Genomic DNA, 113,467 nt, shown 5'->3' on the forward strand with positions numbered 1-113,467 from the left:
CGGAGGTGGACCGGGTGCGGACCATGCGCACCTCGTCGAGCAGGCCGAGGGAGTAGCGGAGCATTTCCGCCAACTTCGGTCGCAGGCCGAGGAGTCGGAGTTCGACGCCGTTTTCGCGGGCGGTGTGGACGAGGCGTTCGCGGTTGACGAACAGCCGGTGGTCGTGGGTGCCGCGCGGCGGGCGTCCGGCGACGGGCAGGTTCTCGGCCACGGTGATGGAGACGAAGCGGGCGAGGGCGGTGTCGGCGATGGGTGTCGACGACGAGCGTGCCGCCGGGGCGCAGCACCGGCAGGCCTGCGCCACGACCGTGTAGGGGTCGGGGACGTGTTCCAGGCACTGGCCGGCGGGACGACGTCGAAGGACTCGTCGTCGAAGGGCAGGTGGGTCACGTCGGCGCGGACGGTCTCGGCGAAGCCGTGGCGCAGCGCTTCGCGTAGTGACAGTTCGGAGAGGTCGACGCCGACCGTGTGGTATCCCTTGGCGGCCGCGTGGGGCCGAACAGGCCGCCGCCGCAGGCGATGTCGAGGAGGCGGGCGCTCCCGTCGCGGGCTGGGGGGACGAACTGGGCGCGGGCGCGGGCGTCCAGCCCAGCGGGGGCGAGGGCGCCGCGGGCGGGTCCCCACCACTGGTCGGCGAGGCCGTCGTAGTCGGCGATGAAGTCCTTCCTGATGCCCGGGACGACGACGCCCCGGGCCCCCGCCGAGGCCACCGACGCCGTGCCGGTGCCCGACTGCATCCTCCACAGCCACCGGAGACCGCGACCGGTCCTGCACCACCTGCTGGAGGAGGACACCCACCGCCAACCTCTGGGTCGACCACGTCCTCGACGAGGAGCACTTCCCCGCGTTCGTCGGAGGAAGGTGCGGCGGGCGGCGGCCGTCCCGCCGCTGTCCGACACCCTGGTCGCCCTGTATTCCTCGTCATCCGCCGCCCCGCAGGGGCCACCCCCTTCGTACTGGCCCCCGTCCTGGACGCCCCCCGTGCCAGTACCTCGTCGGCGGTCTTCGCCGCCGCCCCCACCACCGACACCCCCGCCATCGCCGGGACCCGGCGCGTCCTGCGGGACCTGCTGGACGCCTGCGCCGACGCCGGCGGCCGCCCCTACCTCTACGGCACCCACGACCTCGACACCGGCCTGCTCCACCGCATCTACGGCGCCCCCGCCCTGGACCGCCTGCGGGAAACTGGCGCACCGAACTGGCCCTGACCCACTTCAACCGCCGCGCCTTCGGCGACTTGCGCCTGTAACCCCGCCCGCCGACCGCTCGACGATCCCGACCCCGGCGGCGGTCACCGCCACCCACCACCGCCCCGGTCCCGAACCCCGGACCGCCGGTCCCGAACCCCGGCCGCCGGCCCCACGGCACCCCGCCGGGGACCACCACGACCCCCTTGACCCCCACGAGAGGGCGACACCCGTGCAGACCCCGGACACCGACTTCGGCCGCTCGCTGCGCCTCGTCCCGCACACCGTCCGACGCGTCGGCCAGGACGGCACCCCGCAGGAGCTCATGCGCACCGCCGCCGCCTCCGGCCAGGACACCGCCGTCCGCGGCAACGGCCGCTCCTGCAACACCAGACCCTCACCGCCGGCACCTCCTGGACGACCGCCTCCCCCACCACGCCACCGCCACCGCCACCGAACCGCGCTTCGTCGACTCCCCGCCGGAGAACACCTCGTCGAAGTCCCCACGGCCTCACCTGGCTCGCACTGGAACACTGGCTGGCGGCCACGGCCGCACCGTCCCGGTCCTGCCCGGCTACCTCGACCTCACCGTCGGCGGCACCCTGTCCATCGGCGGCTTCGGCCTCGGCTCCCTCCGCCACGGACTCCAGATCGACCAGGTCCACCGGATCGAACTCGTCGACGGCCACGGCCGCACCCACACCTGCTCCCGGCAGGAGAACCCCGAACTGTTCCGCCACGCCCTCGGCGGCCTCGGCCAGGTCGGCCACCTCACCACCGCCGTCCTGCGCACCACCGCCCGCCCCGCCCACACCCGCGTCACCCGCATCCCCCACACCGGCCTGGCCGACCTCACCGCCCACCTGCCCCGCGTCGCCGCCGACCCGAACGCCGCCGGCTACTTCGGCATGTGCGACCGCCAGAGCTGGTACTCCCAGATCTCCCTCACCCCGAAGCCGACGAAAGCACCCTCACCACCCCCGTCCTCACCCTCCCCGACTACACCGACCTCCTGCACGGCGAAGTCGCCGGCCACCTCGCCCCGCTCCTCCACACCCCCACCCACGCCAACCTCTGGGCCGACTACGTCCTCGACGAAACCGGCCTGCCCGCCTTCACCGCCACGCTGGAACACCTGCTCGCCGACTCCGCCCTCGCCGAAAGCCTGATCAGCCTCTACTTCCTGATCGTGCGACGCCCCCGCCCCGCCACCCCCTTCGTCCTCGCCCCGTCCTGGAGGCCCCGTCCAGTACGGCATCGGGGTCTTCGCCTCCGCCCCCCTCACCGACACCCCCGCCATCACCGGCACCCGCCGCGCCCAGAACCGCCTCCTGCACGCCTGCGCCCGCACCGGCGGCCGCCCCTACCTCTACGGCGCCACACCCTCACCCAGGACCTCCTCCACACCTTCTACGGCACCCCCGCCCTCACCCGCCTGGAAGAACTGCGCACCGAACTCGCCCTGACCCGCTTCAACCCACGCGCCTTCGGCGGCCCCCGCCCCTGACCCACCACGACACCCCGACAGAAACCCCTGACACGGCGCCACCACCGGCCGGTGCGACCGCAGGCGGCCGGCACGACCGCAGGCCGGCTCGCAGGAAAGCAGGTGCCCCGGCCGTGGATCACGCCCGACGAGACAGGGGTACCGGGCTCCTCCAGGCAGCCGTGTCCGACCGCCTCCTCGACGAGGTGACCGCCGCTGCCTTCACCTCCGTAGCCGTGGCGCAGGCGGCGCCGGCGGTGGTGGTGCCGGTGGCCGGGCAGCCCGGCGCCGGGACGACCACGGCCGCCGACCAGGTCCAGGCCGCGCTCGACACCCGTGGTGGCGCGGTGCGGGTGGCCGCCGACCTCTACAAGCCCTTCCACCCCCACGACGCCCGGCTGCTCGCCGAGGACCCGCGCACCGCCGGCGCCCGGGTACGTGCCGATGTCCGGGTACGTGCCGATGTCCGGGTACGTGCCGATGTCCGGCGGTGGCAGGCGGCGATGGAGCACCTGGTACGAACCGACGGCTCGACGCCGTGGTGGAGACCGCGCTGTCCTGCCCGCACGAGCCGCGCGAGGACACGGCCGCCTACCGCCGGGCCGGACACCGGGTGGAGGTCGTGGTGGCGGCGACGGCGCCCGCGTGGAGCCGGCTCGGCCTGCTGGAACGCTTCCTCGGCGACGGCGACGGCGACGGCGAGGGCGCGGCGCGGTTCGTCTCCCGGGCCCACCACGACGCCTGCACCGCCAGGCTGGGGCACCCGCCGGCGGTGCCGGAGGCCGAGTACCCGGCCCAGCAGGTCAGCGTGGTGCGCCGCGGCCTCGACCCCCTCTACCCAACGAACTCCTCCCCGGTCCGGCATGGGACCGGCCCCCGCAGGCCGCCGCCGTCCTCACCGCCGAACACCGACGACGGTGGGACGCGACCGAGAGCACGCGCTTCCACCAGCGGCCCGCCGACGCCGGACTGCGCGTGCGCACCCGGCCGCTCACCCCCGGGCAACGCCCGACCCCCGACGCCTTGTCCGCCGACGCCTTGTCCGCCTCCGCCCGGCCGCCGGCCGAGCCGGTGCAACGCCTCGCCCAGTCCGATCCCCGACCGGGCCGCACGGACCGCCACCGCCTCGCCCCGAGCCACCACGCCCAGGTGTACCGGCGCATCGTCCTGCCCGCCCTCGGACAGATCGAGCCGAGCCGGTCCGGACAGCCGACGGCCGTGTTCGTGACCGGGCAGCCCGGTGCGGGCAAGACCGCCGCCGCCGAAGCCGCCCGCGCGGCGTTGCCGGGCTCCGTCCGGCTCCCCAACGGGGCATTCAAGGAAGCCTATCCCGACCACACCCCCCTGCTGAGCCTGAACCCGCGCACCGCCGCGACCACCATCCGCACGGCCCACACCCAGTGGGCCGGGCAGGCCGAGGACCTGGTCCGCGGGCGCGGCGCCGACACCGTCCCGGAAGGTCGCCCCCGGCAGGGCCGACACGGTCCCGACCCGAGCGGCGGCCTTCCGGGAGGCCGGGTACCGGGTCGAGTTCCGGGTGCTGGCCGTGCGCGCCGCCCACAGCCGCCAGGGCACCGCCCTGCGCTACGCCACCGCCCTGCGCCGGGGAACCCCGGCCCGCTTCACCACCGCCTCCGGACACGACACCTGCTATCGGGCGATTGCTGACGTCGTCGAAGCTGCCGAGCACCACCCGGCCGTCGACCGGCTGACCGTCACCGACCGGGACGGCAAGGCGCTGACGGCGGATCCGGTCACCGGCCAGGGTCCGGCCGCACTGCCGGCCGCCGGGCGGCTGCGCCCCTACACCTCCGCCGAGGCGCAGCGATTCCCGGCCCGGCAGCGGTTCCCGGCCGGGCGGCGGGAGCTGACAGCCGTGCTGCCGCAGCACCGGGTGGAGCTGGAGGAGAACACGGCGCCGGGTCGGCGGCTGACGCCCGGCCAAGGCTGCCCCGGGCGGGCAGGCAGGCCTCGGCGGGCCTTGCCCCGGGATACGGTTTGAGGGCCGCGACCGGCGGGCTGGTGGGTCCGGGGACGTCAGGCGCGCGCCAGGACGCCACCGGCCGGACCGCCCAGGCCGTGACCTCCGCTGGCCAAGCACGTCGCCTCGGCAGCCCCGCCTGGTGCCATCCATGCGGCTCATGGTCCACAGGCACGACGCCGGCACGGCACTCCCGAACCCACCAGCCGGCCCACCCGCCACCCGCCGCCCGCCCCGCCCGACGTCAGACGTCAGACGTCAGACGGGCAAACGACCCGCACCGCCAACACCACTTGCCGCCGCCGAACCCGCCACGACCCGCACCTCCCGCAACCCCCCTCACCGGACCCGACACCCGTCAGCGGGCGAGCGGACCGTGACGGCGCCGGCCTCCCGCCCACCGCGCCAGAGCCCCGGCCACCGCGACCAGCGTGGCCGCCCACAGCACACTGAAAACGATCAGCGCGAGCAGCGGAACCGGCTGAGCCGCGATCAGCGCCGTGCCGACCGACGCCGCCACCAGCACCACGAGCGCCATCCCCGAAACGTTCTGCAACCCCGCCACCAGACCCCTCACCGTCGGCCTGCCGTCCTCGTACGCCACCTCGACCACCTCCACACCCGAACACCCACCCGCAAAAGCCCCACCCCACCCCTGACCCCATTCTCCGACCGGCACACCACCACCGCCCCCCACCCGGCCCGGCACCCAGCACCCGGCACGAGGAACCACACCGGGCGAGGAACCACACCGGGCCGGGCAGCAGCACCCCCGGCCGGGCGAACAGGAACACCCCGGGACACCCGACGCCGGGCATAGACCGGACCCCGGGCGCAGACCCGGAGGTCCTCGCGCTGTCCGGGGCCGCGACGGCGACCGGCTGCCGGCTGCCGCTCAGCCGCGAGCCGACGCCGGCCCCGGAGCGCGCCACCCCGGGCACAGACCGGACGCAGAGACCACGCGCCGACGAGACCACCGCCGCCCGGCAGCGGGGAGGCGCCCCCCGACGGCCAGACCCGGCAGACAGGTCAGACGAACAGGTCAGACTCAGCGGCGCAGCAGGCAGGCCAGACTCGAGGCTCAGGCAGCTCGGGCTCGGCGGCAGCGCAGCAGGCAGGCCAGACTCGAGGCTCAGGCAGCTCAGGCTCGAGGCTCAGGCTCGGCGGCAGCGCAGCAGGCAGCGCAGCAGGCAGGCAGGCAGGCAGGCAGGCAGGCAGGCCAGACTCGAGGCTCAGGCAGCTCGGGCTCGGCGGCAGCGCAGCAGGCCGACGGCGGGCGGGGGCCTCGGCCGGGCCGGGGACCGGCCGTCGGCGGCGCCGGCACGCCGTCGGCTGCCGACCGCGGCGGTCCTGCCAGCCCTGCCCAGCCCAGGCGGGCGGGAAGCCTCGAAGCCCCGGCCGGACGGCTTGTAGGCTGCCCGGCAACAGTTCCAACTCTTGGGGGATGACCCGGGTGCGTGTCGGTCGGTTGACGGGTGTGGCCGCTGGAGTCCTCGCGCTGAGCGGCCCCACCGCCGCGTACGCCCGCGGCGGGGGCGGCAGCCACGGATTCAACGGAGGCGGCGGAGGCGGGGGCGGGGGCGGGGGCAGCCACGGCGGCGGAACCCACGGATGGACCGGCGGCGGGTTCGGCCACGGCTTCGGCGCAGGCTTCGGACTCGGCGCCGGCGGCCTCGCGGCACTGGCGGTCCTGGTCGCCGTCCTGCTCCTGATCTGGTGGCTGCGCTCCCGCCGCCGCAGAGCCGGACGCGCCGAAGGCCTGAACACCGCCTCCGACCGCACCGCGCACCGCGCCGACACCCAGGCCCGCGAACGCGCCACCCACATCCAGGCCCGCGTCGACGCACTCGCCGACACCGACCCCACCTTCGACCGCGCCGCGCTCGAGCACCGCATGGCGCAGCTCTACACGGATGCCCAGCGCGCCTGGACCGCTCACGACCAGGCCGCCCTGCACGACATCCTCTCCCCCGCCCTCTACACCAAGTGGACCGAGGAGCTCGACGACTACGCCTCCCGCGGCGAAACCAACATCGTGGAAATCCTCACCGGCCCCGACGTCGAACTCGTCAACGTCGCCAACCGCGCCGGCGAGACCAACGACACCGTCACCTTCCGCATCACCGCCACCCTCACCGACTACGTCCGCCGCGCCGACGGCACCCACGCCACCCGCAAGGACGACTCCACCCGCCCCGTCGAATACTGGACCCTCCGCAAAAACCAGGCCGGCACCTGGACCGTGTCCTCCGTCGAACAGGCCGCCGAAGGCGCCCACCACCTCACCGACGCCATCGAAACCGACGCCTGGGACCAGAAGGACATCGCCCGCCAAGCGACCCTCGAAACCGCCGCCAAAACCAGCGTCACCGCGGGCGTGAGCGACGTCCTGTCCCTCACCAACCTCTCCTGGACCACCGACGCCGACACCGCCGCCGCCGACCTCAGCGTCCTCGACCCCCGCTTCGACCGAGCCGTCCTCGAAGTCGCCATCGAACGGTTCCTCGAAGAGTGGATCATGAACGACGGCAGCCTCGACTTCACCTCCCACCGCACCCCCGACCGCACCGTCCTGCGCCACGCCCGCATCACCTCCGTCACCGTCCGCTCCCTCCTGACCCGCGACCCCGTCACCTTCCACGTCGCCGCCACCGCCCACGGCATCGCCTACACCGTCGACCGCCGCACCGAACAGGTCCTCACCGGCGACCCCCACCACCCCGCACCGATCACCCTCACCCTCGACCTCACCCTCAACCCCGACACCGGAACCTGGACCACCACCAACCCCACCCTCACCCCCACCCCCAACCCCGGCTGAGCCAGCTCGCACCCGCCCGACTGAGCCCGCCCGCACCAGAGGGCCACGGGATCCGGGAGGGGGCACGGCACACCCACAACCGGGGCATGCCGGCCCGGAAACCGCCGACCACGAGTCCGCGGCCGCCCCGGCCCGGACACCGGCACGGAGCACACGGCCGCCCCGGAAAGACCGCCGGGCACACGAGCGAGCGGACGGGGCCCCGGAAAGGCCCCGGGGCACACGAGGGAGTGGGCGCTCCGGCACCAAGAGGCCGCCGACACCGGCAGGGCCGCCACCGCAGGACACGATCACGCGGCAGCACACGACCACTGCCGCAGGCCAGGACCAGGCCAGGACCAGGCCGCAAGGCCGCACCCGACGGGCGTGCCCCCGCTCCGCGGTGACGACACCACCACAAACCGGTGACATCCCCACCACCCGTCAGCACCGGCCCCACCATCACCCGGCCACACCCCGGCGGCAGCCCGGCCACACCCAGGCCACACCCCGGCAGCAGCCCGGCGGCAGCCCGGCGGCCCCGGCATCGCGGACCCCACTCCACCCGGCCCCACCCCCACCCGGCAAAGCCACCACCAGCCCCCGCCACCGCCCTGCGGGACCTGCTCGCCACCCACATCGAAACGGACGACCACGTCGCAGACCGCCCGGATCCCAAAGGCCGGAGCCAGCCAAGGCAACCAGATCCTTTGCGACGCACCCAGCCCTGGCCTTCGCGTCGTCGATCCCCACCCGGCCACGACGAGACACCCCCGGCGGGCGAGTGCGCGGCCGAAGACCACGGCGCCCGACCGGGACAGAGAACCCGGCCCAGGCCAGGACACCCCCGGCCGCATCAGAGCCGCTCGGCAACGACCTCGACACCGGCCGCCAGCACCGCCGCGACCACCTGACGAGCCACCACCTCGTCACACACCGTCAGCACCGTCCCCGAACCGTCCCGCCGACACGGCAGACGACCACCACCGGCCTCCAGCAACCGCCAACGGTGACACCCAGTTGGTCCACAACGGCGCCAACCCCGCCACGGCCAGCGCCACCCGAACCGCCTCCACCGCCGCCCGGGCACGACGCCCCACCGAAACCACCGCGGCGGCCGCGCGCAGGACGACACCCCGCACACGACCCCCCGGGGGGGACCTCCAACTCCACCGGCCGGCCACCAGCGAGAGCCTCCCACACCTCCCCCACCGGACAACCGAACACAACCACGTCCCCAAGAACAACGGACACCACCCCCCCGACCACCCAACCCCGACACGCCACGGCTCAACCCGACCGAACCGAGCCGCAACCCGCCCGGCCGCTCCGCGGTCCGGCCCGCACGAACGGTCACCTCCACGCCGCCCCAGCACACCGCATGAACCCACGGAACCGCGACCACCCCGGCGCCGGGTCCTTCCCCGGCACGAGACGCGGCGCCGGCGAGGGACCCGGTGCCGGCGAGGGACCGGGCAGCGTCCGGCCGTGGGCGCGGGCCACCGAGCCCGGCCAGGACCCCCAGCACCGTCCGCTCGTCCGACCCGAAACGCAGGGTCCCCACCTGGCCCGGCAGCACGACCCCGACCCCCGGCAGCAACTCGAACACCCGCCGGTCGTCCACCACCACCCGCCCCCGACACAAGCAATCCCCACCCACCCCCGCACAGACCACGCCCGACGACACCCCGCAACGGACCGGACACCGGCCGGCGGACCGCACCACTCCCGCCACCGCCCACCGGGCCGTCCGAGGCAGAGGTCCAGCGCACCGGGGCCGCCGCACCCCGGTCCGGGATCCGCATCAGCTGATAGATACCTGTTGCATCGTCACATCAGTTGCTACAGTCCCGCCTTGCCGAGATCCGGCACCGCACGGGCCAGCATGCCGCCGCTCCACCGACGAAGACGGAGAACAGCCGTGACCTCACTGCCCCGCCGCATCGCCGCCGTGTCCCTGACCGCCGCCACCCTCCTCGCCGGCGCGGGTGCCCTCACCACCGCTTCGGCCGCGAGCGGGTACTTCGTCGGCACCGGCCGGGACTCGTACACCGCCCGCCAGGCCGCCTACAGTCAGGCGAACGCCGCAGGATTCACCGCCAGCCAATGCGACCTGGACACGGAGACCCTCGCCCCGCACTACTACCAGGCCACCCTGACCTGCACCAACTGACCATGCCCGCAAGCCCCGCGCACGACGGCGCACGGGCATGCGCACCGTCCGGGCCCACCCGCGTGAGGGGCAACGGGCAGACGAACGAGAACGCGAATCCGCCTGCCGGTCCCACCGCCGGCGCCTGGCCGGGGTCGTCCTGCTCGACCGACGCGACGCCCTCCACCGGGTGGTCGGTCAGGTGGGCGACGCAGACCAGGTGACGGCGCCAAAACGGCTCCGTCTCGCCGGGCCGATCGGTCTCCTGGTCCTGGGCGAAGCGCGGCACCGGAGGCACGGGCAGCATCGCCAGGTCGAGGCCGAGCTCCTCGAGGAGCTCCCGGCGCAGCGCATCGACAAGGTCCTCGCCGTCCTCGACCAAACCGCCGGGCAGCGAGTGCGGGAGGCCGGCCTCCCACCGGCGGCGGATCAGGGCCACGCGGCCGTCGTGGACCAGGGCCGTGCACACCCACACGGGGATCGGCGCGGTCACCGGCCGATGGCCGGGGCGTCGGCGTGATCGGGCAGGGTCGGCAGCGGCCAGGCCGGGTCCGGTGCCCAGGCGGGCCAGCCGCCGGCGAACGGCCCGGTGCGGTTGTCGAGCATGGCGATCGCCCGCCCTTGGGCTTGCTCCACCTGATGGTGGAGAAAGTCGTCGATCACCCCGGGGCGGCGCAGCCGGCTGTACTCGTGGCGGTCCTTCCACTGCTGCCCCGACAGGTCGGGGGCGAGGACCAGGTCGAGGGCGAGGTCCATGGTGTCGATGCCGCCGGCGTGGCGCTGGTAGGGCTTCTCGAAGTTGACGTACCAGCGCAGCGGCTCGTGGGTGGTGGCGTCCTGGAAGCAGTGCACGGAGAACCACTCGCAGGCCAGGAAGTGGGACAGCGGTCGGTGCCGGTCCACTGGTAGCGGCCGAGGGTCCAGGTGCCGGCCGCCAGGTCTTCGAGGGCCTGCTTGCGGGTGGTGTCGTCGCCGGTGCGGGTCGCGGTGGTCCAGGTCGTCGGGGACAGGCCCTCGATCCCCGGCCAGTAGGCCAGCCAGGGTCAGCACGCGGCCGGTGTCGTCGATCACCCGCTGGGGCATCGCGGTCCACACCCGGCCGGCGTGGACGTCGCGGCGCAGCACGGTGGTGCCGGGCTGGAACAGGCTGGTGTCGGTCACGGGGCAATCCTTCCCGGTCCCGAGACCGGGAAGCCCGCTCGGGTGTGCGATCGGATCGGTCACCGGGGAGGGCGCCCGGCGGTGCACGCCGGTTCGTGCCACGTCGCAACGGACCGGCGTGCCGCCCTCGCGGCAGGCGTACCGGGTGCGGTGGTCGAGGCCGTCCAGGCGGTCACCAAGCAACCGGGCGTCGCGTGAGAGGAGATGGTCCGCACCGTTGCGGCCCGCCCCCGAGCAGCGCGAGCGCCTCGCCGCCAGGTACGCCACCGCCCGCTGACCCCGGGGGCTGCCGAAGCGCGAGCAGGTCGAGGCCATCGTGCGCCCGGTCGACCCGAAACTGCTCGCAGAGCGGTGGAAGTCCGCTGCTTGGCAGGGGAGTTGTGAGGGGAAATTCCGTGGTGGTCACCGCTGCCGCCGCGCGTCTCCAGGAGACGGGTTCGGCCTCCTTCGAGGGGAAGCGACATCTCGTGCCGCTATGCCGTCCAGGACAAGACCTGGGTGACCGGCTCTGGCAAGGGGCCCTGGGAGGTCTGCTTCGTCGAGGCCGACGCCGACACCCTCAGAGCGTCGACCCCGCCGAGACCCCGACCGAGGCGAAGGCCGAGGCGAAGGCCGAACCAGCACTCGCACGGACGGCCCGGCGGCCCGGCAGGGCCCTGCCACGGGTCGGCTCGATTGCCTCGCCCGCATCGCCGGCGCATCCTCGAGCGGCGTCAGCGGTCAGGGCGCGGTCCGTGGTTCAGCCGTGGTCCAGCACGGAATCAGCCCGACGTCCGCGCTCGAGACCGCCGTCGTGCGGACGGCGTGGCCGGTTCAGGGTGCGAGTGCGGGGGCGAGGCCTTCGGCGAGCAGGCGGAAGGCTCGGTCGGTGGCGGCGACGGCCTCCGGGTAGACCTCGTCGGCCGAGCGGCCGGCTGCCAGTCGGTCGCTGACCAGGCCGGCCAGGGTGTGCAGGACCGTGATGACCTGGACGGCGGCGAGGCGGGCGGTGAGGTCGTCGGCGCCGGCTTCGCGCAGGGCCTCGGCCAGGGCGGTCACGCTGCGCTCGCGGTAGCGGATCAGACGCTCGGTCAGGCCCCCCGTCCCGGTGACCAGGCGGTAGAAGGCCACCGCCTCGGGGTCGGAGGTGAGCGCGGTGTTCGGGTCGCGCCGCGCCAGCGCGTCGAGCTGGTGGGCGTGCAGGGCGGCCAGCGGGGCGGTGCCGGCCGGGCGGGCGCGGACCACCCGGGCGGCCTCGTCCTCGTGGTCGGCGAACCGGTGCAGGACCAGGTCCTCCTTGCTGGGGAAGTAGGTGAACAGGGTGCGCTTGGAGACCTCGGCCGCCTCGGCGATCTCCACCACCGACACCTCGTCGAACCCGCGCCGCAGGAACAGCCCGATCGCCACGTCGGCGATCAGCTGCCGCGTGCGCTGCTTCTTGCGTTCCCGCAGTCCCAGGTGTTCGGCCATGCGGCCACTCTAGCAGCCCGTCCCGCACTCAGTAGATTTTTGCACCGAGTGCAGTTATAGTCTGGGTTACCGAATCGAGGAGGCACAGCATGAACACCGAGACCGTCGAGGTCCTCGTCGTCGGGGCCGGGGGCGCGGGCCTGACCCTCGCCACCGAGCTCGCCCTGGCGGGCGTGTCCGCCCTGGTGCTGGACCAGCGGCCCGGCCGCGACCCGCAGTCCCGGGCCGGCGCGATCCAGCCGCGCACCGCCGAGGTGCTCCAGCTGCGCGGCCTGCTGGAGGAGGCGCTCCAGCGCTCCGTCGGCCGGCCGACCACGGGCGGCCACTTCGCCGGGCTGCCGGCTCCGCTGGACTACTCCGCCTGGGACACCCGCCACCCCTACCCCGTCAGCCTCCCCCAGGACCGGCTGGAGGCCGTCCTGGAGGAGCGCCTGGCGCAGCTGGGCGGGCGGATCCTGCGGCTGCACCGCGTGGTCGGCCTCCACCAGGACGGCGACGGCGCGACGGTCACCGCCGACACCCCGCAGGGCCCCCGCACCTTCCGCGGCCGCTACCTGGCCGCCTGCGACGGCGCGCACAGCGGCCTGCGCAAGCTCGTCGGCGCGGCCTTCCCCGGCCAGGCCGCCACCCTGCGCAGCGCCAGCGCCGACCTGGTGCTCAGCGGCCCCGTCGACGACGGCGCCGACCACATCAGCGGCCAGATCCGCACCTCGCCCGCCGGGCACTTCACCCTGCTGACCCCACTGGGCGGCGGACTGCACAAACTCCTCTTCTCCGGCCCCGAGACCGCCCTGGCCGAGCGGGACGCGCCGGTGACGGCCGACGAGGTCCGCGCCGTGCTGAAGGCCACCCACGGCCCGCGGGTCGACGTGGTCGAGCTGCGCCACGCCTCGCGCTTCAGCAACGCCAGCCGCCAGCTGGAGCGGTACCGGCACGGCCGGGTGTTCTTCGCCGGCGACTCCGCGCACATCCACCTGCCGGCCGGCGGCCAGGGTCTCAACCTCGGCGTCCAGGACGCGTTCAACCTCGGCTGGAAGCTGGCCGCCGTCCTGCGGGACGGAGCCGGCGAGCAGCTCCTGGACACCTACCACACCGAGCGGCACCCCGTCGCCGCCCGGGTGATCACCCTCACCCGCGCCCAAGGCGCCATCATGGGCCCGCAGCGCGACGGCGGACTGGCCGAACTGCGCGAGGTGCTCACCGACCTGATCCGCCTGCCCGAGGCCAACCGCCACCTGGCCGGAATGATGTCCGGCCTCGACCTGCGCTACCCCATGCCGCAACACGGCGACCACCCACTGCCGCAGGACAGCGACCACCCACTGCCGCAGGACGGCGACCACCCGCTGCTCGGCCTGCGCATGCCCGACCTCGACCTGACCGTCGACGGGCACCCGGTGCGCTTCAGCGACCTGACCCGCACCGGCAAGGGCGTCCTCCTCGAACTCCGCGCCACCGACCTGACCACCGCCGACCCCTGGAACCGGCGGATCACCCGGGTCCGGGCCACCGTCGAGGCCAACGACACCGGCCCGACGACCGACACCGAGGCACTGCTCGTGCGCCCGGACGGCTACGTCTGCTGGGCCGGCGGCCCCGGCCTCACCACCGCGCTGAACCACTGGTTCGGCCCGGCCACCACCTGAACCGAACCCGAGCCCGGCGCCAATCGCGGGAGACACCGCCGAGCGTCCGTCAACCGCGGCTTCTGCAGACGATCCCACCGGCCCGTGGTGGGGAAACCGGGCATCCGGCGGACACGGGCGTGCTCCAGCCGAAGAGGGAGCGGACGGAACCATGCCGGGGCCGGCTTCGTCTCACTGCCATAGGGATGGTGTTCCGGTACGTGGCCAAGACTGCCGTCGTGTCGGCTCTGGTGGTGGCGATTTCCACACGTTCGCACCGTCGCACCCGGCCCGGACGGCCCGGGCGGCCCCTCCTCCCGGTCCTCCGTTCTTCACCGGCTATACCGGGCAAGTCATCGTCGGCGCGGACGACCGCGCGCTGACGATCGGCCCTTTCGGCGCGATCGGCGGCACGTGCGGCGACACCGCGACGCCTATCGCGACCGAGTCCACGGGAGCGGTCGCACTCGGCATCGAATACACCCCGCAGGCCCGCTCCATACCCGTCGGGCTCTGCGCGGCAGCCCAGACCGCAGCCGGCTCCGTGCAACTGGCCCAGCCCCTCGGCCACCGCGCCCTCGTGGACCGCGCCACCGGAGCAGCGCTCAAGTCCTTCGACGGACGCCGACTGCTCCATCCCGCCCGCATCCCGGCCGGCTACCGGCTGAGCTACACCGCTCCGCTCGGCGCGGCCACCACCGGGGCGGTCCAGCACTGGCAGTCGCCCACCGCGATCGGCGACCTGTCCCTCACCCAGGTCGACGGCCCCCTGAGCGCCGCCGTCAACGCCGTCGGCCTCGGCCTGCACAACCCGTACCGGAGTTCACCACCGCTGGTGGTCCACGGGCACCCCGCGATCCAGTTCGACTACTCCGGCGCGATCGCCTGGTCCGAGAACGGCGAGACGATGCTGCTCCTGTGGACCAGACCCGATCCCCCACCAACCGCCACCGCCACCGCCGCCATCGCCGACAGCGGCACGTGAGAACGCACCGGGCAACAGGAACGCCCGAGGCGACCAGCAGCGCTTCACACGGGCCTGGGAGGTCCTCACGGACAACACACAACCCAACCTGCACCCGCGAACCCCCGGCCGATCGGGACAGCGAAGGCGGCCACCTTCCCCGAAGCCCGTCGCCCGACCGCCCAGGCACTGGACGGCGAGCAGCTCGCCGGGACCTTGACCCAGGCGCAGGCCGAAGCTGCCTGCGCCTGCGGAAGCCGACCGCCCGCCCGGCCGCCCTCCCCCTCGCCCCTCCTCTCCTCGGCCCGTGGCGCCGCGAAGCGAGCCCGCCGGGCCACCGGCCAGCGGACCGTCCCGACGCCGCCGGCGCGCACCATCGGGTGGCCGCGACCTTGTCTCCGCTCCTGCTCTGCACGCTGGCTCCCCTGGGCGGCTCCGGGTGGAATCCGAGCCATGCCGGTCCGCGGAAATAGGGCCCGACGCCACCGGTTGACCGATGCTCAGATGGAGGCCGCTGCCGTCACCCACGTGGACCTCACCTTGACTTCCGGAACCTTCGCCCATCGACCCGCGCTTCCCTTCACCCCCGGTACGGCGGGAGTCGGCAGGGTCGTCGGCGGAGAGGAGGGGTTTGCGGGCCGACGTGTCCTGGCCCGGGGCACGGACGTCGGTCTGGAGCGTCCGGGGACCCGGGCCGAGCTGATCGCCGTTCCCCTCACAGGAGTGCGTGGTGTGCCGGAGAGCGTCGGGGCGGCCCTGGCCGCCACCTGCCACTCGCCCATGACCAACGCCTGGGCCGCCGTCGACCCGATCGGCCGCGTCCGCCCGGGCCACCGTGTCCTGGTGACGGGAGCCTCCGGCGGGGTGGGCTCCATGGCAGTCCAGCTCGCCGCACGTGCCGGCGCCCACGTCCTGGCCGCTGTCCGCAGTGAGGAGGAAGCGGCCGCCGCGGTGCTCGGCGCGGCACCCGAGATCCTGATCGGCCGCGGTCCCGACGCGCTGGCCGCAGCCAATGCCGATGCCGATGCCGAGGGAGGCATCGATGTCCTGATGGACACCGTGGGCGGCGACACGGTACCCACCTTCCCGAACGTGATGCGGCACGGTGGCCGTGCCGTCCTGGTCGGCTACGTCGCCGGTACCACCCTGAGCGTCGATCTGCCGTCCCTGCTGGCCCGGGACATCGCGCTCCTGCCGGTGAACATGGTCCGCCGCCGAGTTCCCGACGACGTCTTCCACTCCCTGCTGGAAGAACTCGGCAGCGGCCGACTGAAGATGATCACTCAAGGCGCAGGCTCGGACACGTCACCATTCGACGACCAGCCACCCTCTGTGCGGAAGCGATGCTGCCAAGGCGAGTTCAGCGCCATGACGCCGCAGCTCTACCGGTGTGGGTGCAGTCAGTGGAGCCAGCAGCGTCGCCTCTGGGTCGGTCGGCGCAGCGTGTGGGAGCCGCAGTCGTACCCGTGCGGGGTCGGCGCTGCCGTTGGCGATGGCGAGCCGGGTGGCGCCGTCCGTGTGGGACAGGTGTGGGATCAGCAGCGGGCCGCCGGTGACCAGCGGCAGCGCCGGGCGCTCGCCCTCGGCGTAACGGACGGCGCGGTGCAGCAGGCGTTGCCCGGTGTCGTCACAGGGCAGCAGCTCGAGCGCGGTCGCGGCCAGCACGGCGGCCCGGCCGCCGAGCGGGTTGGTGAACGCCGTCCGGCCTGGGCCCCACGGCAGGCCGTCCGGCGTCCGGATCTCGGTCCACACCTGCGCGCCGGGCGCCGGGGCGAGCCGGGCGAGCGCCGGCTGGACGTTCACACTGAGCGGCACGCCGCCGTCCAGGACGTGCTCCTCGGCGTAGACCTGGTCACCGTCGGACTGCTCGCGGCTGACCAGGACGGCGTCGGTCAGACCGATGAGGGGGCCGTGGCCGCGGCGGACCAGGATTTCGGCGGCGGTGCCGTCCAGCAGCAGGCCTTCGCCGAGCAGCGCGCGCAGTCGGTCGTCGGTGAATGCGTGGGCGTGCTGCCCGAAGAGGGCCTGGACGGGCGCGGCGGGGTCGGCGGTGACGGGGACGCCGTAGCGCAGCAGCCAGTCGGCGACTGGGGCCGGGTCGGCCGCGGCGGCCAGGGCGGTCAGGGTCGCCCTCGTGCTGTGCGCGTGGGTGGCGGCGTCGGGGCGGACGGCGAGGCCGACGCCGGCGGTGGTGGCGGCCTGGTCGCCGTAGCGGTCGGCGAGCCAGTCGAGCGCGGGGCGGGAGCGCCGCAGCAGGGCGGTGACCTGCGGGTGGCGGGCGGCGCGGCGGGTGTTCATGGGGTGCAGGTTGAGCAGCAGCGCGTGCGAGCCGGCGAGTTGGGCGGCGGCCAGTTCGGACCAGGTCTGGGTGTCGGATTTGGACCAGGCGGTGTGCGGCCAGTTCTCGATCTCGGGCTCACTCCGCGCGGCGCCCGGGCGCAGCGCCCGCTGCAGCTCCAAGGACCAGAGCTGGCGGGAGAGTTCCCGGCCCGGGGTGTCGCTGTAGGGGGCGAAGTGCGGGCGGTGGGCGACGCGTCCGCGGATCGCGAGGGCGTCGAAGAGGGCGGGCCAGTCGCGGCCCTCGACCGAGTGGGCGTCCAGGCCGGAGCTCATCAGGCCCAGCGTGCTGCGTCCGCCGGAGCGGAGTGCGACCTCGGCGGCGAGGGCGGCGGCGACCTCCACTTGCGCGTCGCGCCAGACCTGTTGCAGCTGGGCGCGCCAGGGGTGCGGCGGGCCGGGGGCGGTGACGGCGGCGACCAGTTCGGCGCGGCCCACGGCCTGCCCGCTCAGCGCGGCGAAGCGGTCCAGCATGAGGGGTTCGAAGCCGCCGCCCCACTCGAGCGGGGCGTGGTTGTGGTAGCGGAAGTCGTCCTCCAGCCACAGCACCCGGAAGCCCAGTTCGGCGAAGCGCCCGTAGTGGGCGAGCAGCCAGGCGCGCCACTGCGGGCAGGCGAAGGAGGCCTGGGCGGCGGCGACCTGCCCGGTGGGCGAGACCATGGGGGCGAATCCGAGCCTGTCCAGGGTGCCGTGACGGCCCCGGTCCGCGTGGCCGACGGTGACCCAGGGGTTGAGGCTGACCGCGAGCCCGGCGTCGGCCAGGATCTGCCGCGCGGTGGCGGCGGCCTCGAACCAGGCGTCCTCGGCGGGGCCGGTCGGGTGGCCGGCGAAGGCCTCCTCGGCGCCGGTGAGCAGCACCACCTCGCTCACGCCGGCTTCGGCGCAGACGCCCGCGAGCTCCGTCGCGTCGGCGGCGACCCGGGTCGGGGCGGGGCCGGCGTGGATCTGGAACCTCAGGTGGTAGCGGGCGGGCATGCCACTCCCCTCATCTGACGCTCCCCGCGACCAGGCCGGAGCGCCAGTACCGTTGCAGCGAAAGGAACATCACGACCAGCGGCACGACCGAGACGGCGGCGGCGGTGATCACGACGTTGAACGGCACGGCGTCCCCGATGCCGCGCTGGGCCTGCCAGCCGACCAGGCCGACGGTGACCGGCTGGAGCCGGTCGTCGGCCAGCATCAGGGCGGGCAGCAGGTAGTTGGACCAGATCGCGACGAACTGGAAGAGGAAGACCGTCACCAGTGCGGGCGACATCAGCCGCACCGCGATCGTGCCGAAGATCCGCACCTCGCCCGCGCCGTCGACACGTCCGGCCTCGAGCAGTTCGTCGGGGACGGAGGCGGCGGCGTAGATGCGGGCGAGGTAGACGCCGAAGGGGCTGACCATGCTGGGGATCAGGACGCCCCAGTAGGTGTTGACCAGGTGGATCGGCGAGAAGAGCAGGTAGAGCGGGATGGCCAGCAGTGGCTGGGGGACCAGGACCGCGGCGAGCACGATGTTGCCGGCCAGTTCCCGGCCGCGGAAGGCGTATTTGGCCAGAGCGTAGCCGGCCAGGGCGGAGACCGCGGTGGAGACGGCGGCGCCGCCGAGTGCGTACAGGGCGGTGTTGGCCAGCCAGGTGGTGTAGATGCCGCCCTGGCGGTCGAAGACCTGGCGCAGGTTGTCCGGCAGGACGAAGCGCCCGCCGAACCAGAAGCCGCCGGTGGCGAAGAGGTCGGAGTTGGTCTTGGTGGTGGAGACAAGGAGCCACCAGACCGGGGCCAGGAAGTAGACGGAGGCTGTGCCGAGTACGGCGAGGGTGACCCAGCGTCCGCCGCGCCCCTGCGGGACGGTGCCGATGGTGCTCATAGGGCGGCTCCCTTCCGCTGGACCAGGCGCAGGAAGCCGAAGGAGAGCACGAAGGCGAGCAGCGCGAGGATCACCGACTCGGTGGCGGCGTAGCCGAAGTTGTTGTCGTCGACCGCGTGGTACGCGGCGAAGATCGGGGTGTAGCTGGAGGAGAGATTGGGCGCGACGTGCTGGAGCACGGCCGGCTCGTTGTAGAGCTGGGCGGTGCCGATGATGGAGAAGACGGTGGTCAGCACGAGCGCGGGGCGGACGATGGGCACCTTGACGTGCCAGGCGATGCGCCAGGCGGAGCAGCCGTCCATCCGGGCGGCCTCGGCGAGCTCGGGCGGGATGGCCTGGAGCGCGGAGTGGATGATGAGCATGTTGTAACCGGTCCAGGCCCAGGTGAGCATGTTGCCGACGGTGGGGGCGAGCATGGCGTCCGAGGTGAGGTCCAGGTGCAGGCCCAGGGTGTGCGCGGCGGCGGTGATCGGACTGAGCCCGGGTGCGACCAGGTAGGACCACATCAGCGCGCCGACGACGCCGGGCAGCGCGTAGGGCAGGAAGAACGCGAGGCGGAAGAAGCGCTTGAACAGGGTGGAGCGGGCGTCCAGCAGCAGCGCGAGCAGCAGGGCCAGACCCAGCATCAGCGGCACCTGGACGACGCCGATCAGCAGCACCCGCAGCAGTGAGCCGCGGAAGTCGGCGTCGTGCAGCGCGTCGGCGTAGTTGGCGAGCCCGGCGAAGGTCTGGGTGGGCGGGGTCAGGCCGAGGCCGTCGCGGTGCGGCTTGAACAGGCTCTGGTAGACGGTCCAGCCGATCGGGGCCAGGTAGCAGAGCGCGAAGAGCACGGCGAAGGGCAGGAGGAACGCGGCGGCGGTGCGAGCCCGCCGCTGTGTGGGGCGCATGGCGGTCATCCCGAGACGCTCATCCCCTGCTGCCTGAGCTGGGCGACGGTCTTGGTCTGCACGGTGGTGAGCACGTCGGGGAGCTTGGTGGAGCCCTTGCCGCTGGTGCCGAGGCCGTCGCCGAGGTCGGTGGAGGTCTGGGTCATGGTGGGGCCCCAGGTCCAGGAGGTGTCGATCTGCGGGGTCTCGGCCTTGAAGACGTCGAAGATGACCTGGCCGCTGTAGAAGGGGTCGGGCTGGGTGAGCGCTGGGTTGGCCAGGCCCGCGGTGGCGGCGGGATAGATACCGGTGACCTTGATCAGGTTGCCGAGGCTGTCCGGGTCGGTGCTCATCCAGGTGGCGAACTCGGCGGCCTCCTTGGGGTGCGCGCATCCCTTGAGGACGACGGTGGCCGAGCCGCCGTCGTTGCCGTAGACGGGCTTGGCCGCGTCCCAGACCGGCATCGGGGCGACCGCCCACTTGCCGCTGCCGCCCTGGACGCTGGAGGCGAGGATGGGGGTGTCCCACACCGCGTTGACGTCCGAGAGGATCTTGCCCGAGGCCATGTCGGCGTACAGGCTCGGGTCGAAGCTGGGGTCGGTCTTGAGCAGCTTCGCGTCCAGCAGGCCCTGCCAGTAGCCGGCGACCTTCTGGTTGGCGGCGCTGTTGATGTCCACCTGCCAGGCGCCGCCACTGGCGCCGAACCAGGCGGCGCCGGCCTGCCAGGCCAGGCCCGCGTAGTTGTAGGAGTCGTTGCCGAAGTCGCCGAGGTAGACGCTCGGGTCGGCGGCGTGCACCTTGGCCGCGTCGGCGGCGTACTCGTCCCAGGTGGCCGGGGGCTTGGCGATGCCGTACTTGGCGAACAGGTCCTTGCGGTAGAGCAGCGCCATCGGGGCGGTGTCGACCGGCGCGCCGAAGGTCTTGCCGCCGATGGTGACCTGACCCCAGGTCCAGGCGGCGAACCGGGACCGGGCCGGGGCCATGTACGAGGTGACGTCCATCAGAGCGCCTGCGGCGGCGAAGCTGGGCATCGTCTCGTAGCCGACCATGCCCAGACACGGCGCGTTGCCGGCCTGGGCGGCCGTCAGCATCTTGGTGTAGCCGCCCTTGGAGCCGGACGGGATCTTGTCGAAGGTGACCTGCGCGTTCGGGTGCGACTCGTTCCACAGGGTGACGGACTGCTCGTAGCCGGGGGCCCAGCCCCAGAAGTCCAGCTTCACCGAGCCGGCCGTGGCAGGGTCGCTGCCGCTGCCGGACGACGAGCCGCACCCGGTGAGGGCTCCGAGGGTGAGAACGACTCCGGAGGATATGGCGATGGCGAGATGACGGCCTCTCACGTGGGTTCTCCCTGATGACGCAAGTGAAGGTGGAGGGTCTTGCCTGGCGCTCCCTCCTATTAGTTAAAGTAGGATCAGAAATAATTGAGGCGCTGTCAATACCCGCTACCGGGCTCGACAGCCCGACGGCTGCACCAACGTGCTGCGAGCGGAGGCGGACGTGAACGTGAAGCCGAGTGACCGGGCTTCCATCCGGAGGACGAACCTGGCCCTGGTGCTCCGGCTGCTCCGGGACGGCGGCCCGCGCTCACGCGCGAAGATCGCCGACGAGACCGGCCTGCCCCGGCCCACCATCACCAGCCTGGTGGCCGAGCTGATCGAGCTCGGCCTGATCCGCGAGGGCGACTCGGAGCGGGACGGCTCCGTGGGCCGCCCCGGCCTGCCGGTCGAGCTCGACGGCACAACGGTGTACGGGCTCGGCATCGAGATCAACGTCGACTACCTGGCGGCCGTCATCCTCGACCTGCGCGGCTCCGTCACCTTCGAGCGACGGATCGCTCTCGACGTGCGCGCCGCTGGGGTGCGGCTCGTCCTGGACCAGACGGCGCAGCTGATCCGGGAGGCCGCGGAGTCGGTGCGAGAACGCGGCCACCTTGTCGGAGCCGTCCTTGCCGCACCGGGGAACGTCGACACGGCCACCGGTGTCGTCGGCTACGCGCCCAACATCGGCTGGACCCGGGTCCGCGCAATCGACGAACTGCGGCACAGGCTCGGCCCGCAGGCCCCCGCCCTGCTTCTGGAGAACGACGCCAAGCTCGGCGCCCTCGCCGAGTACCTGGTCGCCGCCGCCTCCGACATCCACGACCTGATCTACGTCACCGGCGAGACGGGAGTCGGCGGCGGCATCATCATCGGCGGCCAGCTCCACCGCGGCGCCGGCGGCTTCGCCGGGGAGATCGGCCACATGCCGCTCTCCCCCGGCGGCCTCCCCTGCGCCTGCGGACGCCGCGGCTGCTGGGAGACGATGGTCGGCCTCGGCGCACTGCTGAGCCTCGCCGCCGACCCCGAGGACCCCGTGCACGACCCGTCCCTGGACGTGGAGTCCCGGCTCGTGGACCTGCGCCGACGGGCCGACGCGGGCGATCCCCGGACCGTCTCCGCGCTGGCCCGGATCGCCGACGACCTGGCACTCGGAGTGGCCCTGCTGGCCGACGTGCTCAACCCGCGGGCGGTGGTGCTGGGCGGCTGGTTCGCCGCCTTCGCCGACCACCTGCTGACACCCGTGCGAGAAGGCGTCGCCCGACGGGTCATGGCCCCCGACGCGGGCGGCTGCGAGGTGCTGCCCTCCACGCTGGGCTTCACCGCCCCCGCACGCGGCGGCGCCTGCCTGGCCCTGGACGCCGTCTACCGCGACCCGGGGGATCTCCGCTAGAAGGCAGCGCGGCCGAACCCCACGAGAAGGCCGAGCCGGGGAACGCTCTGGCGGATGCGTTCACCCGCCAGAGCTCTTCGCGCCCCGCAACCGTTGAACCACACAGTCCAGGGCCGCCCGGTCGGCAGTCCACCGCCGGCCGGGCACGGCCGTCGCGACGGTCGCCCTCCGGCTGCACGAACCGCTGAGCCCAAGAGGTTTCACGGCCACGGGTCTTGACGTCATGTCAATTAGTTCAGATCCTACTTGAACTAATTGGATGCGTTGGCGTCAACTGGGAGACCGGCATGAATGCTTCTGCGAAGCCACCCCTTGGACGACTGCGGAAAGCCCTCGGTGTGGCCCTGGTCTGCACGGCTCTGGGATGGCCGGGCGCCGCGCCTGCCGGCGCCGCCTCCGGCGTGCACCGGGCCGCCTCCGGCGCGGGGACCGTCACGCTGGGCGGGCGGTGTCTGGACGACGCGGGAGCCGGGACTGCGGACGGGAACGCCGTGCAGATGCTGGGCTGTGACGGCGCGAGCGGGCAGAACTGGAACTGGAACGGCGACGGGACCTTGTCCACGCTGGGCAAGTGCCTTCGGGTCATCGCCGGTTCGCACGCCACCGGCGCGCTGGTCGCGCTGTGGACCTGCAACTCCTCCGAGGCGGACCAGCACTTCGCGTACCTGCCCGACGGCACGATCTACAGCGCCGACTCCGGCAAATGCCTCGCTGTCCAGGGCGCGGTCACGGACGGCGCCGGAATCGGACTCGCCCCGTGCGACCCGTCCCGGTACGCGCAGGTCTGGGGTGCCGGCACGGCGCCCGCTCCCGGCTACGTCCTGTCCTCCGGGGCGGCGGTGAACTTCGCCAACCCCGACGACACACCAGCCGACGTCTTCACCGACAAGAACGGCCAGTTCTACTACCAGTCCTCCCACTCCCTCTACGGAGCGAAGGACAGCCGCCAGTGGGACTTCTACACCGGCAGCAACTTCGACACCGCGACCACCGCCGCCATCAGCGGCTACGGCACCAACAAGGACACCACGACCTTCTGCAACAACAGCCCCACGGGGGTCGCGGCCACCAACGCGCCCTCGGGCTCCGGCTACGCCGAGCGCAACTACTGCGACCTGAGCGGTGTCTGGGTCGACCCCGACACCGGCAACTGGTACGGCCTGGTCCACAACGAGTTCACCCCGCAGCCCTTCGGCGACGGCCTGCACTACGACGCCATCGACTACGCGGTCTCCACCGACCAGGGCCACACCTGGACCGTCATGGGCCACGTCGCCACCTCGCCCTACAGCACCAGACGCGGCGACACCACCCAGTTCCCCGGCTCCACCTACTACTACGGCGACGGCGACCAGCGGCTCTTCGTCGACTACGCGAGCGGCTACTTCTACGCCTTCTACGCCACCCGCGTCCTGGACAAGTCCGCCGGCGGCACCGTCTGGCTCCAGCATGTCGCCCGAGCCCCGATCTCCGGCAAGATGGCCGGCTCCAGCTGGCAGAAGTGGTACGACGGCGCCTGGTCCCAGCCGGGCACGGGCGGCAAGGAGAGCGACATCATCCCCGCCGACGGCGGGGGCCAGGGGTACCTCTCCGCCGGCGGCGACTACGCTCCCGCGAACACCGGCACGGTCGCCGCCCAGGTCTCGGCCGGGACGATGCCGGACAACTCGCAGCTCGCCGTCATGAACGTCGCCTGGGACGCCTACCTGGGCAAGTACATCGGCACCCCGCAGAACAACGTCGCGCAGGCCGACGGCACACTCACGCCCCTGCACTTCTACGCCACCGACAGCCTGGCAACGCAGAAGTGGACCGACCTGGGCCTGGTCACCGGCGATCCGAACGGCGCCTGGTACCGGTGGATGCTGGACCCCGCCAACCTCACCAGCTCCACCGTCGTCGGCCGCACCTTCCGCTCCTACTGCGCCTACTACTGCTCGACCGACACCGCCGAGTACAGCAACATCACCATCGACCCCGCGAGTTCGACGAACCTGCCGGCCGCACCGGTCACCGCCGGGATCACCTACCGCATCGCCGCGGGCAACGGCCAGGTCCTGGCCCAGAACGGCACATCGCTGCTCGCCGCCGCCGGCGCGGACGGATCCTCCGCGCAGAACTGGTCCTTCCGCTCCACCGGTGACGGCTTCTACACGATCGTCAACGCGGCGAGCGGGCAGGCACTCGGCGTCAACGCCGGCGGGAACGCGGGGCGCGCCTGGGGCGCCCCCGTCACGCCGACCACCCTGGGCGGCACCTCAAGTGTCGGTCAGCAGTGGTCGGTGCAGGCCGCGACCGGCGGGCTGCGCCTGGTCAACCGCTACAGCGGTCTGGCGCTGAGCCTGGACGCACGGGCCACCGCCGCCGTGGCCACCGCCCCCCAGCGGTCCTGGGACAACCACGGCACCACCGGCGACACCCGCCCCGCCTCCGGTCAGCTCCTGGGCCTCACCGCGACCGGCGGCAGCAGCGCGAACACCGTCACGGTCACCTCCCCCGGCCCGCAGAACGCCTCGGCCGGCACGGCGATCAGCCCGGTGCAGGTCCACGCGACCGACTCCGCCACCGGGCAGACCCTGCGCTACTCGGCGAGCGGCCTGCCCTCGGGGCTCACCTTGAACAGCACCACCGGCCTGATCACCGGAACGCCCAGCGGCAACGGCGCCTCGACCGTCCTGGTGACCGTCACCGACACCACCGGCGCCTACGGCACCGCCTCGTTCACCTGGAACGTCACCGGCACCGACCTCGCGCTCGGCCACCCCACCACCGCCTCCTCGGTCCAGTCCGGCACCAATGACACCGCCGCCCTGGCCACGGACGGCAACCCCGCCACCCGCTGGTCCAGCGCCTTCAGCGACCCGCAGTGGCTCCAGGTCGACCTGGGAGCCAGCCACACCGTCAACGAGGTCAAACTCGCCTGGGAAGCCGCCTACGCGACCGCCTTCCAGATCCAGACCTCACCGGACGGCACCGCCTGGACCACGGTCTACTCCACCACCACCGGCACCGGCGGCGTCCAGGACCTCACCGGGCTGTCCGGCACGGGCCGTTACGTCCGGATGTACGGGACCCAGCGCGCCACCGGCTACGGCTACTCCCTGTGGTCGTTCGAGGTCTACGGCAGCTGAACCCACTGAGCAGCCGCGCGGCCCGGTGAGGGCGGCGCCGCGCGGCACCGCCGCCGGGAGTGCGGGCGATTGGACCAAGCTGACCGGTGGCTGACCCGATTCGGCGACCGCCATCATGCCGATCACGCCGACGAGTTGCTCGTCCCAGGCCGGGCCACCACTCAAGCCCCGCGAGATCGGCCTGCACCCACCCGTGGGCCTGCTCCGCCCGCAGCACACCCGCGTGCCAGACCCCACCCGGCCGGCCGGCCGGGAAACCGAAGGCGCGGACGGGGTGCTCCCAGACCTCCTCCGCCTCGATCAGCCGCACCGGCCGGCCACCGGGCAGCGGGGCCTCCAACCGCAGCACCGCCACGTCCCCGCCGCCGGCCTCCCGGGCCGGCAGCCAGCGTTCGACGCTCGCGGCCACGCCCGCACCGTTCGCATCGGCGACAGCCCGCAACGGCAGATCCACCTCCAGCCGGGCGGCAGTCGCCGGCCGCTCCTGCGGCCGCAGCCCGAGGGCCGCCGACACCACGTGCGCACAGGTCAACGCCAGGTCCGGAGCGACCAGGAAGCCCAACCCCACCGCCTCGCCCCGACCGTCCCGCACCCGCAGCACCGCCGCCCTCGAAGGACGGCACGTGTCGCTCACCCACCTCCGCGTCCGCTCCGACCTGCCCGGAGCCGGACTGCCCGTCAGCACCCTGCCCACCACCGCCCACCGGGCGCTCGTGGACGCGGCCTCGCGCCGGCGCTACGACCTGGCCCGACGCGGACAGCCTTGGTCGCGAAGGTGTAAGAGCGCGGCACGCCACGCGAGGTGGTGCGCCACCAGACCGAGGCCGCCCGCTGGCCGCTGGCCAACCGGGTGGCGACGATACGCCCGGACGGCTCCCGGACCCGGTCAGGACCGTCTCCGGCCTGCGCGCCGGCCGGTCTGGACGCCGGCCAGGACGCCGTTGGCGGTGAGCGGGATGCCGTCGTCGCCGCGGCACGTGCTCTCCGCCGTCGGCGGCTCTCCAGCGGTGGCCGGGGCAGGTCATGGCCACCGTAAGCTCGATCTCCAGACCTCCGTCCGTGGCTGCCCGCGGCAGTACGGTGCCGCCGAGACTGCGGGCGAAGACCGCAGGGTGGGGGGCTCGCGGCCGGTCGTGCGGCCCCGGGCGGCCGGGCTTCCCGCGTCGAGGCGCCGAGCGCCCGTTTATGATCTTGCCGCCGAATGTTCCAACTCCTCCCTTCTGAATGGCGGCTGACCATGCGTAGGTCCAAGGCAATATCCGTCCTGTCCGTCCTGGCCCTCACGACACTGGGCAGCGCGGTGACAGCACCGGCGGCCCATGCCGGCGGCTACGGCTGCGCGGGCAATCTGGTCTGGTCCGCCGAGGTCACCGACATGAACGGAGGGGAGGCAGGCTGGCTCTACGACTACTGGGACGGCACCGACAACTGCTCCGTCTTCGTGAAGACCGAGTATGCGGGCACCAAGACGTGGACCAACCTCTCGATCATCAACTCCGCCGGGGTCAGCGGCGGCCACGACTACGGTTCCTTCAGCACCTACGCCGGCCCGGTGCGGGTCAACGGGGTCGGCGTGTGCGTCCACGAGTTCGTCGCGGAGAACGACCTCAACGGCAACCAGTTCGTCAACTGGCTGTCCGGCGACCACGGCTGCTGATTCTGCCTACCAGCCCCACCACCGTGTCCGCGGAGGCTGGAGTGTCCCGTGCCGCCGCGCATGCACGGGTCTGGTCCTTGCGGCATCCCGCGGCGTCGGGGGTGGCGACCGTCTGCCCGGGCAGGAGCAGCCGGCGGCGGGGCGGTCGGAGCGGCTCGGCGGGGGCCGGAGCGGCCCCCGCCAGTGCGCGGCGGGACGCGGGTGCGGCGGCCGCTGTGGCCGGTGCGGCCGGGCCGGCCGCGAAGATGCGGCGGGCGGCCTCGGGGTAGCTCTCGGACCGCGCCGCGCCCGAGGCGGCGGCACGGCAGCGCCGCCGCCAAGAGGCACGGACCGGTCAGGTGTTGCTGTTCCAGCGGGGCGCACCCTTGCACGGCCCCGTACCCGGCACCGGAGCGTAGATCACCAGATTGCCGTCGAGCTGGAAGCACAGGTAGTAGTACGCACCGGTGTTGCCGCCCGTCCCGGAGTTCCACAGGGGCTGGTTGTTCTGCTGTACGACGAGGTTGCCGTCGTTCTGCATGATGGCGTCCGCGCCGGGGTGTCCCCAGGTCTGCGTGCTCCACAGCCCCGAGCCGTTGACGTCGTAGATCACCAGGTTGCCGTCGTTCTGCATGGCGAGCTGGTACTGGCCCACGCACCAACGGACCCCGTAAGGGAGACTCTGGCCGGGGGCCCAGTACATGTTGGACGTCATGCCGTACTTGCAAGGGACCCAGGCGTCGTTGGGGGTCCTCGTGGTGGCGGACGCGGAGGTGGGGGCCAACAGGGCGGCCGCGGTGACAGCGGCGGCGGCAAGCCGCAGGGCTGCCAGAGGGAGTCGCATGGGGCTGAACCTTCCTGGTCGATGAATCAACGGTCGGGAAGTGCTCATGTCCGTGCATGCCCCTGTCAAAAGGAGCGATGCTCAGCATATCGGCCGAGGCAACTCGCATGCCAGATGCCGTCAGCAGGCGTGAATCCACAAGGTCGGCAGTTCGGATCGTGTCCCGCATCGAGCAGTTGGCAGGTTTTCGGGTTCGGGAGAGTTGGGGACGAGCGGGTCGGCGGTTCCTGGCGAGTGCCTCGTGGGGGCGGACGGTGTTGTACGAACCCGAGCCGCAGCTGCGGGGACTCGAAGCTGAAGACCGCGGTGGCCGAGCCGCCGTCCGCGAACTCCAGCAGCGCCGAGCGTGGGTCGGCACCGTCACCTCGAACTCGGTGCCCGCCCGGGGGCCCGACCCGATGGTGCGGCGGTCCCGGGAGCGGGAGCCGACGACGCTGACCCGGCGAACCGGGCCGGAGGCCGCGACCAGGGCGGTCAGGTAGTACGGACCCATGTCGAACAGCGGCCCGCCGCCCGCCTGGTAGAGGAACTCGGGGGCGGGGTGCCACGACTCGGGGCCGGGGATCTGCATCAGGCTGAGCGCGGTCAGCGGCACACCGATCGCGCCGGAGCGGATCAGCCGCAGCGCGCTCTGCAGACCGGCGCCGAGGAAGGTGTCGGGTGCTCCGCCCACCCCGACGCCCGTGGCCTCGGCCTCCTTGAGCAGTTCGCGGGCCCCGGCGGTGTCCGCGGTCAGCGGTTTCTCGTTCCACCTGGGCCTGGAGCAGCTCGCGCTGGACCTCGTCGGCAGCTATCGCGTCCTGGAGGCCTGCCGCTCGGTGCACGGCGGTGGCCGGTCGAGCAGGAGGGTACTCCTCCTCCTCCACACCCAGGGTCATCACGCCCGGCAGCTACCCCGTGCTCCGCAACCGCCGTCGCGCTTCCGAGCCCTCCGCGGTCAGCCTTCAGCAGGCTGATGAAGATCTCGGTGCGATTCGAGGTAGCGATGTCAAGGGGGCGGCCCGGCCGCTGGGGCATGCGGGTGGTTGCTCCGGTGCGGCGGCGTGAGGTGGACGAGGCGGGGTAGCCGAACGTGCGTCCCGAACGTGTGCGGAACAGGAGGAACCCGGCGTGGACGCGATCGTGCTGCTCAAGGACGACCACAAGACGGTGGAGAAGCTGTTCAAGGAGTTCGAGAAGGCCGGCGAGGAGGCGTACGCGGAGAAGCGCCGGATCGCCGACCAGGTGATCGAGGAGCTGACCGTCCACGCGGTCATCGAGGAGCAGGTCTTCTACCCGGCCGCCCGCGCGGCCGCCCCCGACACGAAGGACCACGTGCTGGAGAGCGTGGAGGAGCACCACGTGGTGGTGTGGATGCTTTCCGAACTCGCCGGTCTGGACGCGAAGGACGAGCGGTTCGACGCGAAGATGACGGTGCTGATGGAGAACGTGCGCCACCACGTCGAGGAGGAGGAGAAGGAGTGGTTCCCCGAGGTCCGCAAGGCCATGGGGCGCAACCGCCTGGTCGAGCTCGGCGAGCAGCTGCAGGAGGCGAGGAGGACGGCCACCCGCGACCCGCTGAAGGTCCCCAGCGCCACCGCCTGACGCCCCTCAGCGGCAGGCGGGGCCCGCGCCGCAGGACGGCCGACCGGTCGGCACCGTCCACATCGCCGCCGCGACACGGTCGAGGACGCCATGGAGCGCGGCGCCGATCCGCACCGCCAACCATGAAGGGCGACCCTCGACCGGTGCGCCACCGCCAGCACGGAGGGCAGAAATGTCTCCGTCACCCCGGGGGCGGCCCATCGCCGTCTACCTCAACGACCACCTCACCGGAGCCGTCGCGGGCGCGGCACTGGCCCGCCGCATGGCCGGCGCCCACCTGGAGAGCAGCCGGGCCGGCGCACTACGGGAGCTGGCCGACGACATCGCCCAGGACCGCGATGCGCTGCTGCGGATCATGGAGCGCCTCGGCGTGCCCGTCCACCGCTACCGCACCTGGCTGGGCCTGGCCGCGGAGAGGGCAGGCCGCCTCAAGCCCAACGGAACCCTCGTTCGCCGAGCACCCCTGTCCGACCTGGTCGAACTGGAAACCCTGCGCACCGGTGTCGAAGGCAAAGCCGCCCTCTGGCGGGCTCTCCTGGCCATCGCGGGCCAGGAGCCGCAGCTGCACGAGGCCGAGCTGGAACGCCTGGCCGAGCGGGCCCGGGACCAGGCGCGGCTCCTGAGCGACTGGCACCACACCGTCAGCACCCAGGTCCTCGCTCCGGACACGGGACGCACCGCAGCCGACGTGTGATCGGTGCATAAGGGGCACCGCGCGGGGCAGACGAGCCGCGTCAAGGCAAACGCGCCGGTTTCGCACTCAAGGCCCTGTGGTGCATGGCGGTCGTGGTGCTGGTGGTCTGGCTGCTCGGCTTCGTCGCGCGCGGTACCAGCGGCACGGGCGGCCGGGGCCACGGGTACCGCTGGTAGGGCTACTCCCGTCAGCACCCCTTCGCCGCGACCAGCACGTCCGCACGGCCGTGAGCCGGCGGTCGGCGGGGACGCGGCATACCGAAACGGAGGAGACGGTGAACGCTGTTCTGCCGCTTGCGGCAAGTTCCAAGGGCATGCCCCTGCTCGCGGTGCTCATCGCCGTGGCGGTGGGCGCGCTGCTGATCGGCGCGTTCGTGTGGGGCGCACGCCGCCTCGAGCGCCGAAAGCCCCCCGTCCCGCCCCACGGTGCGCCGGCTGCCCGGGCCGGATCATGGCGGACCCCGCCGGATGAGACCGGAGGTTCACGGCCTTCGGGGCACGGGGACGGGCGCGAAGGCACCTGATCCCGCCGGGCGCAGGCGAGCGGTGATCGCGCGGCTGGAAGCGGCGCCGGCGCGGCGGCTGTGCGGGCCGCCCACCGCGCGCGGTCGGCGGGCTTGGGCGCCGGAAGGAAAAGGATTGGTGACCGGCCTACCGGACAGGCGGGGCAATGTCCGTTACTCCCAGCACCACACCCCGGAGGCCGTCATGATCAAGATCCTCTACAAGCCCCTCGGGCTGCTCTTCGGCGCGCTCGCCGGAGTCGCCGCCGGCGCGCTCTTCCGGCGCCTGTGGGCGGTCCTCGGCCACGAGGACGACGCGCCGTCCCCCACCGACCCCGAGCAGACCTGGAAGGAGGTGCTGACCGCGGCCGCGCTGCACGGTGCGGTCTTCGCCCTGGTCAAGGCAGCGGTCGACCGCGGCGGCGCCGCCGCCACCCACCGGCTCACCGGCACCTGGCCCGCCTGAGCACACCTCACCGACCCGGACGGTCCGCCCCGCCGGCAGAAGCTCCCGGCCAGGAGACGTCGGTGCCACGGGCGGACAGATCGACATCTGAACCGGACGTCAGACAGGGGTCTGCTCGGTGGGGACGAACGGGTGCCCGTGACCGGGGACGATCAGCGCGGGGGCGAGGGCGAGGAGAGCGCGCCTGGAGGCCGCCAGTAGGGCGGGGTCGTGGGCGAAGGGATCCTGGAGAGGGCCGTCGGCCTGCCACCACAAGTGGGTGAGAGCGACCAGGCCTTGGTCGGTGTGGGCCAGTGTGGTGATGTCCTCGGGGGTGTGACCGGGGGTGCGCAGCAGGCGGATGTGCTCGCTGATCGCGAATCCGTCGGCGTCGCGGTCGTACCAGGTGTCGTCCTGGTAGATCGCCATGTGGTCGTGGAAGCGAGCGCGGGGGAAGAGAGCCGCGTTGAGGGTGTGGTCGAGGTGGTGGTGGCTGAAGATCACGTCGGTGATCTGTTCGGCGGTGAGGCCGAGGGCGGCGAGCGGGTCCAGGATCGATCGGCGGTCGGCGACCATTCCGGGGTCGACGACGACGGTGGTGGCGCCGTCGCGCAGCAGAGTGACGGTACTGGCGACACGCTCCTCGGCGTAGCCGGCGGTGAGGACGTGGACGGTGGCGGGCATGACTGGCTCCTCGGTGGTCAGGCATCGAAGGCGTGATGGACGCGGTGGCCTCCGACGAAGGTCTGCAAGACGCGGGTCCGGGCGATTTCCTCGGCTGGGCGGGCGAAGAGGTCGCGGTCGAGGACGGCGAGGTCGGCCAGCTTGCCGGGGGCGATGGTGCCGGTGTCGTCGAGGTGGTTCACGTGGGCGCTGCCCGCGGTGTAGGCGGTGAGTGCGGCGGTGAGGGGGATGCGCTGTCCGGGCAGGAAGACGGGGCGTCCGGAGCCGGGCTGGTGGCGGTTGACGGCGGTGTGGAGGGCGGCGATCGGGTCGGGGCTGGAGACGGGCCAGTCGCTGCCCGCGGCGAGGGTCGCCCCGCTGTGCACCAGGTCCGCGAACGGGTACTGGCGTGCGGCGCGGCCCGGGCCGAGGAAGGGGATGGTGAGTTCGTCCAGCTGGGGTTCGTGGGCAGCCCAGAGGGCCTGGATGTTGGCGGTGGCGCCGAGGGCGCGGAAGCGGGGGACATCGGCGGGGTCGATGACCTGCAGGTGGGCCAGGTGGTGCCGGTTGTCGCGGCGGCCGTTGGCGGCGATCGCGGCCTCGACCGCGTCGAGGGCCTCGCGTACGGCGCGGTCGCCGAGGGCGTGGAAGTGCACCTGGAAGCCTGCCGCGTCGAGGGCGCTGACGGTCTCGGCGAGTTCGGCGGGTTCGAGGAAGGACAGACCGGAGTTGCCGGTGGCGCAGCCGCAGGCGTCCAGGTAGGGGGCGAGCATCGCTGCAGTGCCGTTCTCGGCGATGCCGTCCTGCATGATCTTGATGGTGTGGGTGTTGAGGCCACCGAGGGTGGATTCCTCGCGCTTGTGCAGGAGTTCGGGTAGCTGGGCGAGTCCCTTGGCGCGGTCCCACCAGAGCGCTCCTCGGACACGGGCCGTCAGCAAGCCCTCGGTGGCGGCGCGCCGGTAGGCGGGGGTGGCGTCGGAGGTGGAGGCGTGCTCGCCGAGCAGGGCGTCCTGCCAGGCGGTGATGCCGTACCCGTGCAGGACGGCTTGGGCGCGCAGCAGGCCGGCGAGCTGCTCGTCGGGGGTGACCGGGGGGACGTGGTCGGCGACCAGGCGCATCGCGCCTTCTTGGAGCATGCCGCCGGGCGTGCCGTCGGCCTCGCGTTCGATCCGGCCGTCGGCGGGGTCGGGGGTTCGGCGGTCGAGGCCGGCCAGTTCGAGGGCGCGGGTGTTGGTCCAGGCGCCGTGGTGGTCGCGGTTGACCAGGTAGACGGGGCGGTCGGGCACCAGGGTGTCGAGCAGGTGCCGGTCAGGGGTACCGGCGGGGAAGGACTCCATGGACCAGCCGCCGCCGGTGATCCACGGGCGGTCGGGGTGGGCGTCGGCGTAGGCGCGGATCAGGGCCGCGTACGCGTCCGGGCCGGTGGCACCGGACAGGTCGCACTGGCCCATCTCCACGCCCGCGCCTACGGGGTGGACGTGGGCGTCCTGGAAGCCTGGCACCAGCAGCCGGCCACGCAGGTCGACGACCTCGGTGGCCGGGCCGATCAGGTCGCGGACCTCGTCGTGGCCGACCGCGGTGATGCGGCCGCCGCTCACTGCCACCGAGGTGGCGTAGGGGCGCACCGGGTCGACGGTGTGGACCGGTCCGCCGGTGAACACGAGGTCGGCGGTGGTGGCGGCATGCATGCGGGCTCCAGGGCGGGGTGTGGGCGGGGCGCGGAGGTGCGGGCGGGGCGGGGCTGGGATCAGCCGGTGGCGTCCATCGGCAGAGCGATGGCGTCGGCGTCAGTGCCCCGCCCGGTGGTGAAGTAGGGGGAGCGGCGGCGCCACTTGGCGACGGCAGCGACGGCCAGGCCGGAGCCGACGATCAGGGCGGGGATCAGCAGCATGAACCAGCCGTTGTCGGGGGTGGCCTCGAAGTGGTCGCTCATGGTGGCGTACTGGTAGGCGAGGTACCCGCCGAGACCGAACAGCGCCAAGGCGCTGAGGCCGGGGACGATGACGCCCCGCAGCGCCGGGGAGAGGCCGGTGCGCAGGTCGGCGCGGAAGCGGACGGCGCAGGCCAGCGCGGTCAGGCCGTAGTAGAGCGCGACGATCAGGCCGATGGAGTTCACGGCGGTGAGGATCATCATGTTGATCTTCGGGATGCCGACGGCGAGGACGGCCACGGCGGCGGACATCGCCATGATCAGCAGGGTGCCGACGGCCGGGGAGCCGTAGCGGGGGTTCACCTTGGTCCACAGCCGGCCCAGGGTCTGGTCGCGGCCCATCGCGAGGGCGCCACGGGCGGTGGGGATGATGCTGGACTGGAGCGAGGCGAACGCCGAGCACGTCAGCGCGGCCAGCGGGAGCGAGGCCCACGGCTCCGGGGAGAGCTTCGCGCCGAGGTAGGTGAGGGCCTGAGGGCCCTGGGCGACGAGTTCGTCGGTGCTCATGATGCGTTGGAAGGAGAGCGCGGCGAACACCAGGAGCCCGAGCATCGCGAGCAGGGCGATCAGGCCACCGCGGGAGGCGTCGGAGGCCTTCTTGGTCTCCTCGTTGACGGTGAACGCGGCGTCCCAGCCCCAGAAGACGAACACGGCCAGCACCAGGCCCTGGGCGAGCGACCGGAGGGAGCCGATGGCGAACGGGTTGAGCCAGTTCCAGGAGAACGACTCGTGACCGGAGACCGCCGCCCAGGTGCAGAACACCAGCAGCACGGTGTACTCGAAGGCGAGCAGCGCCCACTGCAGGCGGGTCGCGGAGCGCACGCCCGTCACGGCGGTGACGGTGACGGCGACCAGGGCGACCAGGCCGACGACGGTGCTGGTGCCGGTGGAGCCCGGATCCAGCTCGACGCCCAACAGGCGGTGCAGCCCGGCCTTGTTGACGAACTGCAGCACCACCGAGCCGGTGACCGCACTGGTGTAGGCCATGAACACGACGTTGGCGACGAGCACCACCCAGCCGGTCAGGAAGCCGGGCCAGGCACCGACCGACCGGCCGACCCAGGTGTAGCCGTTGCCGCAGTTCGGCTCGGTGCGGTTCAGCCGGGCGTAGGACAGCGCGATGCCGAGGATCGGCAGGAAGGCGACGAGCAGGAGTGCCGGGGTCTGGCGGCCCGCGTACACCGCGAGCGCGCCGATGCCGATGCCGATGCTGGTGGTCGCGGCCGTGCTGGAGGCGGCGATGGCGATGCCGTCCCACATGCCGAGGGTGCGGCGCAGCTCTGCTGCGGAGGGTCTGACGGGGGTGCCGGCGGCCATGACGGTCTCCTCAGTGCGTGGGGGCCCTGCACCTGCGCGCTCGAGCGGCACGAGGCAGGTGGAGGGGGTGCACCGATGAAACAGCCCTGCCATAGTTACGTCAATAAGTTGTCGTAAGGGCGGCCGACGGCATGACCGCCGCCACCGCCACCCCCAACCGCCACCAACCCCGCCCCAGGAGCCCGACGTGCCGGAACCGACGCGCATCCCCGCCGAACGCCGCCGTAGGCGCCCCACCCGGGGCGGCACCGTACTCACCGAGGACCTGATCGTCACCACGGCGCTCGAACTGATCGAGGCCCCCCCGGGCAACGCCCTCACCGTGCGCCGGCTCGGCACCGCCCTCGGCTGCGACCCCTCGACGGTCTACCGCTATTTCGCCGACACCGACGCCCTGCTGCTCGCCGTCGCCGACCGCCTCATCGGCGACTCCCTGGACGGCTTCGTCCCCGACCCCGACTGGCGCACCGCACTTCGCGACTTCGCCGTGCGGGTTCACAGCTCGGTCCTGCGCCACCCCCGGCTGGCCGCGGTGCGCGCCGCGCGAATGACGGCCGGACCGGCCGAGCGCCGGGCCGTCGACACCGGCATCGGGCTGCTGCTGCAGGCGGGCTTCCCGCCCGCGGAGGCGGTCGGCCACTACCGCACCTTCATCGACACCGTCCTCGCCCACGCCACCCTCGACGCCGACATCCGTAACCTCTCCGAACAGCAGCGCGACCAGCAGGCCAGGGTCTGGCGGGAGGTCCACGCCAGCCTGCCGGCCGACGACTACCCGCACCTGCACGCCGTCCGCGACCACCTGCCGGACCTGGCCGCATCCGCCTTTCCCGACGCCCTAGACATGCTCCTGGCCCAACTGGAGGCGCGGGCGCCCCGTCGGCAGCCAGCCGCAGCGGACTGCCCGGGATGACGCCCCGTCGGCGCCGGTGAACGCTCACCCGGCGGGGCACCGGCGCCCGCCCGGCCGGGACCTCCGTGGCGACGTCAGTCCAGTGAACGTGGGGGTGAGCGCGGAATCCCCCGGGGCGGGTCGCGCGTGGCGGCTAGCCTGGAGCGACGGCTGAGGCGGGCGGGCCGGGAAGTTCCCCGGGACCTGGTGGAGAGGCGGGGCGGCGTGATCGACGAGCTGGACTTCGCCTTGGTGGACGCGCTGCGGGTGGATCCCCGGGCGCCGTGGTCGGCGCTGGCCGCGCCGCTGGGAGTCGACCCGGCGACGCTGTCGCGGCGGTGGGCCCGGCTCTCCGCGCAGGGCGACGCCTGGGTGACCTGTTACCCGGCGGCCGACCACTTCGATCCGGGGCGCACCGCCCTGGTGGAGGTCGAATGCCGGGCCGGTACCGCGACCGCGGCGGCCGAGGAGTTGGCCGGTGACGGGCGGGCGGTGAGCATCGAGGTGGTCACCGGCCGAGCCGACCTGCTGATCACTGTGGCCGGGCTGACCCTCGACGGGATCGGCGAGTACGTGCTCGGACGGATCGCCGCCGTGCCCGGGGTGCTGCGCACCCGCACCTCGCTGGTCGAACGCACCCTGCGCGAGGGCAGCCGGTGGAGCGCCGGCGCGCTCGACCCCGGCCAGCGGGCCGCCATCGCCGCCGCCCGGCCGCCGGTCGCCGGCGACCGGGCACCCGCCCGCTCGGTGGTGGAGGACCTGCGGCTGCTCGCGGCGCTGGGCTCCGACGGCCGGATGCCGTACTCCGCACTCGGGCAGCGCCTCGGCCTGCCCGCCACCACCGCCCGCCGCCGGCTCGACGCGCTGCGCTCCGGCGGCCGGCTGGTGCTGCGCTGCGACGCCTCGCCCCGGCTCACCGGCCACCCGCTCGGCACCACCCTCTGGCTGGACCTGCCCGCCGACCAGGTGCCGGCCGCCGCCCGCTGGCTGAGCGAGCAGCCGCAGACCCGGATGTGCGCGCTCACCCTCGGCGAGGCCAACCTGGTCACCTACGTGGTCACCCACCAGCCCGCCGCCGTCCGCGGCCTGGAGGCCGAACTGGCCAGGCGCTTCCCTGTCTGCCGGGTGCGCGAGCGCCAGCTCACCCTGCGCACCGCCAAACTCGTCGGGCGGGTGCTCGACGCCTCCGGCCGGGCCGTCGGGTACGTGCCGATCGACCCGGGGCCGGTCTGAGCCGCCGTGACCTAACCGCGGGTCAGCCGGCCCCACGCCAGCGCTGCCAGCAGCGCGGCGCCGTCGGCCAGCACGTTGTCCTCGAACTCCGCCTCCGGGGAGTGGTTGTAGGCCGCGCCGAACGGGTCCCGGCCGTCGGTGGGGGCGGCGCCCAGCAGCAGGTACGCGGAGGGCACCAGCTCCCCCAGCACCCCGAAGTCCTCGGAGCCGGCGATCGGCTTGGGCATCTCCACGTACCGGCCCGCCCCGAGCAGCTCCTCCGCCACCGCGGCCGCGAAGGCCGTCTCCGCCCCGTCGTTGACGGTCACCGGGTAGCCGGGCTCGACCTCCGCGTCCACCTCCAGGCCGTGCGCGGCGGCGATGCCGCGCACCACCCGCAGCGCCTCGGTGTGGGCCGCCGCCCGCGACTGCGCCGAGAAGGAGCGGACGGTCGCGGCGAACCGGGCCTCCTCGGGGATCACGTTGGCCGCCGTGCCGGCGCTCAGCGTGCCGACGGTCAGCACCACCGGGTCGAAGGCGTCGATCCGCCGGGTCACCATCGACTGCAGCGCCAGCACCGCCTCGCACATCGCCGGCACCGGGTCCAGCGCGGTGTGCGGGCTCGAGCCGTGGCCGCCGCGCCCGCGCAGCGTCACGTGCAGCGTGTCGGAGGCCGCCAGCACCGGCCCCGGCCGGGTCGCCACCAGCCCGTTGGGCAGCAGCGCGGCCGCCACGTGCAGCGCGTAGGCCGCCACCACCCGCTCGCCGGCCGCCTCCAGCACGCCCGCGTCCACCATCAGCTGCGCCCCTCCCCCGCCCTCCTCGCCGGGCTGGAACATGAAGACCACGTCCCCGGCCAGCTCCGCCCTGCGCTCCACCAGCAGCCGCACCGCCCCGACCAGCGCGGCCATGTGCAGGTCGTGCCCGCAGGCGTGCATCGCGCCCGGCACGGCGGAGGCGTACGGCAGGTCGGCGCTCTCCTGCACCGGCAGCGCGTCCATGTCGGCCCGCAGCAGCACGTTCGGCCCTGGGCGGCCGCCGCGCAGCACCGCCGTGATCGAGCTCAGCTCCCCACCGCCCAGCGTCACTTCGAGCGGCAGCCCGTCCAGCGCGGCCAGCAGCCGCTGCTGCGTCCTCGGCAGCACCAGGCCGAGCTCCGGCCACCGGTGCAGGTCTCTGCGCAGCTCGGCCAGCTCGGGCTGGAGCCCGGCCGCAGCGGCGGCCAGCCCGGGCAGGTCGAGTTCGGGCCGGCCGAGCGCGGGCCGGTCGGCTTCGGTGGACGTGGACATGGGTGCCTCCGTGGGGGTGGGAAGTCCTCATCATCGGCGCGCGAGGGCCCGCCCCGGCCCGGGCGCACGGATCGGCCACCGCACCGGGGGCGGACGCACGAAACCTGTCGACGGCGGACGTGCGGAGCGGCCGGCCCACCTGAGTGGGGGCGGGATCGGCGCGGGTGAGGTCGAGGAGCTTCTCGACCGGCCCGAGGGGTGGCGGTACGAGGAGCTTCCGGGGAGCTTCCACCACCTGGTGAACGGGGCGCGGGTCGAGGTCGTCAGGTCCGGGCGAGCCGCGCGCCCCGAGTAGGTCGGTCCCGTCCGTTCAGGCCGCCGTGGCGGCCTCGATCGCGGCGGTGACCTCGGCTCGGCGTGGGGGGCCGGAGGCGCGGCCGACGAGGCGGCCGTGGGGGTCGAGGACCAGGACGGTGGGGGTGCGGAGGATGCCGAATCGGGTGACCAGGTCGGGGCGGGTCTCGGCGTCGATCTCGATGTGGGTGGCGCCGGGGGTGGTGGTGGCGAGGTCGTGGAGGAGGCGGCGGGCCGGTGGGCACGCGGCGCAGCGGGTGGTGGAGAACTGGACCAGGGTGACCCGTGCGCCGAGGGTGGCGCCCAGGTCGGCGGCGGAGAGCTGACGGTCGGCATCGCTGCGCCGACGGCGCAGCCGGCCCAGGCGGGTGGCGCGGACCGCGCCGAAGGCGGTGGCCCCGGCGAGCACCGCCGCGCAGACCACCAACCCGGTGGGGTCAAGCACGGCCGGCCTCCGCTCCGCGCAGGCGGACGACCAGCAGGTAGCACTCGCAGCCGAGGCAGTAGCCGAACACGGCGTTGAGGAAGGCCGCCGCGAGGGCGGCGGCGCCGGCGGCGACGCCCAGCCAGGCCGGTCCGGCCAGGTAGCCGAGTGTGCCGAGCAGGCCGAAGGCGGTGCCGACGGCCTGGGCGAACCGGGGTGGCCGCTCGTCCTCCCACTCCTTGGGCGGGCCGAGGCGCGGGCGGAGGAGGGTGCGGTAGAGCAGGCCGTACGGGGAGCGCCGCAGGCCGAACAGCGCGCCGGCGGCGAAGACGAGGGTCTGGGCGGCGAGCAGCAGGCCGCTGCCGGTCACCAGGCTCACGGCGAGGACCACGGTGGTGAGCGCGGCGGCGAACCGGGGCCCGCGCGGGTCGATCAGGGCAGCGGGGGGTGCGCCGACGAGGGCGTCAGACATGGTGGGGCTCCGAGGGGCTGGCGGGAGGAGGGCGTGGCGGAGTCAGGGACGACGACACGCCGCGGACCACACCCGACCGAAGTCGATGTGGGCCCGCCCGACCAGCAGGATCTCGGAGAACACCGGCCCATTGCAGCAACACCGGCCGCCGGGCGTCAACCTGGTCCCACTCCTCGAACTCCGGTGTCCCGGCGGCAACCGGCCACGACCGGCGCGGACCGACGCGGACCGGCGCGGACCGGTGCGGACCGGTGCAGGGGCGCTTGACCCTCACGTGGCGTCAGGCCGCATGGTGGGAGGCGTGGAAGGTCACTGGACCGTGGGGCGCGTGGCCGAGCTGGCCGGGGTGAGCGTCCGGACGCTGCATCACTACGACGAGATCGGGCTCGTGCGGCCCTCGGCGCGGACGGGGGGCCGGTACCGGGCCTACTCGGCGGCGGACGTGGAGCGGCTGCGCGAGGTGCTGGCCTACCGGCGGTTGGGGTTCGGGCTGCGGGAGGTCGCGGAGTTGGTCGGGGATCCGGCCGTGGACGCGGTGGCGCACCTGCGGCGGCTGCGGGCGCTGGTGGTGGAGCGGCGGGAGCGGGCCGACGCGATGGTGGCGGCGATCGACTGGGAGTTGGCGGCGCGGGCGAAGGGACTGACGGTGACGCCGGAGGAGCAGTTGGGGATGCTGGGCGCACGCCTGTACGACGCGATCGGCGGAGCCTACACCGCCACCCGGCGGACCGATCCGCGGATCGCCGACCGGATCTGGTCGGCGCTCGGGAACGCCCGGACGGTGCTGAACGTCGGGGCCGGGACGGGTTCGTACGAGCCGACCGACCGCGTGGTGGTCGCGGTGGAGCCCTCGGCGGTGATGCGGGCGCAGCGGCCGGCCGGGGCGGCGCCCTGCGTGGCCGCCGCCGCGGAGAGCCTGCCGTTCGAGGACGGGGCCTTCGACGCGGCGATGGCCGTCTCGACCGTGCACCACTGGGGGGATCCGCTGGCGGGGCTGCGGGAGTTGCGGCGGGTCGCCCGGCGGGTGGTGGTGCTCACCTTCGACACCGACGAGCCCGACTGGCCGAGCCGGTTCTGGCTCACCCGGGACTACCTGCCGGAGTTCGCCGGGGTGCTCGCCGGCTTCCCCTCGCTGGCCGGGATGGCCGAGGCGATCGGTGCCCGGGCCGAGCCGGTGCCCGTCCCCTGGGACTGCGCCGACGGCCTCTTCGAGGCCTACTGGCGGCGGCCCGCCGCGTACTTGGAGGAGCCGGTGCGCCGGGCGATGTCGGTCTGGACCCGGGTCGGCCCGGAGGCCGAGCGGCGCGCGGTGCAAGGCCTCCGGGCCGACCTCGACTCCGGGCGGTGGGCCGAACGCAACGGCGGGCTGGCCGAGCTGACGGCGGTGGACCTGGGGCTGCGCCTGCTCGTCACCTGAATGGACCTCGGCCGGCTCGGGCAGACCGTGCGTACCGACCGCGCGGGCTTCGCCGGCCTGGTGGTGGACGAGCACGCGCACACCGTCACGGTCTACACCGCCGGCAGCAAGGGTGCTCCAGCGCGGGGTGATCTCGGGCGGCAACGTCGGCAACAACGGCCCCGGCAACCAGATGTTCTTCAGTCCCTGGGAGATGGTGGCCAACCAGGTGGGCGGCCACCCTTGCGCCTGCTGAGGCGCGGGTAGCGGCCCGAGCGGCGGGTGGGTGCGTAGGGTGAGCTCATGGCCCGATTCGTGCTCACCCGCCGTACGCCCTTGCCCGCCGAGCTCTGCTGGGAGCGGGTCACCGACTGGCCCGGGCACGGGCGGCGGGTGCCGTTCACCCGGGTGGCGGCGGTGCGGGGGACGGGGCAGCGGGTAGACGACCGGATCCTGGCGCGGACCGGGGTGGGAATGCTGGGGTTCGACGATCCGATGGACCTGGTCGAGTGGGTGGCCCCGGCGGCGGGGCGGGACGGGGTCTGCCGCTTGGAGAAGCGGGGGCGGGTCGTCCGCGGGTGGGCCGTGCTGACCGTCCGTCGGGTCGGGCCGGGCAGTGAGGTCAGGTGGGAGGAGGAGATCTCGGTGCCGGGACTCCCCCGGCTGGTGGATCCGCTGCTCGCCTCGGCCGGGCGGGCCGTGTTCGGACGGGTGCTGGCGGATCTGGTCCCCTGACCACCGGCGGCCGGTGGTCAGGGGACGCGGGATCAGAAGTTGCCGCAGGGCAGGCAGTCACCGGCCGTGCGGGGCAGGCCGGGCAGGCCCGGGAGGGCGGACGGGGCCGCGAAGGCGTCGGGCTTCGGCTGGCGGGTCGGCGCGGGGACGGCCTGGCGGAAGGCGGTGAGGCCGCCGAGCAGGGGCAGCCGGACGCTGGACCGGGTCAGGTCGAGGGTCAGGGTGGGGCGGGTGGACGGCGGGTTGAGCAGGCCGTTGTCGGTGCCGGCCACGATCAGCGCGAGCCGGTGGCCCGCCGGGACGATGTGGTCGGTGCCGGCCAGCGCGAAGGTGATCGGGTAGCCGGTGCCCGGCGTGAGGGTGGCGGTGCGGCTCAGGCCGGCGTAGTGGCCGAGGTCGGCCCAGCCGCGGCTGACGATCGTGTACCCGACCGAGGAGGTGTCGGCGGCCGCGTCGAGGAAGCAGGCGCTGTCGCCCGGGGTGCTGTCACCCCAGCAGGAGCGGGTGGACAGGGTGGTGATGCCCTCACCCGAGCCCTCGTAGTTGCGGATCACCGCCGGGCCGAGGTCGGCCAGCACCGCGCTCAGGTGGGCACTGGTGGTCGAGGAGCTCACCGTCAGCGTGATCGACCCCTGGCCGGAGACCCGCAGGTCGCGGGTGAGCGGCCCGGTGGTGAACACCGTCTTCTCCGGGGTGCTGGTCAGCGCGTGCGCGGCCCAGTCGTCCTCGCCGAGCTTCGGGTCGTCCGTGAAGGAGGCCGTGCCGCTGCCGGAGGTGGTGGAGAAGGCACCGGGCGTCAGGTGCAGGGTGGCGGCGCCGGTGCCGGGGGCGGGCCAGGCGGCGTCCTGGGTCCACTGGTCGGGCGCGCGCTCCACGTCGGCGGCCGGCGCCTTCTCGACGCCGTTGTCTATGCCGAGCAGGTAGTGGTCGAACCAGCTGTGCAGGGTGTCCACCCAGATGGTCCGGCGGTAGTCGAACGGGTCGACGTGGCCGGTCTGCGAGAGCCAGATCTTGCGGTCCACCCCGGTGCCGGCCAGCGCCGTCCACCACTGGGAGAAGTTGATGCCGCGCACGTTCAGGTCCTGCATCCCGTGCACCACGAAGACGCTCGCCTTGACCTTCGCCGCCGAGGCCACGTAGTCGCGCTGCTGCCAGAGGCTGGACCAGTCCCCGCTGTCCGGGGAGCCGGCCGCGAGCCGCTTGTCCACGGCGGTGCAGTGCGGGGCGGCGGCCTGACTGTCCACCAGGCCGGACAGGTCGGCGGGCGTCCCGTCGTAGAGCGGGGCGCCGCTGGAGCGGTAGTAGTCGTACCAGGAGCTGATCGCCGAGATCGGCACGATCGTCTTCAGGCCGTCCACCCCGGTGGCCGCGACGCCGTTGGCGATGGTGCCGTCCCAGGACTTGCCGATCATCCCGACCGAGCCGCTGGCCCAGGTCGGGCTGGTCCTGGTGCTGCCGCTGCGGGTGCTGTAGCCGGCGGCGCGGCCGTTAAGCCAGTCGATCACCGCCTTGGCGGACTTCACGTCGGAGGGCCCGCCCACGTCCGAGCAGCCGTCCGAGCGGTTGGTGCCCGCCAGGTCGACCAGCACCACCGCGTACCCGCGCGGCACGAAGTAGTTGTCGTAGAACAGCGGGAACTGCACCGGGCGGCCCTGGGCGTCGTACGTCTTGAGCTGCGACTCGTTGCCGCGGCCGCAGCAGGCGTAGTACGGACTGGCGTCCATGATCACGGGCACCTTGACGCCGGCGGCCGCCGCCTCGCGCGGCCGCACGATGTCGGCCGCCACCCGGTCGGTGTGCCCGTTCCCGTCGCCGTCGAGCCCGGTGTCCACCCAGACCGTCTCGCGGACGGCGTCGGCGTAGGAGTACACGGGCTGGCTGCCGGTGGCCTTGGGGGCCACGGTGGCATGGGCGGCGACCGGGACCAGCTGAGTGGCCGTCAGTGCCGCCAGGAGTGTGCAGAGCAGGAGCAGCGAGCGGAGCAATCGTAGGGTCATAGTGCCGGACAGTAGGTCCACGAGCCTTCGCGCGTCACCCATTTGACCAACCACAGACAAACCGCGGCCCGCTCGGGCAACCCCGACCGGTCGGTCCGGGTAGGCGTACCGGTTGAGCGCGTCGATCAGGGTCTCGACCAGCTCGCCGAACGACGTGATCACCCGGTCGGCGTCGAAGCACTCCTCGGTCGGCAGGACCTCGGCGAGGGGTCAGCGGGAGCGGGGGAAGGGCTCGGTGTCGCCGTGGGCGACCAGGAGCTTGCGGAGCAGGGTGGTGAGCTGGGTCTGCTCGGCCGGGGTGAGGGCGGCGAGGAGTCGCTCCTCGTTGGAGACGTGGCCGGCCAGCGCCTCGTCGATCAGGGTGCGGCCGGCCGGGGTGAGGCGGACCAGGACCGCGCGGCGATCGGTGGGGCTGGGGCGGCGCTCGACCAGGCCCTTGGCGGAGAGGCGGTCGACCCGGTTGGTGATGGCGCCGGAGGTGACCATCGCGGCCTCGAGCAGGGCGCGCGCGTTCAACTCGCAGGGCTCCCCCGCCCGCCGCAGGGTCGCCAGCACGTCGAACTCCGAGGAGTCCAGGCTCCAGGTCGCGAAGTACTCCCGCAGCGACTGGTCCACCCGGCTGTTCAGGCGTCTGAGCCGTCCGATCAAGGCGATCGCCTCCCCGTTCAGGTCGGGGCGGATCAGGGCCCACTGGTCGGCGATGTCGTCCACCGTGTCACGCTCCGTCATGCCAACTATCTTAACATTCACTTACTTGACGGTCACGCACTTCCTGGGCTCATAATGTCTCAACGTTCAGATACTCAGTAGTGAGCGACCTGGGCGGGACCGGTCCCTGACGGGGCGTGCGCGACACGGGGGTGCGCGCACGCCCCGGGGACCACCCCCCTATGACGACTCAGGAACAGGACACATCCCATGCACTACGTGATCTTCACCCGCACCGACCAGACGCCCGACGCCGAGCTCGGCCACTACCTCGCCAACGTCGGCGCGACCCTGGATCCCTTCTACGGCCGGCTGCTCACCTTCGGCGAGCCCGAGCGCCTGGAGGGCGAGACCCGCTACACCCGCACCGCCCTGCTGGAGTTCCCCACCGAGGACGACGCCCGGGCCTGGTACCGCTCCCCCGCCTACCAGGAGCTCGTGCACTGGCGCACCCAGGCCCTCGGGCACTCCGTGGACATCAACCTGCTGACCGGTGCGGCCGCCTGACCGGCCGTCGGTGCCGGGCGCCTGCTCAGCCGCGGAAGACCTGGAGCTCGCGCACCGCGTCGTTGAAGTCCTTGCCGAGATAGGAGGCCGGGAGCGAGACGGTCTCCACCTTGTCGAGGGGAGACGTGAGCGTGGCCTTGGTGCAGTTGTTGTATCCCCACATCGAGGAGACGTTGAGCGCCACGTCGATGTAGTTGACCAGGTGGTAGCCGGTGGCGTCGCAGCCGCCGGCATCGCCGTAGAACGTGTAGAGGACGCCGCCGCCGTAGTTGACGTCCGCGTACTCCTCCAGCAGGAGCGTCTGGCCGTCGCGGACGGCGGGCGCTGCGGAGCGGCCGTCCGTGCAGGACTCGCCGAGAGTGCGGGTCGGGCTGACCAGCACCGTGCAGTGGCGGGTGGCCGGCCGCTCGGCGGCGAGCGCGGTCGGGGTGGCGAGGGCGGCCGGGGCGGCGAGGACCGGGGCCAGCAGGGCCGGCAGGACGGCGGCGGTGAGGAGGGTGCGGGGCTTCAGGCGCATGAGGACTGTCTCCTGGTGAGGTGAGGGACTGTCACCATTGGATCCTGGGTGGGCGAACCATCGCGGGGTGCCGCGCCCGGGCCCGGATTAATCGCACCGGGGCGCTGACGGCCGATCGGGGTCGGCGGCGGGCCGTCCTGCGCGAGCCTCCGGGCCTGCGGTGGGGTCCCGGGGCTAGCGTCGTTCCTCGTCGATCCCGACGGCGAGAGGCTTCCGCGGTGAAGGTGACCGAGATCATCCCTGGTTCCCCGTGCTGGGCGCAGCTGAGCGTCCGTGACGTACCGGCGGCGCTTGACTTCTACGGCGGCCTGTTCGGCTGGCGGGGCGAGCCCGACCCGGATCCGCAGTTCGGCGGCTACACGATCTTCTCCTACGACGGTGCCGCGGCAGCGGCGGTGGCACCGCTGATGAACCCGCAGCAGCCGGTGATGTGGCTGCTCTCCATCGCCACGGCGGACATCGAGGCGACCAGCGAGGCCGCCAAGGCCGCCGGCGCCACGCTCTGGATGGGGCCGATGGACGTGGCCGACCGGGGGAAGTGGGCCCTGCTCAACGACCCGACCGGGGCGCCGTTCGCGCTCTGGCAGGGCGGGTCCTTCGCGGGCTTCGGCGTGGTCAACGAGCCGAACTCCTTCGGCTGGGCCGACCTCTCCACCCGGGACAAGGACGGCGCCACCGCGTTCTACGCCGGGGTGTTCGGTTGGCGGGTCTGGCCCGACGAGAACTACGCGATGGTGGGCCTGGGCGAGGACATGTTCGGCGGGGTGATGAAGCTCGACCCGTCCGTGCCGCCGGAGGTGCCCTCGCACTGGGCGCCGTACTTCCTGGTCGCGGACGTGGACGCCTCGGCGGCCACCGCGGCGCGGCTGGGCGGCGAGGTGCTGCACGGGCCGACCGACGTGCAGATGGAGAACGGGCCGCGGATCGCGGTGATCCGTGATCCGCAGGGCGGCACCTTCGGGATCTTCGCGCCGCGGTAGGGCGGACGGGGTCTCGGGGCGGGACGAGGCCCCTGCTCGGGGTGGGGCTGCGGGGTGGGGCTGCGGGGCGGGCCGTGGAGGTGGAGCCTGGAGGGGACGACCCGGTGGCGTGGTCGCCGCCGGGTGGAGGAGGCAGCGCCATGAAGTTCATCCAGATCATCGAGTACCGGACCAGGCGGATCGACGAGTTCAACGAGCTGTTGGACGGCTGGGTCGAGCAGAACGCCGGTCACCGGCTGGCCTCGTGGGCCTTGCAGACCCGGGACCGGGACGGCGAGGACGTGTACCTGAACATCGTCCAGTTCCCCTCGTACGAGCAGGCGATGGCCAACTCCGACCGGCCCGAGACGGCGGAGTTCGCCACCCGGGCGGCTGCGCTCTGCGACGGGCCACCGAAGTTCCGCAACCTCGACGTGCTGAACGTGCGCGACTTCCGAAGCTGAGGCCCGGTCCACTCCCCGGCCCCGGGCTACCCCTTTCCGAGGGGTCGGCCCGGGGCCGGGGTGCGTTCAGCCGTGGGTGAGGGCGTGCACCTCGGCGGCGTAAAGCTCGGCCGGATCGAACTGCATGCCGGTGAAGTGGCCGGCGAGCTCGAGGGAGAGCAGGCCGTGCAGGCGGGTCCAGAAGGCCAGGGCGCGGCGGAGCTCGGCGGGTGGGGCGGGGTGCTCGCCGGCCCAGCTGCGGTGGTCGGCGAGGTGGCCGTCCAGCGGGGAGGGCGGGAACGGGGACGGGGTGGCGGCGGTGCAGGTGTCGAGGATGACGGTCATCACCTCGACGGCGCTGCGGGTGACGTCCTCAGGGGCGTGGTAGCCGGGGACCGGGGTGCCGTAGATCAGGAAGTAGCGCTGGGGGTCTTCGAGGGCCCAGCGGCGGAGGGTGAGGGCCAGGTCCGCGAGATCGGCTCCGGCGGCGGCCCGGGCCTGGACGGTGTCGGCGAGGCTGCGGTAGGCGTCGCGGATCAGCTCGGTGATCAACTCGTCGCGGTTGGCGAAGTAGCGGTAGAGGGCCGGGCCGCTCATGCCGATCTGCTTGGCGACGGCGTTGAGGGAGAGGGCCGAGGCGCCGGCGGTGGTGATCTGCTCCCAGGCGTGCTTCTTGATCTCCTCGCGGACCTGGGCGCGGTACCGCTCCCGGGGCGTGTGCGCTTCCGTCTCAGCCACGTCGGCCTCCGTCTCCCGGTCGTCCGCCGCCTGCTCGGCGGCGCGTGGTTTGGTGAGCAGCTGGGCGATTGGTTAGAGGCTATCACTTTTCTTCTTGACTCTCGCGCGACATGGCAGTTATAACTTCTAACGACAGCAAGTATTCCTGCCGAAACGGAGACAGTCATGTACAGCGGAGAGCTTCTCGAGGTCGTCCTGCCGGGTGTCGTCGCACCGGAGGGTCTGGAGTTGCGCCACGGCGCCGTCCCGACGCCCGGCCCCGGCCAGGTGGTCATCGCGATGGAGGCGAGCGGAGTCTCCTTCGCCGAGCAGCAGATGCGGCGCGGGCGCTACTACGACCAGCCGCCCTTCCCCTTCGTGCCCGGCTACGACCTGGTCGGCCGGGTCCACCGCACCGGCCCGGGCGTCGACCCCGCGCTCACCGGGCAGCGGATGGCCGCCCTGGTGAAGGTCGGTGGCTGGGCCAGCCACGTCCTGGTCGAGGCCGCCGACCTGGTGCCGGTGCCCGTCGGCCTCACCGCCGCCGAGGCCGAGACCGTGGTGGTCAACGGCATCACCGCCTGGCAGATGCTGCACCGGCAGGCCCGGGCCCGGAAGGGTCAGACCGTCCTGGTGCACGGCGCGAGCGGCGGGGTCGGCTCGGTGCTGGCCCAGCTGGCCCGGGCCGCCGGAATCCGGGTGATCGGCACCGCCTCCGCCCGGCACCACACGGCGCTGCGCGAGCTCGGCGTGCTGCCGGTCGACTACCGCGACGCCGATGTCCCGGCCCGGGTCCGCGAGCTCGCCCCCGGCGGGGTGGACGCGGTCTTCGACCACCTCGGTGGCCGCAGCGTGGTCGACTCCTGGCACCTGCTCGCCCCCGGCGGCACCCTGGTCGCCTACGGCAGCGCCTCCACCCGCGACGACAGCGGCTCCAAGCAGTGGCCGGTGCTCAAGATCCTCGGCCGCACCCTGCTCTGGAACGCCCTGCCCAACGGCCGCCGCGCCGGCTTCTACAACATCTGGGCCGGCCGCGCGCTCGCCCGGGACAAGTTCCGCGCCCGCCTGCGCACCGACCTGACCCAGGTCTTCGACGCCCTCGGCAAGGGCGAGATCACCGCGCGGATCGCCGCCCAGCTCCCGCTCGACCGGGCCGCCGAGGCGCTGCGCCTGGCCGAGTCCGGCACTACCACCGGCAAGATCGTCCTGGTGCCGTGACACCCGCCCGGCCGTTGTCCGGGCGGGATGGTCTGCCCTTGAACCAATTCTCATCCACTCCGGCTACCGTCCCGCCCCATGACGCCGAACCGCCATCCGGCCGCCCGGAACACCGCCCCGACCGGCTCCACCCTCCCGACCCGCCGGGCCGCGCTCGGCGCCCTGGCCGCCACCACCCTGCTGCTCGCCGGCTGCGGCCCGAAGAAGGACCACCGTCAGGATCAGGTAGCGGCGGCAGTCAACGGGAGCACCACCCCGGCGGCCGACCTCACCGTCATGATCATCCGCCACGGCGAGAAGCCCGCTGGCTCCGAGCAGGGCCACGACGACAGCGGCAAGCCGAGCAACTCCTCCCTCACCGACCGGGGTTGGCAGCGGGCCGATGCCCTCCCCCGGCTCTTCACCCCGCAGCCGACCGCCGGCCTGCACACCCCGGCCAAGATCTACGCCGCCGCCGACAGCGGCCCGCACGCCGGCGCCCACCGGATGCGGCAGACCGTCACCCCACTCGCCCACCGACTGGGGCTGACCGTCGACCTCGGGTACTCCGAGACGCAGGAGAGCGCCCTGGCCAAGGCCGTGGCGGCGCAGCCCGGCCCGGTCCTGATCTGCTGGGAGCACAGCCGGATCCCGGCCATCGCCAGGGCCATCGCCCCTTCGGCCGGCGCACCGGCCGGCTGGCCGGACCGGTTCGACCTGGTCTGGGTGTTCACCCGCACCGGCGGCGTCTGGTCCTTCCACCAGCTCGACCAGCACCTGCTCCCCGGCGACGCCTGAGCCGGGCCGCCCCCACCCGGGCCGCACGCCTCAGCGCAGCCGGAACACCGGGCCGCGCGGGGTGAACGGCAGCCCGGCGCCCTGCGGGATCAGGTAGGCGTGGTCGCGCCGGATCCGCAGGGTGTCGCACTCGGCGTCGGTGATGACCAGGATCGGGGCGGTCGGTGGGAAGTCCTCGGCGCGTTCCAGCAGGTCGACCCCGGGCTGGAGCACCGTGCCGCCCCGGCCTCGCACCCGGACCCGGCCGGCGATCTCGGTGGGCGGGAGGTAGCCGGCGTCGTGCGGGGCCGCGTCGCAGAAGACCACCCGGGCGGCCGGCACGTCCCGGGCGGCGGCGTAGGAGGCGATGGCACCGAGGGCCAGGCCGAGCAGGCGGCGGTCCATCGAGCCGGAGGTGTCGAGCACCACGCCGAAGGTGCAGCGGGCCTCCTCCTGCGGCGGGAAGTACCGCCCGGCGCGCGGGATCTCGGGGGTGGAGGCCTGCCGCCGGGACGGGCGGGCAAAGCTGCGCACCGCGACCGGGGACGGCACGAACTCGTCGAACCAGCGGGCCAGTCGGGCGTCCCAGGGCACCGGCGGGTGAGCGAGCGCCCGGATCTCCTCGACCAACCCGGCCGGCAGCAGGCCGCGTTCGCGCTGGTGCAGGTCGAAGCCCTGCTGGATCCCGCGCCGGTAGAAGTCGTCCAGGTCGACGAAATCCCTGGCCGGGCCAAGGGGTTCGCCGAGCACGTCGGGCTTGCCCTTGCCGGCCATGGTGGCCAGGCGCCGGATCCGGCGCTGGTCCCGGACGATCCGGTCGTACACCTCCTCGGCCGAGAGTCCCTTCAACTCCGGGTCGTGCAGCAGCCCTTCGGGCATCTCGCCGACGTCCATCTCCACCAGCCAGCCGTTGATCACGTAGTCGGCCGCGACGTTGAACAGGTACGGGTCGCGTCCCCCGCACCGCTCCATGTGCCGCAGCGCGGCGTGCAGCATCTCGTGCGCGAGGATGAACCGCCACTCCTCCTCGCTGTACCGGCGCAGCGGGTTGAGGTAGATCTCCCCCGCCTCGGCGTTGACGGCGGCGATCGCGATGCCCTGGGCGCGGGCGAGTTCGGCGTCGGCGACCAGGGTGATGCCGGCGGCCAGGCCGCCGAGCAGCGGGTAGGAGGAGACGAACCAGTTGAGCGCGCGGGTCCACGGCCGTTCGGGGTGGCGGGCGCCGGTGAGTTCGTCGCGGCGGCCGCCCGCCAGGTCCATCGCGGCGGACATGGTGCGGGTGAGCGCGGAGGCGAAGGCGGTGGTCCAGTCCTCGGGGTGCAGGCCGCGCCAGGGGCGCAGGAGTTGGTCGGGTTCGGCGCCGTTGGTGCCGCTGACCTGCGGCAGGCCGTCGCGGCGCCAGCGGGCGGCGAGCTCCTCCTCGTCCCCGCCGACATGGGTGACCGGCAGCTCCACCGGGGCGCGGCCCATCGCGAAGGTGCTGAGGAAGCGGTTGACCACGTGGCAGCGGGCCGCCCGCAGATGGGGGTCGGGCTGACTTCGCGGGCCCTGCTCGGCGGGCAGGTGGCCGAAGCCCAGGTGCAGCAGGCTGTGGGCCAACACCCAGGCCCACTCGGCCGGTTCGGCCCGGCGCTTGGTGTTGACGTGGATCATGCCGTTGGAGTCGGTGACGGCCCACCCGTCCGTCGTGGGCGGGTGGGCGCAGTCGGGGCTGCGGCAGATGGAGGCGTCCAGCGCGGCGAAGGCGGAGTTGCCGCGCAGCATGGCCAGCCCGGCGGTGAACGCCTCCAGCCCCGGGTCGGGCTGGTCCTTCTGCGCCTTGGCGCGCGCCTTGCTCATCGGGGGGCCTTGTTCGTCAGGTGAAGGTTCTTCATCGGCGGGCCTCGACCAGCCGGGGCATGTCGCGGGCGGCCTCGATCAGGAACCAGGAGGGCAGCAGCGGGTTGCCGTCCGCGCCGTCGGCGATCACCGTCTGAGCCACCTCGACCGAGATCTCGGCGAGTTGGACCAGCAGCGACTTGGCCCGGTAGGCCACCTTCCGCTGGCTGTCGGAGGCGTACTCCTTCTTGGCGGGCAGCTCCTTGACGAGTCGGCCCCGGAAGGAGTCGGCGAGGTAGTAGAGCAGATCGCGGTCCTCCAGCCGGTGCGGCCATCGGGCGTCGCCCTTGAGGATGGAGTCCAGCCCGAAGGAGTTGCGGACGATCTTGGCGTAGCCGCAGAACGCCACCGCGTGCGGGGGCGTCAGCAGCCCGTGGGCCAGCACCTTGAGGGTCTCCTCCTCCAGCGTGGGCCCGAAGGAGTGCAGCGCGTCGGAGAGCATGTGCCAGGCGCGCGGCGTGGAGAACGGCTCCTCCGACTTCGGCGGCGCCGACCAGAGGTGGTCGGGCCGGTCGGTGAGGTAGTCCTGCACCCACGGGTGGATCCCGTGGCCCGCCGCCCAGCCGAGCCAGTCGGCGGCGCTGGCCCGCAGGTGCACGTGGACCAGCCGGTTCACCAGCGCCGAGGCCATCGGCCGGGCCAGCGCACCGTCGGTCGCCCGGTTGCCGGCGCCGATCACGATGCTGCCGGCCGGCAGTTCGTACGAGCCGATCCGACGGTCGAGGATCAGGGAGTAGAAGGCCTTCTGCACATCCGGTGTGGCGGCGTTGAGTTCGTCCAGGAAGAGGCAGTACGGCTGCTCGCGGGCGATGCTCTCCGGCGGGCAGAACCGCGACCGCCCGTCCGGGGTGATCTGCGGGACGCCGACCAGGTCCTCCGGGGCCAGCTGGGTACCGATCAGACTCACGCACTCCAGCCCCAGCGATTCGGCGAACTCCCTGACCAGGGAGGACTTCCCGATCCCGGGCGCCCCCCAGAGGAAGACCGGCCGTACGGTGGCCAGCCCGAGCAGCAGTTCGGGGACTTGGGACGGAGAAACGGTGACGGCACCCTGCACGGGGATCCTTCGCAACTGGGGTAGGTGATCTGTTCGCCGACCAGTCTCCGCACGCCCGCACCCGGGCGCATCCGGTTTTCGGACGCAACGGCGGAGGAGCGACAGCTGCCCGGTTCCCGATGATCCGTCACATCTGCGTGCCGACGGGGACGCTGTGGGCAATCACGGGTGGACCACGGGCGAACGAGACGACAGCAATCCCGCCGATCTCCGTTATCGCCTGGACGAACCGCGCCGCGTGACCATACTGGCAGGATGTGCTTTCGAGGTGGGACTCCGAACCGGCATCACGTCTGCTTGCCCTGCCGCTCCTCGTACCTGAAACACGGGCCCCGGGTCGGCAACTGCCCCCAGTGCGGTGACCAGTTGATCGACGCGGGCCGGGATCTCGCGGCGCCGAAGCGGAGCGACGCGGCCGGCTGGCAGGCGTTGACGGCCCTGCTGCGGGCCCGCCGCCTGCTGCCCCTCCAGCACGAACCGCCCTTCACCGGGCGGCCGCTCAGCTATGCCTTCAACCATCCACGGGACCGCAGCCCCCGGCTCGACGACCGCTCGCCGAGTCGCCATCGCGATCTCGCCGTTCACTCCTGGCTTCGAACCCGTGGGTGACCCGGCCGAGGCCGTCAGCCGGCGCAATGCCGAGGTCGTCCGCCGCTACCTCCGGGTCTTCGAGACCAAGGAGGTCGCCGAGTTCGAGGAACTCGTCGCCGAGGACGTCCTCGTGCACGGCGCGGGCATCCATGCCCGCGGGCGGCACTACCCCGAGGGGGCGGTGCTGACACCGGGATTGTCCGACTGCCGGGTCCGGGTGGACGACCTGTTCGCCGCCGGCGACCGGGTGACCGTCGCCTTCACCCTCACCTACACCCAGGACCGCACCGGCCGCGACCTCACCATGACCGGGGTCAAGTCCTACCGGCTCCGGGACGGGAGGATCGTCGAGTTCTGGGGCGAGACCGACCTGTACGGCCTGCTCCGCCAGGCCGGGCTCGTACCCGAGCAGATCCCGCCGCTCTGACGGTCCGTCAGGACCGATTCTTCGTGGCGGTCGAGTCCTGCGGGGCCGGCATGCGCTCGATGCTGCGCCGCAGGAATGCGCGGGCCTGCATCGCTCGGCGGACGCGCTGGAAGCGGTGGGTGGGCTTGGGGGTTCCGTAGCGGCGGTCGTGGATGTCGCGGACCACGTGCGGCGGCGCGCCGAGGGCGAGCAGCTCGGTGAGGGCCTCGGCCTTCGTGATCAGTCGGCCGTCCCGGAGGGTGGCGGTGGCGCGGGCCAGGACCAGGAGGCCCAGGTCCACCCAGATGTCCCGGAGCCAGAGCCGGGGTTTGCCGGTGGCGGGCAGCCAGAACTCCCGCAGGTCACGCCGGATGAATTCCTCCAACTGCCCTGGGAGCAGCGGCGGCAGCAGGCCGACCGGCGGCGGACCGTACAGGGTGCGGCCGCCCTCGAGCAGCTCTCGGCGGGTCACCGGGGTCACCGGGCGTTCCAGGATCATCGCGTGGGCCCAGGTGACGTGGTCGGCCTCGACCTCGGCGAGCGCGGTGCCGGCCAGGTAGGAGCAGTGCAGCCTGGCCGCCGCCGGCTCCTCCGCCGACAGCCGCCGGTGCAGGTCCGCCAACCGGCCCCGCTGCTCCTCGTCCGGCACGGCCTCGACGACCGCGACGAGGTCGAGGTCGCTGCGCCCGGGCTGGAAGTCCCCCAGCGCGAGCGAACCGTGGGCCCAGACCGCCACCGTCGGCACCACCTGCCGCACCTCGGAGACGAACCGCTCGAGCACGAGATCCGCTTCGGTTGCCGTCATGCCCGCGATCCTCGCACGCGGCGATCACTTGCGGCGTAGGGAAGTTGTGCAGCCACGCTCAGCCGAGCGTGGACACGGACTCCACCGGGCGACGGCCCCAGGCCGAGATGAGGGGGGCCAGGGTCAGGTCGAGTTCGCCGGCCTGGATCGCGGCCAGGTGGGCGTCGAGTTCGGTGGCGTCGGTGAGGCCGGCCGCGAGGAGTTCGGGGCGGACGTGGCGGATGGTGGCGGCTTCCAGGTGGTTGCAGGCGGGGCCGCCGATCGGGAAGGTACCGGAGGCGGCGACGTCCACCAGGCCGGCCTCGCGGAGGGCCCGTGGGAGGGTGCGGCCGTAGCGGAGGTCGGCGCCGCGGCGGGCCAGCAGTTCGCGGACGGCTGTGCGCAGGCGGTTGGCCCGTTGCTGGGCGGGGCCGGTCTCGTCCAGGCAGGCCAGGGGCTGCAGGGCGGTGTCGGCGTCCTCGATCAGCAGCCGGCCGCCGGGGCGCAGCGCGGCCACCATGGTGGCCAGGGCGCGGGCCCGGTCGGGGACGTGGACCAGCACGAGGCGGGCGTGCACCAGGTCGAAGGTGCCGGGCTCCGGTGGCGGGTCGAGGGCCACGTCGTGGCGGCGCACCTCGTAGCCCGCGTCCTCCCTCAGCCAGGACGGATCGAGGTCGGTGGCCAGCACGTACCCGGTCGGTCCGACGGCCGCCGCGAGCGCCTCCGGGATGCCGGGTCCGCCGGCGCCCACCTCCCAGCAGCGCGAGCCGGTCGTGATGCCCAGCCGTTCGACGTGCCCGAGCGTCACCCGGTCGAACAGCTCGGCCAGCTGGACGAACCGCTCGCCCGCCTCGGCCCGGGCGTTGTCCAGCAGGTATCCGGAGGCGGGCGCGGGCTCGCCGCTGGTGGGGTCCGGATGGTCACCGGGCTGCGGCAGGCGAGGTTCGGAGGTCATGACTCCATGGTCGGCCTTCCCAGGGCTCCGGCGCCACGAGGACACGGGGAGGACACGGGAGGGATGTGTCACACCGTCACCACCCCGCCGACGGCGGTCACCGGCCTAGGGACTTCGCCGCCTCGTTCCCGGCCGGGGTGTTGGCGATCCAGAAGCCCGGGCCCTGCCGGTCCTTCCAGAGCTCCTCGTACTCGCGGGCGGCGCGGGCCAGGAGTTCTTCCCGGGAGCCGGGCCAGGGTTCGAAGCCGACCTCGCCGAGTTCGGCCAGACCGTCCGCCAGCAGGGCCTCGGTGGCGGCCATGGCCAGTTCATGGGCCGGGGTCCCGGAGATCCTCGACTGCTGACCGGCGTACCAGAGCAGGGAATCGGCCATGACCCAGTCGAACTGACCGTCGTGGATGACGCCCCGGACGACGGCCTCGACCGGGCCGACGGGCTCGGCCAGGTGGGTGATCAGGAGGTATTCGTAGTCGGCGAAATCCAGCTCGGCGGCGGTACGGCTGCGGAAGAACTCGGCGTGTTCGGGGCGGAGGTCGTGCACGTCGTCCGCCTCGTCGGCGTCGATGCCGAGCAGTGCGGCGATCTCCTCCTCCGGGATATCGGGGAGGGCGATCAGGGTGGACCGGCTGCGGTCGGCCTTCTCGGACTGCTGGAGGAATCTGCTGATCGGCACGGTCGGGAGCGTACCGGCCGGTCCTGGGCGCACCGGCGGGTCACGGCTTCGCCGCGCCGAGCATCATCGCCTCGGCGGTCAGGTCGTAGGCGAGGCGCCAGGCGGTGGCGGTCTCCTCGGTCCAGTCCTGGGGGGCGACGGACTCGGCCAGGGTGGTGAGGAGGGCCTCGCGGACCAGGGCGTAGTGCTCGGCCCGGACGTGGTAGCCGGCGTGGCGGGCGCCCAGGGCGCGGGTGCGGTCGACGAAGCCGGGGAAGTCCGGGATGGTCTGGACGATGGCGTGGAGTTCCTCGGCGAACTTGGTGCGGAGCAGGGTCTGGTCGGTGGTGAAGAGGGCGCGCAGCTGGGGGTGGGCGGCGAACAGGCGTCGGTAGAAGGCGTCGGCGATCTCGGGGAGCCGGTCGCGCAGGCGGGCGGCGGAGGCGGTGACGAGGGCGATGTGTTCAGGCGTCATGGTCGTCGGCTTTCCGTGGGCTGGGGGCTGGCTGCCCGAGTGCGTCGGCGAGCTGGGCCCGGCCGCTGATCCCGAGTTTTCCGTAGATGTTCTGGAGGTGGTTCTCCACCGTGCGCACGGACAGGTGCAGGCCCTGCGCGACCTCGCGGCTGGTGCCGCCACGGGCGGCCAACCAGGCGATCTCGCGTTCGCGGGTGGTGAGCGGGGTGTCCGCAGGGGTGCCGGCCGGGGTGGCCAGGGCGGGGGTGGCGGCGCCTTCGCAGCGGCTGCGGGCCTCGGCCGCGCGGGTGGCGGAGGCGGCGGCCGGGCGCGGCGAACCGTCGGCGCGGTGGAGCTCGGCCGCCCGGGTCCAGGCCTCGGCGGCCGGCAGGTGGGCGCCGAGCTCGGCCAGGGCCCGGCCCGCCCGGTCGAGTCCGGCCGCGTGCTGCGTGGCGAGGGCGTGGATGTGGGCGGTGCGGGCTGCGGCGAAGGGGCCGGTGGCGAGTGGAGTCGACAGCCCGTCAGGCAGGCCGGCGAGGACTGCGGCTGCGGCGGGCGCGCCACCGAGGCGGGCGAGGTCGTGGAGCATGGCGAGGGCGGCGGTGTGCTCGCCGTGGGCCAGGGCGGAGGCCGCCGTATCGGCGAGGCGGTCGCGGGCCTGCTGAGGGCGGCCCTCCAGGGCGTCGGCCCAGGCGAGGGCACGGCAGGGGTCGGGGGCGGTGACGGACCGGTCGGCGGTCAAGGCCCGCAGCGCCGTGACGGCGCCTGCGTCGAGCTCGCCTTGGGCGGCGGAGCCGATCACCAGGGCAGCCAGCGCGGCGAGTTCGGCGTCGCGGGCGGCGCCGGCCCGGCCGTGGGCGAGTGCCTCGCGCAGCTGGGCGGCGGCGCGGGACATCCGGCCCCGGGCGAGTTCGACCCGACCGGCTTGCAGCGAGAACCAGGCAGCCAAGCTCTCCACCCGGTCGCGCAGCGCAAGTTGGCGGCCTTCCCGGAGTGTGGCACAGGCCAGGTCGAACTCGCCCAACTCCAGCTGCGCACTGGCGAGTTCCGCCAGGCGACCGGCCGGATGGGAGAGCCCACTGCGGTCGGGCAGCCGGGAGTGCCGCTCGAAGAGGCGGCGGCCCAGCGCGGCGGCGCGCTCCAACTGGCCTTCGGCGTAGAGCACTCGGAACTGCGCGGCCAGCACGATGACCTCGGTGCGGGCTGACTGCACGGTCGAGCTGGGGAGTTGGGGTTCGGCGAGGAGATCGTAGGAGACCAGCGGAACGGGGGCGGGTTCGATGCCGTCGAGGCCGAGCGGGGATTCGACGCTGTCGGGGCCGAGAGTGGGCTCGACTCCGCCGAGATCGGGCTCAGCGGCATCCAGGCCGAGGGCGGTGAGGAGTTCGCGGGCCTGGCCGGTGCGGCCGGCCAGGCTGAGCAGGCGGGCCTCGTACGCGCCGAGCGGGAGGCGCAGTTCGGGGCCGCCCCGGGCCGTGGTGCGGGTGAGCCAGCTGCGGGCGGCGGCCAGACCCGGGGAGCCGTAGAAGCAGTTCCAGGCGATCACCACGGCAGCGGACTGGAGGTCGGGGCCGCCGAGCTGGTCCATCGCGGGGGTGAGCACCGTCACCGCCTGGTCGGCGCAGCCGAGTTCGCCGAGGGCGGTGGCCATCAGCAGGGCGGCCCGGGCGTCGAAGCCTTGGCGGAGCGCGGCCTGCGCCAACTGCCGCATCCGGTCCAGGTCGTGGGCGTAATGGGCGAGCACCGCCGCGCGCAGCAGCAGGTCGGGCTCGGCGGTGCCGGTGGCGTCCAGCTGCCAGCCGGCCAGCCGAAGCGCGTCCTCACCACGCCGGGCGCCGTGGGCGCGGACTCGGGCGATCTGGTCGAGCAGCAGGGTACGGGCGCGCAGCCGGGGCAGCGCAGCCCGCAGAGCAGCGGCGTGCAACGGGTGTGCGAGCCGGACCTCTTGGCGCCGGCCGGAGTTGCGGACCTCGATCAGCCCGGCGGCCTCCAGCCCGGTGAGCTGCTCCTCCGGGGTGTCGGTGAGCAGTTCGTCCACGCTGAGCGGTTCGCAGAGGGCGAGCCGCTCCAGCGCGGTGCGCTGGGCCGGGGAGAGTCCGCTGAGCCGCTCCTGGACCAGCCCGGCGACGCCGTCGCTGACCCGGAGCGGGGCGGCCAGGCACCAGACGCCCTCGCGCTGGACGAGGGTGCGGTCGGCGAAGCCGCCGAGCACGAGCTCGCGCAGGTAGAGCAGGTTGCCGCGGCTGGCCTCCCAGAGCGCGGCGGCGGCCGGGCCGCTGACCGGTGCGCCGAGGGTGAGGTGGAGCAGGGTCTCGGTGCTCTCCCGGGCGAGCTCGGCCAGGTCGAGCCGGAGCGCCCGGCCGGCCTGCCACCAGCCGGTGAACGCGTCCGGCAGCGGTTCGTTGCCGCGCAGCGAGGCGACCAGGAAGACCTGCGGGGCCGCGCAGAGCGCGGTGAGCAGCGCGAGGGAGGCGGCATCGAGCAGGTGCAGGTCGTCCACCCCGAGCACGAACCGCCGCTCGCCCGCCTGCGCCACCACGTACGCGTACACCTGAGCGAACAGCTCCTGCGGGGCACTGGCCACGGTGAGCGCGGGCGAGGGCAGCAGCGGGGCGAGCGCGCAGAGCGGCATCGCGGCCGCGGTGCGACTGCCGGTGAGGCGGGCGGTGCGCAGCCCCTTGGCCTCGGCCTGGGTCAGGTACTCCTCGACCAGTCGGCTCTTGCCGGTGCCCGGTGGCCCGCAGACCAGGGCGGCCCGGACTCCTGGGTCGGCCGCCGCGTCGGCGATCCGTTCCAGCTCCGCACGCCGCCCGATGAACGGCCATCTGAGCAGTGCAGTCGCCGACATCATCGCCCCCCAGCGATCCGGCCTGGCCGCCGGAGCCCTCCGCGCGGCACCCGGGTGCCGCCTGCTGCGGCCGGGCGTCGGTCAGTGTGGCACAGCCGCCGCCGTCCGAGCAGGGCACCGGCGGCGGGCCGGCTCTCGCTGCTCGGCGCGCGGTGGTGACGGCCGGTCACGGTGGGGGACATGGCAGCAGGGTAGGTATCGGCGCGGCCGGTGGCCTGAGTAGGCGGTACTCAGGTGGGCGTTCCTGCAGGTGAGAGCGAGTATCGGGGGTGGCCGGCGCCCGGGTGCGGGCGGCGAGCGGCGGGGGGGCTGAGTAGGTGACGGGTGTGTTTTTGAGTAACGGTCTGCTCAGGTGCGGGGCCCCGGTGGGGCGGCAATCTGATGTCACCGAGGCGGGCCGCCAAGAGCCCGCCCGGACCGATCAGGGGGAATCCCAGTCATGCGCAAGCCCACCACCGTCCGCCGTCTCTCCGTCCTGGCCGTGGCCGCACTCGCCCTCGCCGGCGGCCCGCTCGCCCTCGGCTCGGCCCAGGCCGCGACCACTGCCGCCCCGCAGGCCGTGGCCGCCGTCGCCCACCCGGCCTCCAGCGGCCTGGCCGCCCGCACCACCCAGGTGTGGATCGACAACTGGACCCAGTGCGAGATGGACCTGGACACCGACGACGTCTCCGACGGCCGCTTCACCTCCTTCATGGAGCCCGACTCGGTCATCGTCAACAGCACCTGGAGCGACTTCCAGTCGGAGTCCGACGCCCTGCTGCACGGCACCGAGGGCACGGTCTCGTACCACCTCACCAAGTGCGCCAACCCGGCGAACAACTACAAGTCCTTCTGGCTCCACTGGGACAACCCGTACGTCGGCGCCAACTCCTACAGCACCAAGTACACCAGCGCCGGCCTCCACCTCACCCAGACCGGCGGCAGCGGCGACAACGCCGTCGTCTACTTCAAGATCACCGTCTGATCCCTCGTCTGAACCCTCCCACCGCACCCGTGCCCCCTGGCGGCCCCGGCCCCCAGGGGGCACGGGGCTGTCCGGCTCACCGGTCCGACTCGGGCAGCGGACCGGCGCTGGTGACGAGGCCGATCCAGGCGTCCGGCTCCGCGGGCGGCTGCCAGGCGATCTCCAGGTCGCGGTGGGCGATCCTCGCCGCGCTGTGGCACAGCGCGGCCTTGGCTTCCTCGGGTTCTCCGCCGGGCGCGAGACCGTCGAGGTAGCCGTCGGCGACGCCGTTCGGCCCCTCGAAGTACACCGCGTACCGCCACGCGTCGGGCCTGCGCAGGAGGACCACCCTCGTCGGTGGTCCGACCCTGCGCCAGTACGGCTTCCACGTGCTCTCCATGGGGGAAGTATCGGGGACGGCCGTGCCGGGGTGGCTCAGGGATGGCAGGCGGCGGCCAGGAGGACCAGCAGGACCGCCGCGCCGATGAGGCCCGCGCAGGTGAAGGCGGCGGCGGTGGAGGGGCGGTGGCCGCGTTCGACGTCGCCGCCGGGTGGGGTGTCGGGGTGGTTCCGGGTGTAGTGGTCGATCTGGGCCTGGCGGCCCTGTGGCTCGGTCAGCCAGGGGGTCTTGAAACCGCACTCGCCGCACCAGTAGCGGTAGGCCACCTGCACTCCCCGTCAGTTCTGCGCTGCTGCGCCCGCCCGGGTCCTCCCGGTGCGGCGGTGCCCCGGCAGCCGAGCGGCGGGGCTGACGGGGCGGCGCGGCACCCGGAGAACCCTGCGGCCCGCACTCCGACCATGCCCGCCCCCGCACCGGCCGGAACAGGACATCCCACCGGCCAAATACGGCCGCTTGCCGCAGACTGGCAGGCTGGCAGGCTGGGCGGGACGGGGTGGCGTGGAGGGAGAGCAGTGGTGGAGCTGGAGCGGCCGGAGTTCTGGGCGGGCTGGCTGGTGCGGATGTGGGACCTGGCGGGCGAGGAGGAACGGCGGGTCGCCGACTGGTTCGGCCTCGAGCCGGCCGATGGGGACGCGGCCTGGGACCGGCACCTGGACGGCGACTGCGAGCTGTTGGTGCCGTTCGGGGACGGGCACGGGGTGGCGGTCACCAGCCTGGAACTGCCGACCGAGCGGGGCACGGAGTTCCAGCTGCGGCACCCGGACTGGCGGCGCCATCTGCCGCTCGCCACGGTCGACCGGTACATGGCGCGGCGGCACGGGGTGGCGGTCTGCCAGGCGGGGCCCGGGCTGGCCTGGGCCGAGTTGGTCCGCCTCGCGGCGGCCCCCTCGGCGGGGCACCCGGTATCCGGGGCACACCAGCCGGTACCGGAAGTGCACCGGGCCGCCCACCGGTTGCTGCTGCTGTTGCCGGTGGTCGGGGACGCGGCGGTGCCGACCGCTGCGCACGGACTGGTCGAGCACGCGCTCGCCTCGGTCGGCGTACCGGACCGGGCGGCCGGGCCGACCGCGCGCTACCTGCTGGACCGGCCGGTCTTCCCGGCGACGCGGTGGTCGACCTCCGATGACCGCGGCTGGTGGCGACGCCGGGCCGGTGGTGGCCTGCCGCGGTGCGCGACGGAGGGCAGCCCGCGGTCCGGGACGCCCGGCACGCTCGGCCTGAACGGGGCACAGGCCGAGCGGCTGGCGCGGGCCTTGGGGGCATAGGGGCCGCGCTCGGTGCTCAGACCGCGACGGTCTCCTCCTCCTCCGAGGCGGCCGCCGCATCGACCTGGACGACGGCGTGACGCCATTCGTGGGCGGCGGCGGCGAGCAGCAGCGCTAGGCCGAGCATCAGCCAGAGCGCCAGCGAGACCAGGCGCCCGGCCAGGCCGGCGGCGCCGTCGAAGTAGAGGACGCTGCGGGTCGCCTCGAGGAAGCCGGCGCCGTTCCAGACCTGGTGCAGGGCGCCGAACAGGCCGGGCTGGAGGTCGGGGCGGTAGATGCCGCCGGAGCTGGTGAAGTTGAGCATCACGAAGAGCACCATCAGCGCGAGGGTGGTCCAGCGCTTGAGGAAGGTGTGCAGGCCGATGCCGACCAGCACGATGCCCGCCGAGTAGAGCCAGGACAGCGCCCAGACGGCGGCCAGGCCGTGGTCGACCACGTGGAAGACCGGGCCGGCCGTGACCGTGCCGATCAGGCTGACCACGAGGGAGGTGGCCAGGCCGACCAGCGCGCGGACCCGCATGCCGAGCACCGCCCCGGCCGTGCCGATCACCGCGACGCTCCCGTACGAGCCGATGCTCAGCGCGACCAGCAGGAAGAACAGGCCCTGGCCGGTCGGGTCACCGGCCGCGAGCGGGGCCGTGTCGGTGACGGCCAGCGGGACGCCCTGGTGGTCGGTGACGGTGCGGAAGACCCGTTCGGCGGCGACCGCATCGGTGTCGGAGCCGGCGGTGGCGACCAGGAGTTCGGGGTGGGCCGGGTCGGGAGTGAAGGCGGCGACCAGGGTGCGGTCGTGCAGCCGCTGCTCGGCGGCGGGACGGTCGGGCAGGGTGCTCACCTCCAGCGCGCTGCCGGCCTTGGCCTGGACGGTCTCGGCCAGCTGGTGGGCCTGCGGGCTGGTGCCGACCACGGCGACCCTGAGGTGGTGGGGCGTCGGCTGGTGGAAGGCGCCCTGGTAGGCGAGGGCCATGCCCAGGCACATCAGCAGCGGGGTGAGCAGGTGGACGGCGAGGTGGCGCAGGTGCCGGCGCAGCTCGGGGGTGGTGGTCATGGTGGCGCGGTCCTTCGCGGCCGTTCCGCCGGTGTCGGCGGGCCGGCCAGGTAGCTGGCGAGTACCAAGTAGATGGCAAATGCAACCGATTGACCCGATCGAGGCGCTCTCACGAGCACCTTGGTTGGGTTTTGCAACTGATACGGATGTACTCTACACCTGTGAACAAGAACGCCGAGGCCCGCACCCGCGACGGGTCCCTCCAGTCGATCCAGCGCGAACTCACCGCCTTCGCCCGCCGCGCCCGTGGCCGGGCCGCCGAGCTGCACCCCGAGCTCTCGCTGGTCGCGTTCAGCATGCTCGACCTGATGATCGAGCGCGGCGGCTGCCGGGGCGCCGACCTCGCCGCGCACTTCCTGCTCGACAAGTCCACGGTCAGCCGCCAGGTCACCGCCCTGGAGAAGCTCGGCTACCTGGTCCGCGAGATCGACCCGGACGACCACCGGGGCCAGATCCTGCACCCCTCCCCCGCCGGCCTGGCCGCTGCCCGCGCCGCGTACGAGCAGCGCCGCGCCGCCTTCCTCGACCGGCTGGCCGACTGGGACGACACCGACGTGGCCCGCTTCTCCGCCTACCTGGAGCGGTACAACGCGGACCTCTGACCCCGCCTCCGCCGAGGCCGCGCGGGCCCGGTAATGCCGTTGCGGGCGTGAGTAGGGTCGGTGGAATGGAGATCGTCTCGCTCGGGTACCGCACGGATGTCGCGCTGCTGCAGGCCGGCGGGTCGGTGGTCACCGACCGCGGCGGCCACCTGGTGGTGCGGACGCCGGACAACCCCGGGTTCCACTGGGGCAACTTCCTGCTGTTCGCGGGGCCGCCCTGGCCCGGGGACGCCCTGCGGTGGGAGGTGCTGTTCCAGGACGAGTTCCCGGCGGCGCGGCACCGCGCCTTCGGGGTGGACGACGCGGCCGGGGCGGTGGGCAGCGCGGCGGAGCGGGCGGCGCTCGGAGTGCGGGCCGAGGAGAACGTGGTGCTGACCGCGACCGGGCTGCGCGCGCCGGCCAGGGCGTCGGCCGCCGAGGTGCGGGTGCTGGCCGGCGACGATGACTGGCGGCAGGCGCTGGAGCTGGACCACGCCTGCTACGGGGTGCCCGAGGACGAAGCCGGGCGGCGCTTCGCCGAGGCCCGGGTCGCCGGGTACCGCGCGCTGGCCGAGGGCGGGCACGGGAGTTGGGTCGGGGCGTTCGTCGAGGGGCACCTGCGCGCCGGGGCCGGACTGTTCGCCGCCGGTCGGGGGCTGGCGCGGTACCAGAACGTGGAGACGCACCCCGACTTCCGCCGCCGGGGCCTCGCCTCCGCCGTCCTGCACCACGCCGCCCGGCACGCCCTCCCCGACCCGGACGGCCGGACCCTGGTGATCGTCGCCGACCCCGGGGACCACGCAGTCCGGCTCTACCGGGCCCTGGGCTTCGTGGACGCGGAGCGGCAGGTCCAGCTCTACCGGGCCGGCTGACGGACAGCCCGCCCGGCGGCGGGTGCCGTCGCGCAGAGCCGACCGACGGACGCTCGGACGGCCCTGCGCGACGGCAGCTCGGCTCTACGCGACGGCCGGCCCTGTGCGACGGGCGGCCGCCCCTACCCGGTTACGAGGCCCGGGGCGGGGTGAGGGCGGCGAGCGCCTGCTCGGCCCGGGCCAGCACCTTGGCGCGGTACGGGTTGGCCGGTTCGAGGGCCCGGGCCACCGCGACCGCCTCGGTCAGCAGCGCGGCCTGCCGCTCGGGCAGATGGGCCACCGAGTGGCTCGCCTGCACCAGCACGTGGGCGAGCTTCGAGCCGTACACCTCGGGGTTCACCTGCACCAGGATCCGGTACGCCCACAGTCCGTCGGTGCCTCGCAGCACCCGCCCGTCGGCGCTGAGCTGCTTCATCCGTGCGCGCAGCACGATGTCCTGATTCACCATCGGTCCCCCATCCTCGTTCCGTTCGCCTCCGTCCGCCCCGGCCGCTCGCCCGCCCGCCGGGGCGGCGGGCGGGCAGCACGGCTCGCGCGCCGGGCCCCGGAGCGGGGTCGCGGCGCGTGCGGCGGAGGTGGATGACGACGAGTCTGCGGGCTGCGGCCGGGCCGCGACAAGGGCGGACGGGGGTGCGCTGAGTCCTACCGCGCTCCGCTCGGACCAGGCATGATGGAGTCGACACGCTGCCGCGCCCGGTATCGGGCGAGCGTTCGACCAGCCGCCGGTGCGCTGGACCGGGTGAACCTGGGTTACCAAGATCGGGCTGCGTCGTTTGCTCGGGTGTGAGTCCAGACTACGCAGTGCTCGACAGCACTTTTGAAGAATCGATTCTGCAGCAGGTTCCCATCTACGCCGGGCTCGCGGCGACCTGGCGGGCCGCCGGCCGGGCCGTCCCCGGCTCGCGCGATCCGGAGTGGGCGCGGCTCGCGGCACCGCCGCCGTACTTCTCACCGAGGCCCTCACCGGTCACCGGTGTGCAGCGCTATGCGATGACCCCGCAGGGCTACGTGGTCCTGGCGCAGGGATACGGACGACTGACCGCCGGGCTCGCCCCGGGCGGGGAGGACCGATGACGTACCACGATGCCCCGGACACCCCGCGCGGCCACGCCGACGCGCCCGACTGCGCCGTCCTGCTCACCCTGCAGGCCGCCGCGCTGCCCGGGTTGGAGGTGCCGGTACTGGCCTGTCTGCGCTACCACCGGGACGACCCCTACGCCGTCTACCTGGACAACCACGTCGACCTGGCCGAGCCCGTCACCTGGGTGTTCGGCCGCGAGATCCTGGCCGCCGGGCTCTACGGCTGGGCCGGCACCGGCGACGTCTCGGTCTTCCCCGAGATCGTCGGCGACCCGGACACCGTGGTGATCGCGCTCAGCGACGACACCACCACCGCCCTGCTCAAGGCCCCCGGCCTGCCGATCGCCGCCTTCCTGGCCGACACCCAGCAGGTGGTGCCCTACGGCGCCGAGTCGGCGCACCTGGACATCGACCAACTGGTGCTCCAACTGCTCGGCGACGAGGGGCTGCCCACGGTCTGACGGATCGTCAATTCACTACCGCCGTCGATCGGCTCGTGCGCCGGCCTCGGCCTCAACCGGGTACCGCGCCCGACCCCTGACCGGAAGCCCGAACGGCGGGCCGAGAGCCAGGTCCGGGCAGCGGCGCCGTGCCGTTGAGCGGGGCGGTGAGCAGCGTCCCGGACCGGGCGCGGCTCCGGACCGCTTTCGGACCGCTTTCGGACCGCCTTCGGATCGAGGAGCAGCCGCCCCGTGAACATCAGGCGACAACCCTTCCGGTGGGACATGCTCGGTGGAGGGTCCGGTGACAGGGGCAGGAACGGACATGCGGATCGTCGGTGTGGATATCGGTTCGGTGGCCCAAGGGCGTTTCGCATGGGCCGCGTTGGAGGGTTCGACCAGACTGCCAGTGGGCGAAGGGATCGACCCGGAAGGGGCTGCGCAGGCCGTCGCCGAAGGCTTGCGCACCGGCGGACGAGTGGTGCTCGCCCTCGAGGCCCCGATGTCGGTGCCTGTGCCACCGCCGGAGGCGGGTGCTGCCACGGAGCTCGGTCGGGCGCGCACCGGTGAACGGAACCGGCCCTGGTCGGCTGGTGCCGGGGCGGGGGTGCTGGTCACCGGCCTGGCTCAGGGTGCCTGGCTGTTGGCGCGGATCCGGACGCTGGTGCCGACGGTCACGGCCACCACGCAGCCGGAGCGCTTCCCCGACGAAGGCGGTGGCGAACGCCTGTTGCTGATCGAGGCCATGGTGACCGGATCGGACAAGTCACTGCCGGTGAACGGCAGTCAGGACCTGGCCGACGCACGGACCGCCACGGCTGCTGGTTGGCGAGCGCTGGCCACTGGCCGGACACCCGCCACCGTCTGTTGCGCCCCCAAGACCGCGTTCAACCTGCTCGCCGCGATCAGCCGGTGGGCTCAGGTGCAGATCGAGGAGGACGAGTTACGGCTGGAGGTGCTCGTCGCGCGAGCCGTCCGGCCCGAGCCGACCCCCGTGGTCGAGTGGGAGCAGCTGGACGGGACGGCCTGACCCGGTGAGCGGCGGCCCGGGTAGCCGGTACGGCTCTGAGCTGCCCGGGGTGGGGGTGGGGCGTAGCGTGGAGGCAGGGTGGCCCGGGGTGCGTGGGTGGTGGGGGCGCGTGGTGTGGGCCGGCCGAGGGGGTAACGCTCGGCACGGTGGGAGCGCGTGATGGGTATGGCGACGATCGAGGAATTGGCGGGCCGGGTGCACGGCTCGGTGGTGGTGCCGGGGTCCGATGGGTACGAGGAGGCCCGGCGGGTCTACAACGGGATGGTGGACCGGCGGCCGGCCGCGGTGGTGCGGTGCGTGAACGCCGGGGACGTGCTGGCCACGGTGGCGTACGCGCGCGAGCACGGGCTGGACCTGGCCGTCCGGGGCGGAGCGCACAGCGTGCCGGGCTACGGCACCTGCGAGGGCGGGCTGGTGGCCGACCTGGGTGGGATGCGCGGGGTGCGGGTGGATCCGGCCACTCGGACGGCGCGGGTGGAGGGCGGGGCGACGCTCGCGGATCTGGACGCGGCCACCCACGCCTTCGGCCTGGGGGTGACCGGCGGGGTCGTCTCCACGACGGGTGTGGGCGGACTCACGCTCGGCGGCGGGTTCGGGCACCTGGCCCGGGGGTTGGGCCTGACCTGCGACAACCTGCTCTCCGCCGACGTGGTGACGGCCGACGGCCGGCTGCTGGTGGCGAGCGAGCACGAGTACCCGGACCTGTTCTGGGCGCTGCGCGGCGGTACGGGCAACTTCGGGGCGGTGACCTCCTTCGAGTTCCGGCTCAGCCCGGTGGACACCGTCCACGTGGGCCTGTTCTTCCATGAGGCGGAACAGACCGAGGCGGTGCTGAAGCACTTCCGCGAGTACATCGCGACCGCGCCCGAGCAGCTCGGCGCCTTCGCGGGCTTCCAGATCGCCCCGCCGCTGCCCTTCATTCCGGAGGAGCGGCACGGCGACACCTTCGTCATCGTGGTGGCCTGCTGGAACGGGCCGGAGGCGGAGGCCGAGCAGGCGTTCCAGCCGTTCCGGGACGCCGCGCCGGTCTCCTTCGAGCTCAGCACCCCGATGCCCTATCCGGCCCTGCAGAGCCTCTTCGACGGGCTGCTGCCGCCGGGGCTGCAGCACTACTGGAAGGCGGCCTTCTCCCCCGGCCTGACCGACGCGGCGGTCACCGCGCACGCGGCGCACGGCCCGAAGGTGCCGGTGATCAACTCCACCTGCCACATCTACCCGATCAACGGCGCCTGCCACCGGGTGGCCCCGGAGGCCACGGCCTTCTCCTACCGGGACGCCGGCTTCGCCACCGTGATCGCCGGCATGTGGCCGGACCCGGCGGACAACGAGGCCAACACCGCCTGGGTGCGGGACTACTACGCGGCGATCGCGCCGCACTCCTCCCCCGGCGGCTACGTCAACTTCATGGCCGAGGACGACCAGGGCCGCGTCAGCGACAACTACCGTGACAACTACGCCCGGTTGGTCCAGGTGAAGCGGGCCTACGACCCGGGCAACCTCTTCCACGTCAACCACAACATCCGCCCGTAGCGGGGCGGTCCGGGCCTCCGGACCGCAACGGCGTCCGGGCCGCGGTGGCGAACCGCGGCCCGGACGCCGCATGTGCGGACACTGTCCGGAGGGCCGGACCGCTCCTCGCGGGGCGGTTTCGGGTGGTTTTCGGGTGCTTCTCCCCGAGCCGAGGTCACGATCGGGCAACGGTGCGGATTTCCCGGCTCCGGGCTGTCACCGGCTGCGTCTCCGGTGCCGTGTGTAAGGGCAGATCCGCGGACGAGCGGGTTCGCATGGCCGGCGTGCTGCAGGACCACACGAGACGACAGACAGAGAAGGACACGGCAGTGACCAACGATTTCCGCTCGGAACTCAGCGAGGAGATGTCCGCCCTCACGCCGCCCCCGCTCGGTGACCTGGTGGTGGAGGCGGCCCGCAAGGGCCGGCGCACCCGGCGCCTGCGGGCGGCCGTGCAGGTGACCGGCTCGGCGCTCGCGCTGGCCGGGGTGGCCGTGCTGGCCACCGGTGCGCTGCGCACCGCCGGCCCGGCCCAGGCGGTCGGCCCGGCCGCCGGCGGCACCTCGGCCAGTGCCACCCCGACCGCTGCCCCCACCCCCGTCAAGGCGAGCCCGACCCCGTGGTCGCCGGCGAACCCGCCCGGCACCGTGACGGTCAGCGGCGCCAAGGTGCTCTCCGTCCTGCTGGACTCGCTCCCGGCCGGGACGAAGACCAGCGGGTACGCGGCCGACGACGCCGATGGCGTCAACGGCTCGGTCGCCCAGGCGTACCTGGCCCTGCCCGGCGGCACCGGGATGGTCCGGGTCTTCGTCGGGACGGCGAACCCGGACGCCCCCTGCACCGGAGGCTGCACCACCGACGCCAAGGGACAGTCCGTCCGGGTCGAGCACGTACCGGACAACTGCATCCAGAGCTCGGTGGTCTGGGTCCGGCACCTCGACGGCACCTCCGTCACCGTGCAGTTGAGCACCTGCCTGGCCTGGGACGGCAAGGCGAACAAGCCCGGCGTGCTGGCCCTCACCGAGGAGCAGGCCATCGCCCTCGGCGGCAACCCGGCGTTCCGCAACTCGATGACCCCGGCCGAGGGGGCGGCCGCGGCCGCCCGCTTCCCGGGCCTTGGCCACCTCACCAGCTGAGGCCCCTCGCCGCGGCCCCGGCAGTCGGGGCCGCGGCATCCCACCGACCTTCACCACCACGCACGATCGGGGCACGACTGGTGCGCGCAGAAGCAGAGTTCACCGCCTTCGCGGAGGCCGCCGCCACCCGGCTGCGGCAGATCGCCTACCTGATGTGCCGCGACTGGCACCTGGCGCAGGACCTCACCCAGACCACGCTGACCAAGCTCTACGTGGCCTGGCCGAGGATCACTCGCCGGGACACCGAGCCGTTCGGCTACGCCCGCAAGGTGCTGCTCAACAGCCTGCTCGACCACAAGCGGCTGCGCAGCAGCACCGAGCTGGCCACCGACCTGATCCCCGAGCGCGGCCCGGACACCCGGTGCTCCACCGCCTCCGCCGACGTGCGGCTGACCCTGGTGGACGCCCTGGGCCTGCTGCCGCCCCGCGACCGCGCCATCGTGCTGCTGCGCTACTGGGAGGACCACAGCGTGGAGGCCACCGCCGAGATCCTGGGCATCTCGGTCTCCGTGGTGAAGACCCAGAGCATGCGCTCGCTGGCCCAGCTCCGGGAGCGGCTGGGCGAGGCCCGCGCCGAGCTCTTCGCCTGAGCCACCCGGCCCGCGCCCCCGGCCTTTCCCCCAGCTCCGAGGAGCCGGCCCCGCCTCGCTGCCGCTCAGCCCTGGTCGACCAGCGCCCGGGCCGCCGCGAACTCCGCCCGGGCGGCCTCGTCCACGCCGCCCAGGAACTCGTACGCCCCCGGCCCGACCGGCACCCGCAGCGGGGTCGGCGCCGCGCTGCGCACGACCTTGAGCACCGTGGCGGCGAAGTCCTCCGGCCGTCCCAGGCCCTCCAGTCGCTCCATCGCGCGCAGGCCGCCGAGCATCTCGTCGGTGGCCCCGGCGTAGGCGTCGAGCCGGCCGGCCGCCTCGGTCATCGCGTTGCCGTAGCCGGTGGTGTACCCGGCGGGCTCCATCACGGTGACCCGCACCCCGTGCGGGGTGGCCTCGGCGGCGAGCGCCTGGCTCAGCCCCTCCAGCGCGTGCTTGCCCGTGACGTACGCCGCCAGGCCCGGGAAGGCCATCCGCCCGGCCAGTGAGGAGACGTTGACGATGTGGCCGGCGCCCTGGGCCCGCATCAGCGGCAGCACCAGCCGGGCCAGGCGCCAGGGGCCCACCACGAGCGTCTCCAGCTGATCGCGCAGCTCCTCGTCGGAGACCTCCTCGACCGTGCCGAACACCCCGTTGCCCGCGTTGTTGACCAGCACGTCGACCCCGCCGAGCCGGTCGACGGCGGCCTGCACGGCCGCCGCGCACTGCTCGGCGTCCCGCACGTCCAGCGCCACCGGGGTGATCTGCCCCGGCCACTGCCGCACCAGCTCCTCCAGCGCGACGGGCTTGCGCGCGGTCGCCACCACCTGCCCGCCCGAGGCCGCCACCGCGGCGGCCAACGCCCGTCCGAGGCCCGAGGAGCAGCCCGTCACCAGCCAACGGTCCATGATCCGCCCTTCTCCGTCTGCGCGTGGTCCCACCGACCCCGGTGGCAGGTGTTCTACACCGTCACCGCCCGGGCGCGGGCCGGTACGGAGAAACCTGGGATTTCGATGAGAGTAGACAGTGTCTACCATGATCGAGTAGACAGTGTCTCCATGGATACCGACCCCTCCCTCCGGGAGCGCCTGATCGACGCGGGCGTGGCCCTGCTCGCCGCCCAGGGCCCCGCCGCGCTCGGCCTGCGCGAGATCGCCCGCCACGCGGGCGTCTCGCACGGCGCGCCCCGCCGCCACTTCCCCACCCACCGGGCCCTGCTCTCGGCCATCGCCCGACGCGGACTCGCCTCACTGGCAGCGCACTTGGCGGCGGCCGACCACCCCGATGCACCGCCCCGGGAGCGGCTGGCCGCGCTCGGTCGGGCGTACGTGGGGTACGCGGTGGAGCAGCGCGGGATGTTCGAGCTGATGTTCCGCCACGACCTGCTGGACGGCGCCGAACAGCCGGACGGTCAGGGCCGGTTGCGGGAGGCCTCGCTCCCGCTGTTCGGGTTGCTCGCCGAACTCGTCGGCCGGCACCGGGGTTTGGGCGATCCGGTGGCGGCCCGGCGGGAGGCGGCGGCGCTCTGGGCCGGGCTGCACGGGCTGGCCCAGCTGTGGAGCTGGGGCAGCCTCTCGCTGGTGCTCGGATCACCGGAGGCGGACGGGGAGTTGGACCGGCTGGTCGGCACGGTGCTGGACGCCCACCTGGGTGGTGCGGCGTGAGGGCCCGGGCGGCGCTCGCGGTGAGCGCGGGCGGAGCGATGGTGGTGGCGCTGGACGGGACGGCGCTGCTCAGCGCGCAGCCGGCCCTGGCCGCCGAGTTCGGCGCCGGGGTCGGCGCGGTGCAGTGGACCAGCACGGCCTACCTCCTCGCGGTGGCCTCGCTGCTGGTGCTGGCCGGGCGGCTCGGTGACCGGTACGGGCACGGGCGGCTGCTGGGGCTCGGCCTGCTCGGCTTCGGCGCCACCTCGGCCGGGATCGGGCTGGCGCCCTCGATCGGCTGGGTGATCGCGCTGCGGGCCGCCCAGGGCGTGTCCGGCGCGCTGCTCCAGCCCGCCACCCTGGCCCTGCTGCAGCTGAGCCGCCCGCCGGCGGCCCTGCCGCGGGCGGTGGCGGTCCGGACGGCCGGCATCGGCCTGGCCGCCGGGGCCGGGCCGCTGCTCGGCGGGCTGCTGGTCGCCTGGGCGGGCTGGCGGGCGGTCTTCCTGGTCAACGTGCCGCTGACCCTCGGGCTGGCGGTCCTCGCGCTCGGCGCCACGGAGCGCCGCGCGGTGCGCCCGAGCGGCGCCCGGCGCGAGCCGGTGGGCTGGGGCGGCGGCCTGCTGACCGCCGCCACCCTGGCCGCGCTGGTGCACGCGCTGACCGGGTGGTCCTGGTGGAGCGGCGGGCTGACGGTGGTCGGGGCGGCGGCGCTGGTCGGGTACCAGCGGCGGGCGGTGCGGCCGGTGGTGCCGGGGGCGGTGCTGCGCTCGCGGGTGGTGCTCGCCGGGACGGGGCTGCTGCTGGCGACCGGGGGCGGGCTGTTCGGATCGCTCTTCCTCGGCACCTTCCTGCTCCAACGGGTGCGCGGGATGGGGGCGTTGACGGCGGGGCTGCAGGTGCTGCCGCTCACCGTGCTGATGGTGCTCGGCTCGCCGGTGGCGGCCACCGCACTGCGCCGGTACGGGCCGCGCCGGACGGCGGTGGCCGGGGTCGGGCTGGTGGCGCTCGGTGTCCTCGGGCTGGCCCGGTCCGGGCCGACCGGTGGACCGGTGCTGCTCGGTGCGGTGTTCGCGGTGCTCGGCGCCGGCTTCGCGACGGTGATGGTGACCGCGACGGGAGCCGTGGTGGCCGAGGCCCCGCCCGGGTACGCGGGGGTGGTGGGCGGGCTCAAGCAGACCGCGATGAACGTCGGGCCCACCCTCGGCATCGCCGCCACCGCCGGGGTCTGTCTGCTGGCCGGCCCCGGCGCCGTCCGCCCGCCGCTGCTCGCGGCGGCCGCCCTGGCCGCCCTCGGCCTGCTCCCGGCGGCCCTGCTGCCCGGCCGCCCCGCCGCCCGGCCGGCCGGTGCCGAGACTGGAGGGACCGTGCAGAAAGCCGAACCATCCCGGGCGTAGCGATCACCGGTGATTCCCGGCACAGTGAGGTGCCCGGCGGACCGTGGGATCCGCCCCTGTTCGGACCTTCCCGGACTTCCGCGGGACCGGATTCAGCGTACGACTCCGACCGGGTGGTCCGGCTCTGCGAGGAGTTGATCGATACCGTGCCGGCCGTCCGACTGGAGGCGCAGACCCGATGAGCCTGGTCATCCTGGACCCGGACGGCCGCCACGCGGCCGACTACCCAGCCTGGCTGGGCGACTCCGGCCTGCCGCTGCGGCTGGTCACCAACCGCCCGGTGGCCCACCCGGGCTACGCCGAGGTCACCGTGGTCGAGCGCTACGCGCGCGGCCCCGGCGTGGAGTTGGCCGTGCTCGGCTACGCCCGGTACGGCCAGCTCACCGCGCTGATCGCCCTCGACCCGGCCGACCAGGTGCGGGCCGGCGGCCTCCGCGACCACCTGGGTCTGCCGGGCCAGGGCCGGACGGCGGCCCTGCTGCTGGCCGACGCCATGACGGCGCACGACGCGCTGGCCCGCGCGGGGGTGCCGGTGGCCCGCCGGGCCGAGCTGCGCCGGGTGGCCGACCTGCACTGGTGGGCCCACCACTGGGGCTACCCGCTGGTGGTCCGGGCCCGGCGCGGCCCGGACCGCCCGGTGCTCGGCGCCCTGCCGGACGAGGCGGCGCTGCGCTGCTTCGCGGCCGGCCCGGTCTTCCCCGACAACCCCGCCGTGGTGCCGGCCCTGACGGTGGAGCCGCTGGCCGCCCCGGTGCCCGCCCCCGCCGAGCTCGACGCGGCCGTGGTGGCCGCGCTGCCCGCCGACTGCGGCCACCCGTACACCGTGACGGCCGTCCGGGTCGGCACCCACTGGCTGGTGCACGACCTGCGCTACGACCCGACGGCCCGCTCGGCCCGGGCGCTGGCCCGCTCCCAGGCGGGCCTCGCTCCGGTGGCGGAGGGCTGAGATGACCGTCCTGGTGCTGCACCACCGGGGTTCGCTGGTGAGCACCCCGTACGGCGACTGGCTGGCCGACTACGACGGCGACCTGCTGCTGATCACCTCCCGCGAGCATCTCGCCCTGGCGGGCGAGGAGTTGCCCGCGCCGGGCGGCGTCTTCGCCCGCGCCTTCGCGGTGGAGGGCTACGAGACCAGCGGCCGAGTGGAGGCGCTGGCCCTGGACCTGGCCCGCGAGTACGACATCCGGTACGTGGTGGCCTGCCAACGACAGGACTTGGAGCGGGCCGCCCAGCTGCGCGACATCCTCGGCCTGCCGGGCCAGCGGATGGACACCGTGCGGCCCTTCCGCGACAAGGTGGCGACGAAGCAGCGGGCCGAGGCGGCCGGGCTGGCGGTCGCGGCCTACCGCGACCTGGAGTGCGCCGCCGAGCTGATCGGCTTCGCCGAGGAGCACGGCTTCCCCGTGGTGCTGGGGCCCCGGGACGGCACGGGCTCGGCGGGGCCGGAGATCCTGTACTCCGCCGGGCAGTTGGACGAGTACCTGGCCGAGCGCTTCGACCTGCCCGGGCCCTACCTGCCCGATCTGATGGTCGAGGCCTTCGTGCCCGGCTCGCTCTGCCACGTGGACGGCCTGGTGGTGGACGGGCGGGTGGTGGCCGCCTGGCCATCCGAGCAGCAGTACGCGCCGGCCTCCTTCGCCACCGACACCGGCCCCCGGCTCGACCTGACCCTCGACCTGGACGACCCGCTGGCCCACCGGCTGCTGAAGTTCGCCGAGCACGCGCTGGACGCCCTGGGCGGTCCGGAGCACCACGCCTTCCACGCCGAGGTGTTCCACACCCCGGACGACGAGTTGGTGCTCCACGGGATCGCCTGCCGCACCGGCGGGGTGACGATCCGCGACACCGTCCGCACCGTGTTCGGCATCGACCCGAGCGAGGCTTCCATCCGGGCGCAGCTCGGCCTCCCGCTGCCCGCCTGGCTCACCGAGCAGCACGTGATGCCGCGTCGGATGTCGGGCCGGCTGGCGCTGATGAAGCGCCCGGGCCGGGTGGTGGCGGTGCCCGAAGGTGCGCCGCCCTTCCCCTGGGTGACCAGGTACCAGGTCTTCGTCACCCCGGGCAGCACCATGGCGGCGGCCGCGCACTCCTCGGACTTCCTGCTCACCGCGCTGGTGGCGGGGGCGGACCAGGCCGAGTGCCGGGCCCGGCTGGCCCTGGTGGCGGAGTGGTTCCTGGCGGGCCTGGTCCTGGCCTGACCGCAGCCGGGGTGCTTCGACCTGCCGATGGCAGCCCTTCAGTGGGTGACACCCGGGTCGCCCGGTCCGCAGGCCACTCCGTCGTGGTTGCCGTCCAGCCCGCCGGGGTCGGCGCCGTGCACGGCGAGGTCCGCGTAGCCATGGGCGATCAGCCAGGTGCAGTGCGCGGCCGGGGTGTCGGCCACTCCGGCCGGGTAGCTGCGCGGGACGCACTGGTTGACGGCGCCGTAGGCGTGCTGGCAGCCGTCGGCGTCCGGTGCCACCGGGGTGCTGCCGGACTGCGGCGGCAGCTGCCGGGTGGGCAGGGCGGTGCCCTGGGCGAAGTTCATGATGTGCGGGGCCGGCGGCTCGGCCGGGGCCGAGGTCGGGCCGGGCGCGGGGGTGGTCGGGGGCGCCGCCACCGGGGCGGGTGGCGCCGTGGTGGTCACGGGGGTGCCCGGTGTGGCCGCGGACGAGGCGGCGACCGTGCTGGGCGGCGGAGCGGCGGCGGGGGCGCCGTCGTTCCCGGCCGACAGCAGGGCCAGCGTGGCTCCGAGGGCGGCGAGCGCGGCGCCGCCCCCGGTCAGGGTCTTCCTCATCTCACATCACGTGGACCCACTGGGCGACCGAGGGCACCCCGTTGGAGTCGACCGCGAACAGCATGTAGTACCCGGGCGGGGCGATGTTCGGGTTGCTGGTGACGTGCAGGGTGGTGCTGCCGTCGGTGTTGACGGTGATCGGCAGGTCGACGAAGCGCTGGTTCGGGTCGGAGGAGTGGGTGACGGCGGCCGGGCGGATCAGTTCGGCGCGGACGATCGGCGCGCTGGTGGTGATCCGCTGGCTGGATCCGTAGGACCACATCGAGTTGGCCACCGAGGTGATCTGCGGGCGGGTGCCCTGGTAGAGGTAGGGCGGCGTGTAGACCGAGATGTGCAGGTCGAAGCTGCCGTTGCCGGGGTTGTCGCCCACCGACATCACCCGGCCGTCGGGCAGCAGTACCGAGGCGGAGTGGTAGGTGCGCGGGATCGGGTCGGTGGCCATGCCGGGGGTGAAGGTGTTGGTGGTCGGGTCGAACATCGAGGCCTCGAAGACCGGATCGGCCCGGTTGTGCAGCGCGCCGCCGGTCTCGAAGACCTGGCCGTTGGGCAGCAGCACCGCCGAGACGTACATCTTGCCCTGGCCGGGGGCCTCCGCCCCGCCGCCGGTCACGGTGCCCTGCGGCAGCAGCGGCCCGGGGGTGTAGGCGGGCGAGGCCGCCTTGAGGTCGATCAGGTCGGTCTGCCGGCCCGCGTCCACGTTGGTGTCCACGTTGCCGCCGCCCATGGTCATCACCCGCTGGTCCTGAGCGGGCGGCAGCATCACGCTCATCGACTGGTCGCGGGTGTCCTTGCTCTGCAGGCCGGGCACGTCGGTGAGGGTGTTCCTGGTGTAGTCGTAGATCGAGGCGCCGGTGCCGGGGGTGCCGTTGCCGAACACGTGGCTGCCGGTGTAGAAGAGCCGGCCGTCCTGCATCAGCACCATCGAGGGGTAGAGGCCGAAGAACGACCAGGTCTGGTTGACCTGGTTCATCGGCATCCAGGCCTGCGCGGCGGCCGAGTACCGCTCGGCGGTCACGCTGCCGGTGGAGTCGGCCCGCAGCCCGCCGAAGCTCATCACGTCACCGTTGCCCATCTCGGTGGCGGAGGGGTACCAGTGGCCGTCGTTGAGGTCGTTGGTCCGGGTGTAGGCGTTGCTGGCCGGGTCGAACACGTAGCTGCTGGTCAGGCCCTCGTAGCCGTGGCTGCCGTCGGCCGCCGGGTACGCCTTGGTGCCGCTCATGATCAGCACCCGGCCGTCCGGCAGTTGCACGTGGCCGGAGCAGAACATGTCGCTGGGGGTGGGGATCTGTACGAAGGTGCCGGCCGCCGGGTCGTAGACCGCCGAGCTGAAGGTGCCCGCCGCGAAGGCCATCGGGTCGTTGCCCGAGCCGGCCATCAGCAGCACCTTGCCGTTGTGCAGCACGATCGCGTGCATCGAGCGCACCGGGTTGAGGAAGGGCAGCACCTGCCAGGAGCCCTTGGTGCAGGCCGCCCCGGCGGTGCAACTCCCGCCGCCGGAGGGGGCGGTGGCGTCGTCCATGGTGTAGTCGTCGGTGGTCACGCTGCCGGTGCCGTAGACCGAGACGCCCCAGGTGATCTGGTCGGTGTTCGGCGGGATGACCGGGGTGAGCACGCTGGTGCGGGTGTAGGACGGGGCCACCGGCAGCGTCTCCAGGTCGGTCCAATACTGCCAGCCCTTGGCGGTGTCGTGCCGGAAGGTGGTGAGCACGGCGTTGGGGGTGGTGCTCTTGTACCAGAGCGCCAGGTTGTACTGGTGACCCGCCGTCACCGTCGGTGCGCAGCCGGAGTTCTCCAGCATCATCACCTTGTCGTCCCCGGTGGTGACGCCGGTGACCTGCACCTGCATCGCCCGGCCGCCGCCGTGCGCGTCGGTGGTGGTGCCGCTCACCACCGTGCCGTTGCCCCAGCCCGCCTTCTCCCAGCAGACCGGGAAGCCGTTGGCGTCCAACTGCTCGAACCCGGGGTTGGCCACCAGGTTGGTGACGGCGAACGCCTCGCCCACCCCCAGCACCGAGGTGACCAGCGAGAACAGCAGGACCCAGGCCAAGCCGGTCCGTTGAGGTGAGGAACGGTGCACGGGGACGCCCTCCAGGTACGGCCACGGGAGCGGCGGCGGCCCGCCCCTCGGTGTCTCCCGCAGGTCTAGCCCACGGGCGGGGGCGCGGAAGCGGGGAACGGCGGATCCGTTACCGGACTGTGCACTACCGCGCCTGCGGAGGCTTGCCGTTGTCGGGGTTGCTTCCCATAATCGCGCCGCCCCCGGGACGCGGCGGGGACCGACTTCCTGGTCGAGCAGGTCAAGCGCCACCCGCACGAGGTGACCGTCGTGGAGGTCGGCCCGCCGACCAACCTGGCGCTGGCGGTGCGCACCCACCCGGAGATCGTGCCGCTGGTCAAGCAGGTGGTGTACATGGGCGGTTCCTTCGACAAGCCGGGCAACATCACCCCGGCCGCCGAGTTCAACTTCTGGTTCGACCCGGATTCGGCCCGGATCGCGCTGCGCACCCCCTTCGCCCGGCAGGTGATCGTGCCCGACGACCTCGCCGAGCAGGTGGTCTACGACAAGGCGCGTTACGACGCGGTGGTGGCCGGCTCCCCGACCCCCGTGACCCGGGAGTTCAAGGACCTCCAGGGCCCGCTCTTCGCGGCCGACCCGCACCGCTCCACCTTCGTCTGGGACGCGATCTCGGCCGCCGTGCTGATCGACCCGAGTCTGGTGCAGCGCTCGGAGCGGCGGTACGTGGACGTGGACGCCACGTTCGGACCGGACTACGGCCGGGCGATCGGCTACCGGCTGGACGAGTTCGGCCCTCCGCGCAACCCGGCCGGCACCCGGCAGGCGGAGCTGGTGCTCGGGCTCGACCAGCCGCGCTTCTGGCGGCTCTACACCGGCCTGCTCCGCCGCCGCTGACCGCACTTACCCCGGGTAACGGCCGCTGATCAGCGTGATCACGATCAACATTCTGTTGGGCCGCACCCCTTGCGGTTGCGCAGGTTGCTTCCCATAATCCCGGCAACCTCGATGCAACACGAGTTGCCAACACGAGTTGCGCGCCCCGGCGCGCACTCCGGTGCGCCGCCGTGTCGCGGACGGGGTGTCACCCTCGGCGCGGCCATCCTGCCAGGGGCTGTCTGACAATTCGCGTCGGATCAGGCCGGGTCGTTCCGTGCGTGCTGTCGGCGTGCGGACGGAGCGCCCTCGTAGCGGAGCTACTTGGGCGTTTCGGCCGTGCGGCGAGAGTGCGTGCGGGGCGGGCCGGCCCCGGCGGGAATTGTCAGACAGCCCCTAGGACGGCCCGTCCCCCACCACGCTCCCGGGAGCACCAGCATGGCAACTCGGCAGGACGTGGCACGGCTCGCGGGCACCTCCCCCTCGGTGGTCAGCTACGTGCTCAACAACGGGCCCCGCACGGTCGCCCCGGCGACCAGGGAGCGGGTGCTGGCGGCGGTCAAGGAGCTGGACTACCGGCCCAACGCCGTGGCCCGCTCGCTGCGGCTCAGCCACACCATGACACTGGGCCTGGTGGTGCCGGACGCGGCCAACCCGTTCTTCGCCGAGCTGGCCCGCGCCCTGGAGGACCACGCCTGGGCCGCCGGGTACACCCTGCTGGTCGGCAACACCGTGGACGACCCCGGCCGCGAGGCCGGGTACATCCGCACCTTCATCGACCGTCAGGTGGACGGCCTGGTGCTCATCCCGGCCCAGGGCGACCAGCCCTGGCGCGCCGAGCTCGCCCGCTCCGGGGTGCCCGCGCTGGTCTTCGACCGGGAGCTGACCGGGGCGCCGATCTCCCAGGTGCTGGTGGACAACACCCAGGGCGCCCGGGAGGCCACCGAGCACCTGCTGGCGCACGGCCGCCGCCGGGTCGGCTGCATCGCCGGCCCGCTCGGGATCCACCCGACCGTCGACCGGGTGGTCGGCTGGCGCCGGGCCCTGGAGGCGGCCGGCCTCAAGGCCGGCACCGGCTCGGGCGGGCGCACCGGCTGGGAGTCCTGCCCGGAGGCCGCGCCCCTGCTGCACGGCTCCTTCGGGCGGCTCGACGGCTACCGCTCCGGCCGGGCCCTGCTGGCCCGCGACCGCGCGGTGGACGCGCTCTTCGTGACCTCCGACGAGCAGGCGGCCGGCGTACTGCGCGCGGCCACCGAGCTCGGCCTGCGGGTGCCGGAGGACCTCGCGCTGGTCTCCTTCGACGGCATAGCCGGCGGCGCGTACACCACCCCCGCGCTCTCCACCATGCGCCAACCGGTGGACGAGCTCGGCCGGACCGCGATCGCCCGGCTGCTGGACCGGATGAAGGACCCGGACCTGCCGCCCACCCGGGACGTGCTGCCGGTCGCCCTGCTCACCCGGGGCTCCTGCGGCTGCCCCGACCCGGCGGGCGGCGTAGCCGCCGCCCTGCAGTGAACCCCTCGCACCGAACCCCTCGCACTGACTTTTCCACGAGAACCACGGAGCACGAAGCGATGACTGAACGACTGGTCGTGGTCGGCAGCCTCAACATGGACCTCTCGGTCACCGTCCCCCGCCTGCCCGCCCCCGGCGAGACCGTCCGGGGCACGGAGGTGGTGCGCGGGGCCGGTGGCAAGGGGGCCAACCAGGCCGTGGCCGCCGCCCGGCTCGGCGCGGCCGTGACGCTGGTCGGTCTCGTCGGTGCGGACGCCTACGGCACCGAACTCCGCGAGCGGCTGGCCGCCGAGGGGGTGGCGGACCACACCGTCGCAGAACTCCCCGATGCGGCCAGCGGGTTGGCCCTGATCGTGGTCCAGCAGGACGGCGAGAACACCATCACCCTCTCCCCCGGCGCCAACGGCCGGCTCGACCCGGCCACCCTGGCCCCCCTACTCGACCTCGCCCTCACCCCGCCTCCCGGCGCCGTCCTGCTTCAACTGGAGGTCCCGCTGTCCACCGTCCACGCCGCCACCCGCCGCTCCCGCGCGGCCGGCGTCCGCACCGTGCTCAACGCCGCCCCGCTGCCCGAGGACCCGCGCGCCCTGGCCGAACTCCTCGGTGAGATCGATGTGTTGGTGGTCAACGAGACCGAGGCCGCCGGCTTGCTCGACGCCTCGCCCTCCCCCGACACCAGGCCGGCCGAGTGGGCCGAGCGAGCCGACCGGCTCCGGTCGCTCGGGCCCGACACCGTCGTGGTCACCCTCGGCGCGGCCGGGGCCGTGGCCGCCGGCCCGGACGGGCTGCTCACCGAGCCCGGCTTCACCGTCCGGGCCGTGGACACCGTCGGCGCCGGCGATGCCTTCTGCGCCCAACTCGCGCTGGCTCTGGGCACGTCCACCCCCCTGCCCGCCGCCCTCCGCCGGGCCTGCGCCGCCGGGGCGCTCGCCGCCACCCGGCAGGGCGCACAGTCCGCCCTGCCCACCCTGGCCGAGGTCGACCAGTTGGTGACCCGTGCGTAGCGCGGGCCTCTGGCACCCCGGGCTGCTCCAGCTCGTCGCCTCCCTCGGCCACGGCGACCTGCTCGTGGTGGCCGACGCCGGCCTCCCGGTGCCGCCCGGGGTGGAGAGCGTGGACCTGCTCTGGCACGCCGGCGAACCCCGCTTCCTCCCCGTCCTCGGCACTCTGCTGGACGAGTTGGTGGTCGAGCGCGCCACCCTCGCCCGCGAGGCGGCCGACCCGGCCCTGCTCGCAGGCCTGGACGCGGCGTTCGGCCCGCGCGGCATCCCCGTCGACCGCCTCTCGCACGACCGCCTCAAGCAGCTCAGCACCACCGCTCGCGCGGTGGTCCGCACCGGCGAGACCACCCCCTACGCCAACGCGGTGCTCCGCGCCGGCGTCCCGTTCTGACCCCCACCCGGAAGGCAGCACACCCCGTGAAGCAGACCCTCGTCCCCGCCGCCCTCGCCCTCCTGCTGGGCGCCACCCTCACGGCCTGCGGCCAGGAGGGCGGTGGCAGCAGCGCCGCCTCGGGCCAGGGTGGCAAGCCCACCGTCTGCCTGGTGATGAAGTCGCTGGGCAACCAGTACTTCCAGACCATGGAGAAGGGCGCCCAGGCCCACGCCGCCCAGCGCGGCGACCTGACCCTGACGGCCAGCGGCATCCAGAACGAGACCGACATCGACGGCCAGATATCGGCGATCAACAAGTGCGTCACCGACCAGGCCGCCGCCCTGGTGGTGGCCCCGGCCGACTCCCGCGCCCTGGTCGCGCCGCTGGCCCGGGCCGCCAAGGCCGGGATCAAGCTGGTCAACATCGACGTCAAGCTGGACGACGGCGCTCTCTCGTCGGCCGGTCTGGACGTGCCCTACGTCGGGCCGGACAACACGGCGGGGGCGCAGCAGTCCGGCGAGGTGCTGGCCAAGGCGCTCGGCCCGAACGGCAAGGTGGTGATCCTGGAGGGCATCTCGGGTGCGGCCAACGCGCAGCAGCGCAAGGCCGGCTTCCAAGCTGCCGCCACGGCGGGCGGGTTGACCGTGCTCGACGCCAAGTCGGCCAACTGGGAGACCGACCAGGCGTACACCGTGACCACCAACCTGATCACCGCCCACCCGGACCTGCAGGGCGTGATGGCCTCCAACGACGACATGGCGCTCGGCGCGGTGAAGGCGATCGCGGCGGCGAAGAAGCAGGGCCGGATCCGGATCGTCTCCTTCGACAACGTGGACGCCGTGCACCCGTACCTCGCCGACGGCACCGTGCTGGCCACCGTCGACCAGTACCCGGGCAAGCAGGCCGGGGACGGCATCGACGTGGCGATGCGCGAGATCGGCGGGGAGCACGTGACCGGCTGGGTGAAGACCGACCTCAAGGTCGTCACCAAGTCCGACCTGGGCTGAACGCCGTGACCAACTCGCCATCCGGCAAGGCCGGTCCGCTGCTCGAGGCGGTCGGCATCACCAAGCGCTTCCCCGGTGTCCGCGCTCTCGACGGCGTGCGCCTGAGCCTGCGACCGGGCGAGATCCACGCCCTGCTCGGCGAGAACGGCGCCGGCAAGTCCACCTTGGTCCGGGTACTGGCCGGGGTCCACCGGCCGGACGAGGGCACCATGACCCTCGGCGGCGAGCCCTACCACCCAGGCTCGGCGGCCGACGCGATCGGCGCCGGGGTGCAGGCGGTGCACCAGGAGCTCAACCTGCTGCCGAACCTCACCGTCGCCGAGAACCTCTTCCTCCAGCACCTGCCGCGTCGCCGCGGCCTGCTCGACCGGCGCGAACTCGACCGTCGGGCTGCCGAGTTGCTGGCCGAAGTCGGCCTGGACGTGCACCCGCGGACCAAGGCCGAGCGGCTCGGCATCGCCCAACTGCAACTCCTGGAGATCGCCCGCACGCTCTGGCAGGACTGCCGGGTGCTGATCCTGGACGAGCCGACGGCCACCCTGACCCCGCGCGAGACGGAGCGCCTCTTCCTGCTGCTGCGCCGGATCGCGGCGCGCGGCACCGCCGTGCTCTACATCTCACACCACCTGGCCGAGGTGTTCGAGCTCTGCGACCGGATGACGGTCTTCCGCAACGGCGGCTACGTGACCTCCAAGCCGCTGGCCGAGACCGACCCGGCCGAGGTGATCCGCCTGATGGTCGGCCGGGACCTGGCCCAGGAGTACCCGGCCCCGCACGGCGGCGAGCCCGGCGCCGAGCTGCTCCGGGTCGAGGAGCTGCGCCCACCGGGCGGCCATCCGGTCAGCTTCGCGCTGCGCGCGGGCGAGGTGGTGGGGGTGGCCGGCCTGGTCGGCTCCGGCCGCACCGAAGCAGTCCGCGCGCTGTTCGGCGCCGACCGGGCCGAGGACGGCCGGGTGCTGGTCAAGGGCGCACTCGCGCGGATCCGCTCGCCCCGGGACGCCGTCCGGCACGGCATCAGCCTGCTCACCGAGGACCGCAAGGGCCAGGGCCTGGTGCTCGACCTCCCGCTGACGGCCAATCTGACCCTGAGCGCCACCCACCTGGTCTCCCGGCGCGGCCTGCTGCGCCGCCGCGAGGAGGAGCGGCTGGCCCACCAGGCCGTGGACCGGCTCCAGGTCCGCACACCGGGCATCCGGCAGCCGGTGCGCACCCTCTCCGGCGGCAACCAGCAGAAAGTGGTGCTCGGCCGCTGGCTGCTGGCCGACTCCGAGGTGCTGGTGGTCGACGAGCCGACCCGTGGCATCGACGTCGGCGCCCGGTTCGAGATCCACCAGCAGCTGGTCGACCTCGCGGCGGCGGGCAAGGGCCTTCTGGTGGTCTCCTCCGACCTCCCGGAGCTGATGGGCGTCTGCGACCGGATCCTGGTCTTCTCCCGCGGCCGGATCGCCGGGGAGGTGGCCCGGCCCGAGTTCGACAGCTCCCGCCTGCTCACCCTCGCCTACTCCGGCTACTCCACCGCCGCTCCGCACTCGAAGGACGACACCCGATGAGCACCTCCGCCGCCACCACCGGCCCGCGCCCGCCCCGCTCCGCCGCCGCGCTGGCCCGGCAGGTGATGGGTGAGGCGGGCATCGGCCTCGCCCTGCTCGCCCTGGTCCTGGTCTTCGCCCTGGCCGCGCCGAAGTTCGCCACCTCGGCCAACCTGACCAACATCGCCACCGAGATCACCCTCAACACCATGCTGGCCGTCGGCATGACCTTCGTCATCCTGGTCGGCGGCATCGACCTCTCGGTGGGTTCGGTGATGGCCCTCAGCGCCGTGGTGGCCGGCCCGGTGCTCACCGCGCACGGCCTGCCCACCGCCTTGGCCGTCCCGCTCGCCGTGGCAGTGGCCGCCCTGGTCGGGATGGGCTGCGGGCTGGTCAACGGCCTGGTCTCCGAACGCTGGCGGGTGCCCGCCTTCATCGTCACCCTGGGCATGCTCAACGTCGCCCGCGGCGCCGCCCTGCAGTACACCGACGCCAAGACGGTCTACGACTTCCCCGGCGGCTTCAGCCGGTTCGGCACCTCCACCCTGCTCGGGGTGCCGACCCTGTTCTGGATCGCGCTGGCCATGGTGGCGGCCGGCCACCTGGTGCTCACCCGCACCGTCTTCGGCCGCCTGGTCTTCGCCATCGGCGGCAACGAGGAGGCCGTCCGTCTCTCCGGCCACCGCACGGCCCGGGTCAAGGTCGCGGTGTACGTGATCTGTGGTCTGGCCGTGGGCATCGCCGCCGTCACGTACATGGCCCGGCTCAACATCGCCAGCCCGATCCTGGGCAGCGGCTACGAATTGAACGCGATCGCCGCCGTGGTGATCGGCGGCGCCTCGCTCTCCGGCGGGAAGGGCTCGATGGTGGGCACCCTGCTGGGCGCCTGCCTGCTCGGGGTGCTCACCAACGGCCTTCTACTCCTGGGGGTTTCGGACTTCCAACGGCAGATCATCACCGGTCTGGTGATCATGGTCGCCGTGGTGGTCGACCACTACCGTGGCCGCCTCGCCACGAAACTCCCCCTCGACGCCTCCTCCTGATCGGTCCCTCCGGTCACTTCGGTGCGGGGGCGTAGCCGGTCGGCCGGGCCGTGAAGGTGCCCCGGCCCTGCGTACGACTGCGCAACCGTGTGGCGTAGCCGAAGAGTTCGGCCAGCGGCACGGTGGCGGTGACCACGCCGGTGCCGCCCCGGGTGGTGTTGCCGGTCACCCGGGCCCGGCGGGCGGCGAGGTCGCCGAGCACCGTACCCACCGTCTCCTCGGGCGCGGTGACGGTGACCTCCACCACCGGTTCGAGCAGCCGGGTGCCGCCGCGCCGGAGCGCCTCGCGCAGGGCGAGCCGTCCGGCGGTGCGGAAGGCCGGCTCCGAGGAGTCCTTCGGGTGGGTCGCCCCGTCCGTCAGCACCACCCGTAGCCCGGTCACCTGGTGCCCGCCCAGCGGGCCCTCGGCGAGCGCGTCCCGGCAGCCGGCCTCGACCGCCCGGACGTACTCCTGCGGCACCCGGCCGCCGACCACGGTCGAGCGGAACTCGAAGCCCTCGGTGCCGAGTCCGCCCAGCGGCTCGGTGTCGATGACCACGTGCGCCCACTGGCCCGACCCGCCGTCCTGCTTGACGTGCCGGTGCACCAGCCCGCTCACCCCCTGCTCCACGCTCTCCCGGTACGCGACCTGCGGCCGGCCCACGTTCACGGCCAGGCCCCGGTCCCGGCGGATCTTCTCCACCGCGACCTCCAGGTGCAGTTCGCCCATGCCGGAGAGCACGGTCTGCCCGGTCTCCGGGTCGGTGCGCACCGCGAGCGAGGGGTCCTCGTCCACCAACCGGCCCAGTGCCTCGGCCAGTCGGTCGGTGTCCGTGCTGCGGGCGGCCTCCACCGCCACCGACACCACGGGTGTGGCGCTGGTGGGCGGTTCGAGCAGCAGCGGGGCGGCCGGTGCGCAGAGCGTCGTCCCGGTCCGGGCCGCCTTCAGCCCGATCACGGCCACGATGTCCCCGGCCACCGCCTGCTCCACCTCGTGCTGCCGGTCGGCCTGCACGCGCAGCACCCGCCCGATCCGCTCGGTCCGCCCGGTCGTGGCGTCCAGCACCGTGTCCCCCTTGCGCAACGTGCCCGCATAGACCCGCAGATAGCTCAGCCGCCCGGTGGCGGTGGCCACCGACTTGAACGCCAGCGCGGCGAACGGCGCGGCCGGATCGGCCGCCCGGTGCTCCACCGCACCCTGGTGCGTGCCTGCCACCGGCGGCACGTCGACCGGCGAGGGCAGGTACGCCACCGCCGCGTCGAGCAGCGGCTCGATGCCGCGGTTCTTGTACGCGGCGCCGCAGAGCACCACCACCCCCGCACCGCTGTGGGTGAGTTCGCGCAGCGCCTGCCGCAGCGTCTCCTCGGTGAGCCCGCCCCGCGCGCAGTACTCCTCCAGCGCGGCCGGGTGCAGCTCGGCCACCGCCTCCTCCAGTACGCGGCGGCGCCTCTCGGTCTCTGCCCTCAACTCCTCAGGGATCTCACGTACTTCGAGCGCCGCCTCCTCGCCCACCCAGACCAGCGCGCGCAGCGTCACCAGGTCGACGACGCCGAGGAAGCCCTCCTCCCGCCCGATCGGCAGCTGCACCACCAGCGGCACGGTGCGCAGCCGGTCCCGGATGGAGGCCACGGCGGAGTCCAACTCCGCCCCGGCCCGGTCGAGTTTGTTGACGAACGCGATCCTCGGCACCCCGTGCCGGTCGGCCTGCCGCCAGACCGATTCGCTCTGCGGCTCGACGCCGGCCACGGCGTCGAAGACCGCCACGGCCCCGTCAAGCACCCGCAGCGAACGCTCGACCTCGTCGGCGAAGTCCACGTGCCCGGGGGTGTCGATCAGGTTGATCCGGTGCCCCCGCCAGTCGCAGCTGACGGCGGCGGCGAAGATGGTGATCCCCCGGTCCCGTTCCTGCGAGTCGAAGTCGGTGACGGTGGTGCCCTCGTGCACCTCGCCCCGCCGGTGGATCGCCCCGGTCAGGTGGAGCACGCGTTCCGTCACGGTGGTCTTGCCCGCGTCCACGTGGGCCAGGATGCCCAGGTTCCGCACGGCAGCAAGGGAGTTGACGTGTCTGATCTCCGTGGTGGTACGCACGGCCTTGGGCCTCTCGTCGTCGAGCCGGTGAAGCGGAGTCGGCGCGATGCACCCCCGACGCCGCCGCACCGCCCCCACTCACGGGGGCCCGGACTCAGGCGAGCGTCAGAGACCTCCGGTACCGGGCGCGCAGCCGGGACCGGACGGAAGAGGACACCAGGATCACCTCGTACCGCGACGAGGCAGGAACGACGACAGCGGCAGACCCACGCATGGCCGTCCCTCCCTCTCCTGTGTCCTCACGGTTCGCCCACCCCGACCGGGTGGCGCCCGCCGAGTCTAGGGACCCTCCCGTCCACCCCGCACCGGGTTTTCCGACGCGGCGGGCTTGTCCCAGACGACCGAGTAGCGCCACAGCAACCGTCGGCGGTAGCGGCAGCCGGGCAGCAGTCGCCGGGCCTCCCGGCGGGCCTCGCCCCAGGCCAGGTCCGGCGGTCGGACGGGCATCCCGGCGGGAGCGGTCTTTCCTCCGTGCAGCCGCGCCCGGATCCGGGCAACCGGCAGGCCGGCTCCGCTCACGACCCAGTCCAGCGGAGTCCGGTTGCGGGCCAGACCGATGATCACCAGTCGGCCTCCGGGTGCGAGCAGCCTCACCATGGCTCTGACCGCCCGTTCGAACCCGACGTGGTGGACCACTGCCACCGCAGTGACGAACTCGTAGGACTCCGGGGCGAGATGGTCGACCGAGCCTTCGACGAGGAAGTCGGCCTGGACGAAGGCGACCCGCGCCGGCCGCCGCTCCCGGGCCAGGCGGATCATCTCGCCCGAACGGTCCACCCCGGTGACCGATCCGACCAGCCGGGCCAGCTCGCTCGCCAGTCCGCCGTCCCCGCACCCCACGTCCAGGGCCGTCCGGCAATCGGCCGGCACGGCGTCGAGCACCACTCGGTGGTAGTGAACGTTGTGGTTCCAGTAGCCCGTGGCCACGGCTCCGCCTCCCGCCCTCACCTCGTCAGTCCGCGAAGCTGCCGTGGCGGCCCTGGCCGGCGGTGAAGCGGGCCGCACCGGCCAGGGTGTCGGCGGCCAGGCCGTGGGTGCCGTGCTGCCATTCGTTGGCCAGGGCGGCGGACTCGGGGAGGCCGTGCTGTTCGCGGGCCGAGAGGCGGTCGTGGCGGAGGGTGGTCTGAGGGAAGGCCGCGAGCTGGGCGGCCAGGGCCTCGGCGGCGGCGCGTTCCTCGCCCGCCGGGACGAGGCGGTTGGCCAGGCCGATGCGGTGGGCCTCGGTGGCGTCGACCGGGCGGCCGGTGAGGATGAGGTCCATCGCGTGGCTCTCCCCGATCAGGCGGGGCAGGCGGACGGTACCGCCGTCGATCAGGGGGACGCCCCAGCGGCGGCAGAAGACGCCGAAGACGGCGTCCGCCGCCGCCACCCGCAGGTCGCACCAGAGCGCCAACTCCAGCCCGCCCGCGACGGCGTGGCCCGCGACGGCCGCGATCACCGGCTTGGTCAGCCGCAGCCGGGTCGGCCCCATCGGGCCGGGACCCTCAGCGGAGAGGCGGTTGCCGCGCTCGGTGCCCACCGCCTTGAGGTCGGCCCCGGCGCAGAAAACGCCGCCCGCGCCCCAGAGCACGGCCACCGCGGCCGACTCCTCGACCTCGAACTCCTCGAAGGCAGCCACCAGCGCGGCGGCCGTCGGCCCGTCCACCGCGTTCCGCGCCTCCGGCCGGTCCAGCACCACCGTCCAGACCGCGCCGTTCTTCTCCACCCGGACCATCGCGTCACCTTCCACACCGTCAGCTGCCGTCACCTCGGGACGCCCAGCCAACCGCACCCACCCCCGCCCCCGCCAGCGCGTCAGTCGGCCGCCTGGCCGAACCACCGCTCCAGCGCCCCGGCCAACCCCGCCTGTTCGGTCCCGATCCACGCCACGTGCCCGTCCGGCCGCAGCAGCAGCGCCGGGGCCGGCACCTCCGCCGCCAGGACCTCCACCCGGTCCACCCGGTCGGCCCAACCCGCCGCCGAAAGGACGCCGGTGGCGTCCAGCAGCAGACCCCGCCCGCCGTGCATCAGCGAGTAGAGCTGCCCCTGCTTGAGCGGCAGGTCGCGCAGCCGCCGCCCGACCAGCTCCTGCTCGGAGCCGAGGTCGTAGCGGACGCCCACGGCCGTGATCATCTCGGTGATGTGCCGGTTGACCTCGGGGAGGTCCATCAGCTCGCCGACCAGCGCGCGCAGCGCGACCGCGCCCGGGTCGGTGCCGAGCAGCGCGATCTGGGCCCGGGTGTTGAGCAGGACGCGGGTGCCGACCGGGTGGCGTTCGGCCTCGTAGCTGTCGAGCAGGTCGGCGGGGGCCCAGCCGGCCACGGCGGCGGCGAGCTTCCAGCCGAGGTTGAAGGCGTCCTGCACGCCGAGGTTGAGGCCCTGGCCGCCGGTGGGTGGGTGGATGTGGGCGGCGTCGCCCGCGAGCAGCACCCGGCCCACCCGGTAGCGCTCGGCCTGGCGGGTGGCGTCGCCGAAGCGGGAGAGCCAGCGGGGCGAGTGGGCGCCGAAGTCGGTGCCGGCCACCGCGCGCAGGCGGTCCTTGAGCTCCTCCAGGGTCGGCGGGGTGCTGCGGTCCTCGGTCACGCCCTCGGCGGGCACGATCACCCGGTGCACGCCCTCGCCGACCGGCATGGTGCCGAACCGCAGCTGGGTCTTGCGCACCTCGGCCACCACGGCGGCCACCTCGGCCGGGTCGGCGGTCAGCTCCACCTCGCCCATCAGCGTCTCCACCCGGCTGGGCTCCCCGGGGAAGGCGACCCCGATCAGCTTCCGCACGGTGCTGCGGCCGCCGTCGCAGCCGACCAGGTAGCGGGCGCGCAGCCGGGAGCCGTCGGCCAGCTCCACCTCCACGCCCGCCTCGTCCTGGCGCAGGCCGGTCACCTCGCAGCCGCGCCGCAGCTCGGCGCCGAGCTCCTCGGCGCGCTCGGCGAGCAGCCGCTCGGTGACGGTCTGCGGCACGGCCAGCCCGTACGGGTGACCGGTGTCCAGCTCCTCGGGCCACGGCTTCGCCACCCCGGCGAAGGGGCCGCCGACGCTGAACGGCTCACCGGCGGCCCGGAAGCGGCCGAGCAGGCCGCGCTGGTCCATCATCTCCACGCTGCGCACGTGGATGCCGAGCCCCCGGGACTGGCCGCTTGGCTCCGGCAATTTCTCCAGCACGACGGTTCGCACACCGTGCAGCCGCAGTTCGGCGGCGAGCATCAATCCGGTGGGCCCGCCTCCGGCGATCACCACGTCCACGGCTTCGACTGCTCCACTGCTGGCGTCGGTCATACAAATCCCCTGGTACCTCGGTGGTTTCCGGTCGAGACCGACGATTCTGCGCCACCACCGGGGCCTTGCCGCAAGGCCCCCCGTACGCTATATCTTGATAGTGGCAAGGAGTGGTTTTCGTTCCTTGCCTTTCGTGTTTTCCGGGAGGCTCCCGTTGGACAGTCAGGCCTGGGACGCCCGGTACGCGGTGGCGGCCTCGATGTGGGGCGCGGAGCCGAACCGGTGGGTGGTGCGGGAGCTCGGCGCGCTGGCGGCCGGGCGGGCGCTGGACCTCGCCTCCGGTGAGGGGCGCAACGCGCTCTGGCTGGCCGGGCGCGGCTGGCGGGTGACGGCCGTGGACTTCTCCGAGGTGGCCGTCGACCGGGCCAGGCAGCTGGCCGAGGCGGCGGAGGTGACCGAGCGGCTGACCGTCCTGCGGGCCGACCTGCTGGACTACCGGCCGACGCCGGGCGGCTACGACCTCGTCCTGATCGCCTACCTGCACCTGCCGGCGGCACAGCGCCGGGGCGTGCTGCGCCGGGCGGCCGAGGCGCTCGCCCCGGGCGGGACGCTCCTGGTGACCGGCCACGACAGCACCAACCCGACCGAGGGCGTGGGCGGCCCGCAGGACCCGGCCGTGCTCTACTCCCCGCAGGACCTGCTCGACGATCTGGCCGGTCTCGGCCTGCACACCGTCCGCGCCGAACGCCTGCACCGCCCGGTGGCCGGCTCGGGGACCGGCCGTGGGACCGCGGCCGGCGGGGAGAACGGAAGCGCGGAGGCGGTCGACGCGCTCGTCCGCGTCGACCGCCCCTGAGCCGCGCCCTCACGGCGCTGCGGACCGGCCAGGCCCCGGCGAGCCGGCCGGCCGCAGCTGCGTGCGGGTACGCGAAGCCGGGAGACCCCAGGCCAGGATCCCCCGATTCGCGTCGTTCCCCTCGCTCCTGAGGCTGCCCGTCCGACCGCCCCAGGGAACGTCCCCGTCGGGGAACGCTGGTGACGAGGCCCGCCCCCGTCGGACTTTCGTCCGCAACGGGCCCCGTCGCTTGATGAATATCTTCCTTGATCACCGGGCCCGCCTCCATGGCGTTGGGTTGGCGTTGGCATGGTGTTTGGGACCCGCCCGACCCGCTAGGGTCACTGGCGGGGGCGTTCGTGCAGGGTGGGCCACCTTGACATGTCCGCCCTCAGCAGTTCGGTGGATTGTGTGTGGGGAGTGTGGGTGACTGTGGGTTTCGGGGCGCTGCTGCGGGATTTCCGGTTGAAGGCCGGGTGGACGCAGGAGGACCTGGCCGAGCGTTCGGGGGTCTCGATGCACGCGATCAGCGTGCTGGAGGCCGGACGCCGCACGCCGAGGATCTCCTCGGTGAGCCGGCTGGCCGCCGCCCTCGGGCTGGACGACGCGAGCCGCGAGCAGCTGGTGGCCGCCCTCCGCGCCCCGACCACCACCACCGCTGATGCTCCGGCGGCGACCACCGAACCGGCCCGGGTGGTGCCCCGGCTGCTCCCGTACGACGTGGCCGACTTCACCGGCCGGAGCCAGGCGCTGGCCGATCTGACCGAGCAGATGGTCGGCGGCCACCGGCCGGGCATGGTGGTGATCTCGACCATCGCGGGCATGGGCGGCATCGGCAAGAGCACCCTGGCCGTGCACGTGGCCCACCGCTGCCTGGCGGACTTCCCCGACGGCCAGCTCTACGTGGAGCTGCGCGGCGCGACCAACCCGCGCGACCCGGGCGAGGTGCTCACCGACCTGCTCCGCGAACTCGGCGTGCCGCCCCAGCAGGTGCCGCCCCAGCCCGAGGCCCGGGCCGCGCTCTACCGCAGCACGCTGGCCGGACGCCGGGTGCTGCTGGTGCTCGACGACGCCAAGGACGCGGCTCAGGTCCGCCCGCTGCTGCCCGGCACGCCCGGCTGCGGGGTGCTGATCACCAGCCGCTCCCGGCTCGCCACCCTGGCCGGCGCCGCCCGCCTCGACCTGGACGTGTTCTCCCCCGCCGAGGCGCTGGAGCTGTTCACCACCCTGGTCGGCGCCGAGCGGGTGGCGGCCGAGCTCGTCGCCGCCTCCCGGATCCTCGACCAGTGCGCGGGCCTGCCGCTGGCGATCCGGATCGCCGGGGCCCGGCTGGCCTCCCGCCCGGCCTGGTCGCTGAGCTCGCTCGCCGACCGGCTGGCCGGCGCCCGTCCGCTGGACGAGCTCGCCATCGAGGACGCGGCGGTCCGGGCCAGCTTCCGGGTCAGCTACGACACGCTGAACTCCTCCACCGCGCCCGCCGACCGCGCCGCCGCCCGGGCCTTCCGCCTGCTCGGGCTCTGGGGCGGCGCCGATCTCGCCCTGGAGGCCGCCGCCGCCCTGCTCGGCTGCTCGGTGGACGAGGCCGATCGGGCACTGGAGGCGCTGGTCGACGCCCATCTGCTGGACAGCCCCGCGATGGGGCGCTACCGCCTGCACGACCTGCTGCGCGCGTACGCGGGCGAGTGCGCCGAGGCCGAGGAGGCGCAGCAGGACCGCTGGGCCGCGGGCGAGCGGCTGGCCTCCTGGTACCTGCACGCCGTCACGGCGGCGGCCGACTGGTTCAACGACCAGCGCGTGCGGCCCGACCTCACCGTGTTCCCGGCGCCCGCCGCCCTGCCGACCCAGGCCGACCGGGCCGCCGCGATCGCCTGGGCCCGGCAGGAGCGCCCCAACTTCACGGCCGCCGCGACCCTGGCAGGGGCCCAGCCCGAACCGGTCATCGCCTGGCGGCTGGGCGCCGAGCTGTTCCACATCTTCAGCCAGACCGGGTACTGGGACGACTTGGAGGCCTGCGACACGGTCGGCCTGCGCGCGGCCCGCCAGCTGGGCGACCGTGTCGCCCAGGCCCGGATGCTGGTCGGGCTGAGCAGCGCCGACCGCCTGGCCGGGCGGCTGGAGGAGTCGCTGGTCAAGGCCCGGGAGGCGTACGAGCTCGCCGAGGACGGCACCAGCGACTACACCCACTTCACCACGATGATCCACTACGCCTCCTCGCTGCACTGCCTGGAGCGCTACGAGGAGGCGATAGCCGCCTACGAGCACGCCTTCGCCACCCGGCGCGGGGAGGTCCGGCCCGGCGTGCTGGCGGCGGCGATGAACAACCTCGGGTACGCGTACCACAAGCTGGGGCGCCATCAGGATGCGATCGAGTGCTACCTCCCCGCCCTGGCACTCTCCCGCCAGGCACAGTCCGCCTACGTGGACGCCGCCCTGCTGGACGGGCTCGGCCGGGCGCACCTCGGGGCGGGTGAGTTCGACCGGGCGGTCGAGCGGTTCGACGAAGCCGTCCTGCTCCGCACCCGGTTGGGCGACCAGGCCGGACTCGGCTCGACCCTCGAACAGCTCGGCGACACCCACCGGGCCGCCGACCGGCCCGAGCAGGCCCGCGAGGCCTGGACTCGCGCGCTGCACGTCCTGGAGGCCGCCCGCCACCCGGGTGCGGAGGCCGTCCGCGCGAAGCTGATCTGAACGGCCGCCCCCGCGTCAGGGACGGTGGAGGACGGTGATCCCGTCCTCCTGGGCCACCGTCAGATAGCCGAGCCCCCGGTAGGCCGCCAGTGCGGCGGCCGTCACGGCCTCGGCGCAGGGGGTCTTGACCGTGGGGTCGGTGTCGTCGGCCACCACCCAGGCCGGCGGGGTGGCCGAGCGCGGGCCGGGCTCCTGGCAGACCAGGCTCACCTCGGCCCGGGCCACCAGGATCGGCGCCAGCCGGTTGGTGGCGGCGACGGTGGCGCCGTCCGGCACCACGGCCAGCAGCCGGTGCGCCGTCCGCACGTGCGCGGACTGCTGCCAACTGCTCGGCAGCGCGAGCTCCCGCATCGGGTAGACCAGCGTGGTGACGGCCGCGAAGGCCGCGCAGGCGGTGAGCACCCGGCGCAGCGTGCGGGGTGAGCGCAGTTGCGGGTGCCGGTCGAGGCTGTCCAGCAGGGCGCCGAAGAGGATCGGCATCAGGATCGCGCTGTAGTGGTAACCGGGCTGCCAGTAGTGCTCGTTGTCGGCGAGCAGCCGCCAGGCCAGGGTGGGCGCGCAGAGCAGCAGCAAGGGTGAGCGCAGCCCGACGAAGGCGACCGGCGCGGCCAGCATCAGCAGGAGCAGCCACTTCACCGGCGGCCAGCCGAACCTGACCAGCAGGCCGAGGGCTCGGCCCACCGGCAGCCCACCGTCCTCCCCGCGCCCGCCGGCCCCGGCGCCGCTCCCGGCGCCGGGCAGCTGGTGCCAGTAGTCGAAGACCCCGTGCGGGTTGGCCAGGGGCAGCAGTACCGCCATCTCCACCACGGTCGCACCGAGCCCGCACACCAGCACGGCCAGCCCGAGCCGCCGCAACCGTCGCTGCCCGTCGGGGCCCTCGGCCTGCCCGTCCGATCCACCCTCCCGCCCGTCCGCCCCGCCCGGCTGCCCCTTCGGGCCTCGGCTCCAGCGGCCCGAACCGGACCGGCTCCTTAGCAGCAGGTAGCCGCCGAGGGCGGCGACGGTCAGGCCGAGGTCCTCCTTGACCAGCACCAGCGGCAGCGCCCAGAGCACGGCCGCCCGCCACCGCCGGGCGGCCAGCGCCTCGGCGGCGAAGGCCAGCAGCGGGACGGCGAAGCAGATCTCGTGGAAGTCGAAGGAGACCGCCGAGACGATGCCCCAGGAGCTGCCGAAGGCGAGGCCCAGCACCAGGCCGCCGACCGGCCCGGCAGTGCGGTGGGCCCAGCGGGTGACGGGCAGACAGGCCAGCGCCATCAGCGCGGCCTGGGCCAGCAGCAGGGTGACCGGGGTGGGGAAGAGCCGGTACGCGGGGGCGAGCAGGGCGAGGACGGGGTGGAAGTGATCGCCCAGCAGGTCGTAACCGGGGCCCTTGAGCGGCACGATCGGCGCCTGCCCGTGGGCGTAGGCACGGACGGCCTGCTCGAAGATGCCCAGGTCGAAGGCGGCGCTGAGCATCCGCTGGTGCCGGCTGACCGAGAGCAGCGCGTAGAGCGCGAAGAACAGCCCGGCCACGGCCCAGCCGAGTTGCGGCCCGCTCATCCGCCGGGCCGCCCGCACCGGACCGGGGTGCTCCTGCGGCGAGGCCTCCACCAGCCTGTCGATCATCTGATCACCATTCCACTAGTTAACTAGTGGAATGGTGATCACGGCTCGGAATCCCTTGTCAAGACCGGTCTTGACGCGGAGGCGGGTGGCTGGGCAGGATTTCCCTAGATAACTAGTGGAATGGCGGTCCAGGTGGTCGAGTACCTCATCGACCGGCACAGCGGGCTCTCCCCGTACCTCCAGATCGTGGAGCAGACCAAGCGGGCGCTCCGCCTCGGCGTGCTGCGCCCGGGCGACCAACTGCCCACCGCGCGGGAGGTGGTGGAGGCGACCGCGATCAACCCCAACACCGTGCTCAAGGCCTACCGCGAGCTGGAGCGGGAGGGGCTGGTCGACAGCCGCCGGGGGGTCGGCACCTTCGTGCGCCGCTCCCTGGCCAAGCCGGAGACGGTGGCGGACTCCGCCCTGCACACCGAGCTCGCCGCCTGGGTGCGGCGGGCCCGGGAGGCCGGGCTCGACCGCGAGGACGTGGCGGCCCTGGTCACCACGGCCCTGGATGCCGGCTTCGCCGGTCCGCCACCCGCGCGCACCTCCGAGTCCTGACCAGCCCGACCTGCCAGCACCACCCCCGAGGAGCCCGGGTGAGCCACCAGCCACCACCCCCCGCCGCACCGTCGGCCGGCACAGCCGAGACAGCCGAGCCCGTCTCCCACCGCGAGACGGACGGAGCACCCGCACTGACGGCCACCGGCCTGGGGCTCAGGTACCGCAAGGGCTGGGCCCTGCGCGACTGCGACTTCCGGCTGCCCGCCGGGCGGATCTGCGGGCTGGTCGGGCCCAACGGCGCGGGCAAGAGCACCCTGCTCGGCCTGGCCACCGGCCTGCTGACCCCCGCCACCGGCACGGTCACCGTCTTCGGCGGGGCCGCCACCGGAGCCGAGGCCCGGCGCCGGGTCGCCTTCCTCGCCCAGGACAAGCCGCTCTACCCCCGGCTCAGCGTGGCCGACACCCTGCGGGTCGGCCACGAGCTCAACCCGGGCTGGTGCCAGGAGACGGCCGAACGGATCGTCCGGCTCGGCGGCCTGGCCCCCGGCGCGAAGATCGGCTCGCTGACCGGCGGTCAGCGCACCCGGGTCGCGCTCGCCCTGGCCCTCGGCAAGCGACCCGACCTGCTGCTGCTCGACGAACCCCTCTCCGACGTCGACCCGGTGGCCCGCCAGGAGCTCACCGGACTGCTGATGGCCGAGGCCGCCGAGCACGGCACCACCGTGCTGATCTCCTCCCACGTGCTGGCCGAACTCGACGGCGTCTGCGACTTCGTGCTGCTGCTCGGCGACGGGCGGGTGCGCCTGGCCGGCGACGTGGACGAGCTGCGCGAGGCGCACCGCCTGGTGGTCGGCGCCCACGAAGGCACCCACACCCCGCCCGGGCTGGCCGGGCACGACCTGGTCGAGCTGCGCCGCACCGGCCGTCAGCTCACCGCGCTGCTACGCCCCTCGGGCCCGCTCGACCCGGCGCTGGACGCCACCGTACCGACCCTGGAGGACCTGCTGCTCGGCTACCTGCGCGCGCCCGAGGCCGCGCCGTACCTGCTGCCCGAGGCCACCCCCGGCGTCCGCGCCGCGCACGCGGAGGTGGCCGCCTGATGGCCGCGACCACCTTCGACCGGCCGGACCAGGCCGGGCCGCGCTTCGGACGGCGCTTTGGGCTGCGCGGCACCGCCTGGCTCAGCGCCCGGCAGGAGCGCACCGCCTTCCTGATCGGCGGGGGGCTGCTGCTGGCGGTCTGCGCCTGGCTGCTGTTCCTCGGCGGCGTGATCCAGCACTACGTGACGGTGAACCATCTCGAGGGCTGCAACGTCGTCTACTTTCCGCCCGAGTGCGAGGGGCGTGGCTCGCAACTCGCCGAATCCCTCGACCCGCTCTGGCAACCGGCGGTGGAGATCACCGGCTGGGTCCTGTTCGCGCTGCCGCCGGCCCTCGGGCTCTTCCTCGGCGCACCGCTGCTGGCCCGCGAGTTCGAGACCGGCACCTACCGACTGGCCTGGACGCAGTCCGTCTCCCGACGGCGCTGGCTGGCCGCCCGGCTCGGCGTGCCGCTGGCCGTCACCCTGCTGGGCTCCACGCTGCTCGCGGTGGTCTCCACCTGGTGGGTGAACGTGATCGAGGGGCGGTTCGCCGTCCCCGGGTACTACCACTGGTTCACCTGGCTGAGCCGCAGCACCGAGGGCCCGGCCGTGGTGGGCTTCAGCCTGCTCGGGGTGGCACTCGGCGCGGCGGTCGGGCTGGTGACCCGGCGGGTGGTCGCCTCGATGGCGGTGACGGCGGTGCTGATGCTGGTGCTGCGACTGGCGATCGACGCCCTGCGCTTCCTGCTCACCCCGGCGAGGACCTCGGTGATCCCGGCCCGAATGGGCCTCGACCCGGGCGACCCGCACACGGTCATCATGGGCGGCGGCCACCTGGGCACCCACGTCCCGCTGGAGTCCCTCAACCTCGAGACCGGCCTGATCAGTTCGGACGGTACCCACCTGCCGCTGCCCAGCGACTGGATCGACACCCTCCCGGACGGCCGCATCCTCTGCACCACCGACGCCTGCCACACCCACCCGGACGTGGTCCAGGCCTACACCCAGTACCAACCACCCACCGCCCACTGGCCGATGCTCTGGGCCGAGACCGGCCTCAGCCTGCTGCTCGCCGCCCTGCTGGTCGGCTTCAGCTTCCTCTGGATCCGCCGCATCCGCTGATCCCGGCCTCCGCGGCCACACACCGCGGCCACACCGTTCCCTCACCCGCACCCTCACCTCGACTCGGCACCGCCCACCGGCGGTGCCGGGTCGTTTCCGTCTCCGTTCACGCTGGGGAGCCGTGTGGTTGACGATAAGTCAGCCCGTGGCGGTTTTATGTCATGACTCTTTCAATACCGGGATTTTACTGTCAGGCTTCCTCCTGGTCTCAGGGGTGGGAGCGCCTCTCTGCGGCCGCCCCACCGGCCGTCCGGTGCTCCAGCCAACCCGGAGGAACCAGAGGAACCATGAGTAGGACCCTTGTCAGAAGAGGACTCACGCTGGTCACCGGCACCGCGCTGTTCGCGGCCGTCGGGCTGACCGGCGCGCTCGGCGTCCAGCCGGCCGGCGCGGTCGGCTCCCAGGGCGCCTCCGCCGCGCACGCGGCCAAGGCCGCGGCGGCCACCTGCACCCCCACGCAGGTGCTCGCCAACCCCGGCTTCGAGAGCGGCAGCACGGGCTGGACCGGCTCCAGCGGGGTGATCGGCTCCGCCTCGGGGCAGAGCGCCCACTCGGGCAGCTCCTTCGCCTGGCTGGACGGCTACGGCTCCAGCCACACCGACTCGCTCGCGCAGAGCGTCACCATACCCGGCGGCTGCACCACCGCCACGCTGACCTTCTGGCTGCACGTCGACACCGCCGAGACCGGCTCCACCGCCTACGACAAGCTGACCGCGAAGATCGGCAGCACCACGCTGGCCACCTACAGCAACGTCGACGCGGCCACCGGTTACGTGCAGAAGACCTTCGACGTCTCCTCGTTCATCGGGCAGACCGTCAGCCTGGCCTTCTCCGGGGTCGAGGACAGCAGCCTCCAGACCAGCTTCGTGCTGGACGACCTCGCGCTCAACACCTCCGGCGGCGGTACTCCCCCGCCTCCCACCGACACCGTCCGCACGCCCACCCCGGGCCGGTACACCGTCAGCCTGAGCAGCGACAGCACCGGCGCGGTCTGGAACGGCCACGAGAGCGTGAGCTACACCAACGCCTCCGCCACCCCGCTCACCGAGGTCTACCTGCGGCTCTGGGACAACTGGCACGGCAGCTGCCCGACCACCCCGATCACCGTCACCAACGTGACCGGCGGCACCCCGGCGGCGCTCTCGGTGGCCTGCACAGCGCTCAAGATCTCGCTGGCCACCCCGCTGAACCAGGGTCAGAGCGCCACCGTCGGCTTCGACCTGGGCATCAAGGTGCCGAGCGGGGCCGACCGCTTCGGCCAGGACGGCGCCTTCAGCTTCATCGGCAACGCCCTGCCGGTGCTCGCCATCCGCGACGGCTCGGGCTGGCACCTCGACCCGTACACCAACAACGGCGAGGCGTTCTACTCGCTGGCGGCGGACTTCGACGTCACCCTGGACCACCCGACCAGCCTGCTCGTCCCGGCCACCGGCACCTCGGTGGACTCGCCCGGCACCTCGGGCCGCACCGTCACCCACGCCACCGCGGGCAAGGTCCGCGACTTCGCCTGGGCGGCCGGTCCGTTCAGCAAGATCTCCGGGACTTCGCCGGCCGGCGTGGCCGTCAACGTCTACTCCGTCAGCGGGATCAGCGCCGCCAACGCCCAGTCGATGCTCACCACCGCGAAGTCCGCGGTGGACGCGCACGCGGCCCGGTTCGGCGCCTACCCGTACGGCGAGCTGGACGCGGTGATCGACAACAACTTCTGGTTCGGCGGCATGGAGTACCCGGGGTTCGTCCTCGACCTGGTCTCCACCACGGCCCTCACCCACGAGATCGGCCACCAGTGGTGGTACGGCATCGTCGGTGACGACGAGTACAACGGGCCCTGGCTGGACGAGGCGTTCACCGACTACGCCACCGACCTCGCCCTGGGCAGCACCGGCTCGGGCTGCTGGAACAGCGTCTCCTGGGCCTCCTCCGCCGAGAAGATCACCAACTCGATGGCCTACTGGGACGCCAACTCCAACCGCTACTCCACCGTGATCTACGGCTACGGGAAGTGCGCCCTGCACGACCTCCAGCGGCAGCTCGGCGACACCGCGATGGCCAAGCTGCTCAAGGACTACGCGCAGGCCCACTGGTACGGCGTCTCCACCACCGCCGAGTTCAAGGCGGCCGCGCAGGCCGTCAGCTCCACCGACCTCACCTCCTTCTGGTCGCAGCACCGGATCGAGGGCTGACCCCAGGTCAGCTTGTGTGTGGGTGCCCCCGACTCGGCAGCGTGCCGGGTCGGGGGCACCTCCGTGTGCCGCCTTCAGCTGCCGTCAGCCGCCGTCAGCGGCCTTCTGCCGCAGGCGGTCAGAGCGGGGCGAAGGCGAGGACGGCGTTGTGGCCGCCGAAACCCGCCGAGTTGCTGAGCGCCAGGCGGACCGGCCGGCGCCGCGCGGTGCCCGTCACCAGGTCGAGCCCGGCCGCCTCCGGGGCGGGACGGCGCAGGCCGGCGGTCGGCGGGGCGAGGCCGTGCTCGACGGTGAGGACGGTCAGCACCGCCTCGATCGCCCCCGCCGCGCCCATGGTGTGGCCGAGCACGCCCTTCACCGAGGTGACGGAGGGCCCGGACCGCTCGAACAGCCGCCGCAGCAGACCTGCCTCGGCCCGGTCTCCGGTCGGGGTGCTGGTGCCGTGGGTGTTGACGTGGTCGACCTCGGCGGCGTCCGCCCCGGCGGCGGCCAGCGCCCGAGCGGTGGCCTCGCCCAGACCGCGCCCGGCCGGGTGGGGCGCGACCGGGTCGTACGCGTCGGTGGCGGTGCCGTGGCCCACCAGCAGCGCGTGCACCGGGGCGGCCCGGGCCAGCGCGTCCGCCTGCCGCTCCAGCACCAGGACCCCTGCCCCCTCCCCGATCACGAACCCGTCCCGCTCGGCGTCGAACGGCCGGGAGGCCACCGCCGGGTCCTCGGCCCGCGACAGCGCGCCGAGCTGATGGAAGCCGGCCACGCAGAGCGGGGTGATCATCGCGTCCGTACCACCGGCCACCACCACGTCGCAGAGGCCCGCCTGGAGCAGCAGCGCCCCGAGCTGCACCGCCGTCGCCCCGGAGGCACAGGCCGTGGCCGTGTGCAGCACCGGGCCGCGCACCCCGAGGTCGATCGCCAACCGGCCCGCCGCCATGTTCGGCAGGAAGCCGGGCAGCGTGGTGGCGGAGACCGCCGCCGGACCGGACTTCCGCAGCACGGCGGACTGCTCCTCGTACCGGCCCACTCCCCCGGCCGCCGAACCGAGCACCACCGCCACCCGGGCGCCGTCCCAGCCGACGCCCGGACCGGCTGCTCCCGGACCGGCTGGTCCCGGCACCGCTGCCTCCGCCGGCTCGAACCCGGCGTCGGCGATCGCCTCACGGGCGGCGGTGAGCGCGAACTGGGTGCTCCGGTCGAGCTGCCAGACCCGCTTGCCGGGCGCGGCGGCGCGCGGGTCGTAGTCGGGCACCCGGCAGGAGAGCCCGACCGGCAGACCCTCCAGCGCGGGGTCGCACGCGGCGGCCGACTGCCCGGCGAGCACCCCGCGCCAGCTCGGCCCGACCCCGACCCCGGCCGGGGTCACCAGCCCCAGGCCGGTGACGGCGATCGGCGAACAGCGCCGTCCGGACTCCGCCGGGGTGGTCACTCCGGCTCCTGCCAGGCCGCGGCCGGGATCTGCCCGTACACGGCCTCGGCCAGCTGATTGAGCGTCAGCCCGCCGGCGGTGTCCTCCTCGGGGAGCGGGATGCTCCACTGTTCACGCAGGGTCAGGAACAGCTCGACCCGGGCGAGCGAGTCCAGATCGAGCGAGTCCAGGGTGGCCTCGGGCTTCACCTCGGTGAGCGGCACCTCGAACTTCTCAACCAGCACGGTGACGAGGTGGCCGCGCACGGCGGCGCGGTGGTCGACCGGGGTGCGGTCGGTGTCGGTGCGGTCGGCGTGGGCGGTGTGGTCGGTGTCGGTGTCGGTGTCGGTGTCGGTGTCGGTGTCGGTGTCGGTGTCGGTGTCGGTGTGGCTGGTGCAGTCGGTGTTCGTGCTCATGGGGCTGACTCCTTCGGGTGTGGTGCGGGACTCGGGGCAGTAGTCCTTCTCGGGGCCGAGCCGACGAGCCGTCAGTCGGCGGACCGTCAGTCGGCGGGCGGTCAGTCGGCGGGCGGTCGCGGGTGCGGGATGAGGGTGTGACCGGTGGTGTCCGGCCAGTTGAGGGTGACGGAGGCCCAGGTCAGGCCGCCGCCGAAGGCGGTCAGCAGGGTGCGGGCCCCTGGCCGGGCCGCGCCCGCCTCAGCGATCTCGGCCAGCACCAACGGGATCGAGGCCCCGGCCGTGTTGCCGACCTCGCCGATGTTGCCGAACCTCGCCGCCTCCCGAAGGGCCAGCCGATCGGCCACGGCATCGAGGATCCGCTGGTTGGCCTGGTGTCCGACGAACACCTCCACCTCGCTCCCCGGCCACCCGGTGGCGCCCAGCACGGACCGGGCCGACTCGGTCATCCGCAGCACGGCCTGGGCGTACACCTGCCGCCCGTGCATCCGGAAGTACCGCTCCACCCGGGGCGGCGGGCTCTCCCTGGCCGCCGCGACGCCGGCCGCCAGGGTGGTGAACCGGGGCCCGGACGGGGCAGGTGCCGGTGCCGGGTAGGGGGCGCGGGCCCCGCCCGAGGCGATCGCGATCAGGTCGGCCGCACCGCCGTCGCTGCCCCAGTCGACCTGCCGGACCGCCCCCGGGCCGTCCGGATCGCCGGCCGTGAGCAGCACGGCACCGGCACCGTCGCCGAACAGCGCGGCAGTGTCCCGGTCGGACGGGTCGATGATGGTGGAGTACTTCTCCGCCGCGACCACCAGCGGTGCGGCCGCCACCCCGGCCCGGACCAGCGCGGCGGCCGTGATCAGCCCGTACAGGAAGCCGGAGCAGACCGCCGACAGGTCGAAGGCCGGGATCGGGCCCAGGCCGAGCCGGTGCGCCACCTCGGGTGCGGTGGCCGGGCAGCGGCGGTCGGGGGTGGTGGTGGCGAGCAGCAGGAGGTCGGGGCGGTGGCCCGGCGCCGACCGGAGCGCCGCCGACGCGGCGGCCACGGCCAGCTCGCCGGTGCTCACCCCGGGCGCCGCCCGGCGGCGGCGCCGGATGCCCGTCCGGCTGCGCACCCACTCGTCGGTGGTGTCCAACCCGCCTCGTGCGATGACCTCCTCGTTGCTGACCACCTCGGGCGGAAGGCTCGCGCCGAGCCCGCGGATGACGGCGGTGCGACCCCCTCTGGCGGCGGTGTGGGGTGGGGTGTCCATGACGGGTGACCTCCGTTCGCGGGGACGGGCGGGGCTGGTGGCGGAAGTGGTGGCCGGCGCCTCGGAGAAAAGCGCGCCGACTGAAGGAGCGTCAGGCGAGAGCGGCGAAGGGGGACGGGGGTTTGGGGGTGCCGGCGAGGCCGCCGTCGGGGGTGGAGAGGCCGCCGTCCACCAGCAGGGCCTGACCGGTGAGGTAGCCCGCAGCCGGGGAGCTGAGGAACAGGGCGGCCGGGGCCATCTCCTCGGGCCTGGCCCAGCGGCCGAGCGGGACGTGGGCGGTCAGCCAGTCGCTCACCGGGCCGTTGTCGTAGGCGAAGGAGGTCATGTCCGTCCGCGTCCAGCCCGGGCAGAGCGCGTTGACCCGGATGCCGTGCCGGGCCCAGCCGGTGGCCAGACTGCGGACCAGGGAGATCTGGGCCGCCTTGGTCGCCGCGTACGCCTCCATCATCGGCGCGCCGACCACCCCGGCCACCGAGGAGACCAGCAGCAGGCTCGGCCGGGCGGAGGCGGCCAGGTACGGGAATGCCTGGCGGCAGAGCGCGGCCGTGGCATTGAGGTTGACCGCCACCACCTCGTCCCAGGCGGGCTGCGGGAGGTACTGCAGGGGCAGCATGGTGGGGGTGCCGTCGGGCTCGGCGGGGAGGATGCCGGCCGTGTGCACCACCACGTCGAGCCCGCCCAACGCCTCGGCCGCCTGGTCGACCACTTGGCCCGCCACGGCGGTGGTCGACAGGTCACCGGGGACCAGCACCACCGTCCGGCCGTGCTCGACGGCCAGCTCGGCGGTGCCCTTGAGCGCCTCGGCGGAGCGCGCCGACAGCGCGAGCTCGGCCCCGGCCTCGGCCAGGGCGAGGGCCACGGCCTGACCGATGCCTCTGGAGGCCCCGGTGACCAGGGCGCGGGCGCCGTCGAGACGGAAGGTGGCGAGAGTGCTCACGGAATGCTCCTCTGGGGTGCGGGGGCGGTGGCCGCAGTCTGCGGGCCGCTGTCGGTGGGTGGATGTCGGTGGGCCCTGTCAGCGGGCCGGTGTCAGTGCGCAGGTGAACGGACGTCAGGTCGGGCCGGGCCGGCCCGCTGCTCGGGCGGCTCTGCGAATGGCGAATGGATGGTGGCGGGTAGCGCGGCCGGCGGCCGGCGGGGCGTCAGGCGGCGCCGACCACTTGGCAGGCCGGGGCGCCGGACCAGGTGAGCAGGGAACTGCCCCAGGTGAGGCCGGCCCCGAAGACGCAGAGCAGCACCCGGCCCTTGGCGGGGAGCAGCCCCCTGGCGGCGGCGTCGGTGAGGGCGAACGGGGTGGAGGCGGCGCCGATGTTGCCGACCCGGTCGCCGGTGATGTGCAGGCGGGGCCCGGGTATCCCGATCCGCTCGCCGAGGGAGCGCAGCAGCACGGGGTTGGGCTGGTGGGTGATGAAGGCGTCGATGTCGGCCACGGTCAGCCGGTGTCGGGCGAGGCTCTCCGCGACGAGCCGGGGGAAGACCTCGCTGATGAAGTCGCGGACCGCCCGGCCGTCCATGTGGATGTGGTGGCCTCCGTCGGCCGTACTGGCCGGGGAGGCCGGGCGCCGGCTCCCACCGGACGGGATCAGGACGTGGTGCGCCCCGCCGCCGTCCGACCCGAGGTGGAACTCGGCGAAGCCGGTGCCCTCGGGGACCGGCCCCAGGATGGTGGCCGCCGCGCCGTCGGCGAACAGCACCGCCGTGGCCCGGTCGGTGGGGTCGACGAACTTGGAGTACGCCTCCACCCCCACCACGGCCGCGTACCCGGCCTCGGGGCTGGCCCGCAGCCAGTCGTGGGCCACCCGCGCCGCGAACAGCCAGCCGGAACAGGCCGCACTCACATCGAGGGCGACCGCCCGACTCGCCCCGATCGCGGCCTGCACCCGGCAGGCGGTGGCGGGCCCGAGTTCGTCCGGGGTGGACGTGGCCAGCACGAGCAGCCCCAACTGCTCCGGCAACAACCCGGCCGCCGTGCAGGCGGCGCGGACCGCACCGGCCGCGAGGTCGGAGGCCGCCTCCCCCGGGGCGGCGACGTGCCGCTGCCGGACGCCCGTCCGCTCGGCGATCCACTGCGCGCTGACCCCGGCCGGCGAGCCGACCGTCCGGTTGTCCCGGACGGTGGCGGGCAGGTAGCTCCCGAGCCCGATCACCCCGATCGGCCCGGCCTGGGGCGGCACCTGGGGCGACGACTGACGGGGGTTCAGCCCGGGCTCGGGTGCGCCTCTGCTGCTCGGCGGCCGGGCGGACGCCTCGGGTCGGGGCAGGTCGGAGTCGGGCCGGTCGGGTCGGAGCTGCCCGAGGCCGGACAGCCCGGGTCGGGGCAGGTCGTGGGTGATCATCGTGCTCCTCGGTGCCAGGTGAGGGCGGCGGTCAGGGCCGTGGCGAAGTCGGGAGCGGTCATCGGGATGACCGGGGCGGCGGCGGCCTGACCGGCGGGAGGCGGGGTGGTGGGTGGGAGGGTGGGCGGATCTGCCGGGTCGAGGACGGTGGTGAGCAGCGGGAGGTGCGGTGCGAGGGCGTCGCAGAGGGTGTCGAGTGCGGCGGGGAGCTCACGGACCTCCTCCGCCTCCAGCAGGCCGGTGCGGAGCAGGAGGCCGGAGTGGCGGCGGGCCTGCCGGATGCCGTAGAGGCCGGCCAGCAGGCGCAGCGGCTCCTGCAGACCGGGGTCGGTGAGGCTCGCGAGCGCGCCGGCCACGCTCTCGGCGGCGAGCCGGTGGCTGTGGCTCTCGCCGAGCTCCAGGGTCTGGGCGAGCAGGCCGTTCCACAGCTCGAAGGCGTCAGGGGTGGACTTGGCGCGGAGGTCGTGCGCGGTGCGGACCTCCTGGGTGAGTCGGTGCTCCAGGCCCCGGGCCAGGCCGGGCCACCAGAGCGGGTCGGTCACCGGCAGGTCGGAGTACCGAACGGGTGCGGCGGCGCCTGAGCCGGCACTCGCCCCGGCCGAAGCGCTCTCGGTGGGCAGGTCGGTGACCAGTGCGCGGCCCGCGTCCAGCAGGATCAGCGTGGAGTCACCCCCCGCGTTCTCGAAGGCCCGGGCCAGGTCGTGGTAGCCCTGGAGGCGGTTCTGCCGGTGGAAGCCGGCCAGCCCGCAGCGGTGCTGGCACTCCGCGATCAGGGCGGCGGTCGCCCGTGCGCTCAGCGCCTTGTGCACGGCGAGGGAGCGGTCGACGGCCGCCCACGGGGAGAAGGTCATCTCCGCCGGAGCCTGGTCGCCCTGCTCCCCGCTCACCGCCGGGCCGGCCGGACCCCCTGCCCAGGCCCGCCGGGCCTCGGCGGCGGCGCAGGTGAGCGCGAACGCCTCGGCTAGGGCGCCGAGTACGGCGTGCTGCTGGGTGCGGTACCGCAGCACGGACGCGCCCGGGGCGAGCCGACCGTGCGAACGGCGCTGCTCGCAGTACCGCAGGGTCAGGACGGCGGCCCGGCTGGCCATCGCGGCCATCGCCGTGGGCGCGGTGGCCCAGAGCGTCTGACCGACGCTCAGGGTGCGCTGGAGGCGGGCATCGTGGCTGCCGAGCGGGTCGTGGAACGTGCCGTCCGGCCGGATCCGGGCCGAGTCGTGCAGCCAGGCCCCTCGGGGCAGCCGCAGCCGGTCGAACCGGATCAGGGCGTACGGGAGCGGCACCGCATCCACGGCGATCGGGCTGGAGAGAGCGACTCCCGGCACCGGACGGCCGTCCTCACCAGAGATCGGGGTCAGGAACGAGAACACCCCGCGGTCTTCGCCCCGCACCACCAGCCGGGCGATCACCACGGCCTGCTGCGGCAGCCCTCGCCCGGGGGCTCCGACACTGGAGAACTTCGCCGCCCGGGCGTCCGGAGTGTGCAGGACGAACTCGTCGGCGGCCTCGTCGTACTCGGCCGTGGTGCGGGTGCCGAGGTGACTGCTGGCGTCACCGATCTCGGTGACCATGAAGACGCCCTTGGCCTGCACCTGCGCCAGCTCTGCGCTGCCCGGTGGCGGCGGCTCGGCCCCGGCGCGCCCCGCCTCGGGGCCCGGGGCAGGGGGCGAGCTAGGACGGCCGGCCAGGGTGGCCACCGAACCGACGCAGAGGATGTAGTGGGAGAGGAAGGCCTGGTAGAGCCAGGGGTGGGCGAGGGCGGTGGTGGCGCTCAGCGCCGCCAGCAGGTCGGTGTCGGCGAAGACCTCCGCTGCCGGGGGCAGGGCCTGCGCCAGGCGGCGCAGGGCCCGGTGATCCTGGTGGTCGCGGGAGAGCGAGTCGGGCTCGGTGGCGACCGGGCGGGTGTCGATCAGGGCGGCGACCTGGCGGCGCACGGTCGGCGGACAGCCACCGTGCCGGAGCCGGTCGAGCTCGGCGGCGGAGGTGTGGTGCTGGGGCGGCATCTCAGAGCCTCCTCACGGGATCGGTCTCCGACCCGGCAGTGGCATCGGGCCTGGACACGGCGGTAAGAGCGGGCCCGAACACGGCCGAGGTGGGGGCCGCAGAGGTGGGGGCGACGGCGGGAACGGACCTGGGCGTGGCAGTGGGCGCAGACCTCGGCGCAACGGTGGCGCCAGGCGCAGAGGCACGGGCCGGGCTGGACGCGGAGCGGCGGGCCGGACCGACGGCGGGTGAGCGGCCTGCGGTGGGCCCCACCGTCGCAGTGGGACCGGGCGGCCAGGAGAAGGCCGGGTCGGCAAGGGGGGATCGGGAGCTGACGGTGGGCAGGAGGTGGCGGGCGCTCATGGTGAGGGCCTGGCCGGTGCCGGCCTCGAGGATGGTCGGCGGCGAATCCGGCGGGTTCATCGAAGAGGGGGTGACGGTCGAAGAGGGGGTGACGGGTGGAGCTGCGGTGGTGGAGGCGACGGCCTGGTGGAGGGCGGTGGGGAAATCCGCCAGGTCGGTGAGGCAGCGGCCCAGGGCACGGGGCAGGTCGGTCCGGGCGGTGTGGACCGTGCCCGCCACGGCGGAGTGGATCGGCAACCGTGGAGCGGCGAGCCGGAGGGTACGGGCGAAAGCGGTGAAGGCGGCCCCCTGACTGTGCAGCCACGGATGGTGGGCGAGGAAGGGCAGCCTGATCCGCTGGGGTGGCCAGCCCGCCAGGTGGGCGGCGCGCTCCACCTCCTCCAACGGTCGCAGCGGGCCGGAGAGCACCACCTCCCCCGGATGGTTGATGCAGGCGAGGACGACCTCCGGGTGGCCGACCGAGAGAAGCAGCGCCTCGGCCTGCTGCGGGGAGAACCGGATCAGGGTGAGGCCGCCCTCGGCGCTGTGCAGCAACTGGCCGAGCCGACAGGCGAGGCGGGCGCCGTCGGACACGGAGAGGCTGCCGGCGGCGACCAGGGCGGGGATCTCGCCGAAGCTGACCGCCACCAGGGCATCGGCCGCCAGACCGGCCCGGACCAGGGCCCGATGGACCGCCAAGCTGACGCCGAACTGGGCGAGTTGAACGGTGCCCACGACCTCGGCGGCCAGCTCGCGTGAGCTCGGCGGGGCACGCCCGATCAGCCGCCGCCCCAACGGGATGAGGCCGAACTCGCGCCCCGCCGGATCGGCCTCCGCGAACACCTCGGCCACCGCGCTCCGGAGCCCGGGCGCTCTGGGCAGAGCGGCCAGCAAGGGCGAGACCGAGAAATCCCCCAACCCGGGGAAGAGATGAACCGTACTCGTCATAGCGGGGTCACCTTCATATCCAGATCACTAAGAAATGGCTCAACCAGAGGAGGCAGCGGAAACGGGAAGGGACAGCGGGAGCAAAAGGCCCGGCAGGCACAGCCACGGCTGCCACCCGCGCAGCGCCCACCACAGCAAAGGAGACCGATCTCAGAAGCCCAAAGGCCAGGGGCTGCCACCGCCGACGCCCTTGACCCGCAAGTACATATGACAATCAGATCGCAACGCCAAGCCAACGCATTCACAGTCGCCCACCCGGGAGTTCACACCGGGCCTTTTTCACACTGACCAACTTGGCACGTCAATTCTCGTACTCCTCCTCAGCCCCCGTCAATGGATATCCGGATTGCATTTCTCGACCCCGAGAAAGAAATATGTATGACGAAACCAGGGCGCACTCGACCCCCAGCCCGCCTCACCCGCCCCCGCCGGGCCACAATGGAGCCATGTCTCGAGCCCGCCGCACCCCGAAGTCCGCCCAGTCCGCCCAGTCCGCCCGGCCGTCCCGGCCCGCGCTCTCCCCCGCCGGCCCCTGCCCCTGCGGCCTCCTGGCCGCGTACGGCGACTGCTGCGCCCGTCTCCACCGGGGCGACCTCGCCGCGAGCAGCGCCGAGCAGCTGATGCGTTCCCGGTTCAGCGCCTTCGCCGCCCGGGACGAGGCTTACCTGCTGCGCAGTTGGCACCCGGACACCCGCCCGCCGGCCGTCGACTTCGACCCGCGGCTCAGCTGGGTCGGCCTCGAGATCCTCGCCACCACCGAGGGCGGCCCGTTCCACGAGGCCGGCACCGTCGAGTTCCGCGCCCACTACCGCGAGGGCGGCCGGGACGGCGTGATGCAGGAGAACAGCCGCTTCCTCCGCCATGAGGGCGCCTGGGTCTACGTGGACGCCCTCACCCTCAGCTGACGCCCGTCGCCACCCGGCATCCACCCCCCACCGGCTAGGCTCGGGGCATGGTGGCGAGCGAGGAGACGGTCCGGGTCGACAGTTGGATCTGGTCGGTCCGGCTGACCAAGACCCGCGCCCTGGCGGCTGCGGCCTGCCGGGCCGGGCACGTCCGGGTCAACGGGGAGCGGGCCAAGCCGGCCCAGACCGTCCGGCCCGGGGACGAGGTCCGGGTGCGGCAAGGCGGCGGCTACGAGCGGGTAGTCGTCGTGCGGCAGACCGTGCGCAAGCGGGTCGGAGCCGCGCCCGCTGCCGAGTGCTACCTCGACAACAGCCCGCCGCCCCCGTCCACCGAGGTCGCTGCCCCGGCCGGCCTGCGCGACCGGGGCGCCGGGCGCCCGACCAAGCGCGACCGCCGCGAGGTCGAGCGCCTGCGCCGGAGCTGACCGGACCCGAGACACCCGCAGCACCCGTCACCCGCAGCACCCGCCGTACCCGTCGCACCCGTCGCACCCGTCGCCGGCGGGCAGGCGTTCACCGGCGACGGACCTCGTGAGCGCACACCCGCGCCAGCGCGCCGCACCTACCGTCGACGCCCCGGGCCTGGGAGACCATCAGCGCCGCACGGCCGTCAGCACCGCGTACCCCTTCGGGTCCCGCCACGGCCCGCCCTCGGCGGCGAACCAGGCCTCGATCTGCGCCGTCACCCCGGCGGCCACCGCCGCGTGCTGCGCGGCACCGGCCGGGACGCCGTGCAGGCCGAGCAGGGCCAGGGCGAAGGTGACGGCCGGTGCGGGGTCGGGGAAGACCAGGGCGTTCTCCTGGCGGACGGTCAGCACTGCGCCGAACACCTCCCCAATCAACCCCGGCAGAGAGCTCCAGTGCACCCCGTTGTCGGCCGGCGCCGTGGGCCGCACGCCGTGCCGAGCCGCCTCCGCCCGGACCAGGCCGTGCAGACCGGGCACCGGGTCGGGGCGGTTGACCAGGGCGAGGAAGCGTCCGCCCGGCCGGAGGACCCGGTGCGCCTCGCGCAGGGCGGCCCGCACGTCGGAGACGTGGTAGAGCATGTGGCGGGCCGTCACGGCCTCGAACGTGCCGTCGGGGAACGGGAGTCGGACGGCGTCGCCCACCACCGCCCGGACGCCGGGGGCCTCGGCGCAGGCGCGGGCCGCAGCCGGGGAGTAGTCCAGGCCGGTGAGCGGGCCGGTGTGGCCGGCCGCGCCGAGCCCGGCCAGGAAGGAGCCCGTACCGCAGCCGATGTCGAGCAGCGCCTCCCCCGGCCGCAGCACCAGGGCGTCGAGGGCCGCCCGCTCCACGTCGTCCGGGCGCTCGCTGTAACGGCGGTGCGTCTCGATCCGGGTCCGCAGCGGATCGAGCCGCGCGTACTCGGCGGTGGTGCCGGTCATGGGTCCCCCTCGGTCGGTCAGAAAACGCGATCATCGCAGCTCGAGCAGACCGAGCAAGCTGGGGGCCCGGCCGCCCCGTGCGACGGAGCACGGCGAGGCGCAGACTGGAGGGAGGTACTACAGCTGGGGGCCGGGCGCCACCGCACTCCGGCCCGGAGCCGAGGAGCTGCCATGACCGGGCTTGTGCGCAAGAGTCTCGACGCGCCGGAGGAGACCCGTCCCTTCGAGGACGGCAAGGGGCGGCTCGACCTGGTCGGGCTGGACAGCGGTGGCGTGGGGCGGGCCACCTTCGAACCGGGGTGGCAGTGGTCCAAGCACGTCAAGCCGTTGGCGGGGACGGACAGTTGCCAGGCCTCGCACGCGGGCTACGTGCTCTCCGGACGGATGCACATCGTGATGGACGACGGACAGGCCGAGGACTTCGGCCCCGGCGACTTCATGGCCTGCCCGCCCGGCCACGACGCCTGGGTGCTGGGCGACGAGCCCTGCGTCGTGATCGACTGGCAGGGCTACGTCGACTACGCCAAACGGTGAGCCTCCAGGGCCCCGAAACCGAAACCGGCCCCGGAACCGCAAACCCCACAGCGTCACCGGGCCCGCCGAGCGGCCGGGCCCACGGAGGCGCCGGTCAGACCTGGTCGTACCAGGAGAAGGCCGCGATCCGCCAGCCCTCGGGGGTGCGGACGAACTGGAAGGTCTTGGTGCCCTCGCCCCCGTAGGGCTCGCCGTCCAGCACGCCGGACTTGGCGTACTCGCCGGTGCGGGTGGCGATGTCGCCGACGATCTCGGTCCGCTCGGAGGTCTCCCACTCGGAGAACTCGACCAGCCGCCCCTCGGCGAGCAGGCGCTCCCGCGGGGCGATGAACTCCTCGACGGTGTAGACCCTGTAGTTGGCGCCGGTCACCACGATCACACCCTGCGGCAGCACCAGCCGCCGGATCCGGTCCACCTCGGCGGGCTTGCCGCCCCGGTTGTCGAAGGCACCGAAGAACTCGGCGGTCAGCGCGTCTATTTCGGCCTTGGAGCCGGCAACATCCTGAGACATGCCCGGACAGTACCATTGCACTGGCTCAGCAGTCAGCAAGATCCTGACCGGCCGGCCCTCCGAGCCCCGTCGGGCCGAACTCCTCCGCCAGCAGACCGAAGACCAGCGAATCCCGCCAGCCGTCCCGCAGCAGCGCGGTGTGCCGCAGCAGGCCCTCCTCGCGCAGGCCGGCCTTGGCCAGCACCCGGGCCGAGCCGAGGTTGCGCGGATCGCAGGTGGCCTGCACCCGGTGCAGCCCCAACTCGCCGAAGGCCACGGTCAGCAGCGCCCGCGCGGTGGCGGTGCCCACGCCCCGGCCCCAGGCCCGGGGGTGCAGCGCGTAGGTGATCTCCCCCTGCCGGTGGGCCCGGCTGCGGACATGTACCTCCGCCATGCCGACCGGGTCGCCGGCCTGCTCCCCCAGCCGGACGAGGTAGGGGTACCGGACCTGCGGATCAGCCGCCCGGGCCTCGACCGCCCGGCGGACGAACTCCCGGCTCTGCGCCTCGGAGTTGGGACCCCAGGCCTGGTGGCGGCACACCTCCGGGAGGCTCGCCCAGCTGTGCACGGCCGGCCAGTCGGCCGACCGGAGCGGCGTCAGGGTCACCGGCGGAAGTGTCATACGGTCATCACACCACGAGGACCGCGGCAATGGTCGCGACGGCGACCGCACCCACCGCGGGCCGGTGGCGTTCACGACCAGCGCGAGCGGGGCAC

102 protein-coding genes and 10 pseudogenes are annotated in these 113,467 nt (G+C 73.7%); 60 read left to right on the top strand and 52 right to left on the bottom strand.

The window, feature by feature from the left end; translation table 11 throughout:
• Positions 1–211, bottom strand: a pseudogene (locus CFP65_RS40360) (2-polyprenyl-3-methyl-5-hydroxy-6-metoxy-1,4-benzoquinol methylase); the annotation flags it as partial.
• 155 nt (positions 212–366) lie between these two features.
• Positions 367–798, bottom strand: a pseudogene (locus CFP65_RS42320) (hypothetical protein); the annotation flags it as partial.
• A 595-nt stretch (positions 799–1,393) separates the two neighbouring features.
• Between CFP65_RS42320 and CFP65_RS42325 the strand changes: the two are divergent.
• The 6 genes and pseudogenes from CFP65_RS42325 to CFP65_RS40375 form a co-directional block, all read left to right on the top strand.
• Positions 1,394–1,885, top strand: a pseudogene (locus CFP65_RS42325) (hypothetical protein); the annotation flags it as partial.
• Between the two features lie 212 nt (positions 1,886–2,097).
• A complete protein-coding gene (locus tag CFP65_RS40370) occupies positions 2,098–2,694 on the top strand; it encodes a hypothetical protein (protein ID WP_254552127.1) in 597 nt (198 codons plus the stop codon).
• A gap of 215 nt (positions 2,695–2,909) precedes the next feature.
• Positions 2,910–3,113: pseudogene (locus CFP65_RS42330) on the top strand (zeta toxin family protein); the annotation flags it as partial.
• A 50-nt stretch (positions 3,114–3,163) separates the two neighbouring features.
• Positions 3,164–3,901 carry a zeta toxin family protein gene (locus CFP65_RS42335; RefSeq protein ID WP_104814142.1) on the top strand — a complete coding sequence of 246 codons (738 nt, stop codon included), beginning with the start codon at positions 3,164–3,166 and terminating at the stop codon, positions 3,899–3,901.
• Positions 3,823–4,122 (top strand): annotated as a pseudogene (locus tag CFP65_RS42340) (zeta toxin family protein); the annotation flags it as partial. The gene CFP65_RS42335 and the pseudogene CFP65_RS42340, both read left to right, overlap by 79 nt.
• A gap of 37 nt (positions 4,123–4,159) precedes the next feature.
• A pseudogene (locus tag CFP65_RS40375) lies at positions 4,160–4,675 on the top strand (zeta toxin family protein); the annotation flags it as partial.
• 337 nt (positions 4,676–5,012) lie between these two features.
• Here CFP65_RS40375 and CFP65_RS00040 read toward each other — a convergent pair.
• On the bottom strand, positions 5,013–5,258 hold the full coding sequence (locus tag CFP65_RS00040; protein ID WP_158701935.1) for a hypothetical protein: 246 nt from the start codon (positions 5,256–5,258) through the stop codon (positions 5,013–5,015).
• 873 nt (positions 5,259–6,131) lie between these two features.
• Between CFP65_RS00040 and CFP65_RS00045 the strand changes: the two genes are divergently transcribed.
• The gene (locus tag CFP65_RS00045) at positions 6,132–7,475 is read left to right on the top strand and encodes a TIM44-like domain-containing protein (protein WP_104814146.1); all 1,344 of its coding nucleotides are present in this window, start codon (positions 6,132–6,134) and stop codon (positions 7,473–7,475) included.
• 1,900 nt (positions 7,476–9,375) lie between these two features.
• A complete protein-coding gene (locus CFP65_RS00050) occupies positions 9,376–9,627 on the top strand; it encodes a hypothetical protein (protein WP_104814147.1) in 252 nt (83 codons plus the stop codon).
• Here the strand turns inward: CFP65_RS00050 and CFP65_RS42345 are convergent.
• From CFP65_RS42345 to CFP65_RS00065, 3 genes are all read right to left on the bottom strand, one after another.
• A complete protein-coding gene (locus CFP65_RS42345) occupies positions 9,548–10,099 on the bottom strand; it encodes an NUDIX domain-containing protein (RefSeq protein ID WP_158701936.1) in 552 nt (183 codons plus the stop codon). The genes CFP65_RS00050 and CFP65_RS42345 overlap by 80 nt on opposite strands.
• Positions 10,096–10,767 carry a DUF402 domain-containing protein gene (locus tag CFP65_RS00060; protein ID WP_158701937.1) on the bottom strand — a complete coding sequence of 224 codons (672 nt, stop codon included), beginning with the start codon at positions 10,765–10,767 and terminating at the stop codon, positions 10,096–10,098. The genes CFP65_RS42345 and CFP65_RS00060 overlap by 4 nt, the downstream gene beginning before the upstream one ends.
• 813 nt (positions 10,768–11,580) lie before the next feature.
• The gene (locus CFP65_RS00065; protein ID WP_104814149.1) at positions 11,581–12,216 is read right to left on the bottom strand and encodes a TetR/AcrR family transcriptional regulator; all 636 of its coding nucleotides are present in this window, start codon (positions 12,214–12,216) and stop codon (positions 11,581–11,583) included.
• 89 nt (positions 12,217–12,305) lie between these two features.
• Here CFP65_RS00065 and CFP65_RS00070 point away from each other — a divergent pair, with 89 nt between their 5' ends.
• The 3 genes and pseudogenes from CFP65_RS00070 to CFP65_RS42350 form a co-directional block, all read left to right on the top strand.
• Positions 12,306–13,862, top strand: coding sequence for an FAD-dependent monooxygenase (locus CFP65_RS00070; RefSeq protein ID WP_104814150.1), 1,557 nt, complete (start codon positions 12,306–12,308; stop codon positions 13,860–13,862).
• A gap of 523 nt (positions 13,863–14,385) precedes the next feature.
• A complete protein-coding gene (locus tag CFP65_RS00075; protein WP_104814151.1) occupies positions 14,386–14,826 on the top strand; it encodes a hypothetical protein in 441 nt (146 codons plus the stop codon).
• An 852-nt stretch (positions 14,827–15,678) separates the two neighbouring features.
• Positions 15,679–16,005, top strand: a pseudogene (locus CFP65_RS42350) (zinc-binding dehydrogenase); the annotation flags it as partial.
• 105 nt (positions 16,006–16,110) lie between these two features.
• Here the strand turns inward: CFP65_RS42350 and CFP65_RS00085 are convergent.
• The 4 genes from CFP65_RS00085 to CFP65_RS00100 are packed head-to-tail and all read right to left on the bottom strand — an operon-like array spanning position 16,111 to position 21,194.
• Positions 16,111–18,117 carry a hypothetical protein gene (locus CFP65_RS00085; RefSeq protein ID WP_104814152.1) on the bottom strand — a complete coding sequence of 669 codons (2,007 nt, stop codon included), beginning with the start codon at positions 18,115–18,117 and terminating at the stop codon, positions 16,111–16,113.
• A 10-nt stretch (positions 18,118–18,127) separates the two neighbouring features.
• Positions 18,128–18,991 (bottom strand): carbohydrate ABC transporter permease, encoded by an 864-nt coding sequence (locus CFP65_RS00090; protein WP_104814153.1) that lies wholly within the window; start codon positions 18,989–18,991, stop codon positions 18,128–18,130.
• Entirely contained in the window at positions 18,988–19,878 is an 891-nt protein-coding gene (locus tag CFP65_RS00095) for a carbohydrate ABC transporter permease (RefSeq protein ID WP_104820523.1), read from the bottom strand. The genes CFP65_RS00090 and CFP65_RS00095 overlap by 4 nt, the downstream gene beginning before the upstream one ends.
• Positions 19,879–19,883: 5 nt before the next feature.
• On the bottom strand, positions 19,884–21,194 hold the full coding sequence (locus CFP65_RS00100; protein WP_254552129.1) for a sugar ABC transporter substrate-binding protein: 1,311 nt from the start codon (positions 21,192–21,194) through the stop codon (positions 19,884–19,886).
• A 160-nt stretch (positions 21,195–21,354) separates the two neighbouring features.
• Here CFP65_RS00100 and CFP65_RS00105 point away from each other — a divergent pair, with 160 nt between their 5' ends.
• Entirely contained in the window at positions 21,355–22,566 is a 1,212-nt protein-coding gene (locus tag CFP65_RS00105) for an ROK family transcriptional regulator (protein WP_217368113.1), read from the top strand.
• A gap of 287 nt (positions 22,567–22,853) precedes the next feature.
• Positions 22,854–25,697 (top strand): ricin-type beta-trefoil lectin domain protein, encoded by a 2,844-nt coding sequence (locus tag CFP65_RS00110; protein ID WP_104814154.1) that lies wholly within the window; start codon positions 22,854–22,856, stop codon positions 25,695–25,697.
• Here CFP65_RS00110 and CFP65_RS42355 read toward each other — a convergent pair.
• Positions 25,594–26,394 carry a serine protease gene (locus tag CFP65_RS42355; RefSeq protein WP_104814155.1) on the bottom strand — a complete coding sequence of 267 codons (801 nt, stop codon included), beginning with the start codon at positions 26,392–26,394 and terminating at the stop codon, positions 25,594–25,596. The two genes, CFP65_RS00110 and CFP65_RS42355, sit on opposite strands and share 104 nt — an antisense overlap.
• Positions 26,395–26,934: 540 nt before the next feature.
• Between CFP65_RS42355 and CFP65_RS00120 the strand changes: the two genes are divergently transcribed.
• Positions 26,935–27,354, top strand: coding sequence for a hypothetical protein (locus tag CFP65_RS00120; RefSeq protein ID WP_158701939.1), 420 nt, complete (start codon positions 26,935–26,937; stop codon positions 27,352–27,354).
• A 334-nt stretch (positions 27,355–27,688) separates the two neighbouring features.
• Here CFP65_RS00120 and CFP65_RS00125 read toward each other — a convergent pair whose 3' ends face one another.
• Positions 27,689–28,177, bottom strand: coding sequence for a hypothetical protein (locus tag CFP65_RS00125; protein WP_158701940.1), 489 nt, complete (start codon positions 28,175–28,177; stop codon positions 27,689–27,691).
• Between the two features lie 466 nt (positions 28,178–28,643).
• Positions 28,644–28,850, bottom strand: a pseudogene (locus CFP65_RS42360) (gfo/Idh/MocA family oxidoreductase); the annotation flags it as partial.
• 437 nt (positions 28,851–29,287) lie between these two features.
• Between CFP65_RS42360 and CFP65_RS00135 the strand changes: the two are divergent.
• From CFP65_RS00135 to CFP65_RS00155, 4 genes and pseudogenes are all read left to right on the top strand, one after another.
• On the top strand, positions 29,288–29,761 hold the full coding sequence (locus tag CFP65_RS00135) for a hemerythrin domain-containing protein (RefSeq protein ID WP_104814159.1): 474 nt from the start codon (positions 29,288–29,290) through the stop codon (positions 29,759–29,761).
• A 172-nt stretch (positions 29,762–29,933) separates the two neighbouring features.
• Positions 29,934–30,455, top strand: coding sequence for a hypothetical protein (locus CFP65_RS38585; protein ID WP_158701941.1), 522 nt, complete (start codon positions 29,934–29,936; stop codon positions 30,453–30,455).
• 53 nt (positions 30,456–30,508) lie between these two features.
• Positions 30,509–30,631 (top strand): annotated as a pseudogene (locus tag CFP65_RS00145) (hydrophobic protein); the annotation flags it as partial.
• Positions 30,632–31,162: 531 nt separating this feature from the next.
• Positions 31,163–31,423 (top strand): DUF4235 domain-containing protein, encoded by a 261-nt coding sequence (locus CFP65_RS00155; RefSeq protein ID WP_104814160.1) that lies wholly within the window; start codon positions 31,163–31,165, stop codon positions 31,421–31,423.
• 99 nt (positions 31,424–31,522) lie between these two features.
• Here the strand turns inward: CFP65_RS00155 and CFP65_RS00160 are convergent, their stop codons facing one another.
• From CFP65_RS00160 to CFP65_RS00170, 3 genes are read right to left on the bottom strand one after another with little or no spacing between them, the layout of a single operon-like run.
• Entirely contained in the window at positions 31,523–32,086 is a 564-nt protein-coding gene (locus tag CFP65_RS00160) for an MBL fold metallo-hydrolase (RefSeq protein ID WP_104814161.1), read from the bottom strand.
• Between the two features lie 17 nt (positions 32,087–32,103).
• Positions 32,104–33,753: an amidohydrolase gene (locus CFP65_RS00165; protein WP_104814162.1), complete on the bottom strand. Its 1,650-nt coding sequence runs from the start codon at positions 33,751–33,753 to the stop codon at positions 32,104–32,106.
• A 59-nt stretch (positions 33,754–33,812) separates the two neighbouring features.
• A complete protein-coding gene (locus tag CFP65_RS00170; protein WP_168219568.1) occupies positions 33,813–35,312 on the bottom strand; it encodes an APC family permease in 1,500 nt (499 codons plus the stop codon).
• 187 nt (positions 35,313–35,499) lie between these two features.
• Between CFP65_RS00170 and CFP65_RS00175 the strand changes: the two genes are divergently transcribed.
• Both CFP65_RS00175 and CFP65_RS00180 read left to right on the top strand, forming a co-directional pair.
• Positions 35,500–36,225, top strand: a complete 726-nt coding sequence (locus CFP65_RS00175) for a TetR/AcrR family transcriptional regulator (RefSeq protein ID WP_104814163.1) — start codon at positions 35,500–35,502, stop codon at positions 36,223–36,225.
• A gap of 204 nt (positions 36,226–36,429) precedes the next feature.
• Complete coding sequence (locus tag CFP65_RS00180; protein ID WP_104814164.1) at positions 36,430–37,437, top strand: Lrp/AsnC family transcriptional regulator; 1,008 nt, start codon at positions 36,430–36,432, stop codon at positions 37,435–37,437.
• A gap of 11 nt (positions 37,438–37,448) precedes the next feature.
• Here the strand turns inward: CFP65_RS00180 and CFP65_RS00185 are convergent, their stop codons facing one another.
• The 3 genes from CFP65_RS00185 to CFP65_RS00195 form a co-directional block, all read right to left on the bottom strand.
• Positions 37,449–38,705 (bottom strand): M20 family metallopeptidase, encoded by a 1,257-nt coding sequence (locus CFP65_RS00185; RefSeq protein WP_104814165.1) that lies wholly within the window; start codon positions 38,703–38,705, stop codon positions 37,449–37,451.
• A 310-nt stretch (positions 38,706–39,015) separates the two neighbouring features.
• The gene (locus CFP65_RS00190; protein WP_104814166.1) at positions 39,016–39,444 is read right to left on the bottom strand and encodes a thioredoxin family protein; all 429 of its coding nucleotides are present in this window, start codon (positions 39,442–39,444) and stop codon (positions 39,016–39,018) included.
• Entirely contained in the window at positions 39,437–39,895 is a 459-nt protein-coding gene (locus tag CFP65_RS00195; protein WP_104814167.1) for a DUF4395 domain-containing protein, read from the bottom strand. Before CFP65_RS00195 ends, CFP65_RS00190 begins: the two co-directional genes overlap by 8 nt.
• 319 nt (positions 39,896–40,214) lie before the next feature.
• On the opposite strand from CFP65_RS00195, the gene CFP65_RS00200 reads away from it, so the two are divergent.
• The 3 genes from CFP65_RS00200 (at position 40,215) to CFP65_RS00205 (ending at position 42,026) form a co-directional block, all read left to right on the top strand.
• Positions 40,215–41,312 carry a MerR family transcriptional regulator gene (locus CFP65_RS00200; protein WP_168219658.1) on the top strand — a complete coding sequence of 366 codons (1,098 nt, stop codon included), beginning with the start codon at positions 40,215–40,217 and terminating at the stop codon, positions 41,310–41,312.
• Positions 41,313–41,424: 112 nt separating this feature from the next.
• Positions 41,425–41,547: a hypothetical protein gene (locus CFP65_RS41740; protein WP_256387258.1), complete on the top strand. Its 123-nt coding sequence runs from the start codon at positions 41,425–41,427 to the stop codon at positions 41,545–41,547.
• Positions 41,548–41,594: 47 nt separating this feature from the next.
• Positions 41,595–42,026, top strand: a complete 432-nt coding sequence (locus CFP65_RS00205; protein WP_104814169.1) for an SRPBCC family protein — start codon at positions 41,595–41,597, stop codon at positions 42,024–42,026.
• 32 nt (positions 42,027–42,058) lie between these two features.
• Here CFP65_RS00205 and CFP65_RS00210 read toward each other — a convergent pair whose 3' ends face one another.
• A complete protein-coding gene (locus tag CFP65_RS00210; protein ID WP_104814170.1) occupies positions 42,059–44,023 on the bottom strand; it encodes a Xaa-Pro dipeptidyl-peptidase in 1,965 nt (654 codons plus the stop codon).
• Between the two features lie 210 nt (positions 44,024–44,233).
• A complete protein-coding gene (locus CFP65_RS00215; RefSeq protein ID WP_104814171.1) occupies positions 44,234–44,752 on the bottom strand; it encodes a MarR family winged helix-turn-helix transcriptional regulator in 519 nt (172 codons plus the stop codon).
• Positions 44,753–44,941: 189 nt separating this feature from the next.
• Here CFP65_RS00215 and CFP65_RS00220 point away from each other — a divergent pair, with 189 nt between their 5' ends.
• Complete coding sequence (locus CFP65_RS00220) at positions 44,942–45,238, top strand: DUF1330 domain-containing protein (protein WP_104814172.1); 297 nt, start codon at positions 44,942–44,944, stop codon at positions 45,236–45,238.
• A gap of 25 nt (positions 45,239–45,263) precedes the next feature.
• On the opposite strand, the gene CFP65_RS00225 is transcribed toward CFP65_RS00220, so the two are convergent.
• The gene (locus tag CFP65_RS00225) at positions 45,264–45,755 is read right to left on the bottom strand and encodes a hypothetical protein (RefSeq protein ID WP_104814173.1); all 492 of its coding nucleotides are present in this window, start codon (positions 45,753–45,755) and stop codon (positions 45,264–45,266) included.
• A gap of 224 nt (positions 45,756–45,979) precedes the next feature.
• Here CFP65_RS00225 and CFP65_RS00230 point away from each other — a divergent pair, with 224 nt between their 5' ends.
• Together CFP65_RS00230 and CFP65_RS00235 are read left to right on the top strand one after the other, a co-directional pair.
• Positions 45,980–46,735: a VOC family protein gene (locus tag CFP65_RS00230; RefSeq protein WP_254552131.1), complete on the top strand. Its 756-nt coding sequence runs from the start codon at positions 45,980–45,982 to the stop codon at positions 46,733–46,735.
• A 140-nt stretch (positions 46,736–46,875) separates the two neighbouring features.
• The gene (locus tag CFP65_RS00235; protein WP_104814175.1) at positions 46,876–47,178 is read left to right on the top strand and encodes a hypothetical protein; all 303 of its coding nucleotides are present in this window, start codon (positions 46,876–46,878) and stop codon (positions 47,176–47,178) included.
• Between the two features lie 66 nt (positions 47,179–47,244).
• On the opposite strand, the gene CFP65_RS00240 is transcribed toward CFP65_RS00235, so the two are convergent.
• Positions 47,245–47,895, bottom strand: a complete 651-nt coding sequence (locus CFP65_RS00240) for a TetR/AcrR family transcriptional regulator (protein ID WP_104814176.1) — start codon at positions 47,893–47,895, stop codon at positions 47,245–47,247.
• Positions 47,896–48,060: 165 nt separating this feature from the next.
• On the opposite strand from CFP65_RS00240, the gene CFP65_RS00245 reads away from it, so the two are divergent.
• Both CFP65_RS00245 and CFP65_RS00250 read left to right on the top strand, forming a co-directional pair.
• Positions 48,061–49,092 carry a medium chain dehydrogenase/reductase family protein gene (locus CFP65_RS00245; RefSeq protein WP_104814177.1) on the top strand — a complete coding sequence of 344 codons (1,032 nt, stop codon included), beginning with the start codon at positions 48,061–48,063 and terminating at the stop codon, positions 49,090–49,092.
• 78 nt (positions 49,093–49,170) lie between these two features.
• Positions 49,171–49,869 (top strand): phosphoglycerate mutase family protein, encoded by a 699-nt coding sequence (locus CFP65_RS00250; protein ID WP_104814178.1) that lies wholly within the window; start codon positions 49,171–49,173, stop codon positions 49,867–49,869.
• Between the two features lie 30 nt (positions 49,870–49,899).
• Here the strand turns inward: CFP65_RS00250 and CFP65_RS00255 are convergent, their stop codons facing one another.
• On the bottom strand, positions 49,900–51,687 hold the full coding sequence (locus tag CFP65_RS00255) for a hypothetical protein (protein WP_104814179.1): 1,788 nt from the start codon (positions 51,685–51,687) through the stop codon (positions 49,900–49,902).
• Between the two features lie 31 nt (positions 51,688–51,718).
• Positions 51,719–52,783, bottom strand: a complete 1,065-nt coding sequence (locus CFP65_RS00260; protein WP_104814180.1) for an ATP-binding protein — start codon at positions 52,781–52,783, stop codon at positions 51,719–51,721.
• A 366-nt stretch (positions 52,784–53,149) separates the two neighbouring features.
• Here CFP65_RS00260 and CFP65_RS39585 point away from each other — a divergent pair, with 366 nt between their 5' ends.
• Together CFP65_RS39585 and CFP65_RS00265 are read left to right on the top strand one after the other, a co-directional pair.
• Positions 53,150–53,392, top strand: coding sequence for a hypothetical protein (locus CFP65_RS39585; protein ID WP_168219556.1), 243 nt, complete (start codon positions 53,150–53,152; stop codon positions 53,390–53,392).
• Positions 53,385–53,801: an ester cyclase gene (locus tag CFP65_RS00265; protein WP_217368115.1), complete on the top strand. Its 417-nt coding sequence runs from the start codon at positions 53,385–53,387 to the stop codon at positions 53,799–53,801. The genes CFP65_RS39585 and CFP65_RS00265 overlap by 8 nt, the downstream gene beginning before the upstream one ends.
• A 7-nt stretch (positions 53,802–53,808) precedes the next feature.
• Here the strand turns inward: CFP65_RS00265 and CFP65_RS00270 are convergent, their stop codons facing one another.
• The 5 genes from CFP65_RS00270 to CFP65_RS00290 form a co-directional block, all read right to left on the bottom strand.
• The gene (locus CFP65_RS00270; protein WP_104814182.1) at positions 53,809–54,585 is read right to left on the bottom strand and encodes a nucleotidyltransferase domain-containing protein; all 777 of its coding nucleotides are present in this window, start codon (positions 54,583–54,585) and stop codon (positions 53,809–53,811) included.
• Between the two features lie 58 nt (positions 54,586–54,643).
• Positions 54,644–55,519 carry a methyltransferase domain-containing protein gene (locus tag CFP65_RS00275; protein ID WP_104814183.1) on the bottom strand — a complete coding sequence of 292 codons (876 nt, stop codon included), beginning with the start codon at positions 55,517–55,519 and terminating at the stop codon, positions 54,644–54,646.
• 97 nt (positions 55,520–55,616) lie between these two features.
• Positions 55,617–56,192 carry a hypothetical protein gene (locus CFP65_RS00280; protein ID WP_104814184.1) on the bottom strand — a complete coding sequence of 192 codons (576 nt, stop codon included), beginning with the start codon at positions 56,190–56,192 and terminating at the stop codon, positions 55,617–55,619.
• Between the two features lie 40 nt (positions 56,193–56,232).
• On the bottom strand, positions 56,233–56,646 hold the full coding sequence (locus tag CFP65_RS00285) for a globin domain-containing protein (protein ID WP_104814185.1): 414 nt from the start codon (positions 56,644–56,646) through the stop codon (positions 56,233–56,235).
• Complete coding sequence (locus CFP65_RS00290) at positions 56,636–59,473, bottom strand: LuxR family transcriptional regulator (RefSeq protein WP_158701942.1); 2,838 nt, start codon at positions 59,471–59,473, stop codon at positions 56,636–56,638. The genes CFP65_RS00285 and CFP65_RS00290 overlap by 11 nt, the downstream gene beginning before the upstream one ends.
• Before the next feature lie 439 nt (positions 59,474–59,912).
• Between CFP65_RS00290 and CFP65_RS00295 the strand changes: the two genes are divergently transcribed.
• Positions 59,913–60,437: a hypothetical protein gene (locus CFP65_RS00295; RefSeq protein WP_104814187.1), complete on the top strand. Its 525-nt coding sequence runs from the start codon at positions 59,913–59,915 to the stop codon at positions 60,435–60,437.
• Positions 60,438–60,513: 76 nt separating this feature from the next.
• On the opposite strand, the gene CFP65_RS00300 is transcribed toward CFP65_RS00295, so the two are convergent.
• Together CFP65_RS00300 and CFP65_RS00305 are read right to left on the bottom strand one after the other, a co-directional pair.
• Positions 60,514–60,816, bottom strand: a complete 303-nt coding sequence (locus CFP65_RS00300) for a hypothetical protein (protein ID WP_158701943.1) — start codon at positions 60,814–60,816, stop codon at positions 60,514–60,516.
• A 35-nt stretch (positions 60,817–60,851) separates the two neighbouring features.
• A complete protein-coding gene (locus tag CFP65_RS00305; RefSeq protein WP_104820528.1) occupies positions 60,852–61,082 on the bottom strand; it encodes a hypothetical protein in 231 nt (76 codons plus the stop codon).
• A gap of 249 nt (positions 61,083–61,331) precedes the next feature.
• Here CFP65_RS00305 and CFP65_RS00310 point away from each other — a divergent pair, with 249 nt between their 5' ends.
• Positions 61,332–62,081, top strand: a complete 750-nt coding sequence (locus CFP65_RS00310; RefSeq protein ID WP_158701944.1) for a hypothetical protein — start codon at positions 61,332–61,334, stop codon at positions 62,079–62,081.
• A 16-nt stretch (positions 62,082–62,097) separates the two neighbouring features.
• Here CFP65_RS00310 and CFP65_RS00315 read toward each other — a convergent pair whose 3' ends face one another.
• Positions 62,098–63,129, bottom strand: coding sequence for a hypothetical protein (locus CFP65_RS00315; protein ID WP_104814190.1), 1,032 nt, complete (start codon positions 63,127–63,129; stop codon positions 62,098–62,100).
• A gap of 161 nt (positions 63,130–63,290) precedes the next feature.
• Here CFP65_RS00315 and CFP65_RS00320 point away from each other — a divergent pair, with 161 nt between their 5' ends.
• Both CFP65_RS00320 and CFP65_RS00325 read left to right on the top strand, forming a co-directional pair.
• Positions 63,291–63,731: a MarR family winged helix-turn-helix transcriptional regulator gene (locus CFP65_RS00320; RefSeq protein WP_254552132.1), complete on the top strand. Its 441-nt coding sequence runs from the start codon at positions 63,291–63,293 to the stop codon at positions 63,729–63,731.
• 65 nt (positions 63,732–63,796) lie between these two features.
• Complete coding sequence (locus CFP65_RS00325; protein ID WP_104814192.1) at positions 63,797–64,582, top strand: GNAT family N-acetyltransferase; 786 nt, start codon at positions 63,797–63,799, stop codon at positions 64,580–64,582.
• Between the two features lie 130 nt (positions 64,583–64,712).
• On the opposite strand, the gene CFP65_RS00330 is transcribed toward CFP65_RS00325, so the two are convergent.
• Positions 64,713–65,030 carry a hypothetical protein gene (locus CFP65_RS00330; protein WP_158701945.1) on the bottom strand — a complete coding sequence of 106 codons (318 nt, stop codon included), beginning with the start codon at positions 65,028–65,030 and terminating at the stop codon, positions 64,713–64,715.
• Positions 65,031–65,383: 353 nt separating this feature from the next.
• Here CFP65_RS00330 and CFP65_RS00335 point away from each other — a divergent pair, with 353 nt between their 5' ends.
• The 6 genes from CFP65_RS00335 to CFP65_RS00360 all read left to right on the top strand — a co-directional run bounded on the left by CFP65_RS00335 (position 65,384) and on the right by CFP65_RS00360 (position 70,367).
• Entirely contained in the window at positions 65,384–65,656 is a 273-nt protein-coding gene (locus CFP65_RS00335) for a hypothetical protein (protein WP_104814193.1), read from the top strand.
• Positions 65,653–66,123 (top strand): SsgA family sporulation/cell division regulator, encoded by a 471-nt coding sequence (locus CFP65_RS00340; RefSeq protein ID WP_104814194.1) that lies wholly within the window; start codon positions 65,653–65,655, stop codon positions 66,121–66,123. The genes CFP65_RS00335 and CFP65_RS00340 overlap by 4 nt, the downstream gene beginning before the upstream one ends.
• 304 nt (positions 66,124–66,427) lie before the next feature.
• A complete protein-coding gene (locus CFP65_RS38590; RefSeq protein ID WP_158701946.1) occupies positions 66,428–67,132 on the top strand; it encodes a hypothetical protein in 705 nt (234 codons plus the stop codon).
• 159 nt (positions 67,133–67,291) lie between these two features.
• Positions 67,292–68,662, top strand: a complete 1,371-nt coding sequence (locus CFP65_RS00350; RefSeq protein ID WP_104814196.1) for an FAD-binding oxidoreductase — start codon at positions 67,292–67,294, stop codon at positions 68,660–68,662.
• Positions 68,663–68,970: 308 nt separating this feature from the next.
• Entirely contained in the window at positions 68,971–69,777 is an 807-nt protein-coding gene (locus CFP65_RS00355; RefSeq protein ID WP_104814197.1) for a hypothetical protein, read from the top strand.
• 80 nt (positions 69,778–69,857) lie between these two features.
• Positions 69,858–70,367, top strand: a complete 510-nt coding sequence (locus tag CFP65_RS00360; protein ID WP_104814198.1) for a SigE family RNA polymerase sigma factor — start codon at positions 69,858–69,860, stop codon at positions 70,365–70,367.
• A 65-nt stretch (positions 70,368–70,432) separates the two neighbouring features.
• Here CFP65_RS00360 and CFP65_RS00365 read toward each other — a convergent pair whose 3' ends face one another.
• Positions 70,433–71,254, bottom strand: coding sequence for an SDR family oxidoreductase (locus CFP65_RS00365; protein WP_254552134.1), 822 nt, complete (start codon positions 71,252–71,254; stop codon positions 70,433–70,435).
• A gap of 150 nt (positions 71,255–71,404) precedes the next feature.
• Between CFP65_RS00365 and CFP65_RS00370 the strand changes: the two genes are divergently transcribed.
• The 4 genes from CFP65_RS00370 to CFP65_RS38595 all read left to right on the top strand — a co-directional run bounded on the left by CFP65_RS00370 (position 71,405) and on the right by CFP65_RS38595 (position 75,581).
• The gene (locus tag CFP65_RS00370) at positions 71,405–72,010 is read left to right on the top strand and encodes a TetR/AcrR family transcriptional regulator (RefSeq protein WP_104814199.1); all 606 of its coding nucleotides are present in this window, start codon (positions 71,405–71,407) and stop codon (positions 72,008–72,010) included.
• Positions 72,011–72,048: 38 nt separating this feature from the next.
• Positions 72,049–73,383, top strand: coding sequence for an MFS transporter (locus tag CFP65_RS00375; RefSeq protein ID WP_104814200.1), 1,335 nt, complete (start codon positions 72,049–72,051; stop codon positions 73,381–73,383).
• 178 nt (positions 73,384–73,561) lie between these two features.
• Positions 73,562–74,329, top strand: a complete 768-nt coding sequence (locus CFP65_RS00380) for a hypothetical protein (RefSeq protein ID WP_104814201.1) — start codon at positions 73,562–73,564, stop codon at positions 74,327–74,329.
• 1 nt (position 74,330) lies between these two features.
• Entirely contained in the window at positions 74,331–75,581 is a 1,251-nt protein-coding gene (locus CFP65_RS38595) for an acetyl-CoA carboxylase biotin carboxylase subunit family protein (RefSeq protein WP_158701947.1), read from the top strand.
• A gap of 38 nt (positions 75,582–75,619) precedes the next feature.
• Here CFP65_RS38595 and CFP65_RS00390 read toward each other — a convergent pair whose 3' ends face one another.
• Complete coding sequence (locus tag CFP65_RS00390; protein WP_104814202.1) at positions 75,620–76,159, bottom strand: hypothetical protein; 540 nt, start codon at positions 76,157–76,159, stop codon at positions 75,620–75,622.
• 1 nt (position 76,160) lies between these two features.
• Positions 76,161–78,206 (bottom strand): galactose oxidase early set domain-containing protein, encoded by a 2,046-nt coding sequence (locus CFP65_RS00395; RefSeq protein ID WP_174805484.1) that lies wholly within the window; start codon positions 78,204–78,206, stop codon positions 76,161–76,163.
• A gap of 222 nt (positions 78,207–78,428) precedes the next feature.
• Between CFP65_RS00395 and CFP65_RS00400 the strand changes: the two are divergent.
• From CFP65_RS00400 to CFP65_RS00430, 7 genes and pseudogenes are all read left to right on the top strand, one after another.
• Positions 78,429–79,070: pseudogene (locus CFP65_RS00400) on the top strand (nucleoside hydrolase); the annotation flags it as partial.
• Positions 79,071–79,487: 417 nt separating this feature from the next.
• On the top strand, positions 79,488–80,564 hold the full coding sequence (locus CFP65_RS00405; RefSeq protein WP_104814204.1) for a LacI family DNA-binding transcriptional regulator: 1,077 nt from the start codon (positions 79,488–79,490) through the stop codon (positions 80,562–80,564).
• Positions 80,565–80,623: 59 nt separating this feature from the next.
• The gene (locus tag CFP65_RS00410; RefSeq protein ID WP_174805485.1) at positions 80,624–81,568 is read left to right on the top strand and encodes a ribokinase; all 945 of its coding nucleotides are present in this window, start codon (positions 80,624–80,626) and stop codon (positions 81,566–81,568) included.
• A complete protein-coding gene (rbsD, locus tag CFP65_RS00415) occupies positions 81,561–81,956 on the top strand; it encodes a D-ribose pyranase (RefSeq protein ID WP_104814205.1) in 396 nt (131 codons plus the stop codon). The genes CFP65_RS00410 and rbsD overlap by 8 nt, the downstream gene beginning before the upstream one ends.
• A gap of 26 nt (positions 81,957–81,982) precedes the next feature.
• Positions 81,983–82,945 (top strand): sugar ABC transporter substrate-binding protein, encoded by a 963-nt coding sequence (locus tag CFP65_RS00420; RefSeq protein WP_104814206.1) that lies wholly within the window; start codon positions 81,983–81,985, stop codon positions 82,943–82,945.
• A 5-nt stretch (positions 82,946–82,950) separates the two neighbouring features.
• Positions 82,951–84,495 (top strand): sugar ABC transporter ATP-binding protein, encoded by a 1,545-nt coding sequence (locus tag CFP65_RS00425; RefSeq protein ID WP_217368116.1) that lies wholly within the window; start codon positions 82,951–82,953, stop codon positions 84,493–84,495.
• On the top strand, positions 84,492–85,517 hold the full coding sequence (locus tag CFP65_RS00430) for an ABC transporter permease (protein ID WP_104814207.1): 1,026 nt from the start codon (positions 84,492–84,494) through the stop codon (positions 85,515–85,517). The genes CFP65_RS00425 and CFP65_RS00430 overlap by 4 nt, the downstream gene beginning before the upstream one ends.
• Before the next feature lie 13 nt (positions 85,518–85,530).
• Here the strand turns inward: CFP65_RS00430 and fusA are convergent, their stop codons facing one another.
• The 4 genes from fusA to rox all read right to left on the bottom strand — a co-directional run bounded on the left by fusA (position 85,531) and on the right by rox (position 90,837).
• Complete coding sequence (fusA, locus tag CFP65_RS00435) at positions 85,531–87,585, bottom strand: elongation factor G (RefSeq protein WP_104814208.1); 2,055 nt, start codon at positions 87,583–87,585, stop codon at positions 85,531–85,533.
• A 279-nt stretch (positions 87,586–87,864) separates the two neighbouring features.
• Complete coding sequence (locus CFP65_RS00440) at positions 87,865–88,512, bottom strand: class I SAM-dependent methyltransferase (protein ID WP_174805486.1); 648 nt, start codon at positions 88,510–88,512, stop codon at positions 87,865–87,867.
• Between the two features lie 25 nt (positions 88,513–88,537).
• Positions 88,538–89,299 carry a crotonase/enoyl-CoA hydratase family protein gene (locus CFP65_RS00445; protein WP_104814210.1) on the bottom strand — a complete coding sequence of 254 codons (762 nt, stop codon included), beginning with the start codon at positions 89,297–89,299 and terminating at the stop codon, positions 88,538–88,540.
• Positions 89,300–89,379: 80 nt separating this feature from the next.
• Positions 89,380–90,837, bottom strand: coding sequence for a rifampin monooxygenase (gene rox, locus CFP65_RS00450; protein WP_104814211.1), 1,458 nt, complete (start codon positions 90,835–90,837; stop codon positions 89,380–89,382).
• A 154-nt stretch (positions 90,838–90,991) separates the two neighbouring features.
• Here rox and CFP65_RS00455 point away from each other — a divergent pair, with 154 nt between their 5' ends.
• Both CFP65_RS00455 and CFP65_RS00460 read left to right on the top strand, forming a co-directional pair.
• Positions 90,992–91,633: a cyclopropane-fatty-acyl-phospholipid synthase family protein gene (locus CFP65_RS00455; protein WP_158701948.1), complete on the top strand. Its 642-nt coding sequence runs from the start codon at positions 90,992–90,994 to the stop codon at positions 91,631–91,633.
• 405 nt (positions 91,634–92,038) lie between these two features.
• Positions 92,039–94,300: a tetratricopeptide repeat protein gene (locus tag CFP65_RS00460; RefSeq protein ID WP_158701949.1), complete on the top strand. Its 2,262-nt coding sequence runs from the start codon at positions 92,039–92,041 to the stop codon at positions 94,298–94,300.
• Between the two features lie 15 nt (positions 94,301–94,315).
• On the opposite strand, the gene CFP65_RS00465 is transcribed toward CFP65_RS00460, so the two are convergent.
• On the bottom strand, positions 94,316–95,905 hold the full coding sequence (locus tag CFP65_RS00465; RefSeq protein WP_104814213.1) for a DUF2079 domain-containing protein: 1,590 nt from the start codon (positions 95,903–95,905) through the stop codon (positions 94,316–94,318).
• Between the two features lie 120 nt (positions 95,906–96,025).
• Here CFP65_RS00465 and CFP65_RS00470 point away from each other — a divergent pair, with 120 nt between their 5' ends.
• The 4 genes from CFP65_RS00470 to CFP65_RS00485 all read left to right on the top strand — a co-directional run bounded on the left by CFP65_RS00470 (position 96,026) and on the right by CFP65_RS00485 (position 100,777).
• Positions 96,026–96,448, top strand: coding sequence for a GntR family transcriptional regulator (locus CFP65_RS00470; protein ID WP_104814214.1), 423 nt, complete (start codon positions 96,026–96,028; stop codon positions 96,446–96,448).
• A 134-nt stretch (positions 96,449–96,582) separates the two neighbouring features.
• Complete coding sequence (locus CFP65_RS00475) at positions 96,583–97,491, top strand: ATP-binding cassette domain-containing protein (RefSeq protein WP_254552794.1); 909 nt, start codon at positions 96,583–96,585, stop codon at positions 97,489–97,491.
• Entirely contained in the window at positions 97,491–98,594 is a 1,104-nt protein-coding gene (locus CFP65_RS00480) for an ABC transporter permease subunit (RefSeq protein ID WP_104814216.1), read from the top strand. The genes CFP65_RS00475 and CFP65_RS00480 overlap by 1 nt, the downstream gene beginning before the upstream one ends.
• Before the next feature lie 287 nt (positions 98,595–98,881).
• Positions 98,882–100,777 carry a M1 family metallopeptidase gene (locus CFP65_RS00485; protein WP_104814217.1) on the top strand — a complete coding sequence of 632 codons (1,896 nt, stop codon included), beginning with the start codon at positions 98,882–98,884 and terminating at the stop codon, positions 100,775–100,777.
• 118 nt (positions 100,778–100,895) lie between these two features.
• On the opposite strand, the gene CFP65_RS00490 is transcribed toward CFP65_RS00485, so the two are convergent.
• The 7 genes from CFP65_RS00490 to CFP65_RS00520 all read right to left on the bottom strand — a co-directional run bounded on the left by CFP65_RS00490 (position 100,896) and on the right by CFP65_RS00520 (position 109,436).
• Positions 100,896–102,197: a beta-ketoacyl synthase gene (locus CFP65_RS00490; protein WP_104814218.1), complete on the bottom strand. Its 1,302-nt coding sequence runs from the start codon at positions 102,195–102,197 to the stop codon at positions 100,896–100,898.
• Positions 102,194–102,592 (bottom strand): acyl carrier protein, encoded by a 399-nt coding sequence (locus tag CFP65_RS00495; protein WP_104814219.1) that lies wholly within the window; start codon positions 102,590–102,592, stop codon positions 102,194–102,196. Before CFP65_RS00495 ends, CFP65_RS00490 begins: the two co-directional genes overlap by 4 nt.
• A 101-nt stretch (positions 102,593–102,693) precedes the next feature.
• Positions 102,694–103,830: a beta-ketoacyl-ACP synthase 3 gene (locus CFP65_RS00500; RefSeq protein ID WP_104814220.1), complete on the bottom strand. Its 1,137-nt coding sequence runs from the start codon at positions 103,828–103,830 to the stop codon at positions 102,694–102,696.
• Positions 103,831–103,921: 91 nt separating this feature from the next.
• Positions 103,922–104,767, bottom strand: a complete 846-nt coding sequence (locus CFP65_RS00505) for an SDR family NAD(P)-dependent oxidoreductase (protein ID WP_104814221.1) — start codon at positions 104,765–104,767, stop codon at positions 103,922–103,924.
• Between the two features lie 205 nt (positions 104,768–104,972).
• Positions 104,973–106,166: a 3-oxoacyl-ACP synthase III family protein gene (locus CFP65_RS00510; protein WP_104814222.1), complete on the bottom strand. Its 1,194-nt coding sequence runs from the start codon at positions 106,164–106,166 to the stop codon at positions 104,973–104,975.
• Positions 106,163–108,166 (bottom strand): acyl-CoA dehydrogenase, encoded by a 2,004-nt coding sequence (locus CFP65_RS00515; RefSeq protein WP_104814223.1) that lies wholly within the window; start codon positions 108,164–108,166, stop codon positions 106,163–106,165. The genes CFP65_RS00510 and CFP65_RS00515 overlap by 4 nt, the downstream gene beginning before the upstream one ends.
• 1 nt (position 108,167) lies before the next feature.
• Positions 108,168–109,436, bottom strand: coding sequence for an acyltransferase domain-containing protein (locus tag CFP65_RS00520; protein WP_104814224.1), 1,269 nt, complete (start codon positions 109,434–109,436; stop codon positions 108,168–108,170).
• 446 nt (positions 109,437–109,882) lie between these two features.
• Between CFP65_RS00520 and CFP65_RS00525 the strand changes: the two genes are divergently transcribed.
• Together CFP65_RS00525 and CFP65_RS00530 are read left to right on the top strand one after the other, a co-directional pair.
• Positions 109,883–110,341: a YchJ family protein gene (locus tag CFP65_RS00525; RefSeq protein ID WP_104814225.1), complete on the top strand. Its 459-nt coding sequence runs from the start codon at positions 109,883–109,885 to the stop codon at positions 110,339–110,341.
• Between the two features lie 47 nt (positions 110,342–110,388).
• Positions 110,389–110,766 carry an RNA-binding S4 domain-containing protein gene (locus CFP65_RS00530; protein WP_104814226.1) on the top strand — a complete coding sequence of 126 codons (378 nt, stop codon included), beginning with the start codon at positions 110,389–110,391 and terminating at the stop codon, positions 110,764–110,766.
• A gap of 168 nt (positions 110,767–110,934) precedes the next feature.
• On the opposite strand, the gene CFP65_RS00535 is transcribed toward CFP65_RS00530, so the two are convergent.
• A complete protein-coding gene (locus tag CFP65_RS00535) occupies positions 110,935–111,726 on the bottom strand; it encodes a class I SAM-dependent methyltransferase (protein ID WP_104814227.1) in 792 nt (263 codons plus the stop codon).
• A gap of 171 nt (positions 111,727–111,897) precedes the next feature.
• On the opposite strand from CFP65_RS00535, the gene CFP65_RS00540 reads away from it, so the two are divergent.
• Positions 111,898–112,260, top strand: coding sequence for a cupin domain-containing protein (locus CFP65_RS00540; protein ID WP_104814228.1), 363 nt, complete (start codon positions 111,898–111,900; stop codon positions 112,258–112,260).
• Between the two features lie 94 nt (positions 112,261–112,354).
• On the opposite strand, the gene CFP65_RS00545 is transcribed toward CFP65_RS00540, so the two are convergent.
• Positions 112,355–112,771, bottom strand: coding sequence for a DUF4440 domain-containing protein (locus CFP65_RS00545; RefSeq protein ID WP_104814229.1), 417 nt, complete (start codon positions 112,769–112,771; stop codon positions 112,355–112,357).
• A gap of 25 nt (positions 112,772–112,796) precedes the next feature.
• A complete protein-coding gene (locus tag CFP65_RS00550) occupies positions 112,797–113,357 on the bottom strand; it encodes a GNAT family N-acetyltransferase (protein ID WP_254552139.1) in 561 nt (186 codons plus the stop codon).
• Positions 113,358–113,467 lie beyond the last annotated feature (110 nt).

Origin of the sequence: Kitasatospora sp. MMS16-BH015, from assembly GCF_002943525.1 — a bacterium.
Classification (GTDB): domain Bacteria; phylum Actinomycetota; class Actinomycetes; order Streptomycetales; family Streptomycetaceae; genus Kitasatospora.

Coding starts and splice junctions, on each gene's coding strand:
- CFP65_RS00065 (WP_104814149.1), bottom strand. CDS start 12,216: ATGGCCGAACACCTGGGACTGCGGGAACGCAAGAAGCAGCGCACGCGG.
- CFP65_RS00070 (WP_104814150.1), top strand. CDS start 12,306: ATGAACACCGAGACCGTCGAGGTCCTCGTCGTCGGGGCCGGGGGCGCG.
- CFP65_RS00085 (WP_104814152.1), bottom strand. CDS start 18,117: ATGCCCGCCCGCTACCACCTGAGGTTCCAGATCCACGCCGGCCCCGCC.
- CFP65_RS00090 (WP_104814153.1), bottom strand. CDS start 18,991: ATGAGCACCATCGGCACCGTCCCGCAGGGGCGCGGCGGACGCTGGGTC.
- CFP65_RS00095 (WP_104820523.1), bottom strand. CDS start 19,878: ATGCGCCCCACACAGCGGCGGGCTCGCACCGCCGCCGCGTTCCTCCTG.
- CFP65_RS00110 (WP_104814154.1), top strand. CDS start 22,854: ATGAATGCTTCTGCGAAGCCACCCCTTGGACGACTGCGGAAAGCCCTC.
- CFP65_RS00120 (WP_158701939.1), top strand. CDS start 26,935: ATGCGTAGGTCCAAGGCAATATCCGTCCTGTCCGTCCTGGCCCTCACG.
- CFP65_RS00125 (WP_158701940.1), bottom strand. CDS start 28,177: ATGCGACTCCCTCTGGCAGCCCTGCGGCTTGCCGCCGCCGCTGTCACC.
- CFP65_RS38585 (WP_158701941.1), top strand. CDS start 29,934: ATGTCTCCGTCACCCCGGGGGCGGCCCATCGCCGTCTACCTCAACGAC.
- CFP65_RS00155 (WP_104814160.1), top strand. CDS start 31,163: ATGATCAAGATCCTCTACAAGCCCCTCGGGCTGCTCTTCGGCGCGCTC.
- CFP65_RS00160 (WP_104814161.1), bottom strand. CDS start 32,086: ATGCCCGCCACCGTCCACGTCCTCACCGCCGGCTACGCCGAGGAGCGT.
- CFP65_RS00165 (WP_104814162.1), bottom strand. CDS start 33,753: ATGCATGCCGCCACCACCGCCGACCTCGTGTTCACCGGCGGACCGGTC.
- CFP65_RS00170 (WP_168219568.1), bottom strand. CDS start 35,312: ATGGCCGCCGGCACCCCCGTCAGACCCTCCGCAGCAGAGCTGCGCCGC.
- CFP65_RS00185 (WP_104814165.1), bottom strand. CDS start 38,705: ATGTCCACGTCCACCGAAGCCGACCGGCCCGCGCTCGGCCGGCCCGAA.
- CFP65_RS00195 (WP_104814167.1), bottom strand. CDS start 39,895: ATGTCTGACGCCCTCGTCGGCGCACCCCCCGCTGCCCTGATCGACCCG.
- CFP65_RS00205 (WP_104814169.1), top strand. CDS start 41,595: ATGGCCCGATTCGTGCTCACCCGCCGTACGCCCTTGCCCGCCGAGCTC.
- CFP65_RS00210 (WP_104814170.1), bottom strand. CDS start 44,023: ATGACCCTACGATTGCTCCGCTCGCTGCTCCTGCTCTGCACACTCCTG.
- CFP65_RS00215 (WP_104814171.1), bottom strand. CDS start 44,752: ATGACGGAGCGTGACACGGTGGACGACATCGCCGACCAGTGGGCCCTG.
- CFP65_RS00220 (WP_104814172.1), top strand. CDS start 44,942: ATGCACTACGTGATCTTCACCCGCACCGACCAGACGCCCGACGCCGAG.
- CFP65_RS00225 (WP_104814173.1), bottom strand. CDS start 45,755: ATGCGCCTGAAGCCCCGCACCCTCCTCACCGCCGCCGTCCTGCCGGCC.
- CFP65_RS00235 (WP_104814175.1), top strand. CDS start 46,876: ATGAAGTTCATCCAGATCATCGAGTACCGGACCAGGCGGATCGACGAG.
- CFP65_RS00245 (WP_104814177.1), top strand. CDS start 48,061: ATGTACAGCGGAGAGCTTCTCGAGGTCGTCCTGCCGGGTGTCGTCGCA.
- CFP65_RS00250 (WP_104814178.1), top strand. CDS start 49,171: ATGACGCCGAACCGCCATCCGGCCGCCCGGAACACCGCCCCGACCGGC.
- CFP65_RS00255 (WP_104814179.1), bottom strand. CDS start 51,687: ATGAGCAAGGCGCGCGCCAAGGCGCAGAAGGACCAGCCCGACCCGGGG.
- CFP65_RS00270 (WP_104814182.1), bottom strand. CDS start 54,585: ATGACGGCAACCGAAGCGGATCTCGTGCTCGAGCGGTTCGTCTCCGAG.
- CFP65_RS00275 (WP_104814183.1), bottom strand. CDS start 55,519: ATGACCTCCGAACCTCGCCTGCCGCAGCCCGGTGACCATCCGGACCCC.
- CFP65_RS00285 (WP_104814185.1), bottom strand. CDS start 56,646: ATGACGCCTGAACACATCGCCCTCGTCACCGCCTCCGCCGCCCGCCTG.
- CFP65_RS00290 (WP_158701942.1), bottom strand. CDS start 59,473: ATGTCGGCGACTGCACTGCTCAGATGGCCGTTCATCGGGCGGCGTGCG.
- CFP65_RS00295 (WP_104814187.1), top strand. CDS start 59,913: ATGCGCAAGCCCACCACCGTCCGCCGTCTCTCCGTCCTGGCCGTGGCC.
- CFP65_RS00300 (WP_158701943.1), bottom strand. CDS start 60,816: ATGGAGAGCACGTGGAAGCCGTACTGGCGCAGGGTCGGACCACCGACG.
- CFP65_RS00315 (WP_104814190.1), bottom strand. CDS start 63,129: ATGACCACCACCCCCGAGCTGCGCCGGCACCTGCGCCACCTCGCCGTC.
- CFP65_RS00325 (WP_104814192.1), top strand. CDS start 63,797: ATGGAGATCGTCTCGCTCGGGTACCGCACGGATGTCGCGCTGCTGCAG.
- CFP65_RS00330 (WP_158701945.1), bottom strand. CDS start 65,030: ATGGTGAATCAGGACATCGTGCTGCGCGCACGGATGAAGCAGCTCAGC.
- CFP65_RS00340 (WP_104814194.1), top strand. CDS start 65,653: ATGACGTACCACGATGCCCCGGACACCCCGCGCGGCCACGCCGACGCG.
- CFP65_RS38590 (WP_158701946.1), top strand. CDS start 66,428: ATGCGGATCGTCGGTGTGGATATCGGTTCGGTGGCCCAAGGGCGTTTC.
- CFP65_RS00350 (WP_104814196.1), top strand. CDS start 67,292: ATGGGTATGGCGACGATCGAGGAATTGGCGGGCCGGGTGCACGGCTCG.
- CFP65_RS00365 (WP_254552134.1), bottom strand. CDS start 71,254: ATGGACCGTTGGCTGGTGACGGGCTGCTCCTCGGGCCTCGGACGGGCG.
- CFP65_RS00370 (WP_104814199.1), top strand. CDS start 71,405: ATGGATACCGACCCCTCCCTCCGGGAGCGCCTGATCGACGCGGGCGTG.
- CFP65_RS00375 (WP_104814200.1), top strand. CDS start 72,049: ATGGTGGTGGCGCTGGACGGGACGGCGCTGCTCAGCGCGCAGCCGGCC.
- CFP65_RS00380 (WP_104814201.1), top strand. CDS start 73,562: ATGAGCCTGGTCATCCTGGACCCGGACGGCCGCCACGCGGCCGACTAC.
- CFP65_RS38595 (WP_158701947.1), top strand. CDS start 74,331: ATGACCGTCCTGGTGCTGCACCACCGGGGTTCGCTGGTGAGCACCCCG.
- CFP65_RS00390 (WP_104814202.1), bottom strand. CDS start 76,159: ATGAGGAAGACCCTGACCGGGGGCGGCGCCGCGCTCGCCGCCCTCGGA.
- CFP65_RS00405 (WP_104814204.1), top strand. CDS start 79,488: ATGGCAACTCGGCAGGACGTGGCACGGCTCGCGGGCACCTCCCCCTCG.
- CFP65_RS00410 (WP_174805485.1), top strand. CDS start 80,624: ATGACTGAACGACTGGTCGTGGTCGGCAGCCTCAACATGGACCTCTCG.
- CFP65_RS00430 (WP_104814207.1), top strand. CDS start 84,492: ATGAGCACCTCCGCCGCCACCACCGGCCCGCGCCCGCCCCGCTCCGCC.
- CFP65_RS00445 (WP_104814210.1), bottom strand. CDS start 89,299: ATGGTCCGGGTGGAGAAGAACGGCGCGGTCTGGACGGTGGTGCTGGAC.
- rox (WP_104814211.1), bottom strand. CDS start 90,837: ATGACCGACGCCAGCAGTGGAGCAGTCGAAGCCGTGGACGTGGTGATC.
- CFP65_RS00465 (WP_104814213.1), bottom strand. CDS start 95,905: ATGATCGACAGGCTGGTGGAGGCCTCGCCGCAGGAGCACCCCGGTCCG.
- CFP65_RS00470 (WP_104814214.1), top strand. CDS start 96,026: ATGGCGGTCCAGGTGGTCGAGTACCTCATCGACCGGCACAGCGGGCTC.
- CFP65_RS00480 (WP_104814216.1), top strand. CDS start 97,491: ATGGCCGCGACCACCTTCGACCGGCCGGACCAGGCCGGGCCGCGCTTC.
- CFP65_RS00485 (WP_104814217.1), top strand. CDS start 98,882: ATGAGTAGGACCCTTGTCAGAAGAGGACTCACGCTGGTCACCGGCACC.
- CFP65_RS00495 (WP_104814219.1), bottom strand. CDS start 102,592: ATGAGCACGAACACCGACTGCACCAGCCACACCGACACCGACACCGAC.
- CFP65_RS00500 (WP_104814220.1), bottom strand. CDS start 103,830: ATGGACACCCCACCCCACACCGCCGCCAGAGGGGGTCGCACCGCCGTC.
- CFP65_RS00510 (WP_104814222.1), bottom strand. CDS start 106,166: ATGATCACCCACGACCTGCCCCGACCCGGGCTGTCCGGCCTCGGGCAG.
- CFP65_RS00515 (WP_104814223.1), bottom strand. CDS start 108,166: ATGCCGCCCCAGCACCACACCTCCGCCGCCGAGCTCGACCGGCTCCGG.
- CFP65_RS00520 (WP_104814224.1), bottom strand. CDS start 109,436: ATGACGAGTACGGTTCATCTCTTCCCCGGGTTGGGGGATTTCTCGGTC.
- CFP65_RS00525 (WP_104814225.1), top strand. CDS start 109,883: ATGTCTCGAGCCCGCCGCACCCCGAAGTCCGCCCAGTCCGCCCAGTCC.
- CFP65_RS00530 (WP_104814226.1), top strand. CDS start 110,389: ATGGTGGCGAGCGAGGAGACGGTCCGGGTCGACAGTTGGATCTGGTCG.
- CFP65_RS00535 (WP_104814227.1), bottom strand. CDS start 111,726: ATGACCGGCACCACCGCCGAGTACGCGCGGCTCGATCCGCTGCGGACC.
- CFP65_RS00540 (WP_104814228.1), top strand. CDS start 111,898: ATGACCGGGCTTGTGCGCAAGAGTCTCGACGCGCCGGAGGAGACCCGT.
- CFP65_RS00545 (WP_104814229.1), bottom strand. CDS start 112,771: ATGTCTCAGGATGTTGCCGGCTCCAAGGCCGAAATAGACGCGCTGACC.